This window comes from Vibrio sonorensis, from assembly GCF_001854765.1.
Lineage (GTDB): Bacteria > Pseudomonadota > Gammaproteobacteria > Enterobacterales > Vibrionaceae > Vibrio > Vibrio sonorensis.
In genome coordinates this window covers 1-111,288 of sequence record NZ_LJJE01000082.1, presented here as the reverse complement: position 1 = coordinate 111,288, position 111,288 = coordinate 1, and the positions used below count along the sequence as shown (strand labels likewise).

Genomic DNA, 111,288 nt, shown 5'->3' with positions numbered 1-111,288 from the left:
ACTTTCTATTGATGTAAATAGTGCTGCAAACAAGAACGTTCCTGCAACAGTGAAACTAGATGCTTCTCGAGTGTCTTATGACACAGTGGATACAAAACTGACGGTTGACTATAACGATACCACTACGATCGTATCTAGTCTGGTTCAGTACGACTTCGCTACTCAAAAAGCTCAAGAGCCAACCTCTTTAACTATTAAAAACACTGATGGTGTAGTAGTTAGCTTGAGCAGAGATGGCAATGATTACAAAGGTGATCTTGTTGTAGGCACAGAGAAAATGGCTACAATAGAAAAATCAAGAACATACGTAGTTCGTTACATAAGTGGTGAAACTGATACTGTTTTCTAAAAAACTATCTTGTTGAAAAATAAGGGGGGCGGTTCGCCTCCCTTTTGTTGTTTATTCGGAACTGAAATTTTATGTTATCCAATTTAGCGATAGTATCAGCCAGTTTGCTACCAATTACTGATCTAGCAAGTACTGATAACAACGCGAATGTCTACACTTCGATCAGCGCCTTAGCTTATGTCGAAGATAACTCTGTCTATGATTTAGTGAAAGGTAATGAAGTTGATTATACCCCTTCTGAAAGTGCGTTTGCTGTAGGGGAATACTCATTAGGTACCCAGTATAAAAGTTTTGCTTTTTCATACTTTTATCGCTATGAGTGGTTCCTCGGCTTTACCGAAGATACGATGGCGTTTTACGAAACGACAGTGCACGAAAGTCCATTAGAGCCGGATAAAACTTACGACATTGATTTGAGTGTCAATCACATCCACATGCAAGGCCTCCGTCTTGGTTATCTGTATGATCTAAATGATGATATTAATCTCTATGCGGCCGCTTCATACATGAAGGCTAAAGAGTTGATGGACGGTGATATTACTGGTCATGTTGCTTCTAATGATGGTTGTGGTGGTGAACTTGAGTGCTATACCGGTAATCTTACGCTGGACTATACTTATACAGAAGATCGCTTACTGAAAAGAAAAGCGGATGAGCCAACCAGCAAGTTTGGTTATGGAATTGATATCGGTGCAGATTGGAAAATCAATGACGATTGGTTTACTTCTGTTTACATCCAAGATCTAGTGAGTGCAATCTATTGGGATCATGCACCAGTAACGGTGATGCACGCTAATACAGCCACACACATAGTAGAAGATGGTAAGTATAAAATCAGACCTCTTATGAGTGGTACTGAACTTTACCACGACTATAAACAAGTACTTCCTATAAAGTATCGTGCTCTGTTAGCTTATAATATAGCAGAAAGACATCGAATCTACGTTCACGGATTGCATGCGTATAGTTCGACACTTGCTCACTTGGGTTATGATTTTGCGGCGGGTGGTACGCTATACCGATTTAAGTATTATCCAGTAGAAGGTGCTATTGGAGTCGAGCTCAAAAACTCTATTTTTAATCTTTCGGTAACGAGTGACTCCATAGACTATCAAAAGAGTACACTGACGGAGATTAAACTGGGGATATCAATACCATTTCTCTAATTGATTGAATGTGATAAAGCCGTTAATTATAGCGGCTTTATTTTTAAGGGCACTCTTTCAAAACACTCCCAGTCAAATCGAAATGAATACTCAGTAATACTGGTTGTACAATCCCATAGTTGCACCGCTCTCTTTCATCCGCTTTAACTGTTGTTGGAACTGGTAAGCCACCGAATCTTCTTCTGCTATTGTCGGCCAGTTACTCGCGCTTAAAGGTTTTCCTGCATCAAACAGCGTGTTGGTGGCCTCTTTTAGGTACGGTGACTTTTTTGAAAAACCCAGATACAAGGGACGCTCGCCCCCACAGCAACGTTTGTGTACCCGGATATCATCAGCCTTATTTAGTTTGAGATAATAAAGCAGGGTGCCCCTGGGGTAGATGTAAAAGTCGGCTCTTTTCTTTCGAATTAGTTCAATAGCTTCAGGGATGGAAAGCTCGGCTTTGGTGTAATACTGAATATTGTCGACGCCAGCAGCAAAATCTGGAGCTCCCAATGATTGAACGAGCGTCAGTCCGGCTAATTGATGTTTACTCGTTATTTCGTCGATTTCTAGTCGTGATATACCAATCTCTCCACCTGGGAGGCCACTCTCAATAAAAAAGGTAAACTCTGAACGTTGCAGGTTGAAAACAAAACCCGGATAAAAGTCAATTTCTCCATCCGCAAGCATTTTTAATAGCCTTTTCTTGGGGCTTCTAACAACCGTTAGTTGACAGCCAATGTTTTGAGCTGCCTGGCTGTATAGGTCGTAATAAAGCCCCTCATTATTGGGAGACTTTGCGATAAGAGGCAGTCTTTCCGTGGTTCTAAATCCCATTTTTAGTTCGCATCCCAAGGAGTGCGATGGCAAGGAAAGGCAGATAAACGCAACAAAAGCGATAAGTTTACTCACGGTCTGCTCCTATGGACTCTGACTTATTATTAAGATTAGGTGCAGATGCTGTTTTTTGGGAGCTTAGGATGAAAAAAAACCGATGCTCGCATCGGTTTTCTTAACAAGAATAATAACTACGAACGGCTGGCTGCTTTATCCATTAGATCTTGCTTTTCTACTTGTGAAATATAGGCAAGCTCTAGACCGTTAATTTGCGCTTGGCGAATCTGTTCTTGGGACAGACCTGCTTGAGGTGCAGCAACTTCGTATTCATATGGCAGCTCAATGCCTTCTACTGCCGGATCGTCAGTGTTTAAACATGCCAGAACTCCGTGTTCGAGAAACAGCTTGAGTGGGTGGTTTGCCAGTGAGTCAACGGTACTGGTTTGGAAGTTAGAGGTCAGACATGACTCTATACCAATTTTGTTCTCTGCAAGGTAATCCATCAGCTTAGGGTCGTGAATGGCCTTAACACCATGGCCAATACGCGTCGCCCCAAGTTCTCGAATTGCTTGCCACATGCTTTCTGCGCCCGCGGCTTCTCCTGCGTGGATAGTGACGTTTAATCCAGCGTCCTTCACCTGTTTGAAGTGGGTGACAAAGCGATCTCCCGGTTGGCCAAGTTCATCACCAGCTAGGTCAACGGCAACGATTTTATCTTTTTGAGTTAAAATTGCATCGAGTTCTTGCTGGCACGCATCGGTGCCGAAGGTACGGCTCATAATACCAATTAGGTTGGCTTTGATACCAAAGTCTCGTGTACCTGCCGCAACGCCATCGACAACAGCTTCGACAACACCTTCAATCGGTAGGTTGTGTTTCATGGCCATATAATAGGGGGAAAAACGCAGTTCGGCGTAGTCTATTTGAGCGTTAAGGGCATCTTCAACATTTTCATAGGCGACGCGTCGACATGCGTCTAGGTCACCCAGAACTGCTACTCCCCAGTCTAATTTGGATAAAAAGGCGACCAACGAGGGTTCGGCTTCTACAATTTGGACGTGTGGCGTAAGAGACTCAATATCGTATGCGGGTAGCGAAACGCCAAACTTTTGGCCTAGATCTAAAATGGTTTGCGTACGGATGTTTCCGTCGAGGTGGCGGTGCAAGTCGGTAAGTGGAAGATTCTTAGTTATCATTATAAGGAGTCCGTGTTCTGATTTGCGCTTAAGTATAAAAAGCCAAGGCCAAGGTGTCAGTACGGTTTGAGTACAAAAACAGCGATTTTGGCCGATTTCTACTTCATGTTAACTAAATCTGTTGGCCAGTCTTCAAAGGCAACTGGGCGACTAAATAAGTAACCTTGTCCTAATGGGCAGCATAGGTCGGAAAGCATTTGCGCTTGTTCTTGTGTTTCTACCCCTTCAGCAACAAGCTCAACTTTCATGCTTTTCGTCATGTTGATGATTGCGGCAACAATAGAAGTATCTAAGCTCTCTTTGTCGAGTTTATCGACAAAGGTTCTATCTATCTTCAAGCAATCGAAAGGCAACTTGTGTAAGTAAGCCAACGAACTGTAGCCTGTTCCAAAATCATCAATAGCGATATGAACCCCGAAATCGCGTATAGTTTGCATGTTTTGCAAGGTCACCGGGTCGTTATCGACAATTCTCGATTCAGTGATTTCCAGAGTCAGGTTATCGGCATTAAGCCTGTTCTATCTAATGTATTTTGCAACTCTTTAATGAAATCTGGTTGAGAGAGTTGGTTTACCGATAGGTTTACGTGTAAGTGAAACTCTGGGCCCCACTTGCCGTCCCGAATGCCTCTCATCGTATCGGAGCAGGCTTGGAAGAGAATTTGTTCACCTATTGGGCTAATCAGTCCACTCTCTTCCGCGATTGGAATAAAATCCAATGGCGATATCATACCAGAGCTAGGAGACAACCAACGTGCAAGCGCCTCTGCACCAACGACTTTACCCGAGTTTAAGTCCACTATTGGCTGATAGAATGGTACAAATTCTTGATTCTCAATGGCGTCTTTGATTTTGGCTTGCATCAGTGTGCGCTTACGAGAAATATCGGCCATTTCGGGTTTGTAGTAGCTAATACCAGTGATGTCTAGCTTCGCGTTGCTGAGGGCAATGCTGCCGTTGCGTAGCCAAAGGGTCATATTACTTGCGGGATGGTCGCGAACAATGCCGACTGACACACTGACAACCACGCTTTCTTTCTCCATAACGAAGGGGGCGGCAAACATTTGTACAATTCGATTTGCACTGAGCGTGACATACTCTTCGTCGTGGTTCTTGGTCAGATAAATCGCAAACTCGTCACCACCAATTCGGGCAATATAGCAGTCTTCGTCAAATAGTGATTTAAGTCTTTCCGCTATGATTGCGAGCAACTGATCTCCTTTGTAATGACCAAGGCTATCATTGATATCCCTAAACTTGTTGATCCCCACTAACATCAGGCAACCGTTGAGTTCTGTAAGGCGATCGCAGGTGTCGATCAGGCCCTCACGGCTGTATAGCTTAGTTAAAGAATCATAGAGCAACTGGGAGCGCAAAGCCCTGAAAGACGCTTTTAAGTTGTTTGCCATTTCTGTAAAGGCATAAACCAACATAGTGGTTTCGTAAATGTGTCCTGGTTTGGGCATATGGCTATCCCAATCCCCTTTTGCAAGGTGTCTGGCTGCGGTGACGGTAGAAGTTATTGGGGCTACAACGCGGTTGAATGCTACTAGCCCAATGGCAATCCCAATTAGGCTGGCGAACAATCCTATAATCCAACTGTTTCGTTGGCTTTCGGGTAGTTTGCCCAATAAATCTGTTTCAGAGATTGAAACGCCAATATACCACTTGAGTCCATACTCATCGGTATAAGGTGTTATATGGTTGAAGTACCGTTCTCCATTGACGTCAAGGTCGAAGCGACTGGTTGATTCTTTGAGGTGCAATTCATTTAAGCCCGCGTATTGCGCACTTGCCTGAATTACCGGATTCGCGCTCTCGGTTGTTAGTAGCCGCTCTCCTTTTGGACTCAAGGTTGTCCCCCAAGAGACGACACTACCGCCTGCGGAATGGGCGACTAAACGTTGGTCTTGGTCGTAGACATAAATTGCGGCATTGGTATCGGTTTGCTTCTCTCTTAAAAACGCATTGAAGGTATCAATCTTGACGTCCGTTACTACGACGCCCATAAAATCTTGCTGATAAAACACGGGCGTCAAGGCCGACAAGGTGATTTCTTGTCTTTCGTCGGCATTGGTGTAAATTTTAGACCACAACGGACTGAGGCTCTGAGCCACGGGAGCATACCAAGGGCGAATTCTTGGGTCATAGCCGGTAAAGACTGAGCGTATATCCTCACTGATTTCACTGCCGCGATAAATAACCAAGGTTTTATTAGTGCGATCATCCTGAATCATCAAGGTGTAGTCTTGGTTGGCTTCTTTTCTAAAACCAATATACTCCGCTCCTTCACCCCCAAAGCCAATCACGTCTAAGTGGGGAATGCTGCGGTAAAGATCTTTGAAGTTGGTGAGTAAGTAGTTTTCTATCTTTGTTGTATCACCTTCTTCGTATAAACGGTTGAAACTGATACCGTGACTCATTGCAAGACTGGCATTAAATGGCTGGTCGAGGAATTGGTGCAGTTCTAAAGTGACGTTGGATGTTAATGCTGAGAGCTGTTTACTGCTAATGTCATGAACCATGTCTTCATAATTGCTTTTCTGCACCGCGACAATAACGCCAATTGTGATCAGAAATATCATCACAAAGGGGAGAACCACAGCGGTTCTAAGAGTAATTTGGGTTGATGGCATCATATTTATAATTCTGCAAACGTCCGTGTTGATTTTTTTGTTAGACGCTTTTTGAATTTGGAAATGAAAAAAGCGACTCCCTCACACCTATAGATAGTCGCTATTGATAGAAAATTCAAATTGATATTCAGAGTGGATCAGTATAACTCTTTGAGTTTACGGGTTAATGTATTTCTACCCCAACCGAGAACTTTTGCTGCTTCTTGCTTGTGACCATTAGTGTGCTCTAAGGCGACTTCAAGCAGGATGCGTTCGAATTCGGGCAGAGCATAGGTTAGAAGATCAGAGTCTCCGTTAGCCAAGGAGGCTTTCGCCCAACCCGCAAGTTGTTGCTGCCAGTTTGCCCCTTCTTTATTGGAATAGTCCGATTTCACTTCTAATAGTTCTGGTGGCAAGTCGTTTGGTAGGACTTCACTACCACTTGCCATGACTGTTAACCATCGACATATGTTCTCTAGTTGTCGAACGTTGCCAGGCCACTCTAGCTTCGATAACAACTCGGTTGTTGAAGGATGAAGTGTTTTGACGTCCACCGCGAGCTCTTCGGCTGCCAATGACAAAAAGTGCAAAGTCAGTTTTTCTATGTCTTGTCGACGTTCCCTTAGAGGTGGGATCTGTATGCGAATTACGTTGAGACGGTGGAACAAATCTTCACGAAAATCTCCCGAATGGACCAGCTTTTCTAAGTTTTGGTGGGTGGCGGCAACGATTCTTACATCCACTTGAATAGGTGAGTGTCCACCAACGCGATAAAACTGGCCATCTGCGAGCACTCTTAACAAGCGGGTTTGAATGTCCAATGGCATATCACCAATTTCATCGAGAAAGAGTGTGCCGCCATTGGCTTGCTCAAAACGGCCTTGGCGAACACTGTTTGCGCCAGTAAATGCGCCCTTTTCATGGCCAAACAGTTCTGACTCAATGAGATCTTTAGGGATAGCAGCCATATTTAAGGCGATAAATGGCTTTCTCGCTCTGGGGCTGTGTCGGTGTAGCGCATGAGCGACTAACTCTTTACCCGTTCCAGATTCGCCGTTGATTAATACTGATATAGAAGAACGAGATAATCGGCCTATTGCTCTAAAGACTTCTTGCATTGAAGGCGCTTCACCAATGATTTCTGGTGCGGTAGAGGTATCCGCTTGATCGGCTGCTTGTGCTTTCTTTTGCTCTTGACTATGAGTAATCGCCCGTTCGACTAAGGTTAAGGTTTCATCGACGTCAAAGGGTTTGGGCAAATATTCAAAAGCACCTTGCTGGTATGCGTTGACGGCGGCATCTAGATCGGAGTGGGCCGTCATTATGATAACGGGGAGATCAGGACTTCGAGTGTGCACTTGGCTTAGTAGTTCGATGCCGTCCATTCCCGGCATGCGAATATCAGAGACGAGTACGTCAGGAGATTCTCTTTCCAATGCGAGTAAAACGCTCTCTGCATCGGCAAAGGTTTCACATTTTATATTGGCTGCGGATAGCGTTTTTTCAATTACCCAGCGTATTGAGCTATCGTCGTCGACCACCCAAACATATCCTTTACTCATAACCTAAATTCCTTTCAGCATTGCTTATAATCCAGTGTCGATGGGGAGGTATATTGTGAATGTTGTTTTCCCCGGCCAGCTATCGACATCGATTTTACCTCGGTGTTGATCGATGAGGTTTTGGGCGATTGATAAGCCGAGACCTGTTCCACCTTCTCTGCCGCTGACCATGGGGTAAAACAGAGTGTCCTGCAGTTCAGATGGGATGCCCGGTCCGTTGTCTACGACTTCGATGCGAGCCGCCAATTTACAGCGTTGCCCGTGTATATTTGTTTGGTGCACCGTTCTGGTGCGTACTGTTATTTTTCCGTTTTCTTGTGATTGAAGGATCTGTCCTGCATTGCTGATGATATTGAGTAAAGCTTGCTCTATTTGGTCTGAATCCATTAAGAACTCGGGCAAACTCGGGTCGTAGTCGCGTTCGATATCGATAGAGTGACCACACTCTAGTTCGACGAGTTGGCGCACTTTCTCCAATATTAGGTGCAGGTTTTCTGCCCTTTTCTCTCCGGGCTTTTGAGGGCCAAGCAGTCGGTCTACGAGTGAGCGCAGTCGATCCGCTTGTTCAATGATGATTTGGGTGTACTCTTTTAAACTGGCGTCAGGCAACATGCGCTCTAGCAATTGAGCGGCCCCTCTTAAACCGCCAAGCGGATTCTTTATCTCGTGAGCTAGACCTCGAACTAACAGTTTGGCGGCTTGTTGCTGAGCGTGTTGATTGAGCTCTTGTGACAAACGGCGCTGCTGGCCAATCTTTCTCATCTCGACTAAGAGCATCAGTTCTCTTTTCCAAGAAATAGGGCTAACCGTTACTTCTAACATCAGTGGTTTTCCGTCTACTACAAAGGTGACATCGCTGTCGGTAATACTCTGGCCGCTTTGTAGTGGTTGGGATAACAACGCCAAATCCATTGAAGCGTGTTGAATAAGATGAGAAAGAGGCTGGTCGACGATGCGTTTAGCGCTTTGTCCAAATAGTTGTTCCGCTGCTGGGTTTGCGTATTTCACCTGCAGAGATTCATTCATGATCAGTAACGTGGTTACTTGATGATTTAAGATGATGCTATTTAGTTCGTCACTCACGCTAGTTGTCTTCCTTGAGTCTAATATGGAGTGCACTATTTTGGTGCATTCACGTTTCAGTATGACTTAACGCAACCTAAATCGAAAGAACAATTGCGTTAAAGAGAGTGAAATTGGCTATTTCAATCACGAAATCGAAGTCGAGATTCTTCGAAGCATCACAGCCAAGTACTCATGCAATTTACTTGCCGAGAATCGAGGGTTTTCTAAGTTTAAGTGTTGGCTCATCTATCTGATTATTATGAGATTAATTGCAAAAAAAAGCCCGCAATAGCGGGCTTTTCAAACTTTCTCAATTCAATCTTATACAGAGTAGTAAAGTTCGAATTCAAGTGGGTGAGTCGTCATGTTAACGCGCTCTACGTCTTCAGACTTAAGACCGATGTAAGAATCGATGAAATCATCAGAGAATACGCCGCCAGCAGTTAGGAACTCACGGTCAGCATCTAGAGAATCTAGAGCGTCTTTTAGTGAGTAAGCCACTGTTGGGATTTCAGCTGCTTCTTCAGCAGGTAGGTCGTACAAGTCTTTATCCATTGCTTCGCCTGGGTGGATCTTGTTTTTGATACCGTCAAGACCAGCCATAAGCATAGAAGCAAAGCACAGGTATGGGTTCGCCGCTGGGTCACCGAAACGCACTTCGATACGACGTGCTTTAGGACTTGGTACCACTGGGATACGGATAGAAGCACTACGGTTACGCGCTGAGTAAGCTAGCATTACAGGAGCTTCAAAACCAGGAACTAGACGCTTGTAAGAGTTAGTTGATGGGTTAGCAAATGCGTTGATTGCACGAGCGTGCTTGATGATACCACCGATGTAGTACAGTGCCATTTCAGAAAGGCCGCCGTACTTGTCGCCAGCGAATAGGTTAACACCGTCTTTCACTAGAGATTGGTGAACGTGCATACCACTACCGTTGTCACCTACTAGAGGCTTAGGCATGAAGGTTGCAGTTTTACCGAATGCATGAGCAACGTTGTGTACAACGTACTTGTAGATCTGAATCTCATCCGCTTTAGTTGTTAGCGTGTTAAAACGAGTAGCGATCTCGTTCTGACCAGCCGTTGCAACTTCGTGGTGGTGAGCTTCAACTACTAGGCCCATTTCTTCCATTACAAGACACATTGCACTACGGATGTCTTGAGAAGAGTCAACGGGTGCTACTGGGAAGTAACCACCTTTAACGCCAGGACGGTGACCTTTGTTACCTTCCTCGTAGTCAGAACCAGTGTTCCATGCCGCTTCTACATCGTCGATCTTGAAGAAAGAACCAGACATATCTGTTGCGAACTTAACGTCGTCAAATAGGAAAAACTCTGGCTCAGGACCGATGAGAACAGTGTCTGCTAGACCAGTAGAACGCATGAAGTCTTCTGCGCGCTTAGCGATAGAGCGTGGGTCACGGTCGTAGCCTTGTAGAGTTGCAGGCTCAAGGATGTCACAACGAACGTTTAGCGTTGCTTCTTCTGTGAATGGGTCTAGAACAGCAGAAGATACGTCCGGCATCATTACCATGTCTGATTCGTCAATGCCTTTCCAGCCAGCTACAGAAGAACCGTCGAACATTTTACCTTCTTCAAAGAAGTCTGCGTCAACTTGGTGAGCTGGGATAGAGATGTGCTGCTCTTTACCTTTTGTATCGGTAAAACGCAGGTCTACAAACTTAACTTCGTTTTCTTGGATCAGCGATAGAACGTTTTCTACTGACATCTTGGATAACCTCCAGTGTTATTAAAGCGGTATAGCTAGTCATTAAATCTAGCATTGATTAAGACTGTTTCATTCTGATTAATCGATGCTGAAATGTTTATAGCTAGAACCGTGCCAAAAAATAAATTCCTTTATAAACAACATATTAGTTGCTTTTGGTGATGTTTTGATAGCTAGTGTGCACTAAAATGATCACCACAAAGCACTATTTTGGTGCATTTGTTTGGTTTGCACCAAGATGAAACATATTGTCTTGGTTATTCCGCCTTAGGTTTGTGGTCTTGTCAATCTTTTACTGCAGAACTTCAGCTGTATTTGTTTTTTTGTGTTTTCCTGCCCAAGCTTTGATAAATCGGTCTTGTGTCCGTTACTCATCTCTTATAGAGCGTTTATAGTGAGATTACTTGGCTATCGAGATCACATATTTCTGGGTTTTTTGCCAGAATCTGGTACATTATGGCCGTTTTTTTAATCACGTAAGCGAGTTTTGAGCAATAGAGCCTGACTTGCTTCTTATATTGAGTGAATTCATTTCCATGACAACACCACAGATTGATAAATTGAGAAACATCGCGATCATCGCGCACGTTGACCACGGTAAAACCACATTGGTAGACAAACTGCTGCAGCAGTCTGGTACCCTTCAGTCTCGTGGTGAAGTCGAAGAACGAGTCATGGACTCGAACGACATCGAGAAAGAGCGTGGCATTACCATCCTTGCTAAGAACACTGCCATTAACTGGAACGACTACCGTATCAATATCGTAGATACTCCAGGGCACGCGGACTTCGGCGGCGAAGTTGAGCGAATCATGTCCATGGTTGACTGTGTACTTCTAATCGTCGATGCGGTTGATGGTCCAATGCCACAGACTCGCTTTGTTACTCAAAAAGCTTTCGCACATGGCTTAAAGCTATTGTCGTTATCAACAAGATTGACCGTCCGGGTGCTCGCCCTGATTGGGTAATGGATCAGGTATTCGATCTATTCGACAACCTTGGTGCGACAGATGAACAGTTAGATTTCCAAGTGGTTTACGCTTCAGCGTTAAACGGTTGGGCTTCGCTAGAAGAAGGCGAAACTGGCGAAGACATGGAGCCACTTTTCCAAACTATCGTAGAAGAAGTGGCAGCGCCTGAAGTTGACCTTGATGGTCCACTACAGATGCAAATCTCGCAGCTTGACTACAGCTCTTACGTAGGGGTTATCGGTGTTGGCCGCGTAACTCGCGGTACCGTTAAACCAAACCAGCAAGTGACGGTTATCGGCGCTGACGGAAAAACGCGTAACGGCAAGGTGGGTACGGTTCTTGGCTATCTTGGTCTTGAGCGTCACGAAACCACTCAAGCAACAGCGGGTGATATCATTGCAATCACGGGTCTCGGTGAGCTAAAAATCTCTGACACCATTTGTGACCAAAATGCAGTAGAGGCTTTACCTCCGCTGTCGGTTGACGAGCCAACCGTTACTATGACTTTCCAAGTAAACACTTCTCCGTTTGCTGGTAAAGAAGGTAAGTATGTTACGTCTCGTAATATCCTTGAGCGTTTAGAGAAAGAACTGGTTCACAACGTTGCGCTGCGCGTTGAACAAACGGACGATCCAGATAAATTCCGCGTATCAGGCCGTGGTGAGCTTCACCTATCTATTCTGATCGAGAACATGCGTCGTGAAGGCTTCGAATTAGCGGTATCTCGCCCAGAAGTTATTATCAAAGAAGAAAACGGCCAGCTAATGGAACCGTTTGAAACGGTAACGATTGACGTGATGGAAGAGCATCAGGGCGGCATTATGGAGAACATTGGTCTTCGTAAAGGTGAACTGAAAGACATGGCCCCAGATGGTAAAGGTCGAGTTCGTATGGACTTTGAAATGCCTTCTCGTGGTCTTATCGGATTCCAAACTGAGTTTATGACTCTGACTTCTGGTTCTGGTCTTCTTTATCATACCTTTGACCACTACGGCCCTCACAAAGGCGGCGAAATCGGTCAGCGTATCAACGGTGTATTGATTTCTAACGGTGCGGGTAAAGCACTGACTAACGCTCTGTTTAACCTACAAGAGCGCGGTCGTCTATTTATCGGCCACGGTGTTGAAGTTTACGAAGGTATGGTTATCGGTATTCACAGCCGTGACAATGACCTAACGGTTAACCCGCTCAAAGGCAAACAGCTAACCAACGTTCGTGCATCTGGTACAGATGATGCTCAAATCCTAACGCCACCTATTATTATGACGCTAGAGCAGGCGCTAGAGTTCATTGATGATGATGAACTAGTAGAAGTAACGCCGGAAAGCATCCGAATTCGCAAAAAGTTCCTGACGGAAAGTGACCGTAAGCGAGCTTCACGCGAAAGCAAGTAGTTAGATTGATTGAAAAGGGCGGGATTTAATCTCGCCCTTTTTGTATTTGGAGTTATTGTGAAACCTATCATTATTACTGGTGGTCCCGGCGCGGGGAAAACCACCCTAATCAATGCACTATCCGATTTGGGTATGTCTACCTTTGAAGAAGCTTCTCGGTTGCTCATTGAACAGCAAAGCCAAATTGAAGGTGGCATATTGCCATGGGATGACCTACCAAATTTTGCGCGCTTGTGTATGGATTATATGGCGACTCAAAAGCATCAGGCCGTCCAATGTGCCCCTGTTTTTATGGATAGGGCTATCGGCGATATTGTGGCTTACTTGAGGTTAGCGGAGTTACCTGTCGAAGATGAGATCCTAAAGGGCGCGGCTGGGTACCATAGTAAGGTGTTTGTATGCAGACCTGAGGCTTGCATATATGTACAAGACGATGTGCGCCCATACCCGTTTGAAGAAGCGTTAAGAATCCATGAGAAGATAGTCTCTACCTACGCTGAGCTTGGTTATGAAATCGTAAATGTACCTTGGGGAAGTGTGGTGGAAAGAGTGGCGTTTGTTCGACAAGTGACAGGCTTACTACCTGAGTAAGCCTGTAATCAGTCGAGGTTTAGATCGCAAATTGACCGCTTATCTACTTACTTTAATTGAGCGAGAAAGCGCTCTGATTCTTCGATCGCGTCGTTCATTTGCTCAATAGCAAATTGAATGTCGCGTTCTAGGTTAGCCACTTCACCCTGTATCGAGCCAATAGCATTGGCATTTAAGTTGTGTTTCAAATAAAGCGTGTTATCACGCAGTGTATTGAGCACCGGTGTCATTTTCTTTTCTGCGCGCTTCATAGCGGTGAGCATGCTTTGATAGGAAGACTGGGTTGCTTTTAGCTTCTGCTCACTGGAGCGGCGAAGCTTATCACTAGTGTAAAGTTCTAACTCTTGTCGCCACTCTTCGAATAGGGCTTCAGAAACATCTTCTATGGCCGAAATTCGGTCGCTGACTTCTTGGGCAGCCTCTTCACTGTCTTCATAACGCTCGCTGATGGCTTCATACATCACTTCCAGTTCACCGCCATCATAGCCAGAAAGGGCTGATAGTGCGGCAAGTGCACTAGTAAACTCTTGTTGCGCTTCTTGTTGAGAAGTTTTGGCGTCTTCAACCCTATCTACCATGATGTCTCTTTTGTGGTAACCCACGGTTTCCATCGCCGAATAATAGGTCGACTGACATCCGGTTAAGGTCACAACAGAAAACATTAATATCAGCAAATAGCGCATAGTGGCGTCCTTTCCTTTAGAATGATGGGGTTAGGATGAACGACATCATAGGGAGATACAAGTTGAAACTGGAGAACCAATCAAAATTAATGCTCTTGTTTGGACGGTATTTACTCACGCGTATGCGCCATGACAGAGTTAACGTTAACGCTGGCTATTTAGCCTACATTACCTTACTTTCCATCGTTCCAATGTTGACGGTGTTATTGTCGGTTCTTTCTTCCTTTTCTGTGTTCGCCAATGCTGGGGACATTATTCAAGATTTTGTTATTACCCACTTTGTTCCGGCGGCGGGTGACGCGGTAAAAGATGCTTTAACGGAATTTGTTTCCAATACAGGGAAGATGACGGCGGTTGGCGGTGCTTTTCTCTTTGTTGCGGCCCTTATGCTGATCTCCAATATCGATAAAAACTTAAACTATATTTGGCGAGTTCAACAGAAGCGAAGAGCCGTGTTTTCATTCTCAATGTATTGGATGGTATTAACGCTTGGTCCTATATTAGTAGGGACAAGCATCGCTGCAACATCTTATATAACGTCATTAAAATTGATGGAGAGTGAGGCCCTCTCAAGCGCATTTAGCCTGTTTGTTAGCATGCTCCCCTTTATTCTTTCCTATCTCGCTTTTGTTGGGCTGTACATCTTAGTTCCCAACAAAAAGGTACAACTTAAACATGCTGCTGTTGGAGCGTTAGTTGCAGCTTTACTCTTTGAACTGAGCAAGAAAGCATTCGCAGCCTACATCACTCATTTCCCTTCTTATCAGTTAATTTACGGCGCTCTGGCTGCGATTCCGATCTTATTTGTTTGGGTGTATTTGTGTTGGTTGATCGTATTAGTGGGTGCTGAAATGACGGCGGCACTGGGCGAACGAGAGCAATGGAGTAGATCGCAAGACGTGTTACACTCACAACCAGAAGATAGGAATAGCGGTAAAGGATGTAAAACGAGTGATAGCACTGATACAGAGAGTGAGTGAAGCTGCGGTACGCGTAGATGGTGAAGTCGTCGGAGAGATCGACAAAGGCCTGCTCGTGTTACTGGGGGTCGAGAAAGACGATGATGAGGCTAAAGCGAAACGCCTTATGGAGCGAGTAACAACCTATCGAGTGTTTGAAGATGACGATGGTAAAATGAACCTGAACGTGAAACAGGTGGATGGAAAGGTGCTTGTCGTGTCTCAGTTCACTTTACCCGCCGATACTAAAAAAGGAACACGAGCCGGATTTTCGCGTGGTGCGCATCCCTCGGATGCAGAGCGACTGTATGATTATTTTTCCGATCAATGTGAGCAGATTCTGCCTACTGAGCGAGGGCGCTTTGCCGCCGATATGAAAGTATCTTTGGTCAATGACGGACCAGTAACTTTCTGGCTTCAAGTATAATTAAGTTAAAGAATGCAACTTTCACAAGGAAAGCAGCTAGGCTTTCAAGGATAGAAAACTGAGGCTGAATAAGAGTTTATGTTTAAACTGATCACTCCCAAAACGGACAACCAGCTCAACAAATATTACCACTTTCGATGGCAGATGCTTCGTGAACCATGGCGTATGCGATTGGATCAGAACGCGACGAATACGACCCTATGAGCCACCATCGAATGATCGTTGATGGCCGTGGAAGGCCTATCTCTATTGGGCGTTTGTATATTACTCCAGATAGTGAAGGGCAGATTCGTTATATGGCGGTAAAAGGAAACCGTCGTAGTAAAGGTATGGGTTCACTTGTGCTGGTGGCGTTGGAGTCCTTGGCAAGGCAAGAAGGCGCTAAGCGCTTGGTGTGTAATGCCCGTGAAGACGCCATTTCGTTTTACGAAAAGAATGGCTTTGAGCGTCGAGGTGCTTTAACAGACGAACGCGGTCCAGTGCGACATCAACAGATGGTGAAACCACTTGATCCTATGGCTAATGTACTTCGCAAGCCAGAATGGTGTGGGGAGTTACAAGAGCGTTGGGAACACCAAATTCCAATCAGCGATAAAATGGGGATAAAAATCAATCAGTACACGGGCTATCAGTTCGAGTGTAGCGCACAGTTGAACCCAAATCTTAATCCTCACAATACCATGTTTGCTGGCTCGGCATTTACCTTGGCGACCTTAACTGGTTGGGGTATGACATGGTTGCTGCTGAAAGAGCGAGGTCTTCAAGGGGATATTGTTTTAGCCGACAGTCAGATACGTTATCGTCACCCGGTGGAACAAAGTCCAGTGGCTTCTACATCACTTGATGGCATCAGTGGTGACTTAGATAGATTAGCTGCGGGAAGAAAAGCCCGCATCGTTATTCACGTGACCATCTATAGCGGTGATCTGCCAGCGGTCGAGTTTATTGGCACCTATATGTTGATGCCAGATTATCGCGCCGTTATAGGTAGCGATGAAGAGAGCTCAGCATAAGCAGTAAAGGCACCTAGTGACAGGTGCCTTGTTTTGTTGTGGACCCCGATATCAGATCAATAAGCACCGTGCCACACGCTTGTTCAGTTTTGAGGATAACCGTGGCGCCTTGCGGGTGAACTAGATCAACTTGGCTGGCTATGTTGTTAGAACCGTGGTTATCTTGCACACGAATTCGTCCTCTATCTGCATTTAAGCTCAAATGTTGATCTTGTAATACCAAAGGCTCCTCCTCATGGAAAAGGATCCCTGAGTCGAGTAGGGCTAGATCAATGTCTCCACTCAAAGTATGAGTAAAAATCACTTTATCTCCTGCCAGACCTCTTAACTGCCCCTCGATGTCACCATTGCCCAGCAGAGAAAAGGGATGTTCTAACTTCTGCGTTATAGGTTGGAGTGGAATACTTGCACCGTGCATCTCTAGTGACCAAGGTTGGCTGAGTTTGGACTTGTCCCAAGCACCAGTTAGCTCAAAGTACCCGTCTTCAAAAGGAATAAATAGGCGTTCTAAGTGCGCAGCACCTCTATCGGAATAGGCTTTTATGATCGGCTGAGAAGAGAGAATATCTCCCCAGCTAGCACTATTGGCGGATAATGACACCGAACCTTGCCATAAGTAAGGCTGACTGCGGTCTATCAGAGTGAGTTGTTTACCTTCTATATTTAGTCCACTGAGTTGCCAGTAGGGCTGCTGTTGCAATTGAATAAACTGAGCGTTGTTTATATCTAAGTTCTCTATAGTGAGTGTCTCTAGAGGTTTAATCCAGTCTACTAATTGAGAGACTTTTTGTTGGGTTTGATCTAGCCATTTAACCCCAGATAAAGAAAACTGCTTAGCTTGAAAACTGGTAGGTGAAATAACGCCCGTAAAGTTGAGAGAACCTTGCGAAAACTCACTATTGAGCTCGCTGATAGAAATGGTGCCGGAATGGAAATTGGCTTGAGCAGAAATGTCGATAAACTGAAAGCCTTTGAAATTTAACATATCCGCGTCAAAAGAGAGGTAGCCCTCTTGTTCCCACAAGGGGTTAGACAAAGAGAAATTCTCCGTGGACAAAGCTAAGTTTTCCGCTTTAAACCCGTCAATATCAATATTGCTAGCGATTAAATCTAAGCTATTTATATGATGAACCTTAAAGGGGAGAGCAGACAATGCTCGGTTGATCGACGATATCGTATCCTTGCGCAGTGTCAGATCCTTAATGGTGACATTAACTAATGACCACCCTTGTTCAAATTGCTCTGATTGCCCAGAGATACTGGTATTGTTCCAATCAAAAGAAATGCCATAGGCAGTACTGTTTTCGGGTTTGTAGTCCAAGTCGATCAAAAGATTATCGTAGGCTTCATCTAGGACATATAACTGAGATGCAGAAAACTGTACTTCTCCAAATGGGATGATTTGAGATTCATCGTTCCAGTTCGGTTGCTTAACTTGAGCATTGACCCCCCTAAGTGACCAAGTATCGCCACTAAAGTCTGAATGCTGAAAGGCGAGCTGGTGGAGCTTGAGCTTGGACTTGAATAGTAAAGTAGGGAGAGTCGACGGCGAAGTGATATTGGCTTCTTTTATTAACAGTGAATCTAATACCCATTGCCCATGTTGCCAAGGGGATGAGTTAAACCAAATCTGTACATGAGGTAGGTAAATATCGTGGTCTTTGTAGTGAACGCCAGACAACTCGAATTGGAGCGGTGGGATATAACGTACTGCCTCTACAGAGTCCGGTGCTGCACTCCAAAAGGGCAAGGCGTAGTTAACAATCGAAGTGGCGTATTTGGTTTGCAAAGCCGAATAGAGAGCGGCAACCAGTGCGGTTAGAGTAAGCAAAACCGATAGTAGGCTAATGGTAATCGCGCGTTTCACGTTGTTGTCATCCCAAGCCAAGACAAAGTGTGTACTTAGAGTGGAACATTTTCTTCCTGTTATCAATAACAAAGCCCCTTCGAAAAGGGGCTTAGACTCGGAATTACAGGTGGAGTCACTTAATCGACTTGAGGTCCGGCGGCGACAAGCGCTTTGCCTTCTTCGTTGTCGGTGTATTTGTCGAAGTTATTAATAAAGCGTTGAGCTAGGTCTTTCGCTTTACTTTCCCACTGAAGTGGATCGACATAAGTATCTCTTGGATCCAAGATGCTTGGGTCTACCCCTGGTAGTGACGTTGGTACCTCTAGGTTAAAGATAGGGACTTGTGTAGTTGTCGCTTTCTCAATTGAACCATCGAGAATGGCATCAATAATCCCACGAGTATCTTGAATCGAGATACGTTTACCACTGCCGTTCCAGCCAGTATTAACTAAGTATGCCTCTGCTCCTGCCGCTTCCATACGCTTGACCAGCACCTCTGCATATTTGGTCGGGTGAAGGGTTAAGAACGCTGCGCCAAAACAAGCTGAGAACGTCGGTGTTGGCTCAGTAATCCCGCGCTCTGTACCAGCTAGTTTAGCGGTAAAACCGGACAGGAAGTGTACTTAGTTTGCTCTGGAGTCAGTTTAGCCACCGGAGGTAATACGCCGAAGGCATCGGCAGAAAGGAAGATCACCTTCTCTGCATGTCCGCCCTTAGACACTGGCTTGACAATATTATCGATGTGATAAAGCGGGTATGAGACGCGAGTATTTTCGGTCTTCGAACCATCATCAAAGTCTATGGAGCCATCGGTGCGAACGGTGACATTCTCCAACAGGGCGTCTCGGCGAATGGCGTTGTAGATATCGGGCTCGGCTTCTTTAGAGAGTTTGATGGTCTTGGCATAACAGCCACCTTCGTAGTTAAAGACGCCATCGTCGTCCCAGCCGTGTTCGTCATCGCCAATTAGTGCGCGTTTGGGATCGGTAGATAGTGTTGTTTTACCAGTGCCAGAGAGTCCAAAGAAGATGGCAACATCGCCTTCTTCACCCATATTGGCACTACAGTGCATCGAAGCGATGTCGCGCAGAGGAAGGAAGTAGTTCATCATTGCGAACATCCCTTTCTTCATTTCGCCGCCGTACCATGTGCCACCGATCAACTGCATTTTTTCAGATAGGTTGAACACGGTGAAGTTCTCTGAGTTTAAGCCGTGTTCTTCCCATTTCTGGTTGGTGCACTTCGCCCCGTTCATGACCACAAAATCAGGTTCAAAAGTTGCCAACTCTTCTTCTGTTGGACGAATGAACATGTTTTTCACAAAATGCGCCTGCCAAGCGACTTCGGTGATGATGCGGATGCACAAGCGAGTGTCTGGGTTAGTACCACAGTAACCATCGATGACAAAAAGACGCTTGCCCGACAACTGCGAGGTAACTAGCTCTTTTAAATCGTCCCATACTTCTTTGTTAATCGGCTTGTTATCATTTTTAACAGCATCACTTGTCCACCACATATTCTCCTGTGTTGTGGCGTCTTTAACGATATATTTATCTTTTGGTGAGCGGCCAGTAAAGATTCCAGTGTCAACGGCAACAGCGCCAAGTTCCGTGACTACGCCTTTCTCGTAGCCTTCTAGATCAGCTCGGGTTTCCTCCTCGAACAATATTTCATAACTAGGGTTGCGAATAACCTCAGTCACGTTGTGTAGTCCGTGCTTTGTTAGATCTATTGTTGCAGCCTTTTTATGTTCCATAACGGTCATAGGTGCTCCTTATCGGAATATTTTGTAGGGATTTTGTAAGAATTTTTTTATTTTTCTGCTCACCATGCTAGCAACGGGTCAGGGAGAAAACAGAGATATAGCTCAAAATTTGTCCATGATTTCACTGTGGTTTTTAGGTGACCCATCACATATTGGTTAGTGAGTATATTATCGCGTACGCAAAGGTTTGCGCTAGCCCCAAAGAATTAATACTTCTAAGAAATTAAGTATAGCGTACGGTGGGTTTCGGGCCTTGTTTTAACTGGGTTTTGATCACAAAAAAAGCCGACTTTATGTCGGCTTTTGTCAGTTTGATTAAGCTTGGTAAACGCTACGAATTAATGCAGGGTTTTATTGTCAGAACTGTTGTCATTAAACAGCTCTGCAACCTGAGATTCATCAAATGAATAGGTTGTTCCGCAGTAATCACAATGTAAAGAAATTGTGCCGACCTCGCTCAAAATGTCATTAATTTCAGCACGGTCGACGGTAACGATGGCACCAGCACTTCGCTCCCTAGAGCAACCGCAGTGGAATTCCACTGGTTGAGGTTCGAATAGACGAACTTTTTCCTGATTGTATAGGCGGTAGAGCAGGTCTTGGGCTTTAAGTGTAAACAACTCTTCGTTCTTAATGGTATCTGTCAGTTGCTCTAGATGCTCAAAGTCCTCTGGTGTGCCAGTACCATCCGGCATGACTTGGATTAGCATACCGGCAGCATGAGCTTGCCCTTCGTGTTCACCTGTTCGGATCCACAATCTGGTTTTAAGTTGCTCAGAATTAGCGAAGTAGTTTTCGATAACTTGCGTAAGGTTTTCGCCATCTAAACCGACCACACCTTGGTAACGCTCACCTTTTTTAGGATCGATAGTGATCACCAAATGGCCCTTGCCCATCATGTCGTGAAGTCCGGCATCGTCAGCAATATCACCTTCCCAGCGCGCGACACCGCGAACTTTTTGGTCATGGTCACCATTGATCACGGCGAGTGATACTGGACCATCGCCTTGAATTTGAATGGTAATAGAGCCTTCAAATTTGAGTGTTGCTGTCAAAAGTGTGGTGGAGACGAGTAGCTCACCCAACAGCTTTTGTAGAGCTACAGGGTATTCCTTGCTGGAAATAATTTGTTGGTACGCTTCGTCCATCTGTACCAACTCGCCACGAACGGAAAGATCCTCGAACAGATAGCGATTTAACACATTGCTTGCCATGAGAAATACTCCAGCTTATTGATGTTTGAATTTAATAATGTCCCGACGCTGCTTTTTATCTGGACGGCGATCAGGGCTAGGGTTGTGTGCGTGAAGTTTACGCTTTAAAGCGTTTTCTTCTCTTTTAGCTACACTTTGAACGGTCTCGGAGTATAAAGATTGTGCTTCTGGAGCACCACGCCTTTGGTCAGAAATTTTTTCCACAATGACGGTTTTTTCTTCGTGACCTTGTCGTAAAGTAATGGTAGCACCAAGTTCAACTATTTTACTTGGTTTACTTCGCTGTCCGTTGTAGTGAACTTTACCGCCGTCGATCATATTGCGAGCGATAGAACGAGTTTTGTAGAAACGGGCAGCCCAAAGCCATTTATCAAGCCTGACTGCTTCGCTGTTGGAGCTCATAATCCTTGTTAACCTCTAGTTGTTAACTTCTAAATAGTTTCTATATGGGGCGTTTCGATGAGATTAAAGGTGGAGATTAGTATTATGTATTTCAAGCTAGATCAAAAAAAACATTTGCTCTACAGCTCTTATAAGTGGATGTGGTATAGTCAGCCGCAGTGGGGTTATATCTAATATATAGAACTCTATCTCGTGGAAAGTATTAATATTTTTACCAATAATGAGATGGTGAAATCGTTATACTGAATATCATATTAAGGAAAGTTGGTGGGTTCGGTTAATCACTTTATGCAATTAACTATTTTAAAAATAGAACCAAAGCGTTTGAGTAGAGTGTGCACGATAATTTTACTTCTACTAACGGTATGGATCTTAGGAAAGGTTTTTTGGGCAGTTAACCCTTCTTACTCCGTGCCAACTTGGTCGCCAGCCGAGAGTGGCAAGGCTGTCGCAACGGCTAGTGAAAGCGTTGACACTAAAGCCATACAAGACAGCCATCTTTTTGGACGTTATCAAAAAGATGCTGAGCCTGCGCCCGTTAAACAAGAAGTCAAAGATGCACCAAAGAGTCGACTGAATGTTATTTTGGTGGGGGTTGTTCAAAGTAGTAACGCAGAAAAAAGTCTGGCCGTTATTGCAAGGCAAAATAAGCAAGTGACTTATGGCGTTGGAGAAATAATTGAAGGGACGAGAGCGAAAGTAAAAATAGTGCTTTCGGACCGAGTGATTATCGACAATCAGGGACGCGATGAAACGGTTATGCTAAATGGTGACGAGTACCGTTCAATAGCTTCTACCTCTGGTTCACGTCCTAAACCGGTTCGGAATGAACAACCTGATAATAGTGCCCAGCTCGCAAAAATTAAGTCAGAGCTTTCTAGTAACCCACAGCAGCTGTTCCAGTATGTGCGTATGTCTCAGGTTAAGAGAGACAATCAAGTGCTTGGCTACAGATTGAGTGCGGGTAGAGAAGCAGAGCTTTTCCGCTCAGTAGGGTTAAAGGAAGGGGACATAGCGACTCATATCAATGGGCTCGCTTTAAGTGACCCAGCGGCGATGAATCAAGTATTCAAAACGGTCTCGGATATGACTGAGATAAACTTAACGGTTGAGCGCGATGGTCAACCTTATGACATATACATTGAATTTTAGAATCAAGCTTGAAAAGTTAAGCTTGTGAAGGAGATTGTTAAGTGAACCATTGGCTGAAAAAGAGTGTTTGGCTATTAGTTGGAAGTCTAATGTCAGCACCGACAGTAGTAGCGAATGAATACAGTGCAAGTTTTAAGGGCACGGATATTCAAGAGTTTATTAATATTGTTGGCCGAAACTTAGAGAAGACCATCATTGTCGATCCAGCGGTTCGCGGTAAAATCGACGTGCGCAGTTACGATATGCTTACAGAGGAACAGTATTACAGTTTCTTTTTGAATGTTCTGGAAGTGTATGGCTATGCCGTTATTGAAATGGATAACAATGTTGTCAAAGTTATCAGTGCTAAAGACGCAAAAACCTCTGCCATTCCAGTTGTAGGTGATGATAGCGGTAAAGGCGATGCCGTCGTTACTCGTGTTGTCGCTGTTCGAAATGTCTCCGTCCGCGAGCTTTCTCCTTTACTACGCCAACTGAATGACAATGCGGGCGCTGGTAATGTCGTACATTACGACCCAGCCAATATTATTCTTATCACTGGCCGTGCAGCGGTAGTAAATCGATTGGCCGATATCATTAAGCGTGTCGATCAAGCGGGTGACAAAGACATTGAAGTTGTGGAGTTAAAGAATGCGTCCGCAGCAGAAATGGTGCGCATTGTTGAAGCCTTGAGCAAAACACCAGAAAACCAAAATACTCCGGCCTTTCTTCAGCCAAAACTCGTGGCAGATGATCGCACTAACTCAATTCTTATTTCTGGCGACCCACAGGTTCGCAAGCGCTTGAGAAAATTGATCACTCAGCTAGATGTTGAAATGGCAACAAAAGGCAATAACCGAGTGGTGTATCTAAAGTACGCTAAAGCAGAAGAGCTTGTTGACGTATTAAAAGGGGTGTCGGATAACCTTCAAGCAGAAAAAGCGGGTGGTCAAAAGTCTGCTTCGCCATCCTCTCGCGCTGAAGTGATGATATCGGCACACGCAGATACGAATGCATTGGTGATCACTGCACCAGCAGATGTTATGTCAGCATTGACTGACGTTATCGCCCAGCTGGATATTCGCCGAGCACAAGTTCTTATCGAAGCGCTGATTGTTGAAATGGCCGAAGGTGATGGTATCAACCTTGGTGTTCAGTGGGGGTCGCTAGATTCAGGCGCTGTAATTCAATACGGCAATGCGGGCGCGCCAATTGGTAGTGTCATGGTTGGTCTTGAAGAAGCGAAAGACTCCACCCAGACTAAAGCCGTTTATGATTCAGATGGAAATTTCTTGCGCAATGAAACCACCACGACTAAAGGCGACTTTAGCACTTTAGCGTCTGCACTAGCGGGTGTAAACGGTGCTGCGTTAAGTGTTGTCATGGGTGACTGGACGGCATTGATTAGTGCTGTTTCTTCGGACTCCAACTCAAATATCCTCTCTTCGCCAAGCATCACGGTTATGGATAATGGAGAAGCGTCGTTCATCGTGGGTGAAGAAGTGCCTGTTCTTACTGGTTCTACCGCGGGCTCTAACAATAGCAACCCTTTCCAAACCGTTGATCGAAAAGAAGTGGGTATCAAGCTCAAAGTGGTTCCTCAAATCAATGAAGGCAACTCTGTTCAACTCAATATCGAGCAAGAAGTATCCAATGTACTGGGTGCTCAAGGCGCTGTAGACGTTCGCTTTGCAAAACGTCAGCTCAATACCTCGGTGATTGTTGAAGACGGACAGATGATAGTATTAGGTGGCTTGATTGATGAACGCGCCCTTGAAAGTGAATCTAAGGTTCCCCTTCTCGGTGATATTCCGGTGCTCGGTCATCTGTTCAAGTCGACCAGTACTCAGGTTGAGAAAAAGAATCTTATGGTGTTTATCAAGCCAACCATTATTCGCGATGGCGTGACGGCGGATGGGATTACTCAACGCAAATACAACTTTATTCGCGCCGAGCAACTGTATAAAGCGGATCAAGGGTTGAAGTTGATGGATGACAGCAAGGTTCCGGTGTTACCAGAATTCGGACAAGAGATTGGTCATCCTGCAGAGATCCAAGCCTTTATTGAGCAGATGGAAGTAAACTAATGAGTAGCATAGAGTCCGTGGAAGCATCAGAGGTTATGGTGGCTCGATTGCCTTTTAGCTTTGCCAAGCGCTTTCGATACGTTTTAGATCCAGACGCTAGTGAAGCTGTTCTTCTATACGTTCCTCCTATCGATGTCACTTCGCTATTGGAAGTGAAGCGCGTTCTTCGCACGGACTTCTCGCTAAAAAGTGTTTCTCAACAAGAGTTTGAGGTTCAGTTGACTAAGGCTTATCAGAGAGACTCTTCTGAAGCTCGCCAATTGATGGAAGATATTGGTGCCGATAGTGATGATTTCTTTGCTTTAGCAGAAGATTTACCACAAGACGAAGATCTATTAGAAGCAGAAGATGACGCGCCAATCATTAAGTTGATTAATGCCATGCTTGGCGAAGCGATCAAAGAAGAAGCGTCGGATATTCACATCGAAACCTTTGAAAAAGCACTGGCGATCCGATTTCGAATCGATGGAGTGCTACGAGATGTACTGTCGCCAAGTCGCAAACTGGCGCCGTTGCTGGTATCCCGTGTCAAAGTGATGGCCAAGTTGGATATTGCCGAGAAACGCGTTCCGCAAGATGGTCGTATTTCACTGCGTATCGGGGGCCGTGCGGTTGATGTTCGTGTTTCCACCATGCCTTCCTCTCACGGAGAAAGGGTGGTGATGCGTTTGCTAGATAAAAACGCCACGCGCTTAGATCTTCAAAGTTTGGGGATGACCCAAGAAAACCATGACAACTTTAGAAAGATGATTCAAAGGCCTCATGGGATTATTTTGGTTACAGGTCCAACGGGCTCTGGTAAATCCACCACTTTGTATGCGGGTCTTCAAGAGCTAAACAGCAATGAGCGCAACATACTTACCGTAGAAGATCCGATTGAGTTTGATATTGATGGCATTGGTCAAACCCAAGTAAACCCCAAAGTCGATATGACATTTGCACGCGGGTTGAGGGCCATCCTTCGTCAAGATCCCGATGTAGTGATGGTGGGTGAAATTCGAGATCTCGAAACCGCTCAGATAGCGGTGCAAGCTTCTCTTACTGGTCACTTAGTGTTATCTACCCTTCACACTAATACTGCGGCTGGTGCAATCACCCGTTTGCGCGATATGGGTATAGAGCCCTTCCTTATCTCTTCATCACTGTTAGGCGTACTGTCGCAACGTCTGGTTCGCAAACTTTGTCCAGATTGCAAGCAACCTTACGAAGCAGATAACAGTGTGAAAAAGTTACTCGGCGTGAAGAAAAAAGCGTCATTAACTCTTTATAAAGCTCAAGGTTGTGAAAGTTGTAACTACAAAGGCTATAAGGGGCGTACTGGTATCCATGAACTGCTGATCGTCAACGATGAAATACAGGAGATGATCCACAACGAGGCTGGCGAGCAGGCGATTGAAAAAGCGATTCGCGAGAGTACGCCTAGTATTCGTAGTGATGGCTTAGATAAAGTGAAACAAGGCATTACTTCCCTAGAAGAAGTGATGAGGGCGACCAAGGAAAGCTGATGGCTGCATTTGATTACAAAGCTCTCAACAACAAAGGTAAGTCGGTTAAAGGCTCGATAGAAGGTGATAACGCGAGACAGGTTCGCAGTCGTTTGAAAGAGCAGGGGTTAATCCCCGTTGAAGTGACGCCCAGTGCCGAGAAAAGAAGTCAGACTCAAGCTAAACCAAGTAGAAGTTTCCAGCGTGGGATTAGTACTTACGACCTTGCTTTGATCACTCGTCAATTATCGACATTGGTTCAATCTGGTATGCCTTTAGAAGAGTGTTTAAAGGCGGTGTCAGAGCAGTCGGAAAAGCCGAGAATTCGCTCTATGGTATTGGCTGTAAGAGCCAAGGTCGTCGAGGGGTATACGTTTTCCGACAGTTTAGCCGATTTCCCTCAAGTGTTTGATGATTTGTTCTGCTCAATGGTGGCCGCTGGAGAAAAATCTGGGCATCTAGATGGCGTATTAGAGCGCTTAGCCGATTACGTTGAGAAGCGACAAAAGATGCGTTCCAAGTTGATTCAAGCGATGGCGTACCCTGCTGTATTGGTGGTCGTAGCGATTGGTATCATCATTGTTCTTCTGGCTCGAGTTGTTCCGCCTATTGTTGAACAGTTTGTGCAGATGGGGCAGGAATTGCCACAGTCTACACAGATTTTGCTTTCTTCCAGTAAGTTCCTCCAGAATTGGGGACTTTATTTAGCTGTTTTAGCGATCGCGCTGGGTTACTTGGCAAAATGGTTACTGAGTTTGCCGTCGGTGCGAATGAGCTGGGATAGGAGGATTATCTCTCTTCCCGCATTGGGCAAAATTGCCAGAGGGTTAAATACTTCTCGATTTGCTAGAACACTTTCTATCTGTACATCAAGTGCGATCCCCATTCTGGATGGGATGAAAGTTGCAACAGACGTCATCTCAAATCGATATGTGAAACAGCAGTTGAACGAAGCTATCGAAGCGGTAAGAGAAGGTAGTAGCCTGCGAAAAGCGCTGGAAAATACTAAGCTTTTTCCTCCTATGATGCTTCATATGATTGCGAGTGGAGAACAGAGTGGAGAATTGGAAGGCATGTTGACCCGTGCTGCAGACAACCAAGACACTGCTTTTGAGTCAACGGTGAACATTTCACTGAGTATTTTCCCACCTTTGCTTATTGCACTGATGGCGCTGTTTGTGCTCTTTATTATGATGGCGACTATGATGCCAATTTTAGAAATGAACAACCTAATAAGCCGCTAGGCTCAATCAGATTTTATTGTCGTTATTGTTTGACGATAGGTACGTTTTGTTGGAGATATCATGAAAAATAGAAGAAAACAGTCGGGGTTTACCTTAATCGAAGTGATGGTGGTCGTGGTTATCTTGGGTGTTTTGGCCAGTTTTGTTGTACCCAACCTTCTGGGGAATAAAGAAAAGGCCGATCAGCAAAAAGCGGTAACGGATATTGTTGCTTTAGAGAACGCTTTAGATATGTACAAGTTGGACAACAGTGTCTACCCAACCACTGATCAAGGCTTAGATGCGCTGGTAGAGAAACCGTCAAATCCAGAGCCTCGCAATTACCGCGACGGGGGATACATCAAACGTCTACCCGCCGATCCATGGGGCAATGACTATCAGTTCTTGAGCCCTGGTGATAAAGGTTCTGTTGATATCTTTACGCTCGGTGCTGATGGGCAAGAAGGCGGTGAAGGTGTTAATGCCGATATCGGCAACTGGAACATACAAGATTTTCAGTAAGAGAGATGAAAGTGGGTCACCGAGGCTTTACATTAATTGAGATCTTACTTGTTTTGGTTTTGATCTCTTTAACTTCAGTAGCGGTGATCTCTACGTTTCCGGTGAGTGATAAAGACGCGACGAAACACATCGCACAAGGACTTTATCAAAAGGTTCAGCTTCTTAACGAAGAGGCCTTGCTCAGCGGCCGAGACTATGGGGTTCGATTTGATGAAAAGGGGCGCTTCTACCAGTTGATGTTGCGTGATTCATCGGGGTGGTCGCCACTTGAACTTGATAAAATTCCTGCCAAAACAGACTTTCCAGAAGCGTTGAAAGGCGAACTCGTATTGGGAAGCAACCAGTGGGATAGCGACCGCTTGTTTAAACCGGGGTCATTGTTCGACGAGCAGATGTTTGCGGAATATGAAGAGGATAAAAAGCCGCTTCCTCCACAAGTGTTTATTTTATCGAGTGGTGAGCTGACTCCCTTCCGATATAAGTTCGTGTTAGATGATGAAACCGAACAAACGTGGACGCTGGTGGTAAAAGAAAACGGGGCTATCCTGCTGCTTGCTCCGGGGGAGTCTGATGAAGAGAGTTAAAAAAGGCTTTACCTTAATCGAAGTTATGTTTGCTCTATTTATCTTTTCGATAGCGGCAGTCGCAACCATCCGTTCAGTGACACAGCACATCAATACGCTGAGTTTTTTGGAAGAGAAAACTTTTGCATCCATGGTGGCGGACAACCAACTTGCTTTAGTGCACCTTAAAGGTTCCGTCGCAAAGCGTAACGGCATGGAAGAGATGGCCGGAAGGAAATGGTATTGGACAGTGGTTCCTGTCGAGACGGTAGGTGACCTGTTGCAAGGCTTTGATGTTTCGGTGGCTACAAGCGCGGACTCTAGTCCAGTGATAACGGTAAGAAGCTATGTCGGCAAGTAAAACTCGACAACAGGGCTTCTCGCTTATTGAGGTTTTGATAGCCATTGCTATTTTTGCCTCGTTGAGTTTGGGCGCGTACCAAGTTGTGAATCAGGTTCAGAGAAGCAATGAACTTTCCGCTGATCGAAGTGAACGCATAAAGGGTCTCCAGCGGGCGTTTGTCTACCTCGATAACGACTTTAGGCAAATGGCTGTGCGCCAATATCGAACGAATGGTGAAGAGCCAACAAAGCAGTTAGTTCAATGGAAAGAAAACTTATTGGACTCCGATTCATATGGACTGATGTTTGTCAGAACAGGCTGGCAAAATCCAGCGCAGCAGTTTCCACGCGGTGAAGTAACCAAAGTTGGCTACCGCATGAGAGACAATGTGTTGGAACGAGTTTGGTGGCGTTACCCTGATACTACCGTTGCACAGGAGCCTATAGTGTTCCCACTGGTTGATAAAGTGACAGACTTTAGCATGCGCTTTAACGATGGTAACCAGTGGACTGAAAAATGGGGTGAAGACAATCCAGAACATGAAAATCGACTGCCAAAGGCGGTGGAGCTTCGCCTAGAGCTTGAAGATTATGGAGTAATCGAAAGAGTCTATCTGGTACCTGCAGGGCAGATTCAGCAAGATCAGGGGGACAGTGATGGCAGCTAACAAAAAGCAGAACGGGGTTGCCCTGATTGTCATCTTGCTTTTGATTGCTGTAATGGCAGCTATTGCGGCTACTATGTCAGAGCGCCTTTTTTCTCAGTTTAGACGTTCGACAAACCAACTGGATTACCAACAGGCTTATTGGTATTCCGTGGGTGTTGAATCACTAGCCAAAGTGGCTATAGAGCAGAGCTATCGAGACAGTGATACGGTAAACATGTCTCAGCCTTGGGCGCTGGAAGAGCAAACCTATCCTTTGGATCATGGAACCATCAGGGGGGCTATTTCTGACAAACAGTCGTGCTTAAACTTAAATGTTTTCCACGGTATTGAACCACCGAGTAATAGCAATCAACAGCCCTATCCGTTGGCGGTGTTTCAGGCTTTGATGGAAGAGCTGGAAGTGGAAAACTACGCAGCAGAGATAATCAGCCAATCAGTGTGGGAATTTGTCGATAGCAATACGACGGTAAATACAGTTTCTGGGGTTGAAGACAGTTACTACGAGTCTTTGTCCCCTGCCTATGTGGCAGCAAATACCATGTTGGCAGATAGCAGTGAATTGAGAGCAGTACAAGAGGTATCGGGGGAAATAATGAGTGTTATTGACCCCTATATTTGTGCGCTACCAACGTTAGACTGGAGAATGAACGTCAATACTCTGGACGAAGATCGTGCGGAGCTATTGTCAGCCATGTTTTATCCTGATTTGAGTTCAAGTGACGCGAAAAGCATTCTAGAAAACAGACCCTATGACGGGTGGGATAGTGTTGACAGTTTCTTAGCGGAAGCAGCTCTTAGCCAAATAACAAATGAAAACAAGCAGAAAGTAAAACCATACCTGTCAGTAGATAGCCGTTACTTCGAATTGGATATTGAGGTCTTGGTTAATGATGCACGTGTAAGAGTGCGAAGCTTACTGCACAGTGATAATAGAGAAAATGCGTCAGTGATACGCCGACGCTTTGGAGGAATTGGTGAACGAATATCTGATCGTTCGTCTGAGTAACCGTCAAGACAATGCGTGCCAGTGGGTGGCGTGGTCTGAGGGAGAACAGCAGGTGATAGGCAGTGGCGAGATCGCTTCTGTTTCTGATCTCAGTGAGTTATCTGCTTATTCAAGTGGGCGGCAGACCGTAGTCTTACTCAATAGTGCTGATCTGTTTTTAAGCCGAGTTGAGATACCCGTAGGAAGCCAAAGACAATTTGAAAATATGCTGCCCTATATCGTCGAAGACGATATTGCTCAAGATGTTGAAGCACTTCATTTCACTGTTTTGAAAAAACAGGGTGGGTTCGCGGATGTATGTGCGGTTGAACACGCTTGGCTTGAGCGTGTGCAAGCAAGCTTTTCACAGGTCGGTATAGAAGTATCACGCGTGATGCCCGATATAATCGCTCTACCGTCATTAAATGAGAGAATCTCAGCCGTGGAAATTGCTGGTGAATGGCTAGTTAAAAAAAGCGAGAATACAGGGCTTGTGGTTGCCAAAGAGTGGTTGCCCATGATTGCTCAATCGGATTGGGTTAAACAAGATGAAATCTTTTTACCGTTAACGGCATACACTCCCCTTCCTTCTATCGAATTAGCTGAAGAGCAAGAATGGCAGCAAGGTGAGCCTATACTCGTGATGGAGCTGCTTGCAATGGGAGCGGTGAAAAATAAGGTAAACCTTCTCACGGGGCGATACAAGGCGAAGTCTTCTGCTGCAAAACACTGGACGGTTTGGCGCAGTGCAATCGCTGCAGGAACGCTGTTCCTAGCGGTATTGCTTACCCATCAATGGATGCAAATTCGAACATTTGAACAGCAAGCAGAAAGTTATCGAGCCGAAAGCGAAAGGATTTTTCGTACTGTCTTGGTAGGTAAGCAACGCATTCCTACGGTGAGTTACTTAAAGCGAGAGATGCAAAGGGAAGAAAGTCGTTTGTCGGGTAACAGTGGTGAAACTTCAATGTTGACTTGGTTAAGTGATTTACCCTCTGCTTTGAACAAAGCCCCCGCTCTGAATTTAACCAACTTGACGTATGATGCAAATCGCGGCGAAGTTCGATTACAGGCTCAAAGCAAAGACTTCGACACGTTCAACAAAGCAAAAAATGCTCTTGAAGCGAACTTTGTCGTGCAGCAGGGGCAGCTCAACCGCTCTGGAGAGTTGGTCAATGGCAGCTTTGTCCTTAAGCGTAAAGGCGTGGAGGAGAATCAATGAAAGCTTTGAAAGAGCAGTTTCTGAGCTGGTGGTTAGGCCTGACTATGCGTGAACGCAACTTACTAACCGCGGGTGGAGTGGTATTACTCGTGAGCAGTTTGTACTGGGGCATAGTGGCACCGTTGCAAGAGCGCGCACAGCAAGCGGAAACTCAACTGCAAGCCGAAAAGCGTCTACTCACTTGGGTGAGTGAATCGGCGCAACGAATCAGTTCACTGCGTGCTACATCAGGCGCTCCGGTTGCGACTAAGCCACTCAACCAACTCATCCCTGAAAGTACTCGTCGTTTTCATATCGATTTGATTCGAATTCAGCCAAGGGGTGAAGAGTTTCAAGTATGGGTGAAAGCGACCCCTTTTAATCAGTTTGTAGACTGGATTACCTATTTAGAAGAACAGCACGGTGTACAAGTGGTGTTTATGGATTTGGTAAGAACAGAACGAGATGGCATGGTTGAGGTGAAACGCCTGCAGTTGAGCCAAGGATAGTTGAGTGAAAAGTAAAGTTTTAGTTGGGTTTTTATTACTCCTTACGTTTGTTATCAGCGGTCTTGCCCACTTACCAGCGAGAGTGGTCGTCAACAATATTTCACTTCCCCCAGAGCTGGAAATCAGCGGTATAAGTGGGACGATATGGAACGGCCAGGCTGCTTCTGTTCGCTGGCAACACTACTCTTTTGGAGAAGTGAACTGGCAATGGACTCCAAAGGCGCTATTTGCGGCTAAGTTTGAAACTGAGGTTCGGTTTGGAAGAGGCAGTAGTTTAGGTTTGTCGGGTCGAGGTAATTTGGGTGTGGGTATGTCAGGTGCTTACGTGGACGGTTTTAATGCCTCTTTACCGCTGAAAACTATCGAATCATTACTTCCACCATCGCCGATCCCTGTAGTGGTCAATGGCAATGTGGAGCTTAGCATTCAAGAGTGGGTGTATAGTATGCCTTACTGTTCAATAGGTGAAGGCTCACTGGTTATCAACACTTCTGGGATAGGTACCCCTATAGCGCAGTTAGACACAGGGGCGATTGTCGCTGACTTCAATTGTGCAGACAGTGTGATATCGGTGGTAGGTCAACAAGCGAGCGAGCAAGTGAGTAGTGGTCTTACTTTATCTTTGGATGCCAACCGCCAGTACGCGCTTACCGCTTGGTTTAAACCTGAAAGTCAATTCCCCGCACCATTAGAAAGCCAACTAAGCTGGCTCTCTTATGCTCAGCAAAACGATCGCTATCAGTTCAATTTTCAAGGGCGCTTATAAACGCTTATCGCTGTGAAGAGGTTGGAAAACTGATTTGCACTCGTAAGCCACCTTCACTTCGGTTGTTAACAACAACAGAACCGTGATGCTGGCTTACGATTCTTTTAACGATAGCCAGCCCCAACCCAGTGCCTTCACTGCCTCTGGCTGTATCACCTCTAGTGAAGGGTTCAAACAGCTTAGCAATCTGACTCTTGTCTATTCCTGGGCCATTGTCTTCGACACATACCCACGCCAGTTGATTATCGGCGGTCATTCCCGTACTAATCTTTACCCAGCCATTGCCGTATCTAACCGCATTGACCACCAAGTTGGTAATGGCCCTTTTAATCGCAATCGGGTTGCCAAACGCTTCTTTCATGGATGTGTTGAGTTGCGCTTCGATAGAGACATCACTGACCCCTTCTGCGACTGAGACGTCATTGGCCAACTGATTGAGAGATACCTCTTCAAAGGACATGGCATTGACCGGTTTTAGGTAGTCCATAAATTGACTGATGATCTCGTTACACTCTTCGGTATCACTGATAATACCTTCTGCCAAATAGCTGTCTTCTGGAGACATCATTTCAGTCGCTAAGCGTATGCGAGTGAGTGGGGTGCGCAAATCATGACTAATACCAGCCATTAGCAAGGCTCGATCTTCTTCGAGTTCTTGTATGCCTTTTGACATCTGATTGAACGCACGGGTAACAGAGCGAATTTCTGATGCGCCTTTTTCAGGAAGTGGTGGTGGGATCTCTCCTCGACCTACCCCTTTAGCGGCCTTTTCCAAAGCGGTGAGCGGTCGATTTTGCAATCGAATAAACAACCAACCTCCGGCAATAATACACAATGCCGCTATTAAACTATTTCGAAAGAGAGGGGTGAAATCTTCTTCTTGTAGTTCGGACAAGGGAATTCTTATTAAAGAGTCGGGTAAAGAATCAATCTTCAGCCAAAGTATGTAGCTGTCTTCCCCCATAACCATGCGCGCTTCAGTCGGAGAGCTGAACTCATGAGTCATCTCCTCACTCATTAAGTCTATGGTAAGTGCCCGATAATACTCTTCGGCTATCTCGCTCTCAGGTGAATGGATGGTGACGCCGAGTTGCTCTAAAACTCTTCGCCTTAGTGGCGCATCCATTTCCAGCCCTGCTTCCATGTGCGCTGTATCATCTAACATCAGGTTAATCTCATGACTAAGAATCTTATTAAACTGCTGTAGGCTCGGCATAAGCGCGTAGTTAAACACGGCGTAGTAAGAGTAAACTTGACTGGCAACCAGCAAGGTTAAAAACAGAAGAATAGACTGAGTAAATGAACTGCGAATGCGCATAGTGGCTTCCGATCTTATAAGGAAAAGATATTAAAAAAGGCTCCACTATCATAAGGATAAAGGAGCCTTTTGGCGAGATTAAGCTTCTTTGCCGTCGGGGACAAAGACATAACCTAATCCCCACACGGTTTGAATATACCTTGGCTTGCTGGGGTCGACCTCTAGCATGCGACGTAGACGCGAAATTTGCACGTCGATAGAACGTTCCATTGCTGAGTATTCGCGACCTCTTGCCATATTCATCAGCTTGTCGCGTGACATAGGCTCTCTTGCGTTGGTCACCAATGCTTTAAGTACGGCGAACTCACCAGAAGTCAAAGGCATGGGCTCTTCACCTCGGAACATTTCACGGGTGCCAAGGTTTAGCCTAAACTCACCAAATTCGATAAGCGACTCTTCGGAGCTTGGTGCTCCCGGTAGCTCAATTGTCTGACGTCTTAAAACAGCCTTTATACGAGCGAGTAATTCTCTCGGGTTAAATGGCTTGGGTAGATAATCATCAGCTCCTACCTCTAGACCGACGATACGATCGATTTCATCGCCTTTAGCCGTCAGCATTAGAATAGGTAACATATTGTTTGCATTGCGCAGTCGACGACAGATAGATAGCCCGTCTTCACCTGGTAACATTAGGTCGAGCACCATCAGGTGGAAGGTCTCACGAGTTAACAGTCGATCCATTTGCTCACTGTTGGCCACACTTCGGACTTGGAATCCCTGTTCCGAAAGATAACGTTCTAAAAGTGCACGCAAACGTGCATCGTCATCGACCACTAGGACTTTATGATTTTCTTGCATGTGTGAACCACCTCTTCAATACGCCCCTACGCTATTCGGGCGCCTAAAATGTAACACTGTTCAGAACAATATGTTTCAAAGAATTGTTAACGTTTATTACCTTTATAGCTAGTGTATACTCGAAAAACTTGCCGTGCGAGGTTACTAAAAAACGTCCTGACTCAATTTAATAATACTAACAATATGAAAACAAACTTAATAACTCGTGAAGGTTATGACCGTCTCAAAAAAGAACTCGATTTCTTGTGGAGAGAAGAAAGACCAGAAGTGACTAAAAAGGTAACTTGGGCTGCTAGCTTGGGTGACCGTTCAGAAAACGCAGATTACCAGTACAACAAAAAGCGACTGAGAGAAATTGATCGTCGGGTAAGATATCTGCGCAAGAGATTGGAGCAGGTTAATGTTGTTGACTATGCGCCGCAGCAAGAAGGCAAAGTGTTTTTTGGCGCTTGGGTTGAGATCGAAAACGAAGGTGGAGACATTCTAGAGTTTAGAATTGTCGGCCCTGATGAAATTTATGGTGACGCCAAGGGTTACATTTCCATTGACTCTCCGATGGCACGGGCTCTGTTGAAAAAAGAAGTTGATGAAGAGTTTGTGGTAAGAACCCCTGAAGGTGAGAAAGAGTGGTTTGTAAACGCAATTCGCTACCAACCTCAGTAACGCCACTAAGGGGACTACTGGGCTATTTGCCCAGTAGGTATTTATCTTCACTGCTCACTAACGCGCCGTAACGCAAAAAGTTTTTACCTAAGATCATGCTGTAGTCAAAGTTAGAGCGATCTTGCAGGTTGACTCTTATGGTCTTAGTCACTTCTCCTAGAGATACCCTCATTTCAACCACGGGTCTTTCATTGGCCTTTTCACCTTGGCGAGCCTTGATGCGCATGCTGTCGACGACTTCTCTGGTGAACTCTTTACTATCGCCGTCTTTATTGCGATAAGTAAAGGTGACCATAGGTGTCCCGTTTTTTTCAAAGTGCTTAATAGATTCCGCGTGCAAGGAACTCACATCGGCGCCGGTATCTAGTTTGACGGGAAATTCTAAGCCTTCAACCTCGGCCATTTCGATATGTCCGGCGCGAAAGAGGGGGTAGCTTTCTAGCAAGTGTTCGGTTCGCGTATTGATCAGTAAGCCGTTTTTTGCCATTTTTTCACCAACGATAAAGTAGGGCTGCTTTTCATCTTCGGCTAATACTTCTAAGGCAAACTCTCGTGTAAAGGTGTGGTCGCCTACTTCAAATTTTCCCTCAACGACTGGCCTTAGCGAGCCCGCAACTCTTAGTTTCTTTATCACGGGCTTAACTTGTCTGGTCTCTTTGCCATGTTTATCCCTTAGGTAATAGACCACTTCGTCCTGCTTGCCCTTTTCAATAATTTCAAAATCGGTCACTTTAAGGATGGGGGTTTTCACAACAAAAGAAGGCTCAGCAATCATTGCGATGCCGTCGATGGTGACATTTTCAATAGGAGACGCGACCGCCGGCTGGTCTTGAATTCGCGCCTTGTAACTGACGGTATTGCTATCTAAAAGGTGGTGTCCTCGGGTATCGACCACAAAATGTTTGTTTAACGTTTCTCGCCCCAAATAGATTTGGTAGGGACTACGGCTTCGGTCTTTTACGTAAGCTTGCCACTGTTGAGTATGACCGTCGGGCAGCTGAACTGGGATGGTAACTAAGGGGTACGAACGACCACTTAAAGTGATTTGTTTTAGCCAAGGTAAGGTGATTTTCTGCCCCTTTTTATTGGGGGACTCTAGTTCAAACGAGACGGTTCGCGCCTCTTTATCTAATTCTATATTGGTCCCGTGTACACTGGTATATCGGTTAGACAAAGAGACACCAACCGCCTGTTCGAGTCCTTGTATAGAAACGCGCTCTTTGTTGCTAATGACGGTCGCATGGTTTTGCTCTTGTAAGTAATCATAACCGGACATCACCCATGCATTGTTGCGCAAGAAGGTTTTGCCAATCAGAACTGGGGCGGTAAATTGTTCTCTATTGGTGAGGTTTAACTCTGTCTCTACCTCTTTGCCAGCAATGGTTAAAGGCATACTGACTACCGGCCTGAATATAGGGTGCTCAGATGAACGACTTTTAATCGCGGCAACGCGTTCCAACTCGTCCTCAATGGCAATTAGCTCTCCCGAGTGAGGGTGTTGCAATGAAAATCGGACATAGAGCTGAAAGGGAGAAAACGCATCTTCTGCCCAGCGGGTTTTGGTTCCTCCGAGCGCTTCGACAACAGCAGACATTAGTTCATCGTCTTTTAGGTGCTGGTAAGAGGGGTGTTGGCTGAACACGTGAATGTCGTCAGCGTGAATTGAAGTTGTATCCGCACCAGTATCAATTTTGGCAGTAAAAGCCGCGTCGCTAAGTGCGTCAACTTGAGAGTAGTAGACACTTTCAATCCTGCCCAGTACTAGCTTATCGTCTAATGTGTAGACAGGATATTGTGTTGTGCCGGGGATGGGCGTCGCAATACTGTATCCAGCAGAAAACATTGAGCTGAGAAGAGTACAGATAAGAGTGGCTTTCTTCATTTAGATATCCGTTTGACCTGAGACACGTTTGAATGGAGTTGGATTCCATGCCGCTGACTTGGTTCGAGGTTTATAGCCAGTTTTGACAGAAACTTTACCTATGTCCAATTACTCGGCAGAAAACTCTGTCTAATGCGACAAAAACATTGCAAATCGAACCGATGGCCCCAATTTACTCTGTATATCAGAAACCTTGTTTGAGCTTAGGTTTGAACAAACCAATAAAGAGAATACACGGATGAGCAAAGCTATCTGTCAGAAAATCGCCAGCGAACTAAATGTTCGAGCTGATCAAGTTGTTGCCGCAGTGACTTTAATTGATGATGGTAATACAGTCCCATTTATTGCTCGCTACCGCAAAGAAGCCACCGGTGGTCTGGATGATACCCAGTTGCGAAGCTTGGACTCTCGGTTGCTCTATTTAAGAGAGTTAGACGAGCGCAAAAACACCATATTGAAATCCATCGGCGAACAAGGAAAGCTCACACCTGAACTGGAAAATGCAATTGAAAGTGCAGACAGCAAAACTCGCTTGGAAGATCTTTATCTACCCTACAAACCCAAGCGTCGCACAAAGGGACAGATTGCCATTGAAGCAGGCCTAGAACCTCTAGCGGATAAGCTGTGGAATCACCCAGAACACGAACCAGAAACAGAGGCAAGCCAATACGTAAATGCAGAAAATGGCATTGTTGACAGCAAGGCGGCGTTAGATGGGGCACGAGCTATTGTTATGGAACGCATTGCCGAAGATGCGGATCTACTGGCTAAAATTCGTCGTTACCTTAACCAACACGCGGAAATAAATGCGCGGGTTATTGATGGTAAAGAGGGCGAAGGTGAAAAGTTTAAAGACTATTTTGAGCACAATGAGTCAATCAGCAAAATCCCTTCTCACCGTGCATTAGCTATGCTTCGCGGACGCAATGAAGGCATCCTATCTCTGGCGCTTAACGCCGATCCGCAAGTCGAAGAAGGTGCGCGCAATCCCATTGCGAAACGCTTATCGCAGACCACTATTCGGTATCACTTAGTGACGCTCCCGCTGACGGCTGGCGTAAGCAAGTCATTAGTTGGGCTTGGCGTATTAAGGTTTCCATGCATATGGAAACCGAATTGATGGGAGCAATGAAAGAGCGGGCTGAAATCGAAGCTATTGAAGTATTTGCGACCAATCTTAAAGACCTGCTGATGGCGGCTCCGGCTGGACCTAAGGCAACACTAGGTCTTGATCCCGGTTTGAGAACGGGAAGTAAAATTGCCGTGGTGGATGCGACAGGTAAAGTGTTGGCGACGGAAACCATCTATCCGCATCCTCCGCAAAACCAATATGATAAAGCAGCACAAGTGGTTGAGAAGTTGATTCGCAAACATGAGGTTGACCTCGTTGCGATTGGTAATGGTACCGCTTCGAGAGAAACCGATAGCTTTGTGGCTGATGTTATCAAGCGCGGTAATCTCAAGTGCCAGAAAATTATGGTAAGTGAGGCTGGAGCTTCTGTTTATTCGGCTTCCGAACTCGCTGCAAAAGAGTTTCCGCAACTGGATGTTTCGCTTCGCGGCGCAGTCTCTATCGCTCGACGCCTTCAAGATCCGCTGGCTGAACTGGTGAAAATTGATCCTAAGTCCATTGGTGTCGGACAGTATCAGCATGACGTGAGTCAGTCTATGTTGGCCAAGCGCTTGGATGCGGTAGTTGAAGACTGTGTGAATGCGGTGGGCGTGGATGTAAACACCGCCTCTGCGGCTTTGCTGACCAGAGTTGCCGGACTGTCTACCACGATTGCGCAAAACGTCGTCGATTATCGAGATGTGAATGGCCGATTTGAAACCAGAACCACGCTCAAGAAAGTGGCGAGGTTGGGGCCAAAAGCGTTTGAACAATGTGCGGGATTTTTGCGCATCATGGACGGAAAGAACCCACTTGATTCTTCTGCGGTGCATCCAGAAGCTTACCCTGTTGTAAAAAATATCGCAGAAAAAAACGGTAAGGCAGTGAAGACTCTAATCGGTGATAGCCAGTTTTTAAGTGGGCTTAAGGCGGTCGATTATACCGATGAAGAGTTTGGTGTGCCGACAGTGACGGATATTATCAAAGAGTTGGATAAACCGGGTCGCGATCCTCGACCTGAGTTTAAAACGGCGGCGTTTGCCGAAGGTGTTAATCGAGTTTCCGATCTAGAACCAGGTATGGTTTTGGAAGGTGTGGTGTCTAATGTGGCCAACTTTGGTGCGTTTGTCGATATTGGCGTACATCAAGATGGTCTTGTTCACATCTCTGCTCTGTCTGATCGCTTTGTTTCCGATCCAAGAGATGTGGTAAAAGCTGGTGATGTCGTAAAAGTGAAAGTGATGGAAGTCGATGTTCAGCGCAAGCGGATCGGTCTTTCAATGCGCCTAAGCGATGAACCGGGTCAGGCTCAGCGCACTAGTCGACCTGCCAATGGGCAGCGCCAAACTCCAAATAAGCACGCTAAGAAACGCACGTCGAATGAGCCAAATAACGGCGCAATGGGTGGTGCATTTGCCGCTGCGTTCGCAAAGGCGAAACGATAACGTTTTGGCGTTAAGTCCATAAAACCGCCAAACGGCAGATATAAAAACACCCACTTAGGATTAAGTGGGTGTTTTGTTTTCTCGGCATTATCCAAAAAATAGCAGTGACTATTTTGCGGATACTACAACACCGCAATGACTTCCGAAGGGACATTGGGTGCTACAGCATGGCCGTAATGATATTTTATTACGGTACGCCGTCGCGCCATTTTGCCTTCTGTTATCGCTGCATCGATTATACGCTTCGGTATCCGAAAGCGCATCGCGTAGCCGGTTCCCTGTTTTTTACTGTAACTTTCGAGTGCCAGCAGACCGAACAGTCTTTCCAACTTGTTTTGAGACTCTTCTTGATTAGCGCTGCGTATTCCTGGGTCATGCTCCGTCTCATAGCCAGGGTGCTCGGACGGATCCCAAGAGGGCTGCTTTCTACGCTTATCATCGGCTTTCACCTTACGCTCAGCATGACTCTTCGCTAATGCAACAGTCGGAGCAACGGGCTCACGGACTTTATTGTCCCTTGCTGCCTGTTCCGTTTGCACATTAACCGATGGGGCGATAAGTGGCACACTAACGTTAGTAGGTGACACGATCATAGTCGAGACCTCCTCAGTATCGCCCGAGCCAGTCGGATGGCTATGCGCTTCCTGACTGGTTAATTTGTGTATCGACCTAGTTGGTCAAAAATTTAGCGATTAATGTAAATTAATGTTAATTAATTTAGCTAAGCCCTTTAACAATAAGGTCTACTGGCTTTATTGATTTTTTACCGTCTGCAAGCCGAAGGTGACAATTTGCTGGCAGAATAGCTCAGGCTCAGTCATAAATGGGGCGTGAGAAGATTGGCTAAAGACGAAATGCTGGCTATGAGGTATGGCTTCATTGACATCACTGGCTACTTTGACTGGAACTAAACCATCAAGTCGACCGTAAAGTCGCAAGATTGGGGCAGAAATTTCGCTAAGCTGAGGTCGAAGGTCTACCTGGTCTAGCATCTTTAATCCGGCCAACAGTGCACTCTGATTGGGGGAAGGCCTTGAGAAAACTGCTTGTTTAAGGTTTTTTACATCTTGACGAGCTGAGGGGCTTCCCATGGCTTGAAGCGCCATAAAACGCTCGACTGTTAGCTGGAAATTGTCGACAAGTTGGTGGGTAAAGTCTTTTAACACCTTTGGTTGGATACCGCGCCAAGGTCTTTCTGCAGCGAATTTGGGCGAACTTGCAACAGTAACCAGCCCTGAGACGTATTTGGCGTGTGAGTGTGCTATGTGAGTTGCCAACAGCCCTCCCAACGACCAACCGACCCATATGGCAGATTTTGGTGCTTGTTGTAGAACGAGTTCAGCCATTTCTTCAAGAGTTTCGGAGGGGGCCTCTGCACTGTGACCATAACCGGGTAAGTCCACAACATGTACTCTGAAATGTTGCTTCAACACCTGAGCGGTTTGATGCCAAACGGCCCCGTTCATTCCCCAGCCGTGAAGTAACACTAGATCCATACCTTGACCATTCACTTCCCAATGAAGGCTTGTCGGTTTAGTCGCAGAATCCACCACTTTATCGGTCCTTTTATCCATTACTCTTGCGGCAAAATAGATTTCAATCTCGGTTGCGGCAGGAGTTATTTATCACAAATTACAATGGCACTATGTTAACCAATTGGTTGAAGAAAGCATCATCAAAGGTTTGTCTCGGCAGTGTGAACTGTGTCGTTTAGCCATCGAATCGGAGCAAACGGCATCGACCTTGTTTTGTCATCATTGCTCTTTATTGTTAGCGCCAAAACCCAGATGTCGTCGATGTGGCTTAGAAATGGTTAGAGATGTTGACGTTTGCGGGCAGTGCTTGAATAGCCCGCCTCTTTGGAACTCACTCACTTGTGTTAGTGATTTTTCTTACCCCTTGTCTGGCTATATCGATCGTTTTAAACATCAGCGCGCTTATTGGCTCGCAAAACCTCTGGCAAATCTCTTGGCTGAGCGCGTTGTGCTTCCAGCACCATTGATGACTTGGGTGCCTTTGCATTGGCAGCGTCATTTAAAACGCGGCTTTAATCAGAGTGAGTTATTAGCTAAGCAGTTGCAGGGTGCGCTTAACAATGACGTTAGGCCATTATTTGTTAGGCAAAAGAAAACTAAAGCGCAGCAATTGCTGAGTAGGAAAGAGCGATTGAGCAACTTACAAGGTGTGTTTAGATTGAAATGTCCTATTGTTCATAAACATATTGCCATCGTCGATGACGTGGTTACGACGGGAAGCACAGTGAATCAATTGTGTCTACTTTTACGCTCCCAAGGTGTCGAAGTTATTGATATTTATTGTATTTGTCGTACATCTGAACCACATAAAAAGTGAGTCAGTAGGGGGATCTGTTTGAAAAAGCTAGATCTCCGCGAAATCACGAGTAAAATGATGAACAAATAGCCTACAAAATTACTCAGGTATTCGTCGTGTCAAATTCTATTATTATTACAGAAAATGCTCAGGAACATTTCGGGAAGCTGTTATCCCAGCAGCCTGAAGGTACTAACATTCGTGTCTTCGTGGTTAACCCAGGAACACAAAATGCTGAGTGCGGAGTGTCTTATTGCCCACCTGAAGCCGTGGAAGCTACGGATACTGAGCTGAAGTTTAGCCTGTTCTCTGCCTATGTTGACGAGTTAAGTTTACCGTTTCTAGAAGACGCAGAGATCGACTTTGTGACAGACAAAATGGGGTCTCAGCTAACGCTAAAAGCGCCCAACGCCAAAATGCGTAAGGTTTCCGACGACGCGCCGCTTGTTGAGCGTGTTGAGTACGCTATCCAAACCCAAGTTAACCCTCAGCTTGCTGGCCATGGCGGTCACGTCAGCCTGATGGAGATTACCGAAGATGGGATTGCGATTGTTGCCTTTGGCGGTGGTTGCAACGGCTGCTCTATGGTTGATGTTACCTTAAAAGAAGGCATCGAAAAGGAGCTATTGGCTCAATTTGAAGGCGAGCTAACCGCAGTGAGAGATGCAACCGAGCACGATCGAGGCGAGCATTCTTACTACTAATCAAGCGAATTGAAGAGCTGGTCCTGATGACCAGCTTTTTTTTACCCATCAGAAAGGACTAATGAATCTCTTATTTTTGAAGCTAAGCAGATAAAAAACAGAGCTAAGTCATTTCGCCTCTTTTCAAGATGGTAATATTTCTCATATAGTAACAATCTGCTGTTTCTCTGAGCATTAAGGAGCCATTCACGTGAGCAAAAGGAAACCACCAGAAATTTTAGCGAAGGAAACCGTCGCTAAATCTCGACTATTTACCGTGGAATCTCTTGAACTGCGTTTTAGTAATGGCGAAGAGAGAACCTATGAGCGCATGAAACCCAGCGGCCGCAGCGCCGTAATGATGGTGCCTGTTACTGCTCAAGGGGACCTATTGCTGGTTCGCGAGTTTGCAGCGGGTACGGAGCGTTACGAGCTCGGATTTCCCAAGGGTTTGGTCGACCAAGGAGAAACGCCGGAGCAGGCGGCCAATCGAGAATTAAAAGAAGAGATTGGCTTTGGGTCAAACCGACTCACTCCGTTAAAAGAGGTGGTGTTAGCCCCCTCCTATTTTTCTAGCACAATGACGCTGTTTATTGCACAGGAACTATACTCAGAGCAGTTAGAAGGTGATGAGCCAGAGCCCCTTGAAGTGGTTCGTTGGCCTCTCAATCAAGCCGAAGAACTGCTCACCCACTTGGATTTTTGCGAAGCGCGGAGTATTACTGCGCTGATGTTTGCTCTGCGCATCTTAAAACAATAATGCAGAGTGTAAGGACGATTAAATGCCAACTACAAAAGATTTGTCTTACCTTTTGCCCGAGGTAGTGGAAATAGCTCGCAGTGCAGGCCAACTTGTACTCGACATCTACGAAAACAAAGAATACGAAGCTTACACCAAAAGCGATGAAACCCCAGTAACCAGCGCAGATATTGCTGCTCATAAGTTTATCAATGAAAGGCTGTCCGAGTTAACGCCTGATATTCCGGTCTTGTCGGAAGAAGCGGCAGATATTAGCTTAGCGCAGCGTTCTCAGTGGTCGCGTTATTGGCTAGTCGACCCCCTTGATGGCACTCAAGAGTTTATTGCTCGCAGTGGTGATTTCGCCACTATTATTGCGTTAATAGAGAATAACAAGCCGGTAATGGGCGTGGTTTATGGCCCAGTGTCTGGAGTGACCTATTACGCGTATCAAGGCAAAGGCGCTTGGAAAATCCCTGATATGTCAGAAAGTGTTGCTATCTCGACGCATAAACACGGCGGTGAGAGCGAATCAATCGCAATTGCTATCAGCCGACGCCAAGATATTAACCGCATTACTCAGCGTATGAGCAGCCACTGGAACTACGAGTTAGTACCGCTAGGCTCTGCGGCATTAAAGGCTTGTCTCGTCGCTGAAGGCGCAGTGGATTGCTATTTGAGATTGGGCCCCACTGGCGAATGGGACACTGCGGCTACTCAGTGCATTGTTGAAGAAGCGGGTGGGCGAATTTTAAATACTCAGCTCGGTCCTTTGTCTTACAACGAACGTGAAACGTTAGAAAACCCGAACTTTATTGTGTTAGGGGATGAGTCACTGCCGTGGAAAGATATTCTTATTGTCAAAGATTGAGGCGAAAAGAGTGTAAATAGAGATAGGGGGCGTTGAGCCCCCTTTTTACGCTTTGGAGTAAAACTCTCTGTCGCCAAGCCAACGGTTAATAATGGCGATGGCATTGTGTGGATATTGCTGATGGATATGGCGAGCAATGCGTTGCACTTCTGGCACTAATTGCTGATCTCTAACCAAATCGGCAATTTTAAAGTCTGCTACACCGGTTTGCTTAGTTCCTAACAGCTCACCGGGGCCTCTTATCTCCAAATCTCTCTGTGCAATGACAAAACCGTCGTTACTCTCGCGGAGCACACCTAAACGCTTTTGGGCGGTTTTAGACAGGGGAGCGTGATAGAGTAAAACACAGTGGCTAGCAACGGAACCTCGCCCGACACGGCCTCTTAACTGATGGAGCTGAGCTAAGCCGAGTCGTTCTGGGTTTTCAATAATCATCAGGCTGGAGTTTGGAACGTCTACACCAACTTCAATGACGGTTGTTGCGACCAGCAGGTGAAGTTCGTTGTTTTTGAATGCCTGCATAACGGCTTGTTTTTCCACAGGCTTCATGCGGCCATGTACTAGGCCGATTTTCACATCTGGAAGTTTTGCTTGCAGTTCCTCCGCGGTATCGGCAGCCGCTTGTGCTTCTAATACTTCGGATTCATCAATAAGTGTGCACACCCAGTACGCTTGTTTTCCTTCGTTTAAACACGCGTGGCGTATTCTCTCTACGATGTCATCTCTTTTCGTATCTGGAATGGCAACGGTTTGAATCGGCGTCCGACCCGGTGGGAGTTCATCGATGACAGAGGTTTCCAAATCTGCATAGGCGGTCATGGCTAAAGTACGCGGAATGGGCGTTGCTGTCATAATAAGCTGATGGGGATACGCGCCTTGTTTTGCCCCTTTTTCTCTTAGCTCTAATCGCTGGTGGACGCCAAATCGGTGTTGTTCATCAATGATGACTAAAGCGAGTTTTTTGAACTCTACTTGTTCTTGAAACAGGGCATGTGTTCCAACAACCATTTGCGCTTCACCAGTAGCGATCTGCGATAAAGACGCCTCTCTTGCCTTGCCTTTTTGCTTGCCCGCTAACCAGCCTACTTTTATTCCCATAGGTTCAAACCAGTTGGCAAAATTGATGGCGTGCTGTTCTGCCAACAGTTCGGTTGGCGCCATTAAGGCCACTTGATAACCTTGCTCTATGGCTGTCACCGCTGCTAAGGCCGCCACTAAGGTTTTTCCTGAACCTACATCGCCTTGTACCAGCCTCATCATTGGGTGTGGCTGTATTAAGTCTTGTTCAATCTCTTTAACCACGCGACTCTGGGCGTTGGTTGGTGAAAATGGTAACTGTTCTAAAAGTTGGGACTTAAGGTTTTTTGAAGCGGTTAGTGGTAGCGCGGTATCTTTTTGCCCAGTATGTCTGACTGCTAACATAGAGAGGTTTTGGGCGAGCAGTTCTTCCATAATTAAGCGAATCTGAGCTGGGTGTTTTCCATCATCAAAAAGGCTTGTATCGACGTCTTCTGGCGGTCGGTGAATAAAAGTGAGCGCTTGCTCCAAGGTGATTTGATGTGGATACAATCCAGCGGGTAGCAACTCTTGCACCGCAGATTTTTTTAACAGTTCTAGCGCCTGATCGGTAAGGTTACGCAGGGTAATCTGGCGTAGTCCATCCGTTGTCGGATAGACGGGAGTTAAACTGACCTTACCTTCTTCTGATGAGTGACCCGGAGAAAACTTGTAATCTGGATGAATGATTTCCAAACCATTTGGACCGCGTTTTATCTCACCATAAGCGTGAACAAATTTACCTTCGGTAAAGTTGTTTTTCATACCGGCGGTAAAGTTAAAGAACTTTAACGAGATAGAGCCATTGCCATCACTGATTTTGACGGTGAGTATTTTTCGACGGCCAAATAGGGTATCCACCGTCATAACCTTTCCCTGTACTGCAGCCCACAACCCGTGGTGCAAACTGGCAATGGGGTATACTCGACTGCGGTTTTCGTATCGAAGAGGAAGGTGAAAGAGCAGATCTTGGACTTGGTTAAGGCCTATTTTCTCAAGCTTTTCTGCAACCTTTGCCCCGACCCCAGTTAATGAAGTCAGTGGAACCGCAGAAAGTAACTGAGACATAGTGGTAACTCTCCCAATAAAACAATAGGGTTAGTTAACCACTAGGCTGTGTATTTGTACAGTTTTTTAGATGAGATAATGTATAAGCCACCAAAAACTATTGCTTAGCGGCGTTGCATCTCTTGCCACCAAACTTGGTCGGCGACAATCTGACCTTCTTCGTCAAGTGGCGGGTAGGCTAAGCCTTTTCGTTTAGCTACTTTTGCTAGTACAGGGTGCCCACGTTCAAAAAGCGTTTTGTGGATCTCCTCCGCGGGTACTGAACTGACTTGATTGTCATACATTCCTTTCTCGGTGCGCTGTCTTTGCGCCTCGTAGAGAATAACAGCACTGGCTACGGAGACATTCAGTGACTGAACCATTCCCATCATAGATGATGATATCTTGGTCGGCTAGCTTTTTAGCTGTTTCCGAAGCGCCCACTTTTTCACTGCCAAGAATGACGGCGGTAGGCTTGGTGTAGTCTATTTCTCTAAAGTCGACGGCGGTGTCGGACAAGTTTGTTACCAGTACCTGCATGCCTTGAGACTTTAGCGTTTTGATCGCGCCTTCTATTGAATCGTGTGTATCGACTTCCACCCAGTTTCTCGCACCCGCTGACGTATGGCTAAGGGTGCGCATTTCGTGGGGCCAGACCGCGTGAATTTTGTGTAGGCCCGTTGCGTCTGCGGTGCGAATAACCGCGGAAACATTATTGGGTTTGTGTACTTCTTCAAGGCAAAGCGTGAGGTCCGTTTGACGGGCTTTTAGTACCTCTTGGATACGTTGATAACGTTCTAGATTCATAGGTTTTTCCGAGAACCGCTGCCGAATGGCAGCGGGTAGATTAGTTCTTTCTTCGGCGTACTTTTAATGTGAGTGGCATCGCTTTAATCTTACGCATAATACCAGCTAAGTGAACGCGATCTTTTGTGGTCAGTAGTACCATTACCGTATACAAGCGACCGTCGCGTTCTTCAGTGGACAGACCGTGTATGTTCGAGCCCGTTTGAGAGATCACGTTGGTTAGCTCTGCCAAAGCGCCTTGTCTATTGTGCACGTCTACTTTGAGTTCGGTGATAAATTCTTGGTCGAAATCATCTGCCCACTCAACGGCCATATACTTATCCGGCTCTTTTTGGTGACCTCGGATATTTGGACATGTTTCTCGGTGTACAACTAGGCCTCGGCCTGGAGATACGTGAGCAACGATATGGTCATCGGGGATTGGGTGACAACAATTGGCAAATGTCAGTAGTATGCCTTCGGCTCCGCGAATTGGCAGTTTCTTCTTGGTCTTGCTTTCTGTTGTGGTAGGAACTTCAGTTAGCTCGTCGGCGGCTCCGAGTAAACGACGCGCAATGACGATACTCATTAGTTCGCCTAAACCGATATCTGCCAGTAAGTCATCCACTGTATCAATTTTCAGATCGCTGAGTACGTGTTGAACATTCTGCTCACTGATTTCTGATAACGACAGTTCTCCTAATGCGTGGTTTAGCAATCTGCGGCCTAGGGTCACCGACTCTTCGCGACGCATCGTCTTTAGAACCTGACGGATTTTGGTACGCGCGCGTGAGGTAACAACATAGTTTAGCCACGCCGCATTAGGTCTTGCTCCTGGCGCACTAATGATTTCGATGGTTTGTCCATTCTTGAGAGCTTTGCTCAATGGGTATGGATTGCGATCGACGCGGGCGCCAACACAGGTATTACCTACATCGGTGTGAACGGCGTAAGCGAAGTCAACGCACGTTGCGCCTGCGGGCAGTTCGACAATACGGCCTTTTGGCGTGAAAACGTAAATCTCATCAGGGAAGAGATCTGATTTAACGTTTTCAATAAACTCAAACGAGTTACCAGCGCTTTGCTGAAGTTCCAGAAGGCTTTGCATCCAACGCTGGGCTTTTACTTGAGCAGTTGTGCCAGTGCGTTCACCATTACCTTTGTAAGACCAATGTGCTGCAACACCTTTATCCGCCATCTGATCCATATCTTCGGTGCGGATCTGCACTTCAACTGGTACGCCGTGAGGGCCCACCATTGAAGTGTGTAACGACTGGTAGCCATTGGCCTTGGGTACGGCGATATAATCTTTTACGCGACCGGGACGTGGCTTGTACAGGCTGTGCACTTGGCCTAGAGCGCGGTAACAAGTATCTGGTTCTTCTACCACGATTCTAAATGCGTAAATATCCATAATGGTATGAAAACGCTGCTCTTTGGTTTTCATCTTGTTATAGATGGAGTAGAGGTTTTTCTCTCTACCAAAGACGCGGGATGTTAAGCCAACTTCATTCAGCCGACCTTCAATTTCATCATGGATACGCTGGATCATCTCTTTTCGGTTACCACGAGCCGCTTTGACCACTTCTTTTAGAACGCGATAACGGTTCGGGTAAAGCGCTTCAAAACCGAGTTCTTCAAGCTCAGTCTTGATGTTGTGGATACCGAGGCGATGAGCCAGTGGGGAATAGATTTCGAGGGTTTCACGGGCGATACGGCGTTTTTTGTCCGCTCTTAGTGCGCCTAAAGTGCGCATGTTGTGAGTGCGGTCAGCCAGCTTGATTAGGATAACGCGAATATCCTGAACCATCGCAAGCACCATTTTGCGGAAGTTTTCCGCTTGGGCTTCTTTGCGATCGCGAAACTTTAGCTTGTCCAGCTTAGAGACACCATCTACCAGTTCAGCGACGGTATGGCCAAACTGAGCCTCAAGTTCTTCCTTGGTGACTTCGGTGTCTTCTATTACATCGTGTAAAAGTGCTGCTTGCAGCGTTTCTATATCTAAACGCATTTCTGCGAGAATACGCGCTACGGCAACAGGGTGGATGATGTACGGTTCACCGCTTGAGCGGGTTTGCCCTTCATGGGCGTCTTTCGCTACCACATAAGATTGACGCAGAGCCTCAATTTGAGGCTCTGTTAGGTAGTCTTGGGCAACGTCTTTGAGGCTATCGAATAGATACAAACTTTAGGCCCGGAGTGTAAGTTGAGACCGATTAGGGTTTAGCGGCTGTGTGCAATGCTGCTAACTGCAGCTAGTTCAGCGGCTTCCTGCTCTTGCTGTTCTTGACGCTCACGAGCATCAAGGATCTCTTTAGTGATCAGGCCTTCTTCGATTTCGCGCAAAGCGATAACCGTTGCCTTATCGTTTTCTTCCGGCACTAGAGAATCTTTTCCGCCAGTTTGCATTTGACGAGCGCGGCGTGCCGCAATCAGAACAAGGTCGAAACGGTTGCCGACTTTTTCAACAGCGTCTTGTACAGTTACGCGTGCCATGAGAACTCCAATTAGTTAACAAAAATTTTAAATGACGAGAAAGTATACAGTTTAACGCCATGAGATTCTATTACTTATCTGCTCTATTCAGCGAGTAGAGCATCAAGCATACCTTTATATTTAGCAGCTTGCTTATCTTGCTTCAATCTTTCTGCGCGAATGATGGCTTTAAAGTCCATCAAGGCGGTGTCAAAGTCGTCATTGACGATGACGTAATCGTACTCGTTGAAGTGAGATATTTCGGATTTAGCTTCCGCCATACGCTTAGCGATAACTGCGTCGCTATCTTGCCCGCGAGCAGTGAGACGACGCTCTAGTTCGCCATTAGACGGCGGAAGGATAAAAATGCTTTGTGCTTGAGGCATCTGTTCGCGGATCTGACGGCCACCTTGCCAGTCAATATCGAGAAACACATCTATGCCTTTGTCCAAGTTTTCTTCGATCCAAACTCGTGAGGTTCCGTAATAGTTGCCAAATACTTCGGCGTACTCCAGAAACTCACCTTTTTCGATTAGCTCTTCAAAGTGCTCTTTTTGAACAAAGTGGTAGTGAACGCCATCTTCTTCACCCGGGCGCATGCCGCGAGTTGTATGAGAAACCGATACTTTCATCGCATAGGTCGGATTGGTTTCCAGCATTGCGGCAATTAAGCTCGACTTACCCGCACCACTAGGAGCGGACACAATATAAAGAGTACCTTTACCCATCTTAACGATTCCACTTTTGTTGGATGTATGACCAAAAGAAAATTGATCTGTATTTTAAAGATAGCACTGACCGAAAGTTAAACGCGTAATGGCGGATTGGGGTCAGAAAAATGGAGGCGAAGAGTAGCACGATCCATAGGATCTTCACAAGTATTTGCTTCTGGTTTTGGATATGGTGACGGCGGTTTGTGCATCTGATTTTCTGAAAATTTGATTATTGTGTCATCACTCAGTAACGAAAAAAGCAAACGTTTAACCTTTTATTAACCTACTGTTTTTACGTATTATTCGCCATTTTGATATTTTTGCCAGAAAGTATTGCACTTTTACTCTAATTGCTTACAATTCGCGCAAATTATTATGCGCTGTATAGGTTCGAAGAGATGGTTCGAACGTTTCTACCATTGGGCCTATCCCAGTGACTACAGTTTTTTAGCGACCTTATTCTCGCTCTTGCCTTGATCAGTGCATATTGTCCCTCTTATATCTGAATAAGGTTGTTATTGTGAGCATAGAATCAAATGCCACGGCTTCTGCCCCAGCTAACTCTTGGCTAGAATCCACCTTCAAAATTCGTCAGCGTCAGTCCACGATTGGGACTGAAATTTATGCGGGTTTTATTACTTTTTTGGCGATGAGCTATATTTTGGCTGTTAACCCTGCCATTTTGGGTGATATCCCTGGTATGGATCGCGGCGCTGTATTTACTGCGACGGCAATTTCTGCAGCGTTTGCAACCTTGATTATGGGCCTGTTTGGTAACTATCCCGTTATGCTGGCTCCCGGTATGAGCATGAATGGCTTCTTTAAAGGCATGTTGCTCAGCGGCTCTGTCGCACTGGTTTGGAATGAAGCTCTATTGGGCATTTTCTTGTCTGGTGTGATTTATCTCTTCTTGTCTCTGACGCGTATTCGAAAGTCTATGATCGAGTCGATTCCTGAAGATCTCAAGTTGGCCATTACTGTCTCCCTAGGGCTATTTATTGCGTTTCTCGGTCTTAAAAACGCGGGAATCATTGTTTCTAACCCATTTATTCTGGTGAGTATGGGTAAGCTGGATGACCCTCAGGTTGTGATCGCTTACATCAGTATTTTCATTGCGCTGGGATGCATGGTTCGCGACATTAAACTGGCGACCTTTATCTCTTTTGTTTCTGCAATTGTGCTGACTGTACTGGCGGATACTTTTTTGGGAACGTCCAATGCGCCAATTCCCGATGCTATCGTGACTGCTCCACCGAGCGTAAGTGGAAGCTTTGGTGCCATCTTCGACGTATCAGGCCTAACGGCTGAAAAGATGTTTGATCTTCTCTTTATTGTCATTATCTTTTTGATTGTCGATTTCTTTGACGGGTTGAGTACTATCGTTGGTGTTGGCCGCGACGCTGGTATTATCGACAAAGATGGCAAAGTGCCAAATGCTAAATCGGCGCTTATCGCTGACGCTGGTGGTACGGTATTTGGGTCTATGATGGGTACAACCTCTATCACAGCATTTTCTGAATCGGGTATTGCTTCTTCTCAGGGAGCGAAAACGGGTCTGGCAGCCGTTGTAGTAGCGGGCTTGTTCATTGTGTCGCTGTTCCTATACCCACTGTTTTCTATTTTCTCAACGGCGATGGTCGCCCCTGCAATGGTGGTTGTCGGTATCTATATGATTGGTCGTTTGGGGCAAATCAGTTGGGAACAAAAAGAGTCGAGAATCGCGGCCTTCTTTACCATTATGTTTACCGTATTGAGCTTCTCTCCAGCAAACGGTATGGCAATGGGCTTCATCACTTATGCATTCACAATGGTTGTGGCTGGTAGAGCCAAGGAAGTGCATCCGATTATCTATATTTTGTCGGGTCTGTTCTTAACTTACTTGCTTCTGCTTTAATAGCGAAACAAAAAGGCCTGACTGCGATGGAATATCGAAGTCAGGCCTTACAAGCCTCTTGCCAGAGGTATCCACTTTATATGCTGGCTTTTAATTGTCTATTCAATATTCTGGATCTGTATGTGGCTTGTTGTTTTTAATTTCTTATTAATCAGAAGTCTAGTGTGATTTTTGTTTTCTTTATTTTGTTTGTGTCACCAATCTTGTCACCAATGTGGTGTGATTGCGTTGGTATTGAGCTAAGCCTGGGCCAAAGTTGAATGTATTAATCTTCAAAATACGTTTACCCCATCATGTTTTTTTATACCTACAGTGTTAAAATAAATGACAATGCAAACCCTTAGTTTGTTATGTAAGTTTTTCTTAAACCTAAGGTGTGAAAATGTCGTCCAAAATAAACTGGTTGGTTGCCCATGCATATCCTGGAGCCCTTGTGCTACAGCAATGGCTGACTGAGAACGGAATTAGCTATTCCTTAGCTCAAAAATATGCGCAGAGTGGTTGGCTTAGGAAGCTATCTTCAGGCGTTTATTATCGGCCAGGTGCAAAAGATGAAGTTAAGCCAGGCTGGGCGGATGCTCTACAAGCAATGGACACACAGTTGCATCACCCTGTTCATCTGGCTGGGTTAAGCAGCTTAACTCACCAAGGGTTGAGTCACTATTTACAGCTAAGTAAAGAACAAGTTTGGATAGGGGTGAAGAACAAACAATCATTACCTAAGTGGTTTCGTGAATTTCCCAATCAAAATTGGTTTTATTGTGGTAACCATAAGCTTGAAGCTGCCTCTGACAAGGACCTAAAAGTGATTACGGTTAAAGGAAAAGAGCTAAAAGCAAGTTGCCCAGAGCTTGCTGCTTATGAAGTTGTTGATGCAATCGGGAAGCAAATTTCTTTTGAGCATGCAGCAGAGCTTTTTCAAGGCCTTGTAAACCTGAGTCCTAGAAAGGTGCAATCTCTTCTTGAACGTAGTAGCTCGGTTCAAACAAATAGAGTGTTTTTGTTTTTGAGTCATTATCATGGGCATCAGTGGACTCAGCGCATTGATGAAACAAAGATTGCATTAGGTTCAGGAAAGCGTCAGGTGGTAGAACAAGGGCGATTTGATGAGCGTTACCAAATCACTGTGCCAGAAATATTAAGTGTAAAAAAAGAAGAAGCAAACAATGGATAGAGAGAGTCCTTATTACAAGCAGGTTTCACTGCTGATTAGAATGTTACCAGTGGTTGCAACAGAACCTTCATTTGCACTCAAAGGTGGTACAGCTATCAACTTATTTGTGAGAGATTTTCCACGCTTGTCTGTGGATATTGATCTTGCTTATCTTCCCCTTGAGCCGAGAAATGAAGCTCTAGCAAATGTAAAAGCAGCATTGCAGCGTATAACCGATTTAATCAACAAAGAACCTGAGAGCCGAGCTGTATTGCAGGACCATAGGTTAGATGAATTGCGTATTGTTGTTACAAGTCCTAATGCAACAATTAAAATAGAAGTCTCCCCGGTAGCAAGAGGTACGTTGCATAAACCTGATAGCTTACCTGTCCAAGAATCAGTCGAAGAAGAGTTTGGTTATGCGGAGATTCCCGTAGTTAGTCTGCCCGACCTTTATGGTGGAAAACTATGCGCTGCCATGGATCGCCAGCACCCTCGCGACCTGTTTGATGTCCGTATGCTGCTTGCAGAGGAAGGTATTTCACGAGATATCTTTGTTGGATTCATTACTTATGTACTCAGCCACCCAAGGCCTATCAATGAGGTTATGGCTCCTAACTGGCAACCTCTTGATGATAAGTTTCAAGCTGAGTTTGATGGCATGACCTTTCAACCCGTCGAGTTAAAGGACTTAATTGCTATAAGGCCAGCGATGGTAGCTGCACTACAAGCCCATTTCACAGGAAAAGATCGCTCATTTTTGTTGTCATTCAAGCAAGGGGATCCTGATTGGTCACTGTTTGACTACCCAGATGCAGCAGAACTGCCAGCTATACGCTGGAAGCTACAAAACATAGCTCAGTTGGCTAAAAATCAAGAAAAACATAGAGAGCAGCTAACTAAATTAGAGTCTGTACTTGATGATTGGCTTAAGCAAGCCAACTCCAATTAACTTTATAAAAGTATTAACAATAATTCTAAGGAGTAGGTGTGTCACGATTAACTGACCTCATCGCCCAAGCAAAAGCCACAGACCCACAAATGGGCGCTGATTTAGAGCGAGAGTTTAGGGCTCTTTCATCACGTCGTTCATTTGGTTTGAATTTCGAGCGTCACCGCCCTGAAAACGTTGAACTCCCGCAGCGTCCAGTGCGCAAAGGTGACAAAGTTCGTGTACTTCCGGCCCGCGGAGATACATCCAAAGGAGATCAAAGACTTTGGGTCGTGAAGCATTTTGAAATACAGAGTGGTAAAAAAGTTGCCCATCTTGTTGAGCGTTATGCAGCAGAACCAGAGACTAGACAGGTGGACGTTACTGATCTTGTTGTCGTGGCTGAATTTCGAGACAAGATTTATCCAGGACTAGTGAGCACTGGAAAAGTTGAGAGAGGTGGCGATAAACCATTTCATTCGGTGATTAATGGTGAAAACTACCATGTACTAAAAGGACTTACCTTTACTTATCGCGGTAAGGTTGACGTAATCTATATCGACCCACCATACAACACCGGGGCGAGAGACTGGAAATATAACAATGATTACGTTGAATCTGAAGACCTATACCGTCACTCCAAATGGTTGGCTTTTATAGAAAGACGCTTAAAGATGGCTAAAGAATTGCTTAATCCCAAAGACTCGGTTCTTGTAGTCACGATAGATGAAAAAGAGTACTTGCGGCTGGGTTTGTTGCTTGAACAGTTGTTTCCTGAGGGTGACATACAAATGGTTACAAGTGTCATCAATCGCGCAGGATCACAGCGTGTAGGCAGTTTCTCTCGAGTAGAGGAATACATCTTCTATGTATTCATCGGAGGCAGTAAAGTTAATCCGTGGACCTCAACAATGTTAGAGGATGAGCTTGTAAAAGAAAGTAATAGTTCAAAGATGCCTACTGTGTGGTTTACAGCTGTACGTAGGGGAACATCTTCGGCTCTTCGAGATGCACGGCCAAACCTTTTTTATCCGGTCTATATAGATGCGGATTCAGGAAGATTTGTTAGTGTTGGTGACCCCATTGAAAAAAATGTCGATCGTCAAACTGTTACACATCCAGAGGGTGTCACCGTGATGTGGCCAGTGCATACTGATGGGACCGAGCAAACATGGAGGTTCTCCGCTGAACGAATGCGGGAGAAACTAGCGGACGGCACCGCTCGCTTTGGAAAGCGTAACTCTAAAACTGGAATGCGCCCTATAACTTATCTACAGCCCGGTACATTGAAAAATATTGATGAAGGAATATTCATCATAACTGGGCGAACCGAAGAAGGTGCGCTAGAGCTTGCTATGGCAGAAGGAGCTGCAAAATCTGTAGCTCCGCGTACTGTCTGGAATAAGACTAGTCATTTTGCTCGCGATCATGGATCGACTTTGCTGAAAACTATACTTGGTGAAAAACGTTTTGACTTCCCTAAGTCTCTCTTTGCTGTTGAAGACACATTACGTTTTGTTGTTTCTGATAAACCAGATGCCGTTATTCTCGATTTCTTTGCTGGCTCCGGGACAACTGCTCACGCAGTTATGCGCTTAAATCGTCAAGATGGTGGTTCAAGGCAGTGTATTTCTGTCACCAACAACGAAGTTGCAGCTAGTGAGCAGAAAGAATTGCTAAAGAAAGGAAAGCGCCCCGGTGATTTAGAATGGGAACAGCTCGGAATATGCGATTTTGTAACTAAGCCAAGAGTTAAAGCTGTGATTACTGGAACTAGGCCAGACGGAGCCCCTCTAACTGGAGACTATAAATTTAACGATGTGTACCCTATGTCAGATGGTTTAGAAGAAAATGCAGAATTCTTTACGCTCACTTATGAAACACCAATAAGCATCAATCATAATTTAGCATTTTCAAAAATTGCTCCTCTACTTTGGTTAAGGGCTGGCTCAAGGGGAAGAAGGATTGAAGAACTTCCTCTGCGAGGGTGGGATATTGCTGAAACTTATGGTGTATTGGTAGATCTAGATAAAAGCCAAGAATTTTGTAAAAAAGCCGATTTAATCAATAGTATGGAAATTGCTTACATTGTTACCAATGATGATCGCCGTTTTCAGTCTGTAGCGAGAAATCTTCCTAAAAATGTGGAACCTGTTCGCTTGTATGAAGCTTATTTAAACAATTTCCAGTTTACTAACGGAGAGTAGTCGTGAAATTTACGTTAAAAGATTACCAACGTGAGGCAGTGCATGACTCGCTCAACCGATTGGATAAAGCAAAAAAACGCTGGCATGAGGATGGCGATGTTCACGCGTTCTCGTTAACGGCCACCACTGGTGCAGGTAAAACAGTTATGGCTGCGGCTGCATTCGAGGCATTGTTCTATGGGGATGATGAATTTGACTTTGAAGCTGATCCCGGTGCGGTTGTTATATGGTTTAGTGATGATCCATCTTTGAATGAGCAAACACGCTTTCGTTTAATGGAAGCGGCTGACAAGCTAAACCATACAGATCTTGTAGTGGTAGAGAATTCTTTCAGTCTGGAGAAATTCGAGCCTGGGAAAGTGTACTTTCTGAATACTCAGAAGTTGAGTAAAAATAGTCTTCTAGTTCGAGGGTTCGATCCCGATGCTCAAAATTCCGGGCAAAATGAATTATTTCCTGAGATTCGTCCAGATCTGCGTTCACACACCATCTGGGAAGTGATTCGCAATACAATTGAAGACCCCAATTTAACCTTGTATCTCGTTCTTGATGAGGCGCATCGTGGTATGGGCTCTAAGAGTAAAGCAGCTCAGAATGATAAGTCCACCATTGTCAAAAGACTAATTAACGGTTCTGGCTCTGTGCCTGCGATTCCTGTCGTTTGGGGTATTTCCGCGACAGTAGAGCGTTTTAATCAAGCTATGAGTGTCGCTGAAGGGCGAAGTACACTACCTAATGTTGTTGTTGACCCTTCGAGAGTCCAAGAGTCGGGATTGTTAAAGGATACGATTATCCTCGATATTCCTGATGAAGCAGGTCAATTCGATACAGTGCTGGTGAGAAGAGCGACAGATAAGATTGTTGAATCAAGCCAAGCTTGGGCAGATTATACAGCTGCTGAAGGACTTCAGCCAATGCTACCCTTGATGATACTTCAAGTACCAAACAAGCCTAACCCAGATGATATCAGTCGTGCATTAGATACTATTTTTGAACGTTGGCCTGATCTTAAAAATACAAATATTGCTCATGTATTTGGTGAAAGAACCACGATGAACTTTGGCCGTCATACAGTGTATTACACGCAACCAGAAAGAGTTCAGGATGATACAGAAATACGAGTACTGATTGCAAAAGATGCAATCAGTACTGGGTGGGATTGCCCTCGAGCTGAGGTGATGGTCTCGTTTAGACCTGCGAAGGATCAAACCCACATTACGCAGTTACTAGGGCGAATGGTTCGAACACCGTTAGCTCGTAGAATTCCTGGTAACGACAGGCTAAATGCTGTGAATTGTTTGCTGCCATTTTTCGACAAGAAGTCTGTTGAAGCGGTAGCAGAGTCGTTAATGCATGGGAGCTTTAGCGAAGGTGAAGCGCCTATCCAAGGGCGTCGTGTGCTTATTAATCCTGTTAAGCTGGAGCCTAATACTAAAGTTAGCAACGATATCTGGAAAATTTTTTCAAATATCCCCTCCCAGATATTACCGCAGAAAGTTGCTAAGCCTATCAAGCGTTTGACGGCTTTGGCACATGAGCTATCGCAGGACCAACTGTTGGAAAACGCAGGAAAGAGAGCTCATGAAGAGATGCACAAAGTGCTAAATGCAGCGTGCGCACGTTATTCGACACAGGTTGCGGAAGCAAGAAAAGATGTACTGACAGTAGATGGAAAAAGCTTGAGAGCCGATTTAGGTGGAAAGAATATGTCTTTTGATGACTTCGTTGAAGAGGCCGATTACGCAGTAATTGAAGATGCGTACAAACGTGCAGCTCGAGCATTTAGTCCAGATTTAGCCAGAACATATGCTGAGCACCTCGCGGATAACAATCCAGTTGCTGATTCAAGAGAAGAGGCTTTAATGGATGCTCATGTTGACATTGCAGCTCTTGGATTGGTTAAGGATGTTTCTGAATACTTAAACTCAGAAGCTGAAAAATTGGCCAGTCAATGGTTCAAAGAGCATCGAGTTTCAATAAAGAACCTCACGGACGTGCGTCAAGATGTTTATCGCCAAATTCGAGAGATGAGCAAAGAGCCACAGGACGTCGATCTATCTCTTCCTAAAACATGGATGGAACCAACATCGGAAAGGCTTGCTGACGGTTCGGAAGTGCTTTTGCCAACTTTTGACTCTCATTTAATGTCGAAGGACGATGGTCTTTTCCCTGCTATATTAAATGATTGGGAAATTAAGGTAATAGAGCATGAGACTAATAGAGATGGATTTGAAGCATGGTATAGAAACCCTTCTCGAGGTAGCCAAGATAGTTTAGGCATAGCATATCTCGATAATGGTGAATATAAATTATTGCGACCGGATTTTATCTTCTTCGCGAGAAAGCCTGACGGAACGATCGCAGTTGATATCGTCGATCCACATAGTTTGCACTTAAGCGATGCCTTGCCTAAGTTGAAGGGACTTGCAGAATATGCAGAGAAGCATGCAAGGAAATATCGTCGAATAGAATCTGTTGCGGCCTCTAATGGGAAGTTAAAGGTGTTAGATCTCATGGAGCCAACAGTGAGAAAACAAGTTTTAGACTCAGTTAATGCTAAATCGCTTTTCGAAAGTGAGTTGGCCTTTGATTATTTGAGCTAATTTCCGATATGGATTGTTAAATGGCCAATCGGTGTCCCTTAAGATGGGTTACTAATTGGCATTTAAGATAGTTTAAATGGAACGCAACGGTGGAGGAGGTAACATTAGACTGTAACGCTCCTTCAAAAGCTGGCTGCTTAAACCACTATTAGCGATAAGGTTTTCAAGAGTGTGAATATCTAGTAATTCTATAGCTCTTTGAAGCATCATAGGGTGCTCTATATTCATCAGTTCATCTCCCCTTTCAACCTTTGCAAAGCCATTTCTTGAGAGGTAGATATAACCTGATTTAGCTTTGTCACTAGTTATCAGTCCGAGAGCTTTTGCTCTATATAGAATTGCCTTAAGGCTGACGCCCCATCGAACTTTCATTTCAACAAGCGCATCCCAATTAAAGTATGAACCTCTTACTCTTGGAAACTCTGCAACGAAAGAGCTTCTTGGCATTAAAAATGCGCTAGCAAAGTTATTGGCTTGTTGTTCAGTGACTCGACAACCTGTCTCAATACCTTGGTGCATAATTAGATGGCCTAGCTCGTGTGCAAAATCAAAGCGAAGCCTACCTGGACTCTGTTTTGTTGTATTTCTGACAATTAATGGACGAGACGTATATATAGAGAATGCGTCAATACGCTCATCAGCATCAGCAAGATTGACAACAATACAACCTAGTTTCTCTAGCAATTTTATCATGTTAGATATCGGGCCTAAGCCAAGGCCGAACTCTTTTCTTGTGCGTTCCGCGAGAAGCTCAATATCTTTCAACGACCCGAACTCATGATCTTCTGCTGAGAAAATGCTTACTTCCGGAAAGCCTACTTCATCTTCTATTGCAGAAACGAAATGGCTATCAAGCATTTCTACTTGAGCCATTATTATCTTTTTGAGTGTCTGAGTTGACGATCTCAAGCTTCTAAAATGGCATTGTTCAGCTTCAATGGTCTTTGCTCTTGGCCTAAAGAAGAAGCTTGTATTAACCGAAAGTAGACTACTAAGAAGTTCAATTTGTGCATCTGATGGAGAAGCGTTGTTTTCTAGCCTAGACGCATATTGCCTTGTTACCTGTAAAGCTTCTCCTACATCTGCTAGCGATAGACCAGCAGCTACTCGCGCCAATTTTAGCTGCTCACCGTTAAAACGATTAACAGCTTGATAAATCATTTCTTTTACTCATCTGAGACCTTTTTTTGTACTTTATTTTTACGAATCAATAACGGCTCATCAATTTCAACCGATTCTGGTTTGTCTGTAACCACTGGACCAGTTATAACTGTGTCGTATTCCCAACTGCATATAACGTTGCCATTGCTATTGAAACCCAACAAAGAAATAGATGGGGAGTAATCAACACCATTAGATATAGGATTTAAGTAAAATCGCCAAATCAATGGGGTGTCACCTTCGTCGTCTTCTAGTTCAAGAGACATTTGATGCTGTTCAACAGCATTACGTTTTAGGCGATGTTGCTTGCGAGGTGAGTGAGGATCATCCACAACAAATTGAACAAGAGTGTTTCCAACTCTAATTGTGTAATCCATTGTTTGGTTGGCAAGTGTGAGCATGGATAAGCATTGTCTGAGTGCATACGGATTAGCATTCCCTGGGGTAATCCATAATTTGCAGTGCCTTTAAACCAGGCCGTCGCATTGGGACTTTCTGAGTAATGATGGGCCTCATCAAGTACATCGATCAAATTCTCACTCAATATGTACAAGCGTTCTTCAGTTAGGTCTGGAGCATATAATTCAGGTTTTTGGGTCATTCGTTCTATCCGTGTTTGGGTTAAATTATGCAAATATTGTGAAATGTAAACTCATTTTATGTCTTTCTGCTGTTTTGTCAACTTGAGTGGATGCAGAAACTTGAGACTTATTTTTGTGAGAGGATTACATTTCCACTTGAGAGAGAGCTTCTCGATTTAGATTAGAGTTTAAGTACTCAAGTGCCATTGACTTTCTCCGTTCTGAAGACATCACTTGAGCGATGGATTGAACTCGTATCTCATCAGTAATCGTAGTCTTCTCTGCGTGTTGAGAAACTAAGTCGATTTCTCTTGAGTTAAAAAACCAATGGCAGTTGTCCTTGTGTCTACTCCCAGCGACATAGCTGTTTGCTCGATCCATACCCGATGTCCAATAGACGAACACATCACCGTCAATCGTAGTTCCCTGGCTTGAATAAACCGTTAGGGCGTAGCTAAAACCATCGGAAGGCGGCCCTCATCGTTTTTGTAACTATTGCTGCTAATTGATACTGTGCGACCAGAATCAAGACGAACAGTAAAAACGATATCATCGTTGATTTTAGATATGGTAGTGATTTGGCCCATTGAGCCGTTTGAGACTGATAGTCTGTAGTCGTTTTTGCACATCTTAATCCGATCACCAACTGCAAACCTTTGTTTGCATCGATGCTCAGAAGCGATGCAATCAACTTCAACCTCTTCTTTCCCAACTTTCCCTTGAGATTGTAGAATGGTTCGCATTTGGGTTGAGAGCTGATCAACGTCCTTCCAACGCTGAGCAAGCACCAGAGAGCTCTTATTTGGATTATCACTATGATAACTTTTCCATGCGTTGATCACCTGTTTCTGAGTATCTTCCGAGGACTCCGAAAAATTGAGTAATCCTTTAGCTTCGAATGTACTCAAAGCTTTTGATGCCTGACCATCTCTCAATTGCATTACAGCTGTTCGAGCCCAGCTTTCGCGCTGGCGTTTGATTTTTTCAATTCTGCTACAGTTCAATTTCTGAGTTAAAAATCGTAAGCATCCGCCTAGTTCAATTGCGTCTAGCTGCTTGTCTTCACCAACCAAGATAACCTTTGCATTGTGTTCTTGAGCTAGATGTAATAACTTATTCAATTGCTTTGTGCCTAGCTGACCTGCTTCATCAACCACAAGCACATCAGCTTTAGAAAAATGATTTCGTCCACGTTCCGAGTCAGATAATAGTTTTGCAACAGTGTAAGAATTTATTCCGGATTCTCCTGTTAGGTTATCCGCTGCTTTCTTTGCAATTGCAGTACCAATTACAGACAGGCCTTGCTTTAAGTATGCCGAATTAAGTACAGCCATAGCTGACGATTTCCCTGCTCCTGCTGAGCCTTGAAGAATGCTAAAATCTCCCTCACAACACACATAAAGAAGCCCTTCTCGTTGCTCTTTTGAGAGAGTGTAACCACACGCTTTCTCGTGTGATGATATTGCTTCGTTGACGATATCTTTTTGCAACGAGTGATTGTGTTTTTTAGTAAGTGACTGAGCTATTTCAAAAACTTCCTTTTCTAGTCTAAGCATCTGTTTAGTTGAGAAGAGTTGGTTGTGTTTATTATCAGTTCCTAGTGAAACAAGTTCTTCATCTGTAAGTATCGACTTAGCCAACTGATTAACGACTGCTGCGGGTTCGCCGTTCCACTGAGCTCTCTCTGCGATGGATCGGTAAAGGTCTTGTTTTCTAAATATGGCAGTTTTATCAGTGAGAGAAGTGATAATCTCAGGAACCTCAAATGCTGTTTTAGTTTCCGAAGACTTGCACTTAGCGCTCAAATGTTTCTCAAGGGTTTCGTTGTTTAGCCCGTAGCTGCTTAGCTCACTTCTCCAATTTTGTAGCAGTGTATCTCGCTCTATATTTTGTTTGGCAGCTCGTGTTGTTATTTTTATGCTATTCCCGATTCGGCTAGCACTTGTCGTGGCTGAGCACTCTTTCAAACGTTCATTTATAGTTTGAGCTCGTTTTGAAAAGTTATGACAGGCTTGCTCTGGAATGATTGTCAGTCGAAAGCTTTCTCCATCTTGCTCAATTTCGAAACCGATCTTTTTCATTTGATGTGATAATTCTGCACGATATAGAGCTCCTGCTGCTTTTTGCCACAAATAGAGGTCTCTGCTAATGATGGTTCGATAAACATTGCCAAGTGTTGGGCTCAGATTAAGTACTAGGGCGTGCGAGTGCAAAGCTGGATCAAGCTACGCGATGTTACATGCTCCAAGGCTCTAACAGTCAGAGCTTGGGTGCGCTCTCTGTACTTCCCATTGGTGCCTCTGCGAGTGTATGCCGCATTTTTTTCTAGTAATTGGATCGCTTGTCGAACTGCTTTAAGCTGAGCATCGCTGATTTCTTTTCGTAGTGGCTCATCGGCCATTGCCCAGGCCAAGCTAACGGATTTTGGAGCGGAGAAAGTGAGATCCCACCCTGGCCTATGACCATCTCCTGCTTGCTTACAAAGCGGCGTCTTGCCGTTAGGCGAGTAACCTCGTGCTAAGTGGTGGTACTCCTCCCCAACCGGCTTGTTGCTGAGATTTAAGTATTCTGCCCCACAACCTATCCATAGGTCTTTAGATGATGCATCGTTGAGATAATAGTCATCCTGATCGTAGTAATTAATATTGTTAATTGGATGGATTGTTAGCATTAGCGAGCTCCTAGTCGGCCATTCTTTCGTTTTTGTGGTCTTTGTGTAGTATCGAGTATCCAGGGGCTAGGAATGTGGCTAGGTGCTTGTTTGCCTAGCTTAGGGTATGGCCATTGGAGTCTAAATACGCTATTCCAACCGGAACTGGTTATATAGCCAGTTATCCCATTATCATTTGATTGAGGGAGGTGAACGAGATCAGAAGCTGTAACTAGTTGAGAAACCTCTTTTTGCCAACCTATAGCAGACGGACCAACTTTTGTACTCCCTGAGCATGGTCTTTCATAAATGGCTTCACCAAAACATTTTGCAGCGTACTCTGCCTCACCACCTGGAGCACCGCATCTAAGAGCTATTACTGTCGCAAATAGATTAAGGAGAGTGTTTGTGTCGTGTTCTCCATATTGATCATGTAGTTGAGAGATAGATTGAGTACCACCAACAAAACGACAACCCTTTGAACGCCCTAGAGTTAACCATTCTTTTAAGCTATCGTTTTTAGGTAGATTGCCTAGTTCGTCAATAATCAACCAAGTTCGCAAAGTACTATTATTGTCGGGCTTAGCGAGCATTAAGCTTGTAATTAATCCAAGAATCGAATTACAAAGTGGGGCACCAACTTCTTTAAATTCTGGATGAGATTGTATGATGATTTTTTTGATGTTTGGTCTTTTACCATTTACCCAATCTCCAAGTGAAAACGACTTTTCAGAAGTGTTTTGCCAATACTTGGCTAGGGAATATAACCACGATACATCTGTCATCAGTGTTGACATAAAGCCATGCGTAGTTTTGGAATCTTTTTCTATGTAGCGAGCTGCTTTGATGTAGTGCTGCTCGAACAAAACTCGAAGAGAGAAGTCATCTTTAGATAGTATTTTTGCAATGTCATCCCAACTCCATTTATCATTACTTTCAGCATTACAGATTGCCAATACTCCAGCGAGAATAGCTCTTGCACCGTTCGACCACATCGGATCTTTGGTGTTTCCAGGAACTAGCCTTTGTGCGATAAGCTCAAAATCTTCATCACGCTTAAGGTCTTTTGCTATATCCCAGTGTGCAGAACGCTTATCCCAGGGGGCTATTAGTAGAGTATCTTTGGGGTCATAAAATAGCTCTGTATACTCGCGCTTTTCATCGTAAATAATGATCTGTTGATTAGCTTCAATAATCTGCTGAAGTAGCTGCTTAAGAATTACAGACTTCCCTGAGCCATGTTGGCCAAATGCGAATATGTTGCCTTCAAGTTCCTTAGATGTAAGTAAAAGGTCAGGGTGAATAGCTACAGAACTCTTTTGGTTACTCTTCCGGTGGTGGTCGCGTAGCCCCTTTTTAAGTGATTTATCTTTGTATAGTGTCGGCCCGTTTATTTTTACGAGTTTATTCTGTCCACCGGGTACAAAAACAATACGCCAAGAAATTAGTACAGAAGTAGAAAAACTGAGTAGAAATGCAATTGAAACAGCAATTTTCATTTCTAAGTAAATGTCTAAGCTTTTTAGCTGAGAAACATATTGTGCAAGTACAGCTGTAGAGTTTTGGGAAAGAAGCTGCCAGGTGGCTTTAGCTACCCAATCAAGGTGTCGGTTAAAAATGCCCCATTTATGTTCTGGCCATATTAATAAAATTTGAAGAATAATAAGGCCGATAAGGGACAGAACGAATACTAAGGCTAACATGCCCCAGTTCTGTTTTGGCATTGATGGGGGAGTATGGCTCATTATTTAACCCTCTCCATTTTAAGAAAGTTGTTAACATCTTTGGCAGCTTTCTTTCGCTCGTCAGTAGTGAGACCAATCGTAGCAACGCAGATCTCAAACGTACTTGTGATGATGCGACTTTCAAATTTGGCTAAAAGAGCAAGAATGTTCTGATGCTCTTGGTGGCCTCTCCAAGCTTTTCTAATGATGTCTGCCGTGGTTGTATTGTGATTTTCTGCTTCGGCAGTAATGTCGTTGTAATCGCTCATTGAGAAGCGAACAGTTACTGGCTTTTGGGTTTGTTTCATTATTCTTCCTTTGAAATCATGGTAATCATGTTGTTATATTTAGCCTTGTAGCCTTTTTCTTACTGCTCCGAAATCATCGTTGATTTCTTGATAAGGCTTTGTATTTTCTGTCTTTAAGTGCTTTTGACTTTGAATTTGGTTTCATTGCAAATGAATTGGGTCTGTATATGTCACCACCAGTGCCTGTAGCTGGTAAGCAGCCGCTTCCATTTTGGTATTTCTTTGTGATGATTCATTTCAGGTAATTCCTTTCTCCGAATTAATTCACCTAGAAGAACATATGCATAGAGTTCTTGAGGTTCGTGAATTATTTTGGGTTCAATTTCTAATGCCAGCCTGATGTACGTTTCAGCGAGCCTTCTTTGAGTTTCGTTAATTTTACTTAAGCGAAAATTTTCAAATTGACTGTGGGCGAGTAGCATTACTGCTACTTTTTCGTGCTCTTGTTCAGTACAATTTGGGAACAAACTACTGCTCATTTCTATTGCGGTTTCTTTTGGTTTTTTTAATTTCATGTTTCTTCCTTATTGGCTATCTAACCAATCATTAATGTCTCTAACTCTCCAACCCAAAGTTCGATTGCCTCTATAAATAGGAGTAGGGAAGCCATGAGCTTTCGACTTCTGCCAACGCCATAAGGTGACAGTACTCACGCCTAGCTGGACTGCGAGCTCGTGTGGCTTGATGATTAACTTTTCGTTCATTGATTGATCCTCTAATTGGTGTTCTATTGGTTATTAACTTTTGTTTGATATCTATGTTAAGTTTGAGGCTACTAATTCGCACAAACAGTTATTTCTACCGACTGTTTTTGACTTTTGGGTGCTTTTATGGTAAGTGATTTGGATCGTATCAAAACGATGTTTTGGTGTAGGGAAGTATTTTTGAGGCTTGGAATAAAGGAACCAGGTCAACTGGCTATGACTAAATCCAATGAAGATCGTCATCTTTCGATTTCAAGATTACTTGTAACAAAAGATCAGGATTTGGTTTTTGAATTATTTCTAAGTGGACCGGATAACCCCAAGTGGGAAAAGTATTTCAATGGGGAGAGAGTTCCAGCAAATACTTCGAATGGGCGCTCTAAAAATCGACCGATCAGGTCTCTCGTCAATCAGGTTTTTGAAGGGAGTGAATCCTATTTCGATAACGGCCCATATGGGATTTTCACGGTTTTAAGTAGCAATAGCTTTAGTGAGGCTGTGCACAATCTAACATTGGCGTGTCAAAACTGTTTTTCTGATAATGATTCCACTTACTTGAGGCCTGTCTCGGAAAATGATGACGAAAAGTGCACCTGGAGCAATCAAGTTGAGAGTAAGTTCACTGATAATCCAAAGGCGAATTTAGAACGGATTAACTACTTTTTAGCTGACTCCCTCTATTACAACTACGATGCGCCCAGAACGGAACTTCTTTTGTTGTCAATCGTAGGGGCCAAAACTGAACTAAAGTTCCTACACAATGAAGGTCGGTTGATGAAAAGGTTAACCTGTGACCCTGACTACAATGGCCGAGAAACAGGTATAGAGACACTTGAGAAGATATTTGGTGTACCTAGCTCTGTTTGGATTAACTCGTAGATGAAGCTAAAAAAACTGCTTTAGCTCTTGTACAACTAGAGTGTGTGCTTTTTTTCTTTCTTCGAAGTAGTCATGAGTGTCGTAAATCGCCATGATTTTGGGAAGTTTATGGTTTAAGCACTTCTCGGCAACGTGGGGAGCAACTTTTAAGTCACCCAACAGAGTTCTAAACGTCCTGCGGAAGTCATGAATTGTGAAATGTGGGATTGTTAGTTTTTGTTGCTTAAATAGCTTTGCTATTGCTGCGTTGAGTGTGTCTGGCGAAATGTGTTTGAACCTTTTTGAGGCTCTTCGATTAGGAAATACATATTCAGAACCAAGTGCTCTCGCTTTTAACTGACCAAATATTTCAACAAGATAATCATCCAGAGGATAAGTGGTAGAAGTGCCACTTTTGGTTCTATTGCCTGGGAGTAGCCAAACCTTTTTAGACAGGTCGATCTCTTCCCATGTTGCAGCTAAGAGTTCTGTTTTACGTACCCCCAAGCATACTAAAAGAATACAAGCTAAGTAATTTTCTATTACAAATTGATCGGGGTTACTTTTGGCTACTTCAAAGAAATGTTTCAGCTCATCTTTAGTTAATACTCTTTGTCTTGCTTTCTCTATGAGGTTAAGTCTCTTAGGCATAATTGATGCTGCTGGATTCGCTTCTATTAGCCCGATTGTTTCTGCATGATCAAATAGTTGCTTACAATAGACTAGTGCATCAGAAGCAATAGTAGGCCTGCCACTATCCCTAATTGCTCTAATTTGTTGGTATATGTGAGGTTTCCGAATATCTTTTACATTCATCTTACCTAGGACAGGTGATAGATCTTTTCGATAGACTCGTTTGGGGATTTCAGGAAATTTCAGGCGTTTATCACACTCTTGAAACCAGTCTTCTGCGAGTTGGTCTAAAGTGTTGATGTTTTGATAGTGTGAAAATGCTCTTTCTATTGAAGGGTCTTTACCTTCCTTGTGCTGTTTTCTAAAGTCAGCTGCTTCATCTGCAATATCTCCCAATGGAATTCCATGTGCTTTGAGCCATATGCCCCAACGGTGATTTCCTTTCGAACTCCATTTATTGTATAGCGATAAACCCAAAATGCGCTACCTGATGATGCTACTCGAAAGTAAATTCCGGGCCCACCGGATGCTACTCGTTTGCGTGTCGCTTTTCCGACTTTGATTAGGTTTTCTAGCTGTTGAGCATTCATGATGAGCATCCTTAAGTGGTGACAAGCATAACAATAAAATAGTGTAGTACTGTAGTTGTGTCACCACTTTGTCACCAAAGATGTGAAGTTACTAGTAGTCGAGTGAAACTCAATGAAGTCTCAGTATTCCTTATTATCAATTACTTATGGATAATTTAAGTTCATTGAATTTCACTGAAATACTATTCAATATTCTGGATCTGCTCTCGCATTTGCTCGATAAGTACTTTTAGCTCAACACCTGAAGCTGTGATATCGGTACTGATGGACTTAGACGCTAGGGTGTTCGACTCACGGTTAAACTCTTGCATCATAAAGTCTAAGCGTCGGCCACATGCCCCACCTTTCTTCAGGATATTGGTCGCTTCTTTTACATGTGAATCTAAACGATCCAGCTCTTCAGCAACATCTGACTTTTGAGCCAGCAAAATAAGCTCTTGCTCGACGCGGCTTGCATCGAGTTCTACTTTTGCTTCTTCAAACTTGTTGAACAGGCGCTCGCGTTGCCATTCTAGGATTTCAGGCATTCTTGCGCGAACCTTTACCACTTCGTCGGTGATGGCGGTTAAACGCTGTTCAATTAGCGCTTTCATGTTTTCACCTTCGCGACCACGTGCTTCGATAAAATCGCTAAGAGCGTTATCAAAGGCGCTGAGCAGATCTTTATTGATGGTGTCCATATCTTGCTCTGGTGTTTCCATCACTCCCGGCCACTGCATGACTTGAAAGGGATTAATGCGAGACTCTTCGCCCGTTAATGTCATTACTTGATTTGCGGCGTTAATAACTTGTTTTGCCAGTGCTTCATCGATAGATAGCTCACTGTTTGCGGCAGGATTGTTTTCAAATCTAAGGCTACACTCGACTTTGCCACGTGCTAGGCGCTTTCTAAAGCGTTCGCGCAATACGGGTTCTAGACCACGAAATTGCTCTGGCAGTCGGAAATACGTTTCCAAATACCTTTGATTGACGGAGCGAATCTCCCACACGGCATTGCCCCAGTCACACTTAATCTCTTTTCGTGCATAGGCAGTCATACTGTAGATCATTTACATTCCTTAGTTTGCGTTAGTAGCAAATTGATAACTGGCGATATAGTAGCAGAGCGTCCGGTATGGTGCGAGTTGTCTATTTGGCTATCGCTGGAGTGTAGACTCGTATTCCTATATAATCTCCGCCCAATCCTATCTCTTCCACTATATAAGGTAGAAGCCAATGCGCCCAAATGACCGCAAGGCGGAACAAATTCGCCCAATTAAAATTACCCGCAATTACACAGCGTACGCCGAGGGGTCTGTACTGGTTGAGTTTGGCAACACCAAAGTATTGTGTAATGCGACCGTGGAAGAGAACGTGCCCCGCTGGCTAAAAGGTCAAGGCAAAGGTTGGGTAACGGCTGAGTATGGTATGTTACCTCGCGCAACCCATTCTCGTACTCGTCGTGAAGCGGCGAGCGGTAAGCAAGGTGGCCGTACTATGGAAATTCAGCGTCTGATTGCTCGTAGTTTGCGCGCAGTCGTTGACCTAGAAGCCATGGGTGAGTTTATGATCACTGTTGATTGTGATGTGATTCAAGCGGATGGTGGCACTCGTACAGCGTCGATTAGTGGCGCAAGCGTTGCGATGGCGGATGCGTTTTCTCATCTGGTCAATAGCGGAAAACTTAAAGCGAATCCGATGAAAGGCCATGTTGCGGCAGTTTCAGTGGGTATCCTTGGGGAAAATATTCTTTGTGATCTGGAATACGTAGAAGATTCCGCCGCGGATACTGATATGAATGTGGTGATGACCGAAGAAGGTAAGATGATTGAAATCCAAGGCACCGCTGAGGGTGAACCTTTTAGTCATGAGGAATTAATGTCGCTGTTAAAGATCGCTAAAGGCGGTATTGCCGATATTGTTGCAGCACAGAAAGCTGCATTAGTTGATTAGTTTTAAGATAGCTCCCAGATCGGGGGCTATTTTTTTGTCCCTTCTTTAGTGAGGAGGGGAGGTTAAATCCAGTGTGGATTTCCCATTAGTTTGATTTAGAGAGTGAGTGATGAAAGCATACCAGCGTGAGTTTATTGAGTTTGCCCTAGAAAAGCAGGTTCTAAAATTTGGTGAATTTACTTTAAAATCTGGCCGTAAGAGCCTTATTTCTTTAATGCTGGTCTGTTTAATACAGGTCGTGATTTGGCGCGCCTAGGCCGTTTTTACGCTGCTGCTCTTGCCGATTCTGCGATCGATTATGACGTACTATTTGGCCCAGCATACAAAGGTATTCCTATTGCAACGACTACTGCGGTAGCACTGGCTGATCATCACGACATTGATACGCCATACTGTTTTAATCGCAAAGAAGCTAAGGACCACGGCGAAGGTGGCAACTTAGTTGGTAGTGCGTTAGAAGGCCGTATCATGTTGGTTGATGACGTGATCACTGCGGGTACCGCGATTCGCGAGTCGATGGAATTGATTAAAGCGAATGGTGCTGAGCTCGCAGGGGTGTTAGTCGCAATTGATCGCCAAGAGAAAGGCAAAGGTGAGTTGTCGGCTATTCAAGAAGTGGTACGCGACTTTGGTTGTGCGGTTATCTCTATTGTGAGCTTGACTGATCTTATCACTTACTTGGAAGAGAAAGGTGATAGTGCGGAGCATCTAGAAGCGGTCAAACAGTACCGAGCAGAGTACGGCATCTAAACTGGACTGAGTCATGTTATAAAAAAGCACCTATCACAAGGTGCTTTTTTGTATGCGTTGCTCGGTGATTTTTAATCACCCCAATCTCCGCGATGGGAGTTATCGTAGATTTGCTTGCCATCTCTTTGCGTTTTTAAGAGGGAGAGGTTCCACATATACTGCTCTGGTCTTGGTGTGACCAAATCCTCAATGGCTTTATTCATCGCGCGCGCATCGATCTCTTCATCTCCGGTCGGGAAGTTTTCTAGCGCAGGTAGGATATGCACTTCATATAAGCCAGATTTATCGTTGTAGGCTGGTAGTATTGGGACGACTTTGGCTTTTGAAAGTCGGGCCATTTTTCCAAAGCCTTTTAAGGTCGCTTTTTCGGTTGCGAAGAAAGGGACAAAGACAGAGTTTTGTGGTCCGAAGTCTTCGTCTGGAAGCCAATAGCCTATGTAGCCGTCTTTGATTGAGCGTACAAATGGCTTGATACCTGCGTCGCGAGGGAAAATTCGGCCGCCATACTGCATTCGTTGAACTTGCATTAACCAATCGCCGATAGGGTTGCGTTGGGGCTTCATTATTGTGGTAACTTTGTAACCTCTTGCTGCCAACATAACTGCAGGATAATCTACGGCCCAAGCATGTGGTGCTAATATAATGACATTTTCTCCCGCATCGAGGAGGGGGAGAAGGTTTTCTTCACCTATCATTACACCTCGGTTTTGGTTGTGTTTAGTCGACCTGACGAGGAACTCTGAGTAACCCAGCATGTATTGCGCGGCTTTAACAAAGGTCTCTTCAAGAATGGCTTGTCTCTCTTCATCACTTTTTTCTGGGAAACAGTACTCAAGGTTGACCCTCGCTCGTCTGACAACACGGCCGTTTTTTCTAATGGCAAAGCCCGATAGCTTTCGTGCTAAAGCGTCTCTCCAGCGAAATGGCATAAAGGCAAACAGAGCTGCGAATAGGATACCGATCCATGTTCCCCAATGCTTGGGATGCAGAAATGACCATTCAAATGTTGGGTTGTGAATGTGTTTATCGATACTGTTGTCGTTTTTGTTCATGACGATTAATGATAGCGTGAGTTGGTCAAATTGTGGTCTGGCAGGGACTTAAAACGTTTGTGAAGCCACATCCACTGCTCCGGAGCCCTAAGTATAATCTCTTCGACAAAGGTATTCATATAGGCTGCTGCGGCGACTTCATCTTTTTTGGGGTAGTCGGGTTCGATATTTTTATCTGCGATGATTTCGTACTTACCATCGATGTTCCTAAAACCAGAGCCCGGGATAATTGCACACTTACTGGTATAAGCCAAAATACTGGTGCCAGTTGTGGTGCAGGTTTGTTCAACGGCAAAGAAGGGGACAAACACGGATTTGTTGTGTCCATAATCTTGATCCGGGAGATAGAACAAACGGTGACCTTGGCGCAGTACGCGTATCATTTTTTTAAGATCAGTACGATAGATAAGTTGGTTGCCATTACGAGTTCTACCACGGTATTGAATAAACTCGTAGGCAGGATTGCTATGTGGTCGATAGGCACCATAGCCGGGTAGCCCTAATACGCCGAAAGCTCGTGCTGTTATCTCTAGGTTTAGAGCGTGAACACAACACAGCAGAACTCCTTTTCCTTGCTCGCTTTGACGTTTAACTTCTTCAATATCTTTCGCCACCAAAATTCGCTTAAAGCGCCAAGTTGGCCAAAACCAGGTGATTCCTGTTTCAATAAGCGCCATTCCGGTATTTTTAAAGTTTTCAATGACAAAGCTATCGATCTCTTGAACACTTTTGTCTGGGAAAGCGAGTTCTAAGTTTCGTCTGGCAATTTTTGCTCTAGATTTGGCGGCCTTTAAACCGATAGTTCCGATGCCTCTACCAAGTTTAAGTAGCATTGGGTAAGGAAGTAGGTTGACTGTAAGTGCAAGTAAACCAAACCCTATCCAAACACCCCAATGTTTAGGGTGCAGGAGTGATAGGGTGAATTTTGGTTTGCCGAAAGTGTCTTTGCTCATATCTGCTTAGCTAATCTGGGCACTCAACAGAGCCCAATATTGGTCGAAGTTTTCTGTTGGTTGATATTTAAAGTCGGAACGCACAAAACGATTTAGGCTTCCTTCTACTTGGCCTAATAACTGAGCTGCAAGGATTTTTTCATCCACGGGGAATGATTTACCTTCTCGTAGCTTGCGTTCGCGAAGTATTTGGCGCAGTGACGTTTCAATACGTTCAAATAGCTGATTAATTCGGTCGCGAAGTCTTTCATTTTCGAACATCAGTGCATGACCAGAAAGGATGCGACTTAACCCTGGATTTCGCTCAGAGAAGGCGAGAATCAATTGCAGAACCAATCGAATACGCGTCAGAGTGTCTTTCTCTTCATCGAGAATTCGGTTGATGCGAGACATCAGTGACTCTTCTATAAACTCAATCAAACCTTCGAACATACGAGCTTTGCTAGGAAAATGACGATAGAGGGCGGCCTCAGAAACACCGACTTGTTTCGCGAGCTTAGCGGTGGTGATACGCGATGCGCCATCGTGTGATTCGAGCATTTGCGCCAGTGCTTGTAGTATTTCCTCTCTACGGTTGCTTCTTCTTGTTCCGGCCATGAAACTTGTCCTTTTGTTACCACATGCTTAATTCAGCAAAAGAATGAATAGACTTTTATTAAGGCGAGCTGAGTTAGTTCGCCGACTGCTTATCGGCTATCAGATGCAGGATCTGATGCGCTATTTGAGATTTTGAGGCGAGTGTTAGTGATTGCTCACCATCTTGCCAGTATACGGTGATAGCGTTGTCATTGCTATTAAAGCCCTGACCTTGCAGTGAGACATCGTTAGCACAAATCATATCCAGATTCTTTTTCGCCAGTTTCTTTTGCGCATATAGAGAGACGTTTTGCGTTTCAGCGGCAAAACCGACCGTGTATGGGCGGGAAGTTTCTAACGCGGCAACGGAAGCGACAATATCTGGGTTTTTTACCATTGTGATATTCATTTGATCATTTTGATCTGTCTTTTTGATCTTTTGCGTAGCCACTTGTTCTGGACGGTAGTCTGCGACTGCCGCACAAGCGATAAAGATATCGTGGTTTGGCGCATGGGCCATGGATGCATCATACATCTCTTGTGCACTGATTACGTTGATTCGATCTACGCCATGAGGGCTAGCAAGAGATACAGGACCACTGATGAGAGTGACATCCGCCCCCATTTGTTGCGCGGCTTGTGCTAGGGCAAAGCCCATCTTTCCTGAGCTTTGATTGCTAATATATCTGACTGGATCGATCGCTTCTCTTGTTGGGCCCGCAGTTATTGCGATTTTTTTGCCTTTAAGGGGGTTGTCTGCCCAGAACTGTTCGCAGAGTTCGACTAGCTCTAATGGCTCTAGCATTCGCCCGGTCCAACATCACCACAGGCTTGTTCTCCTGCACCAGGGCCCCAAATATGCATACCGCGGCGCGCTAAGGTTTCAATGTTTTCTTGAGTCGCTACGTTGAGATACATCTGTTGATTCATTGCTGGAGAAACAGCGATAGGGGAGTCTGTTGCCAGCACTAGCGTGCTGAGTAAATCGTTCCCCATCCCTGCTGATACTCTGGCAATCAAATCGGCGGTAGCGGGAGCCAGCAGTACTAGGTCAGCCCATTTTGCGAGTTCAATATGGCTCATCGATGCTTCTGCTGCGGGGTCTAGCAAGCTATGAGATACAGGGTTACCGGATACCGCCTGCATGGTTAAAGGCGTGATAAACTCTGTAGCCGCTTTGGTCATCACGACTTGTACTTCCGCACCTCGCTCGATGAGTCGACGAGTGAGATCGGCACATTTGTAAGCAGCGATCCCGCCACTAATGCCGAGAAGTATTTTTTTTCCAGACAGTGTTTGCATCTTTATTTCCCTCAAATTTTCTGCGGCTAAGATACCATGCGTGATTTGTCGACTCTAGGGGGGCTTTCATATTCATGGCTACGAGTTGATCACGGACTGGGTCTATTGGTCTTCGCTGTCAATCAAAAAGAAGTGCAACGCAAGGGGAATCACGAGCACTCATGCTGACTCAAAGGGCATTGCATTGTTATTGGGAAGCGTACTCGTTGTCTTGCTCAGATTATCTTCTCTTATTAGGTGACTTGGGGATATAAAACCAGTAGGAGGATCGAATGAAAGTATCTCAATTACCGCCAGCTCTCCTACCACGAGAAAAGTTGCTTATATATGGAGCAGAAGCCTTGAGCAATGTTGAACTGTTGGCCATTTTTTTAAGAACGGGCAGTAAAGGCATGAGTGTATTGGAGCTATCCCATCAAGTACTCTCTGATGGAGGATCGCTGCGAACGCTGCTCAATGCCAGTGAAGAGGAGTTTTGCCGACATAAAGGCCTTGGGAGAGCCAAATACGCTGAGCTAATGGCAATTAAAGAGCTATTGAGAAGGACGCTGGCTGAGTCGGTAGACATAGGTGAGGATCTCAGCAGTGCCGAAAGTGTTAAAAAATACCTTACCTATCTTCTTAGAGATAAAAGACGAGAAGTTTTCTATGTTTTTTATTTAAACACTCAATTTAAGTTAATTGAAGAAGAGGCATTGTTCGAAGGTACGCTTGATAGTGCACAAGTGTATCCCCGTGAAGTCGTAAAACGCGCCTTAGCGGTACATGCGTCAGCGATTATTCTCGCCCATAACCACCCTTCTGGCGTCGCAGAGCCAAGTCAGTCGGATCGACGTCTCACCCAGCGATTATCGGATGCTTTAGCCTTAGTTGACATCAGAATTCTCGATCATTTTGTGGTGGGAGAGAGTGAAGTTGTGTCCTTTGCGCAACGAGGTTGGATATGAATCACAATTTTCAGTTGTGAGTTAATAGAAATCTGCTACAATCGCCCGACATTTTTTGAACTAATTCTCAGCTCCGCTTAAAAAAGATCAGGAAAACCTGTAAAAAGGATCTGTTCGGGTCTTGAGCAATGCTAGCCAAGTTAGTATAATGCGCGACCTTTGATAGCCTTGTATGGATTTTCCATAGCGGTTTTTAACCTCAAATCTCATTTGAGAAATAGAGAGGTTCGGCCACCAAGGTTGATATCGAGCTGAAACGATTTTGGAGAAGACATTCATGTCACGAGTATGCCAAGTAACTGGTAAGCGTCCAGTAACGGGTAACAACCGTTCACACGCACGAAATGCTACTAAGCGTCGTTTTCTGCCGAACCTACAAACTCATCGTTTCTGGGTAGAGAGCGAAAAACGTTTTGTTAAACTGCGCCTTACTGCTAAAGGTATGCGCATTATCGACAAGAAAGGTATTGATGCTGTTCTTGTTGACATCCGTGCACGCGGCGAAAACGTTTAAGAGGAAATAGACAATGGCAAAGAAAGGCGTTCGTGAGAAAATCCGCCTAGTATCTACTGCAGATACAGGTCACTTCTACACAACTGATAAGAACAAGCGTAACATGCCAGGCAAATTTGAGATCAAGAAATTTGATCCAGTTGTTCGCCAGCACGTTGTGTACAAAGAAGCTAAAATCAAGTAATTGGTTTCGCTTTTATAATTTTGAAAACCCAGCTTCGGCTGGGTTTTTTATTATTTGATGCGTGAGTAAGAAAGATCTAAACGGATTCGTGTATCTGCTGGTAATCTCATATACTGTTGATAATGAATGAAATATGAGGTTGCAGTCATGCGAGTGAGCCCTGCCCGTCGTCGCCGTTGGAACAATATTCTTATCCTTGCCGTGATTGCTTTTATGGCGGTGCTTAATCTGCCCACGATTATTCAATCGTATCTAATCGAAGAACCTGTTAACCCTTACCCTACGTTGCTAAGCCCCAATCTCGAACTGCAAGCGCTGCATACTAACCACTGGTCTTTAGAAAAAAACCAAGGTCGTTGGCGACTGAGCGTTCCCAGTGCGACATCACCAGAAGATCTGGCGTCGAGATGGCAAGTTTTGGTGGGGACAGAAGTCGATGCGACAACTTTTGAGCAGTTAAGGCCTAATTTAGGCTCCCCTGAATCTCTGGAAATCTGGTACAAAGATGTGGAAGAGCCACAAAGAACGACTTTGTATCAGACCGATAAGTTCTGGCTTTTAGATAATTGGCAAGGTAACTGGATCGCCATATCGGTTGAGAAAGACTATTTATTCCCACCTGAGATACTAGACAAGTAAGAAAAGCCAACTTAGGCTTGAGTATCCAAAACAATACGATAACAAGTTATGCCTGAGTTACCTGAAGTAGAAGTGAGCAGAATGGGGATTTCTCCTCATCTCAATGGTGAAGTGATACGCACCTTTGTTTTTCGCACTCCCAAACTGCGATGGCCCATTCCGGAGGCGCTTAAAGCATTAGAAGGTCAGCGTATACTTTCTGTTTCGCGCAGGGCGAAATACTTGCTGATTGAAACTTCAGTCGGTACGGCCATTATTCATTTGGGCATGTCGGGATCGCTTAGAGTCTTGGACGCTCAACTACCCGCCGATAAGCACGATCATGTGGATATGATATTAAACAATGGTAAGGTGCTGAGGTATAACGATCCTAGACGATTCGGTGCTTGGTTGTGGTGCGAACCGGGTCAAGAGCACAAAGCTTTGTCTAACTTAGGCCCTGAACCTTTGACACTCGCTTTTGAGCCTAATTACATATTGGATAAAGCCAAGAGTAAGCGCGTTGCCGTAAAGTCTTTTATCATGGATAACAAAATAGTGGTCGGTGTCGGTAATATTTACGCCAATGAGTCTTTGTTTAGTTCGGGAATTTTACCCACTCGTGCTGCGGGTTCGTTGAGTGTATTGGAATGGCAGCGTTTGGTGACTGAAATTAAGCGGGTATTAGAAGTCGCCATTAAACAGGGTGGTACGACGTTAAAAGACTTTGCGCAAGCCGATGGCAAACCGGGTTATTTTGCCCAAGAGCTTCAGGTATATGGTAAAGCGGGGGAGCCCTGTCCTATCTGTGGTCACTTGATCGAAGAGCAGAAAATTGGTCAGCGAAACACATTCTTCTGCTCGGAGTGTCAAAGTTAAATCTTGGCTTTGTTTTTCAGGGCTTGTGCGACTGGCTTTGGAACGAAGTTAGCCACATCACCCCCGTGTATGGCAACTTCTCTGACAATGGTCGAAGAGATAAATGCATGCTCTTCTGCTGGGGTGAGGAAGACACTCTCTAGCCCTGGCATTAGACGTCGATACATGTTGGTCAATCCAAACTCGTATTCAAAGTCTACCGTGGTGCGCAGACCGCGAATCAGTACGTTGGCCTTTTCATCCTTGGCAAAATCGACCATAAGACCGGAAAAGCCTTTCGCGGTAACATTGTCTAAGTGAGTGGTTACTTGAGTTGCAAAAGCAACCCGTTCTTCTAACGTAAACATGGTGTTTTTGCTTGGGCTAGCTGCAACCGCTATGATCACTTCGTCGAACATATCACTGGCTCTTTCGATCATATCAAGATGCCCATTGGTAATGGGATCAAAAGTGCCAGGATAAATGACTCGGGATAGGTGTTTTTGGCTCACAAATAGGTACTCGCGTTAGCTTATCTCGTTCAATGGTAACAAAAAGGTTCAAAATTACCTATTCAACTCGGTATTATACCCGCTAACTTTTACATATTTGGCTGACTCAATGGAAAAGATTCTCGTTGTTCGTAACGACAAAATCGGTGATTTTATGCTGGCATGGCCAAGCTTCGCCATGCTAAAGATTTCGTTGCCTGAAGCTCATATTACGGCTCTTGTCCCTAAGTACACAGTGGCGTTGGCTGAGCTGTGCCCATGGATTGACAGCGTGCTTGTTGACCCAACCGCTAAGGGTAGTAAAGAAGATCAGAAAGCACTGATTCGTAAGATTAAATCAGAACGTTTTGACGCTTCGATAAATCTTTTTTCAACCACCTACAATGCGTTAACGGTCTGGAGAGCGCGGGTTCCTTTCCGCTTAGCCCCAGCGACTAAGTTTGCTCAGATTTTCTATAACAAGCGAGTTAAGCAAAAACGCTCTCAATCTACAAAACCTGAGTATGAATACAACCTCGATCTGATCCGCGCATTTTTGTCTGGTATGGGTCGCCCCGTGATTGAGCCTACGGCTCCATACCTATCGTTTAACGAACAGCAGTTAAATGTTCAAAAATGCAAGTTACAAGCTTCTCTTGGACTTTCTGACGATAGGCCGTGGGTGTTTGTCCATTCTGGTAGTGGTGGATCTGCTAACAACCTCTCACTAGAGCAATACTCGGATTTGATTTACGGGTTATCGATGGATTGTGATGTAGTACTGACTGCGGGTCCTGGAGAAGAAGAACAGGCGAAACACCTTAAAGCTCATTTACAAGAGCGCGGTAAAACGGCTGCTCTCTATGATAAAAATGATGGTTTAGTGGATTTTGCCACCTCGATAGGGTGTGCATCTGTGTTTATTGCTGGTTCGACAGGCCCTTTACATATGGCGGCTGCTCTTGATGTTCCAACGGTAGGTTTTTTCCCAAGTAAGCGCTCGGCAACGCCACTGCGCTGGAAACCAATAAATTCCGAAGGCAATCACATCGCTTTTTGTCCACCGAAAGCTGGTGATAAAGCGAGCCAAGAGAACATGAGTCGGATTTTGGTGCGAGAAGTGTTGGAAACACTCAACCTTGGTTGACGGATAAGCTACAGTAATATTAGGCGACCGATTTGGTCGCCTTTCAACTGAGGGAAGTATTAATCTGGCATTTTTTCGGTATTAGTACGGACCCATAAGTCGGCGTATTTGACGAAGGTTGAGTGTGCCGAAAGCACTGACAGTAGAAAGCCTTGTTTGCCATCTAAAAAACCGGCTTTAATTACGTACATTTTAACAAAACAACCAAGCGCATGAAGCATGCCCTGTGAGATACTGCTTCTTTTACCTTTTTTCTCTCGCTGCTCTGCCCAAGCTTTTGCATACCCTGCTGATTTCACCAAATAGTGGTGTATGTCATTATAGGTATAGTGGATTAGGTCTCCACTTAGGGTTTCTACTTTCATCTGCTCTGAAACCACTACTTTTTCGTGAACCAGTGCGTCATTGTATTGAGTCAACTTTGTTGGGTATAAACGCAGGACGCGATCGGGATACCATCCGCAATGACGGATATAGCGACCAAATACCCAACTTAAGCGCGCTGTTTGATAAACAGTTGTTGGCTCGTTAGTCGTGACTGCGGCTAAAACGCTGGTTTTTAATTCTGGCGTGACGCGTTCATCTGCATCCAGCCAAAACACATAGTCTGACTCAACATAGGATTGAGCGAGACGGCGCTGTGGCCCAAAGCCCGGCCAGTTGTCATTAACGAAAAATTTATCGGTAAATGTTCGAGCCACTTGTTCTGTATTGTCTGTACTACCGGAATCTAGAATGACGATTTCATCAACCCAGTCGTGGACAGTTTCCAAACAGGCTTTAAGGTGTTGTGCTTCGTTTTTAACGATAAGTGCAACGGCTATAGTTGGTTTACTCACTGGGACTCCTTGGGAGTGGATTTTTGTAGTGCTAAGTCAGCGGCTACGCTATTAAACATGTTGATGACTCGCTGGGGGGCAATGCGTTGCATGGCATTTTTATCTTTTACCCGCGCACGCCAAGTTAGCTCGTGTGACGGTTTTCCTGTTTCGGCTTGAATGGCTTCTTCGTAGGCAGATACCACATATTGGCGATATTGGTAAGGACCTGTACGCTCTGGATTATGGTGAGCATAGAGGCCAATGACTGGTGTATTCACGGCATTGGCCATATGAGTAGGCCCAGTATCGGGAGCAATAACGATATCGACTTTGTCTAATAAAGCCAGCATTTCTTTTAGTGAGCTGCTTCCAACTAAATTGTTGACTTCGACATTAATCAGTTGCTCGATTTGCTTTGCCAAATCGCGCTCGACCTTTGCGGGGCTTCCGGCTAGGATCACGTTCCAACCCGCGTTACATGCGTGTTCAATCACGAGAGCATAGCCCTCGGCTGTCCAGTTTTTATAGGCCTTGCTTGCCGCTGGAACTATAACTAAGTTGGGTTTGTCCTTTGCAATGTGTTGCTTTGCCCATTTCGAATCTGAATTCGAATAGTCTATTTGCCATTTAGCCGTCATGTCTTGCACACCAAGGACTTCACCAAATGCGAGTAATCCATCTAGCACATGCATTGATTGCGGGGAAGGTACCTTGACGTTGGTGAACCAAGTTTGAAAATCTTGACTTCTTGTTGAATCGAAGCCAATTTTGTACTTTGCTTTAATGCCTATGGTTGCAATACTCGCTCGAAATGCGTATTGCATATGTAGCAATGCATCAAACTGGTAAGAGCCTAGTTCTCGCCATAGTTTCTTATAGCCCGCCCAGCCTTCACTCTTATCAAAGACTACGACTTTGACATTGGCTAAGTCTTCAATGAGTTTTGCTTCAAGCTTTCCAGTAACCCAAACAATTTCTGTGGTAGGCCACTGACGCTGAATAGCTTGAACGGCTGCAACAGTATTGCAGACATCGCCAATCGCCGATAAGCGCAGTACGCAAAGAGAGCTAGGCGGAGAGGAAAAAAGAGGCATAGTGGTTTCGTTTGACTAGTAATGGCTAAGATTATGCAGAGAGGTTCAATAAATGTAAAATGTCAGTGCCAATTTATTGAGAGACGCGTTAAGTATGAAGATGTTGCAGTTTGATAACCAAACCATATGGTATGACGAGGAACTGCTCACAGAGGATCCCAAACAGGTTTTTGAGCCGAACTACTGGCAAGAAAAAGGGCTGGTGATCGGCAGTGCTGAGGGACGCGGGACGACTTGGTTTGTAGAGACCGAAATGATACCTGCAGCGCTTCGTCATTACCGTCGTGGAGGACTGTTTGGCAAACTGGTTAAAGATAGTTACTGGTTTGCCGGATGGGAACAAACTCGTGGTGTACAAGAGTTTAAGTTGTTAAAAATACTGAGAAGCGCTGGGGTAAATGTTCCAAGACCAATCGCTGCGCAGGCGGTGAAAAGCGGTATGACTTATCAGGCAGACCTGCTCAGTGAGAAAGTCCCCAACGCCAAAGACTTGGTTGCAATACTTCAAGAGCGGGCATTACCAGAAGAAATTTATCGAAAAATCGGCAAAGAAATTCGCAAGATGCATGACGCTCAGGTTAACCACACCGATCTCAATATCCACAATATCCTGCTTGATAAAGACGATAAAGTTTGGATTATCGACTTCGACAAATGTTTTCAACAGTCTGGTGATGAGTGGAAACAGGGCAACCTAGATAGATTGAAACGCTCGTTTTTGAAAGAGGTAGGTAAGTCGGGTATTATTTGGACCAATGAAGATTTTGAGTTTTTGCTACAGTCAATGGCATAAACCAATAAAACCAAGAGCATAACATGTTGAAAGCCTCTGTAATTATCTCCGTTTACAAAGATGTAGAAGCGTTGAACTCTATTTTGTACGCGTTAAGTATGCAAAGTGAGCCAAATTTTGAAGTTGTTGTTGCAGAAGACGGTGACTCTAGAGACGTTGCTGATTATCTAAATTCACGCCCTTTTTCTAATCTGAACATTGTCCATGTGACTCAGGAAGATTTAGGGTGGAGAAAAATGACGGCGGTGAATAAAGCCGTAGCAAAAGCAAAGTCGGACTACCTTATATTTTTAGACGGTGATTGCATCCCTCATTTTAAACATGTGGAATGCCACATCAAGCACAGTGAGCCCGGAAAAACCTTAATTGGTCGTCGCGTGTTTTTGGGACGTCGTTACTCCAACTTGGTCCGCACTGAGCCTCAAGAAATCGGCCCACTGCAAAAGCCCATTTATTACTTGAGCAAGATATTTTCACTGCACCAAGACAAAGTGAGAAACTATGAAGTGGGGTTTATTAACCCATTACTACACGCTCTCTATAAGAAAAAGTGGCTCAACTTAGTGGGATGTAATTTCTCTTGTTTCTTAGCTGACTTTAAAACGGTTAACGGCTATAACGAGGAACTTCCTGGTGCTGGAGCGGAAGATGATGACCTGTGTCACCGCATGATGGCGATGGGAATTGAGATGAAAAATATTAAATTCCTCACCCCTGTTTATCATTTAGATCATCCTGTTCGACGTGCTCTCGCTGATGTTAATGCTCGTATCACGGCCGAAAATCTAAAAAATGGCGTCTATTATTGTAAAAAAGGGCTAGATCAACATCTCTAGCCTGTATAGCTATTTCAAAAGTTAAAGCGTTGAAAAGTAGTCTTCTGCTTCTGATAAAAACGCTTTTACGCATTCTGCAGAGCGAGCGTGTTCTCGCTCTACATGTTCTTTAACTAAATGGCGTGTGTCTTGGCTCCATGCCAATTGCTCTTCATCAAAGCCATAGGCTATCCCATATCGATCACTCTCTTTAGGATACCACTGCTCAATGGATACTCCCGTGTCGGGGACAACGATGGATTGGCAGCCGCAGAGCGTGGCAAAAATAGAGTAAGCCGTATAGTCATCATAGCTAATAAAACACTTGGCTTTTTTGAATACCTTTGCAACTTCTTCGTGACTCAGTGAATCGATAAGTACAGAGTCTTCTGGGTGGACTTTTGGTTTGTGCTTCCCCTTGCGTATTGCATGGCATGTCAATGTACGCTCATTCTCAGCACGACTATCCTCTGTGTTGTATAAGTCTACGGGATAGTAGATGACTTTAAGCTCATTTTTAGATGTCTTGGAAGTCGGTAATTCAAAGTCTTTGATCCCTGAGTTAAATTTAAATATCAGTTCGTTTTCACCATAATCGAACTCTCCAGTAAAGTGGCCTGGCTGATGCAATAACCAACGGACGACATGTGGTGCCTCAAGCGGATTTCCTTTGGTGATTTCCGGATAAACGACGACTGACTGTGCAATCTCATCACTTGTTGGATAGGGAATAACAGGAGTGTTCCACGCAGGTTTTGTAGTATAGCGCTTGACCTTTTTCCGGTGTTTGAGCTTTTTGGTTATCGATTTAATGAGACCGTTTTTTTGGGAGCGGTCGAAACTCTCTGGCACTAAATAAGCCTGATGATTCGTTTCTTCATTGATTAAATGGACAAGGCGGTGAAGTACAACAACGCCACCATTTTTACTGTCGTATCCTGGTGAACTGACTAAAATTTTCACTGATTAGACTCCTACCTGCTGAGATAGATAATGGCGCAAGTGGGTAACAACGGTGTTAAGTTCGCTTTCTGTCATGTTGTAGTAAAGTGGTAATCTCACCAGCTTTTCACTTTCTTGAGTTGTGTGGTTGTCTTCACCATTGAACGTGCTATACCGTTTTCCTGCCGCTGTTGAATGCAAGGGAAGATAGTGGAACACCGTTAATATGTCTTGTTGTTTCATGTAATCTATAAAGTGAGCGCGATCTACTTCACTGTTAAACTTTACATAAAACATATGAGCGTTGTGCTGACAATGGTCGGGTACGTGTGGAAGGGTGATAAGGCCCGCTTGCTCAAATTCAGACAGCGCTCTGTTGTACTCCTGCCAGATGTTCAAGCGAGTGTGATTGATCTTATCTGCGCTCTCTAATTGAGCATACAAGTAAGCCGATTGGATTTCGCTAGGAAGCATGCTACTTCCCATGTCTACCCACGTATACTTGTCTACCATACCCTTAAAAAATTGACTTCGGTTGGTCCCTTTTTCTCTGAGGATCTCAGCTCTTTCAACAAACTGATTGTCATTGATAAGGAGAACGCCTCCCTCACCACCTGATGTGTAGTTTTTGGTCTCGTGGAAGCTAATTGCGGATAAGTGACCAATCGCACCTAATGCTTTTCCTTTGTAATTTGACATCAAACCTTGGGCGGCATCTTCAATGACATAAAGGTTGTATTTGGTAGCAAGGGCCATGATCTTGTCCATTTCACATGCAACGCCAGCATAGTGAACAGGTACGATTACCTTGGTTTTTTTAGTTATTGCCGCTTCTATCTTTTCTTCGTCAATGTTCATCGTATCTGGTCGCACATCAACAAAAACGATGCGGGCGCCTCTTAAAACGAATGCATTGGCGGTACTGACAAACGTGTAACTCGGCATAATAACTTCATCGCCGGGTTGTATGTCTATCAGTAGGGCTGCTAGCTCTAAAGCATGAGTACAGGAAGGCGTTAAAAGTGCTTTCGGAGACCCTGTTATCCCTTCCAACAGATTCTCACACTTTTTGGCATAGAAGCCGTCTCCAGAGAGCTTAGGGCTCGCGATGGCTTGTTCTATGTAGGTAATTTCGTTGCCCGTGACAGGCGGTTTATTAAATGGGATCATTGTATTACCGAACTAGTGTGAGTAAAAATGGATACTTACTGGTTTTCGAGATATTTGGCTTCTAATGTCAGTAGGTCTTGCTTTCGTTTTTTGATTTTTTTTGCCGGAGAACCAAAGTAGATAGACCATTCCTCCGTGCTCTTTGTGACCATTGATTGTGCCCCAACAGATGTGCCTTCGCCAAGTTCAACTCCCGGAAGAATAATTGAGCAAGCTCCAACAATGGAATGCTTATTGATGACTACCTTGGCTTTTGTCTCATTTTTAAATTCAGCTGGCACGGTAGGGTTGGTCATAGTCGCTCCACTGTAATCATCACTTTGACTAAATACGTGGCAACCATAAGCTAAACCAGAAAAATCGTTTAACTCGACACCGAGCTCCCCACCGGCAACATTGCAAAATACGGCGATATGAACGTTTCGACCAATGGTGACTTTTCCGGAAATAACACAAAAATCATCAATTCTGGAATGATCGCCAATTTCGATAAGCTCTGGGTTGTAAATTGAAGCTTTGTCGCTGATCTTAACGTTATTTCCTAGCTTGTTAAAGCCAAGTTCTTGCAACTGCTTGTTTGATAAAAATGCCACAATAAAACCTTTTGTATTGTTGGTTATAGAGCTCGATTACAAATAGTGTAATGTCTTTGCTAGAGAACCTGAATTATTTTTAAAAACGCGGTGGGCTTTTTCTCCCATATCGAGTACAAGCTCGGAGTTAGCACAGAGCTGCATGAGCTGATCGGCGATATTATTGGAATCTTCGGCAAGTCGCAAAGCACCATGATGAATTAGCTGATCACCAATGACTTGGAAGTTGAAATAACTTTTACCACTTAACATGGGTTTTTTAAGTGATGCGGGCTCTAAAAAGTTATGTCCTCCCACTTTTTTTCCAATTAAGCTGCCTCCCATGAAACACAAGTCTCCAGCACCAATCAATGCCATCATTTCACCCATGGTGTCTCCGAGGTAGACTTGAGTGGTAATCTTATGTGAGCTGGTTTCGGTTCTCTTTGAGATGGTTAATCCCAACTGCGTGGCCAATTCGTACACGTCGTCGAACCGCTCTGGGTGCCTGGGCACTATCATCAACAAGGCACTTGGATATTTGTCCAACAGTTTTCGATGCGCCTCTAAAATTACTTCATCTTCTCCTTGATGTGTACTTGCTGCTACCCATACCCAAGAGTAGTGTGTCACTTGTTGTTTGAGTGTCTCAATAGCGGTATAAATTTCTGGTTTAACTTTGATATCAAACTTTATCGATCCGGTGACTTTAACTTGGTCGGTGGACAGGCCAAGGGTCTTGAATCTATTTGCATCGTCATCATACTGACAAAGTACTTTTGTTAAACACGGTCTCATAACCTCAAACAAAGGCTGGATCTTTTGGTAGTTTTTCAGTGATTTTTCCGATAAGCGGGCGTTGACAATGTAAATGGGAATGCCTGATTTATGCACTTGAACAATGGTGTTTGGCCATAACTCTGTCTCCATAACAATGAGCTTACACGGTTTTACTGTACGAATAAGCTTGTTAATGGCCCAAGGTATATCTAGAGGCATATACAGATGCACTATATCACCAGAGAGTTTTTTGGCTTGCTCGGCACCAGTGGGAGTGGTAGTCGTGATAACAAGGGTCTGGTTTGGATATTTACGCTGCAACTCTTGAGTTAAAGATTTTGCTGCTAAGACTTCCCCTACAGAAACAGCATGAATCCAAATGGGATTATGCAGTGACGGGAGTGCCGGGAATACACCAAGGTACTCTTTCCACCTACAGCCCACACTTGGCCTTCCTTTACGCTTTCTCAAGAGTACAAAAAGGCCAATGGGAACGAGGAGAATGATGAGTAACGTATAGACGAACTGTGCGAAACGATTAATCATTCTTTTTGATGAGGTCTTCTGGGTTCATATGGATCCATTTGCCTCGAGGTTTATCAATATACTGAAAATGTTCATTACTAAACGCACCTTGAATACAAACGTACTTTCGGTCTTGTGTGTGAACTTGCTTGTTAGCCAACACGTTATGTAAAACGGTAGGCCCCGTTGAACTGTATACACCCATATCCGGAGTGTAGTTATTGATGTTGTGTACCACCTGATCGATGATCTCTGCCAAGTCTGGATTTCCGGGATGAGAGGCGATGAAGTAGTTGGTGATTTCTGTGTTATTGGCGATCTTGATATAAAGTGCGTTTTCTTCGTTGCCGAGCAATTTATCAATTGGCCAAACCAAAGTCGCATCCATATCTAAATAGACACCACCTTCTCGATAGAGAACAAAGAGTCGCCACAAATCTGCTTTCGCGGCACCGTCGTTAAGACAAGAGTATGCATCGTACACTTCTTTAGGCGCGTGCGTCTTTAAGTACTCGGTGCAACCTTCGTTAGTGACAAGTCGGTATTCACAATTTAACGACATAAGCCTATTGAACAGGTAGTTCATATACATAGGCAATGAATAGCGGTCAGTAAAGTTGGTTTGCCAGATCACTCTAGGAATGGGCCTATCATTAGCAAGCTTTACCTTTGCTGCAGAATAGTTTGGAACAGCAAACCTTTTTTTGGGGAATAGCCAATGGAATGGGTAAGAAAGTACTTTAAAAATGTTTCCCACCAATCGAATTAGGCGATTAGCTATAACAATTTTTGTTTTATTCATTTTATAAACCTTTGTTAAAGGATGGTTCTAGCTTACTAATGACCAATGAAGAGTCTAATTGGGTCAAGCAGTTTTGGTGTTTTAATGGGCATGTTCTTTTAAAACACGGTCGACAGTCAATATCAGTATGAATGATGTGCAATTTTCTTGTTAATGGTGGCGTATAATCTGGAGAGCTTGATCCGTAAATTGCAATGACTTCAGTGCCAACAGCGGCAGAAACGTGCATCAATCCAGAATCATTAGAGATCACGGTATCGCATGCTGCTAATAGATCGACAGCTTCATTTAGGGAGGTTTTACCCGCTAAATTATAACAGTGTTCACGATGACTCGCTGGTAGAAGGTTGCGGATACCCTCTGTTACTTCGTGATCTTTTTGAGAGCCAAACATCCATATGTGGCCACCTTTTGAGATTACGTATTTTGCTACTTCCGCATATTTAGTTTCAGGCCAGCGTTTGGCTGGGCCAAACTCCGCACCTGGACACAATCCTACAACTTGTTGTTGACGAGAAAGCCCTAATTTTTCGATGGTGCTTTTTTGGCTGGCTGGATCCTGCTCTAGTTTTGGAAAAGGGCAACTGCGGTTTATTGATACTTCCCCTTTCATCGAATTACGAGAATAGGCTAAGGCTACGTATCGCTCCACCATAAATTGGAAGACTCGTTTGTCTGGTCGCAGGTCATTGAGTAATCCATAGCGGGTTTCTCCCTTCCAGCCAGTTCTTACTTTTATGCCTGCAAACAGAGGGATAAGAGCTGATTTTGCGGAGTTAGGCAGGATATAAGCATGGTCATATCCTCTATTTTTTAGACTTCTACCTATACGCCAGCGCTCTTTTAAGTTAAAGCTACCATGCCCTACTGGCATTTCAATTGCTTCACTGATTTCTGGCATACGTTCAAGGATGGGTTTACACCAGGCGGGAGCAAGAACATCGATCTGTGCATCGGGGTATTTATCTTTTAAAGTGATATATAAGCTCTGTGACATCACCATATCACCTACCCAAGATGGCCCAACAATAAGTATTTTCATGGCAAAAAAATTATTATCACTTGTAAATGGAGAACGATTGTAACATAGCCTACTTTACTATGTTTAACCTACCTCATTGGTGTTTTCGAGCTTTGCGAAACACATAATTGCCTCTTACTTTTCTCCATAAGCCTAAAACGTCTGTTTTAGGGAAAATAGCAATTCTGCGAATTTGAAACTTATCTCTATGGGTGGCTAGTGGGCCACTATTGGTCGCCACTGCGAATTGATATCCCAACTCTTGCACTATCTTCTTGGAATCGTCATTCAGATCGCCATACGGATAGGCAAAAGAGGTGAGTGACTCACCCAATAGGGTTTCAAGGCGTTCTTTATTCTCTGAAATTTCTTGGTATTGCTCCTGATAGGTGAGTTTGCTTAAAAACGGGTGAGTTAAGGTATGCCCCCCGATTTCTACACAGCCAGAATTGTGAAGGGCTTTGATCTGCGCTTCTTGCATTAATGGCACTGCCTTCTCTGGGTTTTCCGGTGACTCAACATCCCAGCGGTTGAAGGTTTCACCCGTGACAACATATACAACGGCTTTAAAACCGTACTTTTTCAGGAGAGGTAACATCAGTTCGTAGTTGTCTTGGTAACCATCGTCGACCGTTAACATAATATAGCGTTTATTGGCCTGTAGGCGATAGATCAAACCTTTATCTTCTAAATCTTTAAAGGTGAGAGTCTCAAATCCCATCCGCTGAAGTAGCTTAAGGTGTTTCTCTAGCATATCGACATGGAGGTAGGTGCCATGAACTCCCTTTTCGGAGTCTTCACGAATAAAGCGGTGATACATGATAATTGGCATCTCTCGCTTTAGTTTATGTACGATCAGGTCTTGATAAATGTCTTCAAGATGAGAAGCGACAGTATCGATGTCGTAGTTTTGTTTGATGGCCTCGGTTACTTTCTCTGAACATGATCGACGAGTCAGCGCAGTTTCTATTTGTTGATGAAGAGTCTGAAAATCAATATCTAGGTCTTTAGGTCCTATATCGCCGAAGTTGGTTGACATAGCATGAGTTAAATTGCTTTCGTCGATGACTCCCACACAGGTGGCTTCCCCTATTGCGAAAGTTGGCCTACCGCACAGCAAAGATTCCATGGCGACACGACCTGCGCCAATAACGAGATCGGATTGATGAAGGACGCTGGCAACATCATTGGTATAGCCGAGAAAAGAGGCTTTGTTCGTGAATTTTTCGAATCTGTCCTCTTTTTGAGAACCTGTCAAAATTCGGACATCGTATTTGTTGAGGTCTAGGCACTCATTTAAAAGTCGATAGCACAGGTCCCCCTTTGGACCCGTTAGACGCCCCACAATGGTGATAATTGGTTTGTCATTGTTTGGCAGTTCACTAGGAAAATAGGCGTCGGTTTCTATGCCATTTCGACTGACTGTTAATTGGGACGATGGCACGTCCAAGTCATTGATTAACTGTTGCTCTATCGCTTCACAAACGGGTAGTGCTTTATCGCCCATGGCGTGAAACTTCTTGCGCGAAGCATGAACCGGCTGTCGCCCATGTACTGTCGTGACCATGGGCGTATTAGTGAGTTTACAAGCGATGTGACTACTCCAACTAGAAGCGCGAGAGTGAGCGTGAACCAGTTGGATATTGTGTTTTTTTATAAGGTAAATAAGGTAGGCCACATGCCAAAATCGTCTTGGGATACTGCGCTTATTAAAACGCAGTCTGAAGTACTTGCCCTCAAACGGTTTGGTGAGAGTGTCTGACACATAGAAAACGTTATGGCCTCGGCTTGTAAGCTTGTTACCAAGTGTCGTTGCATAAACCTCTGCCCCAGTTACTTCTAACTGGGAAAGTGCCATTAGTATATTCATAATCTATGTCTTACTCTTCTAGTCTCTACTACTCGATATCATCTGCTTGCTGGTAACCGTTGAGCGCTATGAAATTTTGGTTGGCTTTAGTTTCTTCAAAAAGCTCGTTGGCTCTGTCTAAACGGGGCAACTCTGGGTGTAAAATATGCAGAACTATTCCTTGGTGGAAGAGATTCTTCACTCTTTTTCCCACTTTCAGTAATCGGTATTCGATATCGGTATCTTCACCGACACAAGGGACGTCATATCGGTTATCGAATCCATTGACCTCTACAAAGTCTTGTTTGTGAAGTGAAAAGTTACAGCCCACGATCCCTTTTGACTTTTTGTTTAAACGCTTAAACAACCATGGGTTTGTTACTCTGATACCCTTTTCAATATTTTTCCCCTTTCCTAAAACATACTTTATTAAGATGCTAAAAAGGTTGCGAGAGAAAAATGCGTCGGGGGAGGTATCGGTGTAGAGGTCCTCTTTGAAGCTTGGAGCCATATCGACTCGTCGACCATTTAAAATGATGCCCAGCGCTTTATTGCTCAGGTGGTCAATGACAAAGTTCTGTTGAGGGATGCAATCGCCATCGATAAAAATAAGATATGGACTTATGGACCTTTTTACCGCTTTGTTTAATGCTCGGTTTTTTCTAAAGCCGCTGTCTTTTTGCCATACATGTTGGATCGGTAGTGGAGATTGCTCTACTAGGTTTTTTACCTTCTCAACGTTCTCGGGTGTTGAACCATCGTCCGCGATGATGAGTTCAAAGTTATTACTCTGATTTTCCAATGCTTTAATTATACAACTTAGGGCACCAATATTGTTGTAAAAAGAAACGATTACACTTGCATCATACATTTAGAGTTCACTCGATTTATTACTGAGTTCTAATTGAGTTAAGCACAAGGCTAACATCATAAAAAATACGGTTGTTTGATATTCTAACCCACTTGTGTAAAAGAAGGAGTTAATTAAGTAGGTCACAATTAAACATGCACCGCTATAGGCCCAAGGTGATCGGCTTGGGAAATAAAGATAGAAGCGATAAAGCATGGCTAGAATAATACCCAGAAATGCAATCGCATAAACGATGCCAAGTTTTACCGCTAAATCCAAGTATGTGTTGTGTAGATCGTTAAAGGAAAACTGATGGTTTGTCTGCTTCAATATCTGTTCGATATTTGCATTGGTTTTTAAGAACTCTGAATACTGGGGTTCAAATGAGCCTATTCCCGTGCCCCATACTAACGTCATTGGAAAAGTTGAGATGTTGTGTTGGCTAAAGCGAACTCCTTGTTTCCACATTTCTAAACGAGCATTGTTAGAGTCGTTGTGCTGTAGGTCCGCTATAGAAGATATACGTTCTGAAATGGGTTTGAGTGCGGGGATAGAGTTTCCAAAGTAAATCAGACTAGTAAACGATAAAGTAAAGATCAGAAAGTAAGTTGGTTTGACTAATAAAAAGTAAATAGCAACCGTAATGCTAACAGCAAGAAGTGGCCCTCGGTTTCCTGAAAGTAGCAAAAAGAGGATGCTGAGCAATAAAATTGAGCTTACAGCGAGTGTTTTCTTTTTGGTTATTCTTTGGTCCGAATGTAGGCAAAACGGTAAGAGTAATGCAACCGAGTAACCGAGTAGCTCTCCCCATCTCCCAACATCCCAAAAACTTTCAATACGCTCGCCAGCCCAGTTTGAGTAACCAATATCAAAAAGATTTTTACCAGCGTAAATTAGTGCGAGGCATAACCCTAAAGCAAGAGAATAAGTCGCATATTTGTGATTGTCGCTTCTACCTAACTGAAACAACAGTAATGGAAAAAGTAGAAAGACCGCCCCTTTTCTAAAGAAGGTGAAAAAGTCATCAAAAGAATCAGTAAAGATAAGTGATGAGCACACTCCTAATCCAAATAATACAAGTACCCCAATACCCAATTGATTCTTTTTCAAGTGTGATAGGTATTTGCGCTCAGAGATTAGGAGGTATGTCTGCAATAGTAACAATAAGGAAAGGCCAATATACAGGCCTGATTTTGAAACAAATGCAGAAAGGAAGAGCAGGGAAATAGTTATGCTCTCAAAAATTTTAATAGTTTTAGGCATATATGGGGAAACTACTGTCCTATCACGTAAAACTGGGTAGTAAGCTAGCTCAAGCTTACTACCTTAAGTCATTATTTTTTGTTAATGATAGACATGTATTCCTTCACGCCTTCTGAAACCGTCTTGAATTTGTGATCGCAACCCGTCGCTCTAAGTTTTGAGAGGTCAGCTTGCGTAAACTCTTGATAGGCGCCTTTTAAATGCTCAGGGAAAGGAATCGTTTCGATTATTCCTCGGCCGTGGTAGGAAATCACCGCTTTTGCAACTTCTTCAAACGACTCAGCATTACCAGTACCCAAATTGAAAATACCAGATTTACCGCTTTCCATAAACCAAAGGTTGACAGCGGCCACATCCGCGACATAGACAAAGTCTCGAATGAAGTGTTCACTGCCTTCAAACAGCTTGGGATTTTCACCTGCGTTCATTTGATTGTTAAGGTGGAAGGCCACAGAGGCCATTGAACCTTTGTGCTGTTCACGTGGGCCATACACATTGAAGTAGCGAAACCCGGTGATTTGAGAAAGGGTTTCACCATGCTGCTTGGCGTCTTCCCATACGCGACGTACATAGTTATCAAACTGTTGTTTGGAATAGCCGTAAACGTTTAATGCTCCTTCATACTCTCTTTCTTCAATAAAAGTATCTGTTTCTCCATAAGTCGCCGCAGAAGAAGCATATAGGAATGGAATTTCGCGATCTAAACAGTAATGCAGTAGCTCTTTAGAATACTCATAGTTATTGAGCATCATGTATTTGCCATCCCATTCTGTTGTCGCTGAACACGCTCCTTCGTGAAAAACAGCGTCGATAGGGCCAAAATCATCACCCGCCATAATTTGGGTTAGAAAATCATCACGATCCATATAGTCGGCAATATCAAGATCAACGATGTTCTGAAATTTTTTGCCATCTTTTAGGTGGTCGACCACTAAGATGTCATTAATCCCCTTTTCATTAAGAGCTTTGATAATGTTGCTGCCAATCATGCCAGCGCCGCCAGTTACGATGATCATACTTTTCCTTCAAATAATGATGAGTCTTACAGCAGTATACCATATCTTAGTTAGTCGTTTTTGTCAGTTCAATGATGCGTTGTACTTCGCCGTTAAAAACCAGTAGTATGCTTTGATAGAGGGGGACTTGATAAACGTATATTTAAAACTTAGATTGAGTTTTTTATTGTGTTATCGAGCATCACTCTACTTTTACTCTCTGAATTCTATTGTTTTTATGTAATCGTAGTTACAAAGTTACTTTTGAACTATAACCTTAAGAGTTCTTGTGAGCCGCCGCATTTTCTAGCCACTAGTACATAATCTTTAATTGCTATAAACTTGTCCCATTATTTCTACCACCTTTTAATTACTCTAAAACACTCTAGCTTTTTGGATCGCTCCCTAAGGAAAGTTTGGTGCCTTTGGGTTTTTAGGTGGTACGTACATGGACACAAACAAAGGTAGTAGGAACTTGTTCTGATGAAAATACTTGTGACAGGTGGTGCTGGATTTATCGGTTCAGCTGTAATTCGACATATTATTAAGAATACTCGTGATGAAGTAGTCAACGTTGATAAGTTAACCTATGCAGGAAACTTAGAGTCTTTAAGCGAAATTGAAGGCTCTGAACGTTATGTCTTTGAGCAAGTTGACATTTGCGATGCTCATCAAGTGAAACGTATATTTGAACAACATAAACCGGATGTAGTCATGCATTTGGCTGCCGAATCTCATGTAGACCGCTCTATTGATGGACCTGCAGATTTTATTGAAACCAATATAGTAGGTACCTACACTCTATTGGAAGCGGCTCGTACATATTGGAATGATCTAGGAAAAGATAGAAAGTCTGCCTTTCGTTTCCATCATATCTCGACTGATGAAGTGTATGGTGATTTGGAAGGAACGGATGATCTGTTCACAGAGAAGACACCTTATGCTCCTAGTAGTCCTTATTCGGCTTCAAAGGCATCAAGTGATCACCTCGTGAGAGCCTGGCAAAGGACATTTGGCCTACCGACTATTGTTACAAACTGTTCCAACAATTATGGGCCTTACCATTTCCCTGAAAAGTTAATCCCCCTTGTGATTCTAAATGCCCTCGAAGGCAAGACGTTACCCGTATACGGCGATGGTATGCAGATTCGTGATTGGCTGTTTGTTGAAGATCATGCCCGAGCACTTTATAAAGTCGTGACAGAGGGCGAGGTCTCAGAAACCTATAACATTGGTGGCCATAATGAAAAAGCGAATATCGAAGTAGTTAAAGCCATCTGTGAACTGTTGGAGGAACTCGTACCAAACAAACCAAAGGGTGTTGATAAGTATGAAGATTTAATCACTTATGTTGCCGACCGCCCTGGACATGATGTTCGCTATGCTATTGATGCGAGTAAAATTGCTAGAGAGCTCGACTGGAAGCCTGAAGAAACGTTTGAAAGTGGAATTCGTAAAACTGTTGAATGGTATTTGGTAAACGATACTTGGTGCAGCAGGATATTAGATGGCTCTTATAGCCGTGAGCGCCTAGGTATGGAGACTAAATGATGAAAGGTATTATTTTAGCTGGTGGCTCGGGCACGCGTTTATACCCTATAACTCGAGGTGTTTCAAAGCAGCTGTTACCTGTCTATGACAAACCAATGATCTACTATCCACTGTCAACATTGATGCTTTCGGGCATAAGAGACATTTTGATTATTACTACACCGGAAGACAATGATAGCTTTAAAAGGCTGCTAGGTGACGGCTCTGAGTTTGGCATTAATTTAGAATATGCGATACAGGACACCCCAGATGGTTTGGCTCAGGCTTTTATTATTGGTGAAGAGTTTATCGGTAAAGATAGCTGCTGTTTGGTGCTTGGGGATAATATTTTTCATGGACAACGTTTTTCAGATACACTGCGCAATGCGGTTAGCCGAGAAAAAGGCGCTACCGTTTTTGGGTATCAGGTTAAAGATCCAGAGCGATTTGGTGTGGTTGAATTTGACGATGAGATGAAGGCTATTTCGATAGAAGAGAAACCGTCTACACCTAAGTCTGACTATGCAGTAACCGGTCTTTACTTTTATGACAATCGAGTTGTTGAATTTGCAAAAGCCGTTAAACCTTCCGATCGAGGCGAACTAGAGATTACATCTATCAATCAAATGTATCTGGACGATGGAAGTTTAAATGTGGAACTTTTGGGAAGAGGTTTTGCTTGGTTAGACACAGGTACTCACGAAAGTTTACATGAAGCTTCATCCTTTGTTCAGACAATCCAACATGTGCAAAGTTTAAAGGTTGCCTGTCTAGAAGAAATTGCCTGGAGGAATGGGTGGTTGTCAGATAGAGATTTGCTGAAAATTGCCGAGCCAATGATGAAAAATGAATACGGTAAGTATTTGAAGAAATTGGTCAGTGAATCTTGAAAAGGTAGGTGATATGCGAGTTTTAATAACGGGCAGTTATGGTCAAGTCGGTAGTTCTCTTGCGAGATTATTAGCCGAAAAAGCAGATGTTAAAGCTGTTGACAGAGACAACTTAGATATAACTGATCAAAAGGCAGTTAATCGGTTAGTGGTTGATTTCAGACCTAATATTATTATTAATGCGGCAGCACATACTGCGGTAGATAAAGCTGAGACGGATGTCGATTTATCATATGCTATCAATAGAGATGGCCCAAAGTTTTTGGCTGAGGCGGCTAATGATGTTGGGGCTGCGATTTTACATATTTCGACTGACTATGTTTTCGATGGTAGTAAGGATGGTTTGTATAGTGAAACTGAAAATACTTCTCCTCAGGGAGTTTATGGTAAGAGTAAGCTCGCTGGAGAGCAAGCTGTTATCGACGCATGTGACCGACATATAATATTAAGAACTGCTTGGGTATTCGGTGAGCAAGGTAATAACTTTGTAAAAACGATGTTGCGTTTAGGAGGGGAAAGGAGTGAGCTCAGTATAGTTGGAGACCAATTCGGTGGCCCAACCTATGCTGGTGATATTGCCGATATCTTAATAATGTTTGCAAATAGGATCTATGAGAACCCAGCCTTTGAATATGGTGTATATCATTTTTCTGGAGTGCCACATGTTAGTTGGTTTGAATTTGCTACTGCTATTTTTGAAAAGGCAGTAAAGCAAGGCGTTCTAGAGAGTGCACCTAAATTAAGAAGTATCAAAACGAGCGAATACCCTACCCCCGCAAAGCGCCCTAAAAATTCAAAATTGAATACGAAAAAAACTTGTGAGGTTTTGCAAGTTGAACCTAGTAATTGGAACAATGCGCTTAGTGATTTATCACAGTATCAGTAAATTTAGATATAATGGACCCTAATTGTGAAAATAGTTGAAACTGAGATCCCAGACGTAAAGATTCTTGAGCCAGCAGTCTTTGGTGATGAGCGAGGCTTTTTTATGGAAACTTGGCAGCAAAAGAAGTTTGAAGAACTAGTGACTGGAAAAGCCACTGTGTTTGTGCAGGATAACCACTCTAAATCAAAAAAAGGTATTCTCAGAGGGCTTCATTATCAGACTGAAAATACGCAAGGCAAGTTAGTTCGTGTAATTTCTGGAGAGGTGTTTGATGTTGCTGTTGATGTCAGAAAGGAGTCACCAACATTTGGTCAGTGGGTTGGGGCTTTTCTTTCGGCTGAAAATAAACGTCAGTTGTGGGTTCCTGAAGGATTTGCACATGGTTTCTATGTCACAAGTGAAGAAGCTGAGTTTGTATATAAATGCACGGACTATTACAATCCGAAAGCCGAGCTATCGATAGACTGGGCTGATGAAGAGCTAAATATTGATTGGCCTATCGATATTCAGCCTGTCACGTCAGATAAAGATTCAAGAGCACTTAGTTTTAAAGCTTATCAAAGGCTTATAATGCAAAATGGAGAATAAAATGATTAATATTGTAATCCCTATGGCGGGAGCTGGGAGCCGTTTCGCTAAAGAAGGATATAAAGACCCTAAGCCTTTGATCCCTATTGATGGGGAGCCAATGATTAAGCTTGTAATTAGTAACTTGACCCCTTCTCAAGAGCATAAGTTTATATTTATTTGTCAACAGAAGCACGTAGAGGAGTATGGACTTAAAAGTTTACTCAGTGAGTGGTCACCAAACTGTGAAATAGTTGAAATTGATGGCCTAACGGAAGGTGCTGCTTGTACTGTTCTCAAAGCAGAGAAATTCATTGACAATGATGCTCCATTAATGATTGCGAATAGTGATCAATATGTAGATGTTAGTATTGATGAGTACTTATCTACAATGCAAAGTCAGTCCCTAGACGGATTGATTATGACGATGAAAGCTGACGATCCTAAATGGTCATTTGTTGGATTAAGTGATGACGCTTTAGTGACTAGGGTTGTTGAGAAAGAAGTTATATCGGATGAAGCCACGGTGGGAATATATAATTTTGCCAGAGGTGCGGACTTTGTCGCGGCAGCCAAGGATATGATAGATAAAAAGCTGATGGTTAATGGTGAATATTATGTCGCCCCTGCATATAATCAAAAACTAAGTGATACGTGGAAAGTAGGCATTTTTAATATAGGTTCAGAAGCATCAGGTATGTATGGGTTGGGAATCCCAAGTGATTTAGAGTTATTTAAGTCACTCCCGGTATGTCAGCAAGCTTTATTGAGATGTGTAAAATGAAAGTGATTTCGCATCGAGGTTACTGGAAAGAAGAGCAGGAAAAAAACTCTAAATTGGCTTTTATTAGGTCCTTTGATCTTGACTTTGGCACTGAAACGGACGTAAGAGATTTTGATGGAGAACTTGTAATATCACATGATATTGCGGACAGAAAAGCAATAAAGTTTAAAGATTTTCTAGATGTTTTGTCTAAATATAATGACGGATTGACTCTTGCATTAAATATAAAGTCAGACGGATTGGCTAGTCAAATATTAAAAGACATTGAATCTTCCTCTGTCTCACAACATGACTTTTTCGTTTTTGATATGTCAATCCCAGACATGAAAAGCTATATAGATAGTGGAGCAGTTCCAGTTTTTACAAGAATGAGTGATGTTGAGACGAAACCAGCTTGGCTTGAAGAATCCAACGGTATATGGTTGGACTCCTTTTCTGATGAATGGTATTCCTCGAAGGAACTTGTTGATATTTTAAGTATTGGTAAGCAAGTGTGTATTGTATCTGCTGAACTTCACAAAAGAGATCCTGGACCACAGTGGGAGGTTTTGAAGGAGTTTGTTAACTATGAAAACCTTATACTTTGTACAGACTTACCTGAAGACGCTACTTCGTTTTTTTTTGATAATTATGGGGCGATAAAATAATGACTATTAAAGCCATATTATTTGATATGGATGGTGTACTTATAGAGGCTAAGGAGTGGCACTATGAGGCATTGAATCAAGCTCTTGAGTTATTTGGTATGCCTATTTCTAGGTTTGATCACTTGACAACATTTGATGGGTTACCAACCAAGAAAAAGCTTGAGCTGTTAAGTGCGGAACGAGATCTGCCGAGTGAGCTTCATGGTTTTATTAATGAAATGAAACAGCAATATACGATGGAGATTGTACATACGCACTGTAAACCAGTCTTTGTTCATGAGTACGCGCTTTCAAACTTGAAAGCAGAAGGGTATAAACTTGCGGTCTGCTCTAACTCTATTAGGAATACAGTTGTCACAATGATGGAAAAATCAGCTTTATCTGACTACCTAGAGCTTATGGTGTCTAACGAAGATGTATCTAACGGTAAACCTGATCCAGAGATGTATTTAAAAGCTATGTCAGAGCTTGGATTAAAGCCTGAAGAGTGCTTGATTGTAGAAGATAACGAAAACGGCATAAAGGCCGCTAAAGCATCAGGCGGGCACTTACTTGTTGTGAAAGATGTTGCTGATACAAACTACTTAAATATTGTAGAGAGAATTAAAGAGATAGAAAGCCAGCATGGTGAGGTGATTTAGATGGCCATTAACATACTAATTTTAGCAGCTGGGCAAGTCGCATTTGACACGCATGACGAAGGCTACCCTCTTTGCCTTACTGAAACGGATGGTATGTCATTAATAGAGAAAATCATATCCCACACTAAGTGTATTGAAGATGAAAAACATTATACATATGCCATCTTAGAAAGAGATGCAGAGAAGTTTCACTTAGATAAAGTTGTGCAGTTGTTGACGGATGGTAGTGATGTTGTGAGAATTCCTGACAGCACTAAAGGTTCTGCCTGTACAGCGTTGTTGGCTGCTAGTCAAATCGACCCTGATAGCGAATTACTCATCATTAGCGCTAACGAGTTAGTGGATAAAGATTATTCTGAAGTGATTAGTCAATTTAAGGGAAAGGGTTTGAACGGAGGTACTCTTACGTTTAAATCGGTGCATCCTAGATATTCCTACATTAAACTTAATTCTGATGATCTGGTAGTAGAGGCAGCCCAGCAGATGCCTATTAGTAAAAATGCCACTGCAGGGGTATTTTGGTTCCGTAAAACTAGCGATTTTGTTGAGGGTGCTAAAAATATGATTCGCAAAAATGCTAGTGTGAATGGTAACTTCTATGTTGCGCCAGTATTTAACGAACTAATTCTTCAGCAGCTAAGAATCGGCGCTATAGAGTTGAGCTTGGAACATTATCGCCCAATAAAAACGGAGAGACAGATGCAGCAATTTGAGCATCGAGGTTAGTCATGAAAAGTGAACAATTAGATAACATGGTCAAAGGTTGGTTTGTTGGAGCTTTCTCTCCGGTAGCTTATAAAAGTGAAGCCTGTGAAGTTGCGGTAAAATCATATGCTTCGGGGGATAAAGAGGAAGCACATTATCATAAGGTTGCTACTGAGATAACTCTTGTCTTAGAGGGCAGAGTAAAGATGGTGGGAAAAGAGTGGGGGCCAGGAGATATAATTGTTCTTGAGCCAGGTGAAGTGACTGATTTTGAAGCGCTTACGAACTCTAGGAATGTTGTTGTTAAAGTTCCTGGAGCGTTAGACGATAAATACGTTGTCTAGTTAAAAATTTATCAAATGGACACGCACTTAGGGCGAGCAGCCTAAGTGCGTTGTTTTTTATGAGGTAAAAAACTAATGTTTTATAGCAGTTTGAGGCTCGCAATTTTTGAAATTCAAAAAAGGTCTCTCAATACTTACGCGGGTTGGACCTGGAGCTTAATGAATCCTATGTCCCAAATGGCGATACTGTACTTTATTATGAATTATGTATTTAAAGCTAACATTGAGAATATGGTACTGTGGTTAATTAGTAGCCTTACAAGCTGGATAATAATTCAAGGGGCGCTACTAAAAAGTTGTCAAAGTTTAGTCTCTCGCAGAGCACTAATGCAAAATAATAACGTATCCCATTTTATGCTGGTTGCCGCTGATGTTTTATCAGAAGCCCTAGTTCTCGCTCCTTTTTACCTCATTGGTATATTATACGCGCTGTATACAGGAACAGGTATAGGACACATTTTGCTTATTCCTATATTGTTTCTGTTTATTTTAATTTTTCTTTTGGGTGCGGGCCTAGTGTTTGCAACAATAACACCTATTCTAAGAGATCTACCCTACCTGCTAGGTATTTTACTACAAATCGCATTTTGGCTTACACCTATTGCATATGCTAAATCATATATGACAGGTATAGCTGCATATTTAGTTGAGCTTAATCCATTCACACACTTTATATTACTCTCACAAGCAGTATTTATGGGGAAAGAATTAACCATTAGCTTATTTGCCACTCCAGCAATTCTTGCTTTAGTCTCCCTAGTTATTGGTATTACTTTGTCCAGGGCAATAGGTACAAAAACGGTGATCAATCTATGAATGTTGCGACAGTTAAATTTGAGGACGTAAAACTAGATGTCCCTGCTTCTGATAGGCATCAGTCGCTTAAGAGCCTAATAATCAATATTAGGTCGTTTACGACAGAGAAGAAGAACATACTCTCTATACCATCTTTCACTGCCAGTAAAGGCGATAAAATCTGTGTTGTTGGCAGAAATGGCAATGGTAAAACGAATTTTTTAAAAGTTTTGTCGGGAATCTACCCTTGTACATCTGGCAGTGTCTGGACAAGTGACAAGCCTACAGCTGTACTCGCAGCAGGTATAGGTCTTGAAGAAGAGCTCAGTGTCCAAGAGAACATTAATCTCTCTCTGATATACAAAAATATATCTAAAGAAAATATACCAGCTATTAGAGAGGAGATTCTAGATTTTTGTGACTTGAGTGAAGATAGGTATAAACAGTTCAAGCATCTATCCACTGGATATAAAAGTCGCCTTGCCTTTGCCATTGCAATAAGTGAAGAGCCTAAAATCTTGGTCTTAGATGAAGTTCTTGGAGGCGGGGACGAGTTTTTTATGAAAAAAGCTAATGAGAAACTAACAGAAACTATCGGATTAGCCGATACTGCGTTTATTGCTACTCATGGTCCCGATGATTTTGAAGACGTTTGCAATAGACTAATTATCATAGAGAAAGGAAAGATCTATTACGATGGCTCTTTCAAAGAAGGATTAGAATTGTATAGAAATATGTATAGTTAGGATAAACAAGGTACGACAAAAATGGCTGTTTCTGTAATAATTTGTGGGCTCGTACGAGATGCTAATAAGCTACTAAATAAGCTGAAAAACTATACTGATTGGAGAGAGCAAGGGTTAGTTGATCAGATAGTGTTCTCCACTTGGATTGGTGAAATAGACAGTTATCAAGGTCTAAGAAAACAACTCGTACACTCTAATATAGATATAATTGAGATCGAAGAGCCACGACTAGTACTTAAAGGGGGACATCAACTACATCAGATGCTCTCTCTATACTACGGCTTATCAAAGTTAAATAACAAAGATCAGTTTGTTCTCAGAACTCGTGTAGACTTAGCCGATAATCATGAAGCTATGCTTCATGATTTCGTGTCAGGTACCCCGGTAGCTGAAGATTTCGCCGAAGTAGGTCTAAAACATAAGATTCTTATTGAATATTCACAGATGGCTTATCCATTTCTATGTGGCGATGCTCAATTTTTTGGGCACTTTGAAGATCTGATGAAACTGATAAATATGTCAGCTGATATGGAGCTATTGTATAATCGACTAGCCGTCGAACAAACTTTCTTTTTTCACCCATTTAAAGATTGTAGGCTCTTTAAGCAGCATTTCTATTGGAACCTGCCACATATAAGTGAAATTGCTGATAGAAGATCAGAACAATGTGAAGACATTGTTAATACCGCAATTATTTCTGATGTGGTTCAAGCTTGGTGGTTGATATTAGATAGATACTTCAAAGTTGGCTGGGGAGAGTATAAAAATATTGATATTGAACTAAAATCAATGTCTGACGCTTTTTTATTCGACAAGGATATTAAAATTATTGGTGGAGAGCAAAGTGATGTAATTGCTGATCACTCTTTTGTGTCTGCAATTAATAGAGTCATAGATCACGAAACAAAAAATAGGCTAGTAGAACTAATTTCGGACAAAGAACCATTGAATATGTTTAAAATAGATATTGATATATTCAACAGCTATGAGTCTTTCTCAAAAAAGTACAGTGACCTACCTAGTGCTAAAGCAAATTGCTCTATAAGTAAGAAGAATGTTATTAGAGGAGCTGCCCAACACTTTTTTGTGAAAAATGAAAATGATTCAGCTAGTAAACGTTACCACGAGCAGATAACAGCCTTGAGGAGAGAAAACGACTTTCTTAGGAAGGAATTAAATATCAGTATTACCAACTCTCCTATTCATAGAGTTCTCAGTAGAGTTTTACCGAGGAAAGCGATAGAGTTTTTTAAATATAAGCTCCCCTTTGCAACAGAATTTTATGCTAGAAATGTAATGAAAAAAAAAGGTAAATAAATGAACTTAAATGATTACATTAAAATAGTGGAGCTTACTGAACGAATAGAAAAAAGTGAAAGAGATTTGAATTTTATTATTAATCATCCTTTTCGGTTCTTGGCGCGCAGTATTTTCTATCCTTTGATAAATATAAAAAAGCGTATCATAAATCTAAAAAACAGAAGCGACATTTATAGCCGAACTCGTCCAATGCCAGTAACAGAAAAGTATGAGACAAAAAACTTTTTTTCAATAGAATCCATTAGTGACCGAATTTACAAATTAGAAATTGCTAACAACGGACAGGAAGTAGAAAACTTCAAAGTAGAGTTCAAAACAGGTAACAAAAAAATAATTTTTGTCCATGCATACTATGAAGATGAAGCGGTCGAAATAATAGATAATATAAGTAAATTTATCGATTATGACATTGTAGTCAGTACCCCCTTTGATAGTATAGCTGAACTGTTCGAACGCAATATGGATAATGATAGATTGGTCGTAGTTAAATTTCCGAACCATGGCAGAGATATTTTCCCATTTTTAATTTCGATCAAGCTTGTAGATTTAGATAGATACGCTTGCTTTATTAAAATTCACACTAAGAGATCTGAGCATCTGAATGATAAAGGGGATTGGTTCAAGAGGAATATAAGGTTATTGGTTGGAAATAAAAGCATTTCTGATCGCCTTTTATCAACCGTTGTCCCAGAAACTTGTACGTTGGTAGGAGTAGAAAAGTTCCCAATACAGGATCACCTTGAGAATAATATGCCATGGCTGTCTCATCTTGTTGGAAGTAAAGTTGAGTCAGTCAAATCATATTTTATACCGGGAACAATGTTTTTTGGTACTCGCTCATTTCTAAAGCTTCTTGATGAGATGAATTTGCATTTATACAAGTTTGAAGAAGAAAATAGTCAATTAGATGGCTGTTGCATTCACTCCTTGGAACGTTATTTTGGCCACCTTACACGAGTTAATAAAGGCGAGTGCTTAACAATCGAAGAACTAGCTGATAAAGAGCAACTACTATGAAAAAAGTGATTCTATTAAATGGTGCGATCAGAGATACAGAAGAGTTTTTATTAATTATAGACTGTATACTCTATAAGCTGAGTAAAACACCAGAGGCTATTGATGTTGTCATATCTACATGGCATGAGGATATTTCTTCCAATAGGGAGCTCTTTGATTGGGTAATAAGGCAAGGCATAAAAGTGGTGGGTTCTTCGGGTTTAGATGTAGGCGGCCCTGCAAATATCTTTAGACAGTGGAGGACCTTAGATGCAGGTCTAAGTGTAATTGCTAGCGATAGCCTAGTTCTTAAAGGTCGTACAGACAAATTTCTTCTCCGTAAGGATGTCGTTGATGCGTTTATTTCGCTAGATCTTGAAGCAGAAAAAGTTAAATCTTTTGTATCCTCGGATAAATTGGCTGTTGAACATATTTCAATTAGTCTGCCGTTCATGGCTAAAGACATGATCTATCTTGGGTGTGTTTCTGCTATAAGGAAAACTTTAAGCTATTCCGTTAGGACACAGTACGTAGCGGATCATATGTTCAATGGTATTGGGCCTGAGTGCTTCCTTTGGTTGGAATCATGCTCAAATAACCCCTTTGTCATGTCGATGATTCAAAAAGTAGACTTTCGTGAAGTTTCTAATAAGTTGTTGAGACGGGGTAGCGTTTTTGATTATGATTGGAACACGCTTGATGAGCATCTCGTCGTTTTATTTAGGTACTGGATTGAGGCTTTCGATCAAGAGTTTTCGTTTGTAACGGATATACTTGACTGTAATAAGGCAGATACTTGGTGTATTGATGAAGGTAGTTGGAAATATCAAACGGGAGATCGCGAAGAATACGAGGAACTTAAACTTATATTGAATAAGCTACCAAAATACGCATTAAATGATCCTGTAACTGACACTTTTATTAACTCATCTTCTATAATTAGTGCTTCAAACACAACGGTAGCTAATCCGGTTTTACCTTTTTCAGATAAAATAGACGAAATACGTAAACGTGACGAAAGAGAATTTTCGGACATAGTTATACTTCGTCAGCAGTTAATCACACGTGAGATTTCTAAGAAGACTCCTGATGTTCCCAAACTTCAAAGTGCACTTAAATGGAACATTCGTCAGAGGGATAGGATGACTCTTGATATGGTGTATAAGTGGATGTTGGAAAAAGCAAAGGAGGCAGAATATGTTGTTGAGGAAGACAAAATTTTTGCTTTAGAAAGAATGATAGACTTTTTTACCTTTAAAGGTGAGCATGGTCAAATAGAAGAGGCTATACGAACTCTCAGAGGCTATTTTGTCAAATCGCCGATTCTTAGTGTCAGATTAGCTGAATATTATTTTACGCGTGGTGACAAGTATAAGGCGTTATTCCATTTTTGGAAATCGAGCAAGAATTTACCAGATAGCTTAGGTGTAAATCATGGTATGGGCTGTACACTTTTGGATCTTGGGTTCCCCAAAATAGCGCTTAAATACTTAAGGAGAGCCCATCAGGTAATGCCTAATGACAGTACAGCCGCTTTTACCTTGATACGAGCGCTTCACGCGATTGGAAGTAGACAAGCAGCTTTAACGTTACTCCCCATTCTTTCAGATGATTTACAAGTGGAGGCAAAAAAGATTTTAAATGTGGAAGTCTAAAAATAGCCAATGGCGAAATAAATTTAGTGAATCTATTGCGTCTGCTCACCTCTCATCAGAATATGCGAATAAGTCGCTCGAATGGTTTTTTGATGGAGTTTACAAGTTAGCTCATAATGAAGAGTCTCCAATTGATTTTGACGAAAAATTCTATTTGCATAAAAATGAGGATGTTAAAAGAGCAGTCGTAAACGGGGAGCAAGCTTGTGGGTATATTCATTTTTGTATACATGGAGCTAATGAGAAAAGGCAATGGAGCTATAAAAATGTTTATTCTCAATCTAAGAGTGAAGCCTCTCTCGGTAAAGGATTATTTTATCCAAAACACCTGCACGGAAAAAATAACTGGAAAAAATATACTAATGAAGCGTTAAGGAAAGAAAACAGATCGAATGTCCTTGTTATACTTCTACCCTATTTAAGAAGTGATCTTTTTTTTGCTGGATACACAAGCTTTTTCGATGATATATCTGATTCGTTTAACCTTTTTGATGAAGTGAAAGTTTATGTAACCAACGGAGCGGAAAATATTGATTTACTGACTAAATATGGTAGTAATATAAATGCCTATAATCTGGACGATATTAAACTTTTGGATAAAAGACCCTCTCTTATATACTGCTTTGATACAGAGACGTTTTTTCAATCAATCGATATCTTCGACGATATAAGCAAGACTGTTTATTACTGCCAAGACTACGAAGCTGGTTTCTCTCCATTTGGGTCTATGTATGCTAGGTGTCAATCGGCTCTCTACAAGTCGAAGAATATAGTGTTCTCTACTCGTTTTTTACGTGATTTTGTTAAGGAGCAAGGTCTATTAGCAAGTAAGAATAGCCACATTACAGCTCCTAGAATAGACATTATCGACGATATAGATTTAAAGAAAAATAAAAGACTGTTTTTTTATTTCAGACCAGAGGCTTTTAATACGCGTAATATGCCTGAAGATATACTTTCATCAATAATGGATTTTTGTGAAAAGTATAGCGGGTATGAGTTGTTTTTGGTTGGCACTGTAGATACAGATTATTCGTATAGTGTGAACAATAATAGAATCAATGTAATAAGTAAGCTGCCAAAAGAAGAATATATTTCTCTGATTAAGACATGTGATGTAGTGGTGTCGTTAATATATTCAGCTCATCCGGGAGTGATAGCCTATCAGACTGCTGCGTCAGGTATTCCGACGGTAACTAACTCGTTTGCCAATAGGACTGAAAAAGAACTAAGACATATCTCTGAAAACATAGTTACTTATGATCCAATAAAAGACGAGCTAATAGAAAGGTTAGAAGAAGCTTTACAAAAGAAAAAGGGGGAGATGTCTTTTAACTATCAAAAATATAGCGGGATTATTAGTGACAGTTCTTTAAAAGACTTCAACCATAAAATTATCAAAGTAAAAGATTAATATTATGACTCAAAAAGAAACCAGACCAGAAATATTACAACCATCAGCCTATAGCCTTCGGTTCATGCCACAAAGGTTAACCCGAGCAATTGATTGGCATGGACATTTAAGCTTTGCTGCGTGGTTAGTAGAGCTTATGGAACCAAAATCTATAGTAGAACTTGGAGTCTTCAGGGGGGACAGCTTATCGACGTTTTCTCAAGCGGTTAAAGAATGTAAAGTAAATTGCGAGATTACGGGCGTGGATACGTGGGGTGGTGACGATACGACGGGTCGCTACAACGAAGAAGTATACCATGACCTTAAAGATTTCTTTGCAACCAATTTTCCTTCTACGACGCTTTTTCGTGGCTTATTTGACGATGCGTTAAGTACTTTTGAAGACAACTCTATTGAAATTCTACATATCGATGGATGCCACCACTATGAAGCAGTGAAGCATGATTTTGAGACTTGGTTGCCTAAACTATCAAAAGATAAAGGTGTAGTGCTGTTTCATGATATCTCAGTAGCGATCGAAGGATTTGGAGCTAAGCAGTACTGGAATGAAATAAAGGATAGTTATCCTTCATTTAGCTTTAGCCACTCCAACGGTCTGGGTGTCCTTCTTGTTGGTAGAAACCAAGTTAAAGCACTAGCCGAACTTACTCAGGATGCGCAAGCTCTTGATTATGCTAGAGCGATATTTGAATTGAGCGGCTCTAGGTTTCATCATTTGGCGAAAGAAAAATGGTGGCGAGATGAGGCAAATAAGCATGCAGAAAGTCTAAGTTATACAACCGAACAGCTTGGAGCTAACTTGTCTAACATGGTAAGTGAGCATGTAGCGAACTATCTGAATAATATGGACTTGACGGCTTCTCTTCCTACTGTCGAAGCACCTAAGTCTATTATAAAACGAATAGCAGACAAGTTTTAATAATGCCACAATTGAAAGCGACGGATAAAACAGTGTCCGTCATAATTGTTAACTGGAATTCTGGGGAGTTACTCCTTGAATGCCTGTCAAGGTTGTCTAAGCAGACCTACAAAGCTAATGAAATAATTCTAGTTGACAATAATAGTAGTGATAGTTCCATATCACTCATCCCAGAGTCTCTTCTAGGGAATATTAAACTTTGCAAACTCGAAACTAATTTGGGTTTTGCGGCTGCAAATAACTTGGCTATTAAAAATTGCAATAGCCACTATGTTGCTTTACTCAACCCAGACGCTTTCCCCAAAGAAAATTGGCTGGAAGAATTGTTGATAGCCGCCAATGAGAACCCTACAGTTGGATCTTTTGGCTCCAAGCAAATTTGCTATCCAGATTCAACTAAATTAGATGGTGTTGGTGATGTTTATCATGCATCAGGTATTGCTTGGAGAGCATATCACGGTAAAGAGAATTCTGTAGAGAACCAGTATCACCGGTATATCTTTTCTCCGTGCGCGGGAGCAGCTCTGTACAATAGACTCGCATTTCTTGAGGCTGGAGGGTTTGACGAAGACTTCTTCTGTTATATGGAAGACGTCGATTTGGGGTTCAGGCTTCAACTATTGAAATATGATTCATTATTTGTAGACAGTGCAGTTGTTTATCATGTGGGTGGCGGTACTTCTGGGGGAAAGCATAGTGACTTTTCTGTTTACTATGGGCATAGGAATCTCGTATGGGTTTATTTAAAAAATATGCCGCACATACTTTTACTTGTTACACTGCCCTTACATCTTCTCATGACCTGCGTTGCGTTTGTAAAATTTTTACTTCTCGGACAGGCAAACATTTTTTTACGTGCAAAAATTGACGCGTTAAAAGAAATAGGTAAAACACTAAAGAAAAGAAAACTTGTTCAAGCTACCAAGAGAAGAAAAACTAAAGAAATTTTAAAATTAATAAGTTTTGGCTTTAAATAAAACTACAGAGGCTAACCCAATGAAAACAGATATACTTATACTAACCGAAGCTTACGTTCAGGCTTTCAATGAAAAGAATATTGAAAAGGTATGTGACTTCTTCTCTGAGGGGTTTGTTTTAACTGATCCCGCAGGAACGGTAAAAGGTCAGAAAGCAGTTCACAACTACATAAAAGGCATATTTGATAGTACAAATACCCTTTTATTTGAACCTAAAAAGATACTAGTCGCTAACGAACATTACAGCATTATTGAGTTTAACCTAAAGCTAGATGATAGTACCTTTCTTGGGACGGATATAATTACATGGGATGCAAATGGAAAAATGGTTACTATGGATGCGTACCTCTATCAGTCTTCTAACTAACACTGTAGTGGTCAACTAAAATTGGCCACAGTTTTGCAAATTTCCCAGCAAAGTCTTTCTGATTCGTTCGCAGTCAGGCCACCGTTGTACAGGTTCGGCCTGCTTTGACTATAGTATCTAATTATATATCTAACTATGCCCTGCCAAGCTTCATCTAAACTGCAATAATACTAACTGGTCAGGTTAATCCATTGTAACCCTCCCTGTTTTAGTGGCACTCTAAATTAGAGTTTTTCCTACTTTTGTAACCCTCCCTGTTTTAGTGGCACTCTAAATTAGAGTTTTTCCTACTTTTATGCCTTGCTAAATACTCCCAAGGAGTC

Annotated in this window: 101 protein-coding genes, 9 pseudogenes and 1 riboswitch; of the genes and pseudogenes, 59 read left to right on the top strand and 51 right to left on the bottom strand. The window is 43.5% G+C overall.

Translation table 11 applies throughout. From position 1 onward, the window contains the following. Both BLO31_RS23870 and BLO31_RS14940 read left to right on the top strand, forming a co-directional pair. Positions 1-349, top strand: a 349-nt coding sequence (locus tag BLO31_RS23870; protein WP_175443230.1) for a hypothetical protein, incomplete at its 5' end; no start/stop codon positions are given. A gap of 71 nt (positions 350-420) precedes the next feature. After that, complete coding sequence (locus BLO31_RS14940) at positions 421-1,515, top strand: TonB-dependent receptor (RefSeq protein WP_070968304.1); 1,095 nt, start codon at positions 421-423, stop codon at positions 1,513-1,515. 90 nt (positions 1,516-1,605) lie between these two features. Here BLO31_RS14940 and BLO31_RS14935 read toward each other — a convergent pair whose 3' ends face one another. The 6 genes and pseudogenes from BLO31_RS14935 to glnA form a co-directional block, all read right to left on the bottom strand. Beyond that, the gene (locus tag BLO31_RS14935) at positions 1,606-2,409 is read right to left on the bottom strand and encodes a substrate-binding periplasmic protein (RefSeq protein ID WP_245688502.1); all 804 of its coding nucleotides are present in this window, start codon (positions 2,407-2,409) and stop codon (positions 1,606-1,608) included. Positions 2,410-2,525: 116 nt separating this feature from the next. Next, positions 2,526-3,530, bottom strand: coding sequence for an adenosine deaminase (gene add / locus BLO31_RS14930; RefSeq protein ID WP_070968301.1), 1,005 nt, complete (start codon positions 3,528-3,530; stop codon positions 2,526-2,528). A gap of 98 nt (positions 3,531-3,628) precedes the next feature. Next, a pseudogene (gene gepA / locus BLO31_RS14925) lies at positions 3,629-6,168 on the bottom strand (phosphodiesterase GepA). Between the two features lie 134 nt (positions 6,169-6,302). Next, entirely contained in the window at positions 6,303-7,706 is a 1,404-nt protein-coding gene (gene glnG / locus BLO31_RS14920; protein WP_070968298.1) for a nitrogen regulation protein NR(I), read from the bottom strand. 24 nt (positions 7,707-7,730) lie between these two features. Then, positions 7,731-8,789 carry a nitrogen regulation protein NR(II) gene (gene glnL, locus BLO31_RS14915; RefSeq protein WP_070968293.1) on the bottom strand — a complete coding sequence of 353 codons (1,059 nt, stop codon included), beginning with the start codon at positions 8,787-8,789 and terminating at the stop codon, positions 7,731-7,733. A 303-nt stretch (positions 8,790-9,092) separates the two neighbouring features. Further along, on the bottom strand, positions 9,093-10,502 hold the full coding sequence (gene glnA, locus BLO31_RS14910) for a glutamate--ammonia ligase (RefSeq protein ID WP_070968288.1): 1,410 nt from the start codon (positions 10,500-10,502) through the stop codon (positions 9,093-9,095). Between the two features lie 536 nt (positions 10,503-11,038). Here glnA and typA point away from each other — a divergent pair. Together typA and BLO31_RS14900 are read left to right on the top strand one after the other, a co-directional pair. Beyond that, a pseudogene (gene typA / locus BLO31_RS14905) lies at positions 11,039-12,867 on the top strand (translational GTPase TypA). A 57-nt stretch (positions 12,868-12,924) separates the two neighbouring features. Next, entirely contained in the window at positions 12,925-13,458 is a 534-nt protein-coding gene (locus BLO31_RS14900) for an AAA family ATPase (RefSeq protein ID WP_070968285.1), read from the top strand. A gap of 47 nt (positions 13,459-13,505) precedes the next feature. Here BLO31_RS14900 and BLO31_RS14895 read toward each other — a convergent pair whose 3' ends face one another. Then, entirely contained in the window at positions 13,506-14,141 is a 636-nt protein-coding gene (locus BLO31_RS14895) for a DUF2959 domain-containing protein (protein ID WP_070968281.1), read from the bottom strand. Between the two features lie 35 nt (positions 14,142-14,176). On the opposite strand from BLO31_RS14895, the gene BLO31_RS14890 reads away from it, so the two are divergent. The 3 genes and pseudogenes from BLO31_RS14890 (at position 14,177) to BLO31_RS14880 (ending at position 16,540) form a co-directional block, all read left to right on the top strand. Continuing rightward, positions 14,177-15,121, top strand: coding sequence for a virulence factor BrkB family protein (locus BLO31_RS14890; protein ID WP_175443229.1), 945 nt, complete (start codon positions 14,177-14,179; stop codon positions 15,119-15,121). After that, positions 15,093-15,527: a D-aminoacyl-tRNA deacylase gene (dtd, locus tag BLO31_RS14885; RefSeq protein WP_070968277.1), complete on the top strand. Its 435-nt coding sequence runs from the start codon at positions 15,093-15,095 to the stop codon at positions 15,525-15,527. The genes BLO31_RS14890 and dtd overlap by 29 nt, the downstream gene beginning before the upstream one ends. Before the next feature lie 78 nt (positions 15,528-15,605). Next, positions 15,606-16,540 (top strand): annotated as a pseudogene (locus tag BLO31_RS14880) (bifunctional GNAT family N-acetyltransferase/hotdog fold thioesterase). A 13-nt stretch (positions 16,541-16,553) separates the two neighbouring features. Here the strand turns inward: BLO31_RS14880 and BLO31_RS14875 are convergent. The 4 genes and pseudogenes from BLO31_RS14875 to hslR form a co-directional block, all read right to left on the bottom strand. Continuing rightward, positions 16,554-18,407 carry an AsmA family protein gene (locus BLO31_RS14875; RefSeq protein WP_175443228.1) on the bottom strand — a complete coding sequence of 618 codons (1,854 nt, stop codon included), beginning with the start codon at positions 18,405-18,407 and terminating at the stop codon, positions 16,554-16,556. 119 nt (positions 18,408-18,526) lie between these two features. Continuing rightward, positions 18,527-20,154, bottom strand: a pseudogene (gene pckA, locus BLO31_RS14870) (phosphoenolpyruvate carboxykinase (ATP)). Between the two features lie 338 nt (positions 20,155-20,492). Then, positions 20,493-21,368, bottom strand: a complete 876-nt coding sequence (hslO, locus tag BLO31_RS14865; RefSeq protein WP_070968269.1) for an Hsp33 family molecular chaperone HslO — start codon at positions 21,366-21,368, stop codon at positions 20,493-20,495. Between the two features lie 15 nt (positions 21,369-21,383). Next, a complete protein-coding gene (gene hslR / locus BLO31_RS14860; RefSeq protein WP_070968265.1) occupies positions 21,384-21,770 on the bottom strand; it encodes a ribosome-associated heat shock protein Hsp15 in 387 nt (128 codons plus the stop codon). A 267-nt stretch (positions 21,771-22,037) separates the two neighbouring features. Here hslR and gspC point away from each other — a divergent pair, with 267 nt between their 5' ends. The 12 genes from gspC to BLO31_RS14800 are packed head-to-tail and all read left to right on the top strand — an operon-like array spanning position 22,038 to position 33,251. Further along, entirely contained in the window at positions 22,038-22,922 is an 885-nt protein-coding gene (gene gspC / locus BLO31_RS14855) for a type II secretion system protein GspC (RefSeq protein ID WP_245688501.1), read from the top strand. 41 nt (positions 22,923-22,963) lie between these two features. Next, a complete protein-coding gene (gene gspD, locus BLO31_RS14850) occupies positions 22,964-24,988 on the top strand; it encodes a type II secretion system secretin GspD (protein ID WP_070968262.1) in 2,025 nt (674 codons plus the stop codon). Further along, entirely contained in the window at positions 24,988-26,493 is a 1,506-nt protein-coding gene (gspE, locus tag BLO31_RS14845) for a type II secretion system ATPase GspE (RefSeq protein WP_175443227.1), read from the top strand. The genes gspD and gspE overlap by 1 nt, the downstream gene beginning before the upstream one ends. Further along, positions 26,493-27,716 carry a type II secretion system inner membrane protein GspF gene (gene gspF, locus BLO31_RS14840; RefSeq protein ID WP_070968258.1) on the top strand — a complete coding sequence of 408 codons (1,224 nt, stop codon included), beginning with the start codon at positions 26,493-26,495 and terminating at the stop codon, positions 27,714-27,716. The genes gspE and gspF overlap by 1 nt, the downstream gene beginning before the upstream one ends. A 60-nt stretch (positions 27,717-27,776) precedes the next feature. Continuing rightward, a complete protein-coding gene (gene gspG, locus BLO31_RS14835) occupies positions 27,777-28,217 on the top strand; it encodes a type II secretion system major pseudopilin GspG (RefSeq protein WP_070968254.1) in 441 nt (146 codons plus the stop codon). A gap of 5 nt (positions 28,218-28,222) precedes the next feature. Further along, a complete protein-coding gene (gene gspH / locus BLO31_RS14830; protein ID WP_070968251.1) occupies positions 28,223-28,801 on the top strand; it encodes a type II secretion system minor pseudopilin GspH in 579 nt (192 codons plus the stop codon). Then, a complete protein-coding gene (gspI, locus tag BLO31_RS14825) occupies positions 28,788-29,141 on the top strand; it encodes a type II secretion system minor pseudopilin GspI (RefSeq protein WP_070968247.1) in 354 nt (117 codons plus the stop codon). Before gspH ends, gspI begins: the two co-directional genes overlap by 14 nt. Further along, positions 29,128-29,790, top strand: coding sequence for a type II secretion system minor pseudopilin GspJ (gene gspJ, locus BLO31_RS14820; protein WP_070968243.1), 663 nt, complete (start codon positions 29,128-29,130; stop codon positions 29,788-29,790). The genes gspI and gspJ overlap by 14 nt, the downstream gene beginning before the upstream one ends. Next, complete coding sequence (gspK, locus tag BLO31_RS14815; protein ID WP_070968240.1) at positions 29,780-30,796, top strand: type II secretion system minor pseudopilin GspK; 1,017 nt, start codon at positions 29,780-29,782, stop codon at positions 30,794-30,796. Before gspJ ends, gspK begins: the two co-directional genes overlap by 11 nt. Continuing rightward, positions 30,765-31,997: a type II secretion system protein GspL gene (gene gspL, locus BLO31_RS14810; protein ID WP_070968235.1), complete on the top strand. Its 1,233-nt coding sequence runs from the start codon at positions 30,765-30,767 to the stop codon at positions 31,995-31,997. Before gspK ends, gspL begins: the two co-directional genes overlap by 32 nt. After that, positions 31,994-32,485 (top strand): type II secretion system protein M, encoded by a 492-nt coding sequence (locus tag BLO31_RS14805; RefSeq protein WP_070968232.1) that lies wholly within the window; start codon positions 31,994-31,996, stop codon positions 32,483-32,485. Before gspL ends, BLO31_RS14805 begins: the two co-directional genes overlap by 4 nt. Before the next feature lie 4 nt (positions 32,486-32,489). After that, a complete protein-coding gene (locus tag BLO31_RS14800) occupies positions 32,490-33,251 on the top strand; it encodes a type II secretion system protein N (RefSeq protein ID WP_070968229.1) in 762 nt (253 codons plus the stop codon). Positions 33,252-33,255: 4 nt separating this feature from the next. Here the strand turns inward: BLO31_RS14800 and envZ are convergent, their stop codons facing one another. Then, positions 33,256-34,569, bottom strand: coding sequence for a two-component system sensor histidine kinase EnvZ (envZ, locus tag BLO31_RS14795; RefSeq protein WP_070968226.1), 1,314 nt, complete (start codon positions 34,567-34,569; stop codon positions 33,256-33,258). A 78-nt stretch (positions 34,570-34,647) separates the two neighbouring features. Continuing rightward, positions 34,648-35,367 carry an osmolarity response regulator transcription factor OmpR gene (gene ompR / locus BLO31_RS14790; protein ID WP_070968223.1) on the bottom strand — a complete coding sequence of 240 codons (720 nt, stop codon included), beginning with the start codon at positions 35,365-35,367 and terminating at the stop codon, positions 34,648-34,650. Positions 35,368-35,550: 183 nt separating this feature from the next. On the opposite strand from ompR, the gene greB reads away from it, so the two are divergent. Beyond that, positions 35,551-36,030 carry a transcription elongation factor GreB gene (greB, locus tag BLO31_RS14785; RefSeq protein ID WP_070968314.1) on the top strand — a complete coding sequence of 160 codons (480 nt, stop codon included), beginning with the start codon at positions 35,551-35,553 and terminating at the stop codon, positions 36,028-36,030. Positions 36,031-36,052: 22 nt separating this feature from the next. Here the strand turns inward: greB and BLO31_RS14780 are convergent, their stop codons facing one another. Beyond that, the gene (locus BLO31_RS14780; protein WP_070968220.1) at positions 36,053-37,912 is read right to left on the bottom strand and encodes an ATP-dependent zinc protease family protein; all 1,860 of its coding nucleotides are present in this window, start codon (positions 37,910-37,912) and stop codon (positions 36,053-36,055) included. Positions 37,913-38,150: 238 nt separating this feature from the next. Here BLO31_RS14780 and BLO31_RS14775 point away from each other — a divergent pair. Beyond that, positions 38,151-40,340, top strand: a pseudogene (locus tag BLO31_RS14775) (Tex family protein); the annotation flags it as partial. 250 nt (positions 40,341-40,590) lie between these two features. On the opposite strand, the gene BLO31_RS14770 reads toward BLO31_RS14775, so the two are convergent. Next, the gene (locus BLO31_RS14770) at positions 40,591-41,061 is read right to left on the bottom strand and encodes an ATP-dependent Lon protease (protein ID WP_070968217.1); all 471 of its coding nucleotides are present in this window, start codon (positions 41,059-41,061) and stop codon (positions 40,591-40,593) included. 159 nt (positions 41,062-41,220) lie between these two features. Then, positions 41,221-42,042: a pimeloyl-ACP methyl ester esterase BioH gene (gene bioH, locus BLO31_RS14765; protein WP_070968213.1), complete on the bottom strand. Its 822-nt coding sequence runs from the start codon at positions 42,040-42,042 to the stop codon at positions 41,221-41,223. 82 nt (positions 42,043-42,124) lie between these two features. Between bioH and BLO31_RS14760 the strand changes: the two genes are divergently transcribed. From BLO31_RS14760 to cysQ, 4 genes are all read left to right on the top strand, one after another. Beyond that, entirely contained in the window at positions 42,125-42,820 is a 696-nt protein-coding gene (locus BLO31_RS14760) for a ComF family protein (protein WP_139159019.1), read from the top strand. Positions 42,821-42,915: 95 nt separating this feature from the next. Continuing rightward, a complete protein-coding gene (gene nfuA / locus BLO31_RS14755) occupies positions 42,916-43,503 on the top strand; it encodes a Fe-S biogenesis protein NfuA (protein ID WP_070968209.1) in 588 nt (195 codons plus the stop codon). 190 nt (positions 43,504-43,693) lie between these two features. Then, the gene (nudE, locus tag BLO31_RS14750) at positions 43,694-44,242 is read left to right on the top strand and encodes an ADP compounds hydrolase NudE (RefSeq protein WP_070968206.1); all 549 of its coding nucleotides are present in this window, start codon (positions 43,694-43,696) and stop codon (positions 44,240-44,242) included. A 22-nt stretch (positions 44,243-44,264) separates the two neighbouring features. Then, positions 44,265-45,092, top strand: coding sequence for a 3'(2'),5'-bisphosphate nucleotidase CysQ (cysQ, locus tag BLO31_RS14745; RefSeq protein WP_070968203.1), 828 nt, complete (start codon positions 44,265-44,267; stop codon positions 45,090-45,092). Between the two features lie 45 nt (positions 45,093-45,137). On the opposite strand, the gene recG is transcribed toward cysQ, so the two are convergent. The 5 genes and pseudogenes from recG to gmk all read right to left on the bottom strand — a co-directional run bounded on the left by recG (position 45,138) and on the right by gmk (position 51,184). Continuing rightward, entirely contained in the window at positions 45,138-47,216 is a 2,079-nt protein-coding gene (recG, locus tag BLO31_RS14740) for an ATP-dependent DNA helicase RecG (RefSeq protein ID WP_070968201.1), read from the bottom strand. Between the two features lie 104 nt (positions 47,217-47,320). Continuing rightward, positions 47,321-48,002 (bottom strand): annotated as a pseudogene (gene trmH, locus BLO31_RS14735) (tRNA (guanosine(18)-2'-O)-methyltransferase TrmH). A gap of 40 nt (positions 48,003-48,042) precedes the next feature. After that, entirely contained in the window at positions 48,043-50,166 is a 2,124-nt protein-coding gene (spoT, locus tag BLO31_RS14730) for a bifunctional GTP diphosphokinase/guanosine-3',5'-bis pyrophosphate 3'-pyrophosphohydrolase (protein WP_070968198.1), read from the bottom strand. A gap of 38 nt (positions 50,167-50,204) precedes the next feature. Then, positions 50,205-50,477: a DNA-directed RNA polymerase subunit omega gene (gene rpoZ / locus BLO31_RS14725; protein ID WP_006957184.1), complete on the bottom strand. Its 273-nt coding sequence runs from the start codon at positions 50,475-50,477 to the stop codon at positions 50,205-50,207. An 83-nt stretch (positions 50,478-50,560) separates the two neighbouring features. Then, a complete protein-coding gene (gmk, locus tag BLO31_RS14720; RefSeq protein WP_070968194.1) occupies positions 50,561-51,184 on the bottom strand; it encodes a guanylate kinase in 624 nt (207 codons plus the stop codon). A 345-nt stretch (positions 51,185-51,529) separates the two neighbouring features. Next, a riboswitch (purine riboswitch) is annotated at positions 51,530-51,629 on the top strand. Between the two features lie 60 nt (positions 51,630-51,689). Here gmk and BLO31_RS14715 point away from each other — a divergent pair. From BLO31_RS14715 to BLO31_RS14695, 5 genes are all read left to right on the top strand, one after another. Continuing rightward, positions 51,690-53,063 (top strand): NCS2 family permease, encoded by a 1,374-nt coding sequence (locus BLO31_RS14715; protein ID WP_070968191.1) that lies wholly within the window; start codon positions 51,690-51,692, stop codon positions 53,061-53,063. A gap of 382 nt (positions 53,064-53,445) precedes the next feature. After that, positions 53,446-54,237, top strand: coding sequence for a type IV toxin-antitoxin system AbiEi family antitoxin (locus tag BLO31_RS14710; RefSeq protein WP_070968187.1), 792 nt, complete (start codon positions 53,446-53,448; stop codon positions 54,235-54,237). After that, positions 54,230-55,168, top strand: a complete 939-nt coding sequence (locus BLO31_RS14705; RefSeq protein WP_070968183.1) for a nucleotidyl transferase AbiEii/AbiGii toxin family protein — start codon at positions 54,230-54,232, stop codon at positions 55,166-55,168. Before BLO31_RS14710 ends, BLO31_RS14705 begins: the two co-directional genes overlap by 8 nt. Before the next feature lie 38 nt (positions 55,169-55,206). After that, positions 55,207-57,354: a site-specific DNA-methyltransferase gene (locus BLO31_RS14700; RefSeq protein ID WP_070968180.1), complete on the top strand. Its 2,148-nt coding sequence runs from the start codon at positions 55,207-55,209 to the stop codon at positions 57,352-57,354. Positions 57,355-57,356: 2 nt separating this feature from the next. Then, positions 57,357-59,957 (top strand): DEAD/DEAH box helicase, encoded by a 2,601-nt coding sequence (locus BLO31_RS14695; protein ID WP_070968176.1) that lies wholly within the window; start codon positions 57,357-57,359, stop codon positions 59,955-59,957. A 72-nt stretch (positions 59,958-60,029) separates the two neighbouring features. Here BLO31_RS14695 and BLO31_RS14690 read toward each other — a convergent pair whose 3' ends face one another. From BLO31_RS14690 to BLO31_RS14650, 9 genes are all read right to left on the bottom strand, one after another. Beyond that, positions 60,030-61,118, bottom strand: a complete 1,089-nt coding sequence (locus BLO31_RS14690) for a helix-turn-helix domain-containing protein (protein ID WP_070968172.1) — start codon at positions 61,116-61,118, stop codon at positions 60,030-60,032. A 5-nt stretch (positions 61,119-61,123) separates the two neighbouring features. Next, a complete protein-coding gene (locus BLO31_RS24565) occupies positions 61,124-61,495 on the bottom strand; it encodes a hypothetical protein (RefSeq protein ID WP_245688500.1) in 372 nt (123 codons plus the stop codon). A 348-nt stretch (positions 61,496-61,843) separates the two neighbouring features. Beyond that, the gene (locus tag BLO31_RS14680) at positions 61,844-62,080 is read right to left on the bottom strand and encodes a hypothetical protein (RefSeq protein WP_070968169.1); all 237 of its coding nucleotides are present in this window, start codon (positions 62,078-62,080) and stop codon (positions 61,844-61,846) included. A 62-nt stretch (positions 62,081-62,142) separates the two neighbouring features. Further along, positions 62,143-63,912, bottom strand: coding sequence for an AAA family ATPase (locus tag BLO31_RS24905; protein WP_070968164.1), 1,770 nt, complete (start codon positions 63,910-63,912; stop codon positions 62,143-62,145). Continuing rightward, positions 63,894-64,370, bottom strand: coding sequence for a MobF family relaxase (gene mobF, locus BLO31_RS25295; protein ID WP_070968161.1), 477 nt, complete (start codon positions 64,368-64,370; stop codon positions 63,894-63,896). Before mobF ends, BLO31_RS24905 begins: the two co-directional genes overlap by 19 nt. Continuing rightward, positions 64,370-66,094, bottom strand: a complete 1,725-nt coding sequence (locus tag BLO31_RS14665; protein WP_084659838.1) for a type IV secretion system DNA-binding domain-containing protein — start codon at positions 66,092-66,094, stop codon at positions 64,370-64,372. The genes mobF and BLO31_RS14665 overlap by 1 nt, the downstream gene beginning before the upstream one ends. Then, the gene (locus BLO31_RS14660; RefSeq protein ID WP_070968154.1) at positions 66,094-66,381 is read right to left on the bottom strand and encodes a hypothetical protein; all 288 of its coding nucleotides are present in this window, start codon (positions 66,379-66,381) and stop codon (positions 66,094-66,096) included. Before BLO31_RS14660 ends, BLO31_RS14665 begins: the two co-directional genes overlap by 1 nt. Before the next feature lie 170 nt (positions 66,382-66,551). Further along, complete coding sequence (locus BLO31_RS14655) at positions 66,552-66,896, bottom strand: hypothetical protein (RefSeq protein WP_070968149.1); 345 nt, start codon at positions 66,894-66,896, stop codon at positions 66,552-66,554. Between the two features lie 9 nt (positions 66,897-66,905). Beyond that, the gene (locus tag BLO31_RS14650) at positions 66,906-67,085 is read right to left on the bottom strand and encodes a helix-turn-helix transcriptional regulator (protein ID WP_070968146.1); all 180 of its coding nucleotides are present in this window, start codon (positions 67,083-67,085) and stop codon (positions 66,906-66,908) included. Between the two features lie 126 nt (positions 67,086-67,211). Here BLO31_RS14650 and BLO31_RS14645 point away from each other — a divergent pair, with 126 nt between their 5' ends. After that, positions 67,212-67,964, top strand: a complete 753-nt coding sequence (locus tag BLO31_RS14645; RefSeq protein ID WP_070968143.1) for a hypothetical protein — start codon at positions 67,212-67,214, stop codon at positions 67,962-67,964. A 6-nt stretch (positions 67,965-67,970) separates the two neighbouring features. On the opposite strand, the gene BLO31_RS14640 is transcribed toward BLO31_RS14645, so the two are convergent. From BLO31_RS14640 to BLO31_RS14635, 3 genes are all read right to left on the bottom strand, one after another. Then, a complete protein-coding gene (locus BLO31_RS14640) occupies positions 67,971-68,972 on the bottom strand; it encodes a tyrosine-type recombinase/integrase (RefSeq protein ID WP_084659836.1) in 1,002 nt (333 codons plus the stop codon). Further along, positions 68,903-69,166 (bottom strand): Arm DNA-binding domain-containing protein, encoded by a 264-nt coding sequence (locus BLO31_RS25220; RefSeq protein ID WP_425425300.1) that lies wholly within the window; start codon positions 69,164-69,166, stop codon positions 68,903-68,905. The genes BLO31_RS14640 and BLO31_RS25220 overlap by 70 nt, the downstream gene beginning before the upstream one ends. A 182-nt stretch (positions 69,167-69,348) precedes the next feature. Continuing rightward, positions 69,349-70,215, bottom strand: a complete 867-nt coding sequence (locus BLO31_RS14635; protein ID WP_070968140.1) for a YicC/YloC family endoribonuclease — start codon at positions 70,213-70,215, stop codon at positions 69,349-69,351. A 166-nt stretch (positions 70,216-70,381) separates the two neighbouring features. Between BLO31_RS14635 and rph the strand changes: the two genes are divergently transcribed. Beyond that, the gene (rph, locus tag BLO31_RS14630) at positions 70,382-71,098 is read left to right on the top strand and encodes a ribonuclease PH (RefSeq protein ID WP_070968136.1); all 717 of its coding nucleotides are present in this window, start codon (positions 70,382-70,384) and stop codon (positions 71,096-71,098) included. Between the two features lie 109 nt (positions 71,099-71,207). Further along, positions 71,208-71,848: pseudogene (gene pyrE / locus BLO31_RS14625) on the top strand (orotate phosphoribosyltransferase). Between the two features lie 71 nt (positions 71,849-71,919). Here the strand turns inward: pyrE and lpxM are convergent. The 4 genes and pseudogenes from lpxM to coaBC all read right to left on the bottom strand — a co-directional run bounded on the left by lpxM (position 71,920) and on the right by coaBC (position 75,731). Continuing rightward, a complete protein-coding gene (gene lpxM / locus BLO31_RS14620) occupies positions 71,920-72,900 on the bottom strand; it encodes a lauroyl-Kdo(2)-lipid IV(A) myristoyltransferase (protein ID WP_070968132.1) in 981 nt (326 codons plus the stop codon). 5 nt (positions 72,901-72,905) lie between these two features. Further along, positions 72,906-73,853 carry a Kdo(2)-lipid IV(A) acyltransferase gene (locus tag BLO31_RS14615; protein ID WP_070968128.1) on the bottom strand — a complete coding sequence of 316 codons (948 nt, stop codon included), beginning with the start codon at positions 73,851-73,853 and terminating at the stop codon, positions 72,906-72,908. Between the two features lie 6 nt (positions 73,854-73,859). Continuing rightward, positions 73,860-74,450, bottom strand: coding sequence for a nucleoid occlusion factor SlmA (gene slmA, locus BLO31_RS14610; protein WP_070968124.1), 591 nt, complete (start codon positions 74,448-74,450; stop codon positions 73,860-73,862). 73 nt (positions 74,451-74,523) lie between these two features. After that, a pseudogene (gene coaBC / locus BLO31_RS14605) lies at positions 74,524-75,731 on the bottom strand (bifunctional phosphopantothenoylcysteine decarboxylase/phosphopantothenate--cysteine ligase CoaBC). A gap of 272 nt (positions 75,732-76,003) precedes the next feature. Between coaBC and radC the strand changes: the two are divergent. From radC to mutM, 5 genes are all read left to right on the top strand, one after another. Beyond that, on the top strand, positions 76,004-76,678 hold the full coding sequence (gene radC / locus BLO31_RS14600) for a RadC family protein (protein WP_070968120.1): 675 nt from the start codon (positions 76,004-76,006) through the stop codon (positions 76,676-76,678). A 277-nt stretch (positions 76,679-76,955) separates the two neighbouring features. Continuing rightward, positions 76,956-77,192 carry a 50S ribosomal protein L28 gene (rpmB, locus tag BLO31_RS14595; protein ID WP_004728407.1) on the top strand — a complete coding sequence of 79 codons (237 nt, stop codon included), beginning with the start codon at positions 76,956-76,958 and terminating at the stop codon, positions 77,190-77,192. Between the two features lie 13 nt (positions 77,193-77,205). Next, a complete protein-coding gene (gene rpmG, locus BLO31_RS14590) occupies positions 77,206-77,376 on the top strand; it encodes a 50S ribosomal protein L33 (protein ID WP_070968116.1) in 171 nt (56 codons plus the stop codon). Positions 77,377-77,523: 147 nt separating this feature from the next. Then, a complete protein-coding gene (locus BLO31_RS14585; protein ID WP_070968113.1) occupies positions 77,524-78,015 on the top strand; it encodes a hypothetical protein in 492 nt (163 codons plus the stop codon). A gap of 48 nt (positions 78,016-78,063) precedes the next feature. Beyond that, positions 78,064-78,873, top strand: coding sequence for a bifunctional DNA-formamidopyrimidine glycosylase/DNA-(apurinic or apyrimidinic site) lyase (gene mutM, locus BLO31_RS14580; RefSeq protein WP_070968110.1), 810 nt, complete (start codon positions 78,064-78,066; stop codon positions 78,871-78,873). Here mutM and coaD read toward each other — a convergent pair. Further along, positions 78,870-79,364, bottom strand: coding sequence for a pantetheine-phosphate adenylyltransferase (coaD, locus tag BLO31_RS14575; RefSeq protein WP_070968107.1), 495 nt, complete (start codon positions 79,362-79,364; stop codon positions 78,870-78,872). The genes mutM and coaD overlap by 4 nt on opposite strands. A 109-nt stretch (positions 79,365-79,473) precedes the next feature. Here coaD and BLO31_RS14570 point away from each other — a divergent pair, with 109 nt between their 5' ends. Then, positions 79,474-80,490, top strand: coding sequence for a glycosyltransferase family 9 protein (locus BLO31_RS14570; protein ID WP_070968104.1), 1,017 nt, complete (start codon positions 79,474-79,476; stop codon positions 80,488-80,490). Positions 80,491-80,549: 59 nt separating this feature from the next. Here BLO31_RS14570 and BLO31_RS14565 read toward each other — a convergent pair whose 3' ends face one another. Continuing rightward, the gene (locus tag BLO31_RS14565) at positions 80,550-81,329 is read right to left on the bottom strand and encodes a glycosyltransferase family 2 protein (protein ID WP_070968101.1); all 780 of its coding nucleotides are present in this window, start codon (positions 81,327-81,329) and stop codon (positions 80,550-80,552) included. Next, the gene (locus BLO31_RS14560; protein ID WP_070968097.1) at positions 81,326-82,405 is read right to left on the bottom strand and encodes a glycosyltransferase family 9 protein; all 1,080 of its coding nucleotides are present in this window, start codon (positions 82,403-82,405) and stop codon (positions 81,326-81,328) included. The genes BLO31_RS14565 and BLO31_RS14560 overlap by 4 nt, the downstream gene beginning before the upstream one ends. A 94-nt stretch (positions 82,406-82,499) precedes the next feature. Here BLO31_RS14560 and BLO31_RS14555 point away from each other — a divergent pair, with 94 nt between their 5' ends. Both BLO31_RS14555 and BLO31_RS14550 read left to right on the top strand, forming a co-directional pair. Then, positions 82,500-83,198, top strand: a complete 699-nt coding sequence (locus BLO31_RS14555; RefSeq protein ID WP_070968094.1) for a 3-deoxy-D-manno-octulosonic acid kinase — start codon at positions 82,500-82,502, stop codon at positions 83,196-83,198. 23 nt (positions 83,199-83,221) lie between these two features. Continuing rightward, complete coding sequence (locus BLO31_RS14550; RefSeq protein ID WP_070968091.1) at positions 83,222-84,034, top strand: glycosyltransferase; 813 nt, start codon at positions 83,222-83,224, stop codon at positions 84,032-84,034. Positions 84,035-84,055: 21 nt separating this feature from the next. Here the strand turns inward: BLO31_RS14550 and BLO31_RS14545 are convergent, their stop codons facing one another. From BLO31_RS14545 to rfaD, 10 genes are all read right to left on the bottom strand, one after another. Further along, positions 84,056-84,976: a WavQ gene (locus BLO31_RS14545; RefSeq protein WP_070968088.1), complete on the bottom strand. Its 921-nt coding sequence runs from the start codon at positions 84,974-84,976 to the stop codon at positions 84,056-84,058. Between the two features lie 3 nt (positions 84,977-84,979). Beyond that, positions 84,980-86,125 carry a dTDP-4-amino-4,6-dideoxygalactose transaminase gene (gene rffA / locus BLO31_RS14540; RefSeq protein WP_070968085.1) on the bottom strand — a complete coding sequence of 382 codons (1,146 nt, stop codon included), beginning with the start codon at positions 86,123-86,125 and terminating at the stop codon, positions 84,980-84,982. A 35-nt stretch (positions 86,126-86,160) separates the two neighbouring features. After that, on the bottom strand, positions 86,161-86,718 hold the full coding sequence (locus BLO31_RS14535; RefSeq protein WP_070968081.1) for an acyltransferase: 558 nt from the start codon (positions 86,716-86,718) through the stop codon (positions 86,161-86,163). Between the two features lie 36 nt (positions 86,719-86,754). Further along, a complete protein-coding gene (gene waaA, locus BLO31_RS14530) occupies positions 86,755-88,023 on the bottom strand; it encodes a lipid IV(A) 3-deoxy-D-manno-octulosonic acid transferase (protein WP_070968077.1) in 1,269 nt (422 codons plus the stop codon). Next, positions 88,016-88,804, bottom strand: coding sequence for a glycosyltransferase family 32 protein (locus BLO31_RS14525; RefSeq protein WP_070968073.1), 789 nt, complete (start codon positions 88,802-88,804; stop codon positions 88,016-88,018). Before BLO31_RS14525 ends, waaA begins: the two co-directional genes overlap by 8 nt. Before the next feature lies 1 nt (position 88,805). Further along, entirely contained in the window at positions 88,806-89,846 is a 1,041-nt protein-coding gene (gene waaF, locus BLO31_RS14520; RefSeq protein ID WP_070968069.1) for a lipopolysaccharide heptosyltransferase II, read from the bottom strand. Positions 89,847-89,919: 73 nt separating this feature from the next. Then, positions 89,920-91,695, bottom strand: coding sequence for a bifunctional glycosyltransferase family 4 protein/polysaccharide deacetylase (locus BLO31_RS14515; protein WP_070968066.1), 1,776 nt, complete (start codon positions 91,693-91,695; stop codon positions 89,920-89,922). A gap of 28 nt (positions 91,696-91,723) precedes the next feature. Beyond that, positions 91,724-92,545 carry a glycosyltransferase gene (locus tag BLO31_RS14510; RefSeq protein ID WP_070968063.1) on the bottom strand — a complete coding sequence of 274 codons (822 nt, stop codon included), beginning with the start codon at positions 92,543-92,545 and terminating at the stop codon, positions 91,724-91,726. Then, positions 92,546-93,583 (bottom strand): O-antigen ligase family protein, encoded by a 1,038-nt coding sequence (locus BLO31_RS14505; protein WP_175443226.1) that lies wholly within the window; start codon positions 93,581-93,583, stop codon positions 92,546-92,548. It abuts the gene before it with no gap. 275 nt (positions 93,584-93,858) lie between these two features. After that, entirely contained in the window at positions 93,859-94,803 is a 945-nt protein-coding gene (rfaD, locus tag BLO31_RS14500) for an ADP-glyceromanno-heptose 6-epimerase (protein ID WP_070968057.1), read from the bottom strand. 462 nt (positions 94,804-95,265) lie between these two features. Between rfaD and rfbB the strand changes: the two genes are divergently transcribed. The 18 genes from rfbB to BLO31_RS14410 all read left to right on the top strand — a co-directional run bounded on the left by rfbB (position 95,266) and on the right by BLO31_RS14410 (position 110,965). Further along, positions 95,266-96,333, top strand: a complete 1,068-nt coding sequence (rfbB, locus tag BLO31_RS14495) for a dTDP-glucose 4,6-dehydratase (protein ID WP_070968054.1) — start codon at positions 95,266-95,268, stop codon at positions 96,331-96,333. Beyond that, positions 96,333-97,202, top strand: a complete 870-nt coding sequence (gene rfbA, locus BLO31_RS14490; RefSeq protein ID WP_070968312.1) for a glucose-1-phosphate thymidylyltransferase RfbA — start codon at positions 96,333-96,335, stop codon at positions 97,200-97,202. Before rfbB ends, rfbA begins: the two co-directional genes overlap by 1 nt. Positions 97,203-97,215: 13 nt before the next feature. Next, the gene (rfbD, locus tag BLO31_RS14485) at positions 97,216-98,088 is read left to right on the top strand and encodes a dTDP-4-dehydrorhamnose reductase (protein WP_070968310.1); all 873 of its coding nucleotides are present in this window, start codon (positions 97,216-97,218) and stop codon (positions 98,086-98,088) included. Positions 98,089-98,112: 24 nt separating this feature from the next. Then, positions 98,113-98,676: a dTDP-4-dehydrorhamnose 3,5-epimerase gene (gene rfbC / locus BLO31_RS14480; RefSeq protein ID WP_070968050.1), complete on the top strand. Its 564-nt coding sequence runs from the start codon at positions 98,113-98,115 to the stop codon at positions 98,674-98,676. A 1-nt stretch (position 98,677) separates the two neighbouring features. Beyond that, entirely contained in the window at positions 98,678-99,439 is a 762-nt protein-coding gene (locus BLO31_RS14475; RefSeq protein ID WP_070968047.1) for a glycosyltransferase family 2 protein, read from the top strand. After that, positions 99,436-100,086, top strand: coding sequence for a PI-PLC domain-containing protein (locus tag BLO31_RS14470; protein ID WP_070968044.1), 651 nt, complete (start codon positions 99,436-99,438; stop codon positions 100,084-100,086). The genes BLO31_RS14475 and BLO31_RS14470 overlap by 4 nt, the downstream gene beginning before the upstream one ends. Then, positions 100,086-100,727, top strand: coding sequence for an HAD family hydrolase (locus BLO31_RS14465; RefSeq protein WP_070968041.1), 642 nt, complete (start codon positions 100,086-100,088; stop codon positions 100,725-100,727). The genes BLO31_RS14470 and BLO31_RS14465 overlap by 1 nt, the downstream gene beginning before the upstream one ends. Then, a complete protein-coding gene (locus tag BLO31_RS14460) occupies positions 100,728-101,453 on the top strand; it encodes a glycosyltransferase family 2 protein (RefSeq protein ID WP_070968039.1) in 726 nt (241 codons plus the stop codon). Positions 101,454-101,455: 2 nt separating this feature from the next. After that, positions 101,456-101,776 carry a cupin domain-containing protein gene (locus BLO31_RS14455; protein ID WP_070968037.1) on the top strand — a complete coding sequence of 107 codons (321 nt, stop codon included), beginning with the start codon at positions 101,456-101,458 and terminating at the stop codon, positions 101,774-101,776. A 327-nt stretch (positions 101,777-102,103) separates the two neighbouring features. Then, entirely contained in the window at positions 102,104-102,592 is a 489-nt protein-coding gene (locus tag BLO31_RS14450) for a hypothetical protein (protein WP_342668988.1), read from the top strand. Next, positions 102,589-103,317 (top strand): ABC transporter ATP-binding protein, encoded by a 729-nt coding sequence (locus BLO31_RS14445; RefSeq protein ID WP_070968030.1) that lies wholly within the window; start codon positions 102,589-102,591, stop codon positions 103,315-103,317. The genes BLO31_RS14450 and BLO31_RS14445 overlap by 4 nt, the downstream gene beginning before the upstream one ends. Positions 103,318-103,338: 21 nt before the next feature. Next, positions 103,339-104,634 (top strand): hypothetical protein, encoded by a 1,296-nt coding sequence (locus BLO31_RS14440; protein ID WP_070968027.1) that lies wholly within the window; start codon positions 103,339-103,341, stop codon positions 104,632-104,634. Next, positions 104,635-105,654 (top strand): rhamnan synthesis F family protein, encoded by a 1,020-nt coding sequence (locus BLO31_RS14435; protein WP_070968023.1) that lies wholly within the window; start codon positions 104,635-104,637, stop codon positions 105,652-105,654. Continuing rightward, positions 105,651-107,288: a tetratricopeptide repeat protein gene (locus BLO31_RS14430; RefSeq protein WP_070968020.1), complete on the top strand. Its 1,638-nt coding sequence runs from the start codon at positions 105,651-105,653 to the stop codon at positions 107,286-107,288. The genes BLO31_RS14435 and BLO31_RS14430 overlap by 4 nt, the downstream gene beginning before the upstream one ends. Further along, complete coding sequence (locus BLO31_RS14425; protein ID WP_070968016.1) at positions 107,275-108,702, top strand: rhamnosyltransferase WsaF family glycosyltransferase; 1,428 nt, start codon at positions 107,275-107,277, stop codon at positions 108,700-108,702. The genes BLO31_RS14430 and BLO31_RS14425 overlap by 14 nt, the downstream gene beginning before the upstream one ends. 4 nt (positions 108,703-108,706) lie before the next feature. Further along, positions 108,707-109,621 (top strand): class I SAM-dependent methyltransferase, encoded by a 915-nt coding sequence (locus BLO31_RS14420; RefSeq protein WP_070968013.1) that lies wholly within the window; start codon positions 108,707-108,709, stop codon positions 109,619-109,621. A 2-nt stretch (positions 109,622-109,623) separates the two neighbouring features. Further along, on the top strand, positions 109,624-110,598 hold the full coding sequence (locus BLO31_RS14415; RefSeq protein WP_070968010.1) for a glycosyltransferase family 2 protein: 975 nt from the start codon (positions 109,624-109,626) through the stop codon (positions 110,596-110,598). Between the two features lie 19 nt (positions 110,599-110,617). Further along, positions 110,618-110,965, top strand: coding sequence for a nuclear transport factor 2 family protein (locus BLO31_RS14410; RefSeq protein WP_070968307.1), 348 nt, complete (start codon positions 110,618-110,620; stop codon positions 110,963-110,965). A gap of 11 nt (positions 110,966-110,976) precedes the next feature. On the opposite strand, the pseudogene BLO31_RS23560 reads toward BLO31_RS14410, so the two are convergent. Continuing rightward, positions 110,977-111,132 (bottom strand): annotated as a pseudogene (locus BLO31_RS23560) (IS3 family transposase); the annotation flags it as partial. Between the last annotated feature and the right edge of the window lie 156 nt (positions 111,133-111,288).

What these genes read in the sequence shown, in the direction of transcription:
- gmk (WP_070968194.1), bottom strand. Translation starts at nt 51,184, where the DNA reads ATGGGTAAAGGTACTCTTTATATTGTGTCCGCTCCTAGTGGTGCGGGT.
- rfbD (WP_070968310.1), top strand. Translation starts at nt 97,216, where the DNA reads ATGCGAGTTTTAATAACGGGCAGTTATGGTCAAGTCGGTAGTTCTCTT.
- BLO31_RS14635 (WP_070968140.1), bottom strand. Translation starts at nt 70,215, where the DNA reads ATGATCTACAGTATGACTGCCTATGCACGAAAAGAGATTAAGTGTGAC.
- add (WP_070968301.1), bottom strand. Translation starts at nt 3,530, where the DNA reads ATGATAACTAAGAATCTTCCACTTACCGACTTGCACCGCCACCTCGAC.
- slmA (WP_070968124.1), bottom strand. Translation starts at nt 74,450, where the DNA reads ATGGCCGGAACAAGAAGAAGCAACCGTAGAGAGGAAATACTACAAGCA.
- BLO31_RS14440 (WP_070968027.1), top strand. Translation starts at nt 103,339, where the DNA reads ATGGCTGTTTCTGTAATAATTTGTGGGCTCGTACGAGATGCTAATAAG.
- gspF (WP_070968258.1), top strand. Translation starts at nt 26,493, where the DNA reads ATGGCTGCATTTGATTACAAAGCTCTCAACAACAAAGGTAAGTCGGTT.
- cysQ (WP_070968203.1), top strand. Translation starts at nt 44,265, where the DNA reads ATGCCAACTACAAAAGATTTGTCTTACCTTTTGCCCGAGGTAGTGGAA.
- envZ (WP_070968226.1), bottom strand. Translation starts at nt 34,569, where the DNA reads ATGCGCATTCGCAGTTCATTTACTCAGTCTATTCTTCTGTTTTTAACC.
- gspJ (WP_070968243.1), top strand. Translation starts at nt 29,128, where the DNA reads ATGTCGGCAAGTAAAACTCGACAACAGGGCTTCTCGCTTATTGAGGTT.
- BLO31_RS14665 (WP_084659838.1), bottom strand. Translation starts at nt 66,094, where the DNA reads ATGAGCCATACTCCCCCATCAATGCCAAAACAGAACTGGGGCATGTTA.
- BLO31_RS14940 (WP_070968304.1), top strand. Translation starts at nt 421, where the DNA reads ATGTTATCCAATTTAGCGATAGTATCAGCCAGTTTGCTACCAATTACT.
- rfaD (WP_070968057.1), bottom strand. Translation starts at nt 94,803, where the DNA reads ATGATCATCGTAACTGGCGGCGCTGGCATGATTGGCAGCAACATTATC.
- recG (WP_070968201.1), bottom strand. Translation starts at nt 47,216, where the DNA reads ATGTCTCAGTTACTTTCTGCGGTTCCACTGACTTCATTAACTGGGGTC.
- BLO31_RS14550 (WP_070968091.1), top strand. Translation starts at nt 83,222, where the DNA reads ATGTTGAAAGCCTCTGTAATTATCTCCGTTTACAAAGATGTAGAAGCG.
- BLO31_RS24565 (WP_245688500.1), bottom strand. Translation starts at nt 61,495, where the DNA reads ATGGATTACACAATTAGAGTTGGAAACACTCTTGTTCAATTTGTTGTG.
- BLO31_RS14570 (WP_070968104.1), top strand. Translation starts at nt 79,474, where the DNA reads ATGGAAAAGATTCTCGTTGTTCGTAACGACAAAATCGGTGATTTTATG.
- rph (WP_070968136.1), top strand. Translation starts at nt 70,382, where the DNA reads ATGCGCCCAAATGACCGCAAGGCGGAACAAATTCGCCCAATTAAAATT.
- BLO31_RS14555 (WP_070968094.1), top strand. Translation starts at nt 82,500, where the DNA reads ATGAAGATGTTGCAGTTTGATAACCAAACCATATGGTATGACGAGGAA.
- BLO31_RS14450 (WP_342668988.1), top strand. Translation starts at nt 102,104, where the DNA reads ATGCAAAATAATAACGTATCCCATTTTATGCTGGTTGCCGCTGATGTT.
- BLO31_RS14645 (WP_070968143.1), top strand. Translation starts at nt 67,212, where the DNA reads ATGGTAAGTGATTTGGATCGTATCAAAACGATGTTTTGGTGTAGGGAA.
- BLO31_RS14770 (WP_070968217.1), bottom strand. Translation starts at nt 41,061, where the DNA reads ATGATCGTGTCACCTACTAACGTTAGTGTGCCACTTATCGCCCCATCG.
- gspI (WP_070968247.1), top strand. Translation starts at nt 28,788, where the DNA reads ATGAAGAGAGTTAAAAAAGGCTTTACCTTAATCGAAGTTATGTTTGCT.
- bioH (WP_070968213.1), bottom strand. Translation starts at nt 42,042, where the DNA reads ATGGATAAAAGGACCGATAAAGTGGTGGATTCTGCGACTAAACCGACA.
- BLO31_RS14420 (WP_070968013.1), top strand. Translation starts at nt 108,707, where the DNA reads ATGACTCAAAAAGAAACCAGACCAGAAATATTACAACCATCAGCCTAT.
- BLO31_RS14435 (WP_070968023.1), top strand. Translation starts at nt 104,635, where the DNA reads ATGAACTTAAATGATTACATTAAAATAGTGGAGCTTACTGAACGAATA.
- gspE (WP_175443227.1), top strand. Translation starts at nt 24,988, where the DNA reads ATGAGTAGCATAGAGTCCGTGGAAGCATCAGAGGTTATGGTGGCTCGA.
- BLO31_RS14890 (WP_175443229.1), top strand. Translation starts at nt 14,177, where the DNA reads ATGAACGACATCATAGGGAGATACAAGTTGAAACTGGAGAACCAATCA.
- hslR (WP_070968265.1), bottom strand. Translation starts at nt 21,770, where the DNA reads ATGAGCTCCAACAGCGAAGCAGTCAGGCTTGATAAATGGCTTTGGGCT.
- BLO31_RS14560 (WP_070968097.1), bottom strand. Translation starts at nt 82,405, where the DNA reads ATGCCTCTTTTTTCCTCTCCGCCTAGCTCTCTTTGCGTACTGCGCTTA.
- BLO31_RS14445 (WP_070968030.1), top strand. Translation starts at nt 102,589, where the DNA reads ATGAATGTTGCGACAGTTAAATTTGAGGACGTAAAACTAGATGTCCCT.
- BLO31_RS14525 (WP_070968073.1), bottom strand. Translation starts at nt 88,804, where the DNA reads ATGAATAAAACAAAAATTGTTATAGCTAATCGCCTAATTCGATTGGTG.
- BLO31_RS14680 (WP_070968169.1), bottom strand. Translation starts at nt 62,080, where the DNA reads ATGGATCGAGCAAACAGCTATGTCGCTGGGAGTAGACACAAGGACAAC.
- mutM (WP_070968110.1), top strand. Translation starts at nt 78,064, where the DNA reads ATGCCTGAGTTACCTGAAGTAGAAGTGAGCAGAATGGGGATTTCTCCT.
- BLO31_RS14410 (WP_070968307.1), top strand. Translation starts at nt 110,618, where the DNA reads ATGAAAACAGATATACTTATACTAACCGAAGCTTACGTTCAGGCTTTC.
- BLO31_RS14655 (WP_070968149.1), bottom strand. Translation starts at nt 66,896, where the DNA reads ATGAAATTAAAAAAACCAAAAGAAACCGCAATAGAAATGAGCAGTAGT.
- waaA (WP_070968077.1), bottom strand. Translation starts at nt 88,023, where the DNA reads ATGATTAATCGTTTCGCACAGTTCGTCTATACGTTACTCATCATTCTC.
- BLO31_RS14430 (WP_070968020.1), top strand. Translation starts at nt 105,651, where the DNA reads ATGAAAAAAGTGATTCTATTAAATGGTGCGATCAGAGATACAGAAGAG.
- BLO31_RS14690 (WP_070968172.1), bottom strand. Translation starts at nt 61,118, where the DNA reads ATGATTTATCAAGCTGTTAATCGTTTTAACGGTGAGCAGCTAAAATTG.
- BLO31_RS14460 (WP_070968039.1), top strand. Translation starts at nt 100,728, where the DNA reads ATGGCCATTAACATACTAATTTTAGCAGCTGGGCAAGTCGCATTTGAC.
- glnG (WP_070968298.1), bottom strand. Translation starts at nt 7,706, where the DNA reads ATGAGTAAAGGATATGTTTGGGTGGTCGACGACGATAGCTCAATACGC.
- ompR (WP_070968223.1), bottom strand. Translation starts at nt 35,367, where the DNA reads ATGCAAGAAAATCATAAAGTCCTAGTGGTCGATGACGATGCACGTTTG.
- radC (WP_070968120.1), top strand. Translation starts at nt 76,004, where the DNA reads ATGAAAGTATCTCAATTACCGCCAGCTCTCCTACCACGAGAAAAGTTG.
- rpoZ (WP_006957184.1), bottom strand. Translation starts at nt 50,477, where the DNA reads ATGGCACGCGTAACTGTACAAGACGCTGTTGAAAAAGTCGGCAACCGT.
- BLO31_RS14660 (WP_070968154.1), bottom strand. Translation starts at nt 66,381, where the DNA reads ATGAAACAAACCCAAAAGCCAGTAACTGTTCGCTTCTCAATGAGCGAT.
- mobF (WP_070968161.1), bottom strand. Translation starts at nt 64,370, where the DNA reads ATGCTAACAATCCATCCAATTAACAATATTAATTACTACGATCAGGAT.
- BLO31_RS14455 (WP_070968037.1), top strand. Translation starts at nt 101,456, where the DNA reads ATGAAAAGTGAACAATTAGATAACATGGTCAAAGGTTGGTTTGTTGGA.
- BLO31_RS14585 (WP_070968113.1), top strand. Translation starts at nt 77,524, where the DNA reads ATGCGAGTGAGCCCTGCCCGTCGTCGCCGTTGGAACAATATTCTTATC.
- rfbA (WP_070968312.1), top strand. Translation starts at nt 96,333, where the DNA reads ATGAAAGGTATTATTTTAGCTGGTGGCTCGGGCACGCGTTTATACCCT.
- BLO31_RS14475 (WP_070968047.1), top strand. Translation starts at nt 98,678, where the DNA reads ATGATTAATATTGTAATCCCTATGGCGGGAGCTGGGAGCCGTTTCGCT.
- BLO31_RS14650 (WP_070968146.1), bottom strand. Translation starts at nt 67,085, where the DNA reads ATGAACGAAAAGTTAATCATCAAGCCACACGAGCTCGCAGTCCAGCTA.
- BLO31_RS14710 (WP_070968187.1), top strand. Translation starts at nt 53,446, where the DNA reads ATGTCGTCCAAAATAAACTGGTTGGTTGCCCATGCATATCCTGGAGCC.
- waaF (WP_070968069.1), bottom strand. Translation starts at nt 89,846, where the DNA reads ATGAAAATACTTATTGTTGGGCCATCTTGGGTAGGTGATATGGTGATG.
- rpmG (WP_070968116.1), top strand. Translation starts at nt 77,206, where the DNA reads ATGGCAAAGAAAGGCGTTCGTGAGAAAATCCGCCTAGTATCTACTGCA.
- BLO31_RS14515 (WP_070968066.1), bottom strand. Translation starts at nt 91,695, where the DNA reads ATGAATATACTAATGGCACTTTCCCAGTTAGAAGTAACTGGGGCAGAG.
- greB (WP_070968314.1), top strand. Translation starts at nt 35,551, where the DNA reads ATGAAAACAAACTTAATAACTCGTGAAGGTTATGACCGTCTCAAAAAA.
- BLO31_RS14780 (WP_070968220.1), bottom strand. Translation starts at nt 37,912, where the DNA reads ATGAAGAAAGCCACTCTTATCTGTACTCTTCTCAGCTCAATGTTTTCT.
- BLO31_RS14415 (WP_070968010.1), top strand. Translation starts at nt 109,624, where the DNA reads ATGCCACAATTGAAAGCGACGGATAAAACAGTGTCCGTCATAATTGTT.
- BLO31_RS14470 (WP_070968044.1), top strand. Translation starts at nt 99,436, where the DNA reads ATGAAAGTGATTTCGCATCGAGGTTACTGGAAAGAAGAGCAGGAAAAA.
- BLO31_RS14615 (WP_070968128.1), bottom strand. Translation starts at nt 73,853, where the DNA reads ATGAGCAAAGACACTTTCGGCAAACCAAAATTCACCCTATCACTCCTG.
- BLO31_RS14510 (WP_070968063.1), bottom strand. Translation starts at nt 92,545, where the DNA reads ATGTATGATGCAAGTGTAATCGTTTCTTTTTACAACAATATTGGTGCC.
- rpmB (WP_004728407.1), top strand. Translation starts at nt 76,956, where the DNA reads ATGTCACGAGTATGCCAAGTAACTGGTAAGCGTCCAGTAACGGGTAAC.
- BLO31_RS25220 (WP_425425300.1), bottom strand. Translation starts at nt 69,166, where the DNA reads ATGAATGCTCAACAGCTAGAAAACCTAATCAAAGTCGGAAAAGCGACA.
- BLO31_RS14425 (WP_070968016.1), top strand. Translation starts at nt 107,275, where the DNA reads ATGTGGAAGTCTAAAAATAGCCAATGGCGAAATAAATTTAGTGAATCT.
- lpxM (WP_070968132.1), bottom strand. Translation starts at nt 72,900, where the DNA reads ATGAACAAAAACGACAACAGTATCGATAAACACATTCACAACCCAACA.
- gspH (WP_070968251.1), top strand. Translation starts at nt 28,223, where the DNA reads ATGAAAGTGGGTCACCGAGGCTTTACATTAATTGAGATCTTACTTGTT.
- rffA (WP_070968085.1), bottom strand. Translation starts at nt 86,125, where the DNA reads ATGATCCCATTTAATAAACCGCCTGTCACGGGCAACGAAATTACCTAC.
- gspG (WP_070968254.1), top strand. Translation starts at nt 27,777, where the DNA reads ATGAAAAATAGAAGAAAACAGTCGGGGTTTACCTTAATCGAAGTGATG.
- BLO31_RS14705 (WP_070968183.1), top strand. Translation starts at nt 54,230, where the DNA reads ATGGATAGAGAGAGTCCTTATTACAAGCAGGTTTCACTGCTGATTAGA.
- BLO31_RS14465 (WP_070968041.1), top strand. Translation starts at nt 100,086, where the DNA reads ATGACTATTAAAGCCATATTATTTGATATGGATGGTGTACTTATAGAG.
- glnA (WP_070968288.1), bottom strand. Translation starts at nt 10,502, where the DNA reads ATGTCAGTAGAAAACGTTCTATCGCTGATCCAAGAAAACGAAGTTAAG.
- hslO (WP_070968269.1), bottom strand. Translation starts at nt 21,368, where the DNA reads ATGGCAAGCAATGTGTTAAATCGCTATCTGTTCGAGGATCTTTCCGTT.
- rfbB (WP_070968054.1), top strand. Translation starts at nt 95,266, where the DNA reads ATGAAAATACTTGTGACAGGTGGTGCTGGATTTATCGGTTCAGCTGTA.
- BLO31_RS14805 (WP_070968232.1), top strand. Translation starts at nt 31,994, where the DNA reads ATGAAAGCTTTGAAAGAGCAGTTTCTGAGCTGGTGGTTAGGCCTGACT.
- BLO31_RS14895 (WP_070968281.1), bottom strand. Translation starts at nt 14,141, where the DNA reads ATGCGCTATTTGCTGATATTAATGTTTTCTGTTGTGACCTTAACCGGA.
- gspK (WP_070968240.1), top strand. Translation starts at nt 29,780, where the DNA reads ATGGCAGCTAACAAAAAGCAGAACGGGGTTGCCCTGATTGTCATCTTG.